The sequence below is a fragment of the Asticcacaulis sp. W401b genome, from assembly GCF_046503825.1.
GTDB lineage: Bacteria > Pseudomonadota > Alphaproteobacteria > Caulobacterales > Caulobacteraceae > Asticcacaulis.
In genome coordinates this window covers 564,015-676,978 of the sequence record NZ_JBKFEE010000001.1, presented here as the reverse complement: position 1 = coordinate 676,978, position 112,964 = coordinate 564,015, and the positions used below count along the sequence as shown (strand labels likewise).

Annotated in this window: 104 protein-coding genes, 1 tRNA gene and 1 other RNA gene (1 of these 106 only partly in view); 59 read left to right on the top strand and 47 right to left on the bottom strand. The window is 62.0% G+C overall.

Features of this window, described 5'->3' with window-relative positions; all coding sequences use genetic code 11:
- On the bottom strand, window positions 1–619 hold the 5' portion of the coding sequence (gene carA, locus ACK8OE_RS03215) for a glutamine-hydrolyzing carbamoyl-phosphate synthase small subunit (RefSeq protein ID WP_410271338.1). 554 nt of this gene lie to the left of the window's left edge; the window shows 619 of its 1,173 coding nt (coding positions 1–619); it begins with the start codon at window positions 617–619; its stop codon lies off the left edge, out of view.
- A 337-nt stretch (window positions 620–956) separates the two neighbouring features.
- Between carA and ACK8OE_RS03210 the strand changes: the two genes are divergently transcribed.
- On the top strand, window positions 957–1,148 hold the full coding sequence (locus tag ACK8OE_RS03210) for a hypothetical protein (RefSeq protein ID WP_343684838.1): 192 nt from the start codon (window positions 957–959) through the stop codon (window positions 1,146–1,148).
- Window positions 1,149–1,165: 17 nt separating this feature from the next.
- On the opposite strand, the gene ACK8OE_RS03205 is transcribed toward ACK8OE_RS03210, so the two are convergent.
- Window positions 1,166–2,797, bottom strand: a complete 1,632-nt coding sequence (locus ACK8OE_RS03205) for an alpha-L-fucosidase (protein WP_410271337.1) — start codon at window positions 2,795–2,797, stop codon at window positions 1,166–1,168.
- A gap of 69 nt (window positions 2,798–2,866) precedes the next feature.
- Window positions 2,867–4,816, bottom strand: a complete 1,950-nt coding sequence (locus ACK8OE_RS03200) for a sialate O-acetylesterase (RefSeq protein WP_410271336.1) — start codon at window positions 4,814–4,816, stop codon at window positions 2,867–2,869.
- Window positions 4,817–5,129: 313 nt separating this feature from the next.
- Here ACK8OE_RS03200 and ACK8OE_RS03195 point away from each other — a divergent pair, with 313 nt between their 5' ends.
- From ACK8OE_RS03195 to ACK8OE_RS03165, 7 genes are all read left to right on the top strand, one after another.
- Window positions 5,130–6,191, top strand: a complete 1,062-nt coding sequence (locus tag ACK8OE_RS03195; RefSeq protein ID WP_410271335.1) for a LacI family DNA-binding transcriptional regulator — start codon at window positions 5,130–5,132, stop codon at window positions 6,189–6,191.
- Between the two features lie 225 nt (window positions 6,192–6,416).
- Window positions 6,417–7,592 carry a fumarylacetoacetate hydrolase family protein gene (locus ACK8OE_RS03190; protein WP_290795225.1) on the top strand — a complete coding sequence of 392 codons (1,176 nt, stop codon included), beginning with the start codon at window positions 6,417–6,419 and terminating at the stop codon, window positions 7,590–7,592.
- Window positions 7,593–7,679: 87 nt separating this feature from the next.
- Window positions 7,680–8,429, top strand: coding sequence for an SDR family NAD(P)-dependent oxidoreductase (locus ACK8OE_RS03185; RefSeq protein WP_410271334.1), 750 nt, complete (start codon window positions 7,680–7,682; stop codon window positions 8,427–8,429).
- A 134-nt stretch (window positions 8,430–8,563) separates the two neighbouring features.
- Window positions 8,564–9,463 carry an SMP-30/gluconolactonase/LRE family protein gene (locus ACK8OE_RS03180; RefSeq protein ID WP_410271333.1) on the top strand — a complete coding sequence of 300 codons (900 nt, stop codon included), beginning with the start codon at window positions 8,564–8,566 and terminating at the stop codon, window positions 9,461–9,463.
- Between the two features lie 9 nt (window positions 9,464–9,472).
- On the top strand, window positions 9,473–11,257 hold the full coding sequence (locus ACK8OE_RS03175) for an IlvD/Edd family dehydratase (RefSeq protein WP_410271332.1): 1,785 nt from the start codon (window positions 9,473–9,475) through the stop codon (window positions 11,255–11,257).
- Between the two features lie 463 nt (window positions 11,258–11,720).
- The gene (gene xylE, locus ACK8OE_RS03170; RefSeq protein WP_410271331.1) at window positions 11,721–13,151 is read left to right on the top strand and encodes a D-xylose transporter XylE; all 1,431 of its coding nucleotides are present in this window, start codon (window positions 11,721–11,723) and stop codon (window positions 13,149–13,151) included.
- An 84-nt stretch (window positions 13,152–13,235) separates the two neighbouring features.
- On the top strand, window positions 13,236–14,099 hold the full coding sequence (locus tag ACK8OE_RS03165) for an aldose 1-epimerase (RefSeq protein WP_290795214.1): 864 nt from the start codon (window positions 13,236–13,238) through the stop codon (window positions 14,097–14,099).
- Window positions 14,100–14,101: 2 nt separating this feature from the next.
- Here the strand turns inward: ACK8OE_RS03165 and ACK8OE_RS03160 are convergent, their stop codons facing one another.
- From ACK8OE_RS03160 to fucP, 8 genes are all read right to left on the bottom strand, one after another.
- Window positions 14,102–14,515: a cupin domain-containing protein gene (locus ACK8OE_RS03160; RefSeq protein ID WP_410271330.1), complete on the bottom strand. Its 414-nt coding sequence runs from the start codon at window positions 14,513–14,515 to the stop codon at window positions 14,102–14,104.
- Between the two features lie 205 nt (window positions 14,516–14,720).
- Window positions 14,721–15,458: an SDR family oxidoreductase gene (locus ACK8OE_RS03155; protein WP_410271329.1), complete on the bottom strand. Its 738-nt coding sequence runs from the start codon at window positions 15,456–15,458 to the stop codon at window positions 14,721–14,723.
- A gap of 57 nt (window positions 15,459–15,515) precedes the next feature.
- Entirely contained in the window at window positions 15,516–16,715 is a 1,200-nt protein-coding gene (locus ACK8OE_RS03150; RefSeq protein WP_410271328.1) for a UxaA family hydrolase, read from the bottom strand.
- Complete coding sequence (locus ACK8OE_RS03145) at window positions 16,708–17,016, bottom strand: UxaA family hydrolase (RefSeq protein ID WP_410271327.1); 309 nt, start codon at window positions 17,014–17,016, stop codon at window positions 16,708–16,710. Before ACK8OE_RS03145 ends, ACK8OE_RS03150 begins: the two co-directional genes overlap by 8 nt.
- A gap of 14 nt (window positions 17,017–17,030) precedes the next feature.
- Window positions 17,031–18,038 carry an aldo/keto reductase gene (locus ACK8OE_RS03140; RefSeq protein ID WP_410271326.1) on the bottom strand — a complete coding sequence of 336 codons (1,008 nt, stop codon included), beginning with the start codon at window positions 18,036–18,038 and terminating at the stop codon, window positions 17,031–17,033.
- 167 nt (window positions 18,039–18,205) lie between these two features.
- Complete coding sequence (locus tag ACK8OE_RS03135) at window positions 18,206–18,985, bottom strand: IclR family transcriptional regulator (RefSeq protein ID WP_013479394.1); 780 nt, start codon at window positions 18,983–18,985, stop codon at window positions 18,206–18,208.
- Window positions 18,982–19,836 carry an amidohydrolase family protein gene (locus ACK8OE_RS03130; RefSeq protein WP_410271325.1) on the bottom strand — a complete coding sequence of 285 codons (855 nt, stop codon included), beginning with the start codon at window positions 19,834–19,836 and terminating at the stop codon, window positions 18,982–18,984. The genes ACK8OE_RS03135 and ACK8OE_RS03130 overlap by 4 nt, the downstream gene beginning before the upstream one ends.
- A 1-nt stretch (window position 19,837) precedes the next feature.
- The gene (gene fucP / locus ACK8OE_RS03125) at window positions 19,838–21,139 is read right to left on the bottom strand and encodes an L-fucose:H+ symporter permease (RefSeq protein ID WP_410271324.1); all 1,302 of its coding nucleotides are present in this window, start codon (window positions 21,137–21,139) and stop codon (window positions 19,838–19,840) included.
- 275 nt (window positions 21,140–21,414) lie between these two features.
- Here fucP and ACK8OE_RS03120 point away from each other — a divergent pair, with 275 nt between their 5' ends.
- Entirely contained in the window at window positions 21,415–22,362 is a 948-nt protein-coding gene (locus tag ACK8OE_RS03120; protein WP_410271323.1) for a Gfo/Idh/MocA family protein, read from the top strand.
- Window positions 22,363–22,601: 239 nt separating this feature from the next.
- A complete protein-coding gene (cdd, locus tag ACK8OE_RS03115; RefSeq protein WP_410271322.1) occupies window positions 22,602–22,991 on the top strand; it encodes a cytidine deaminase in 390 nt (129 codons plus the stop codon).
- 56 nt (window positions 22,992–23,047) lie between these two features.
- On the opposite strand, the gene pyk is transcribed toward cdd, so the two are convergent.
- Complete coding sequence (gene pyk, locus ACK8OE_RS03110) at window positions 23,048–24,496, bottom strand: pyruvate kinase (RefSeq protein ID WP_410271589.1); 1,449 nt, start codon at window positions 24,494–24,496, stop codon at window positions 23,048–23,050.
- Between the two features lie 987 nt (window positions 24,497–25,483).
- Between pyk and ACK8OE_RS03105 the strand changes: the two genes are divergently transcribed.
- The 6 genes from ACK8OE_RS03105 to ACK8OE_RS03080 all read left to right on the top strand — a co-directional run bounded on the left by ACK8OE_RS03105 (window position 25,484) and on the right by ACK8OE_RS03080 (window position 34,945).
- Window positions 25,484–28,435 (top strand): TonB-dependent receptor, encoded by a 2,952-nt coding sequence (locus tag ACK8OE_RS03105; RefSeq protein WP_410271321.1) that lies wholly within the window; start codon window positions 25,484–25,486, stop codon window positions 28,433–28,435.
- Window positions 28,436–28,656: 221 nt separating this feature from the next.
- Window positions 28,657–30,180 carry a tryptophan halogenase family protein gene (locus tag ACK8OE_RS03100; RefSeq protein ID WP_410271320.1) on the top strand — a complete coding sequence of 508 codons (1,524 nt, stop codon included), beginning with the start codon at window positions 28,657–28,659 and terminating at the stop codon, window positions 30,178–30,180.
- 280 nt (window positions 30,181–30,460) lie between these two features.
- Window positions 30,461–31,810, top strand: coding sequence for a sugar MFS transporter (locus ACK8OE_RS03095; RefSeq protein WP_410271319.1), 1,350 nt, complete (start codon window positions 30,461–30,463; stop codon window positions 31,808–31,810).
- A gap of 91 nt (window positions 31,811–31,901) precedes the next feature.
- Window positions 31,902–32,819: an ROK family protein gene (locus ACK8OE_RS03090; RefSeq protein ID WP_410271318.1), complete on the top strand. Its 918-nt coding sequence runs from the start codon at window positions 31,902–31,904 to the stop codon at window positions 32,817–32,819.
- A gap of 21 nt (window positions 32,820–32,840) precedes the next feature.
- Window positions 32,841–34,307, top strand: coding sequence for a carboxylesterase/lipase family protein (locus ACK8OE_RS03085; protein ID WP_410271317.1), 1,467 nt, complete (start codon window positions 32,841–32,843; stop codon window positions 34,305–34,307).
- A 128-nt stretch (window positions 34,308–34,435) separates the two neighbouring features.
- A complete protein-coding gene (locus ACK8OE_RS03080; RefSeq protein WP_410271316.1) occupies window positions 34,436–34,945 on the top strand; it encodes a hypothetical protein in 510 nt (169 codons plus the stop codon).
- Here ACK8OE_RS03080 and ACK8OE_RS03075 read toward each other — a convergent pair whose 3' ends face one another.
- The 5 genes from ACK8OE_RS03075 to ACK8OE_RS03055 all read right to left on the bottom strand — a co-directional run bounded on the left by ACK8OE_RS03075 (window position 34,946) and on the right by ACK8OE_RS03055 (window position 42,082).
- Complete coding sequence (locus ACK8OE_RS03075) at window positions 34,946–36,178, bottom strand: ROK family protein (protein WP_410271315.1); 1,233 nt, start codon at window positions 36,176–36,178, stop codon at window positions 34,946–34,948.
- Window positions 36,179–36,451: 273 nt separating this feature from the next.
- Window positions 36,452–37,429, bottom strand: coding sequence for a hypothetical protein (locus ACK8OE_RS03070; protein WP_410271314.1), 978 nt, complete (start codon window positions 37,427–37,429; stop codon window positions 36,452–36,454).
- An 85-nt stretch (window positions 37,430–37,514) separates the two neighbouring features.
- Complete coding sequence (locus tag ACK8OE_RS03065; RefSeq protein ID WP_410271313.1) at window positions 37,515–38,450, bottom strand: alpha-E domain-containing protein; 936 nt, start codon at window positions 38,448–38,450, stop codon at window positions 37,515–37,517.
- 46 nt (window positions 38,451–38,496) lie between these two features.
- Window positions 38,497–39,954, bottom strand: coding sequence for a circularly permuted type 2 ATP-grasp protein (locus ACK8OE_RS03060; protein WP_126419537.1), 1,458 nt, complete (start codon window positions 39,952–39,954; stop codon window positions 38,497–38,499).
- A 202-nt stretch (window positions 39,955–40,156) separates the two neighbouring features.
- Window positions 40,157–42,082, bottom strand: a complete 1,926-nt coding sequence (locus ACK8OE_RS03055; protein ID WP_410271312.1) for a class II glutamine amidotransferase — start codon at window positions 42,080–42,082, stop codon at window positions 40,157–40,159.
- A gap of 369 nt (window positions 42,083–42,451) precedes the next feature.
- Here ACK8OE_RS03055 and ACK8OE_RS03050 point away from each other — a divergent pair, with 369 nt between their 5' ends.
- Complete coding sequence (locus tag ACK8OE_RS03050; RefSeq protein ID WP_410271311.1) at window positions 42,452–45,751, top strand: DUF2126 domain-containing protein; 3,300 nt, start codon at window positions 42,452–42,454, stop codon at window positions 45,749–45,751.
- 96 nt (window positions 45,752–45,847) lie between these two features.
- On the opposite strand, the gene ACK8OE_RS03045 is transcribed toward ACK8OE_RS03050, so the two are convergent.
- On the bottom strand, window positions 45,848–46,762 hold the full coding sequence (locus tag ACK8OE_RS03045) for a tetratricopeptide repeat protein (RefSeq protein ID WP_410271310.1): 915 nt from the start codon (window positions 46,760–46,762) through the stop codon (window positions 45,848–45,850).
- A gap of 199 nt (window positions 46,763–46,961) precedes the next feature.
- Here ACK8OE_RS03045 and ACK8OE_RS03040 point away from each other — a divergent pair, with 199 nt between their 5' ends.
- Window positions 46,962–47,840: an SIMPL domain-containing protein gene (locus ACK8OE_RS03040; RefSeq protein ID WP_410271309.1), complete on the top strand. Its 879-nt coding sequence runs from the start codon at window positions 46,962–46,964 to the stop codon at window positions 47,838–47,840.
- On the top strand, window positions 47,840–48,712 hold the full coding sequence (locus tag ACK8OE_RS03035) for an SIMPL domain-containing protein (RefSeq protein WP_410271308.1): 873 nt from the start codon (window positions 47,840–47,842) through the stop codon (window positions 48,710–48,712). The genes ACK8OE_RS03040 and ACK8OE_RS03035 overlap by 1 nt, the downstream gene beginning before the upstream one ends.
- A 58-nt stretch (window positions 48,713–48,770) precedes the next feature.
- Here the strand turns inward: ACK8OE_RS03035 and ACK8OE_RS03030 are convergent, their stop codons facing one another.
- Window positions 48,771–49,436, bottom strand: coding sequence for a hypothetical protein (locus ACK8OE_RS03030; protein WP_290799096.1), 666 nt, complete (start codon window positions 49,434–49,436; stop codon window positions 48,771–48,773).
- 218 nt (window positions 49,437–49,654) lie between these two features.
- On the opposite strand from ACK8OE_RS03030, the gene ACK8OE_RS03025 reads away from it, so the two are divergent.
- A complete protein-coding gene (locus tag ACK8OE_RS03025) occupies window positions 49,655–50,833 on the top strand; it encodes a patatin-like phospholipase family protein (RefSeq protein WP_410271307.1) in 1,179 nt (392 codons plus the stop codon).
- A 92-nt stretch (window positions 50,834–50,925) separates the two neighbouring features.
- Window positions 50,926–51,342 (top strand): RrF2 family transcriptional regulator, encoded by a 417-nt coding sequence (locus ACK8OE_RS03020; RefSeq protein WP_013479369.1) that lies wholly within the window; start codon window positions 50,926–50,928, stop codon window positions 51,340–51,342.
- Here ACK8OE_RS03020 and ACK8OE_RS03015 read toward each other — a convergent pair whose 3' ends face one another.
- The 4 genes from ACK8OE_RS03015 to ACK8OE_RS03000 all read right to left on the bottom strand — a co-directional run bounded on the left by ACK8OE_RS03015 (window position 51,343) and on the right by ACK8OE_RS03000 (window position 55,260).
- Window positions 51,343–51,792 carry an NUDIX hydrolase gene (locus tag ACK8OE_RS03015; RefSeq protein ID WP_410271306.1) on the bottom strand — a complete coding sequence of 150 codons (450 nt, stop codon included), beginning with the start codon at window positions 51,790–51,792 and terminating at the stop codon, window positions 51,343–51,345.
- Between the two features lie 147 nt (window positions 51,793–51,939).
- A complete protein-coding gene (egtB, locus tag ACK8OE_RS03010; RefSeq protein WP_410271305.1) occupies window positions 51,940–54,087 on the bottom strand; it encodes an ergothioneine biosynthesis protein EgtB in 2,148 nt (715 codons plus the stop codon).
- Between the two features lie 292 nt (window positions 54,088–54,379).
- Window positions 54,380–54,454: transfer RNA gene (locus ACK8OE_RS03005), tRNA-Val, on the bottom strand.
- Window positions 54,455–54,903: 449 nt separating this feature from the next.
- Window positions 54,904–55,260 (bottom strand): response regulator, encoded by a 357-nt coding sequence (locus ACK8OE_RS03000; protein WP_013479366.1) that lies wholly within the window; start codon window positions 55,258–55,260, stop codon window positions 54,904–54,906.
- Window positions 55,261–55,370: 110 nt separating this feature from the next.
- On the opposite strand from ACK8OE_RS03000, the gene ACK8OE_RS02995 reads away from it, so the two are divergent.
- Complete coding sequence (locus tag ACK8OE_RS02995) at window positions 55,371–56,240, top strand: N-formylglutamate amidohydrolase (RefSeq protein WP_410271304.1); 870 nt, start codon at window positions 55,371–55,373, stop codon at window positions 56,238–56,240.
- A 356-nt stretch (window positions 56,241–56,596) separates the two neighbouring features.
- On the opposite strand, the gene ACK8OE_RS02990 is transcribed toward ACK8OE_RS02995, so the two are convergent.
- Complete coding sequence (locus ACK8OE_RS02990; protein ID WP_410271303.1) at window positions 56,597–57,412, bottom strand: DUF599 domain-containing protein; 816 nt, start codon at window positions 57,410–57,412, stop codon at window positions 56,597–56,599.
- A 214-nt stretch (window positions 57,413–57,626) separates the two neighbouring features.
- On the opposite strand from ACK8OE_RS02990, the gene ppa reads away from it, so the two are divergent.
- A complete protein-coding gene (gene ppa / locus ACK8OE_RS02985) occupies window positions 57,627–58,163 on the top strand; it encodes an inorganic diphosphatase (protein ID WP_126419549.1) in 537 nt (178 codons plus the stop codon).
- A 479-nt stretch (window positions 58,164–58,642) separates the two neighbouring features.
- The gene (locus ACK8OE_RS02980) at window positions 58,643–58,900 is read left to right on the top strand and encodes a hypothetical protein (protein ID WP_126419550.1); all 258 of its coding nucleotides are present in this window, start codon (window positions 58,643–58,645) and stop codon (window positions 58,898–58,900) included.
- A 76-nt stretch (window positions 58,901–58,976) separates the two neighbouring features.
- Here ACK8OE_RS02980 and ACK8OE_RS02975 read toward each other — a convergent pair whose 3' ends face one another.
- Both ACK8OE_RS02975 and ACK8OE_RS02970 read right to left on the bottom strand, forming a co-directional pair.
- Window positions 58,977–59,159, bottom strand: coding sequence for a YegP family protein (locus ACK8OE_RS02975; RefSeq protein WP_013479361.1), 183 nt, complete (start codon window positions 59,157–59,159; stop codon window positions 58,977–58,979).
- 86 nt (window positions 59,160–59,245) lie between these two features.
- Window positions 59,246–59,608: a DUF983 domain-containing protein gene (locus ACK8OE_RS02970; protein ID WP_126419551.1), complete on the bottom strand. Its 363-nt coding sequence runs from the start codon at window positions 59,606–59,608 to the stop codon at window positions 59,246–59,248.
- 168 nt (window positions 59,609–59,776) lie between these two features.
- Between ACK8OE_RS02970 and ACK8OE_RS02965 the strand changes: the two genes are divergently transcribed.
- The 9 genes from ACK8OE_RS02965 (at window position 59,777) to ACK8OE_RS02925 (ending at window position 69,818) form a co-directional block, all read left to right on the top strand.
- Entirely contained in the window at window positions 59,777–60,727 is a 951-nt protein-coding gene (locus ACK8OE_RS02965; protein WP_410271302.1) for an ArsR/SmtB family transcription factor, read from the top strand.
- A 33-nt stretch (window positions 60,728–60,760) separates the two neighbouring features.
- Window positions 60,761–61,687, top strand: coding sequence for a methylenetetrahydrofolate reductase [NAD(P)H] (gene metF, locus ACK8OE_RS02960; protein ID WP_290799064.1), 927 nt, complete (start codon window positions 60,761–60,763; stop codon window positions 61,685–61,687).
- A 10-nt stretch (window positions 61,688–61,697) separates the two neighbouring features.
- A complete protein-coding gene (locus ACK8OE_RS02955) occupies window positions 61,698–62,420 on the top strand; it encodes a methyltransferase domain-containing protein (RefSeq protein WP_410271301.1) in 723 nt (240 codons plus the stop codon).
- A 143-nt stretch (window positions 62,421–62,563) separates the two neighbouring features.
- A complete protein-coding gene (locus ACK8OE_RS02950) occupies window positions 62,564–63,628 on the top strand; it encodes a homocysteine S-methyltransferase family protein (protein WP_290799058.1) in 1,065 nt (354 codons plus the stop codon).
- A 7-nt stretch (window positions 63,629–63,635) separates the two neighbouring features.
- The gene (locus ACK8OE_RS02945; RefSeq protein WP_410271300.1) at window positions 63,636–64,625 is read left to right on the top strand and encodes an ATP-grasp domain-containing protein; all 990 of its coding nucleotides are present in this window, start codon (window positions 63,636–63,638) and stop codon (window positions 64,623–64,625) included.
- Window positions 64,626–64,670: 45 nt separating this feature from the next.
- Window positions 64,671–65,051, top strand: coding sequence for a hypothetical protein (locus tag ACK8OE_RS02940; RefSeq protein WP_410271299.1), 381 nt, complete (start codon window positions 64,671–64,673; stop codon window positions 65,049–65,051).
- Between the two features lie 6 nt (window positions 65,052–65,057).
- Complete coding sequence (gene metH, locus ACK8OE_RS02935; protein WP_410271298.1) at window positions 65,058–67,715, top strand: methionine synthase; 2,658 nt, start codon at window positions 65,058–65,060, stop codon at window positions 67,713–67,715.
- 235 nt (window positions 67,716–67,950) lie between these two features.
- Window positions 67,951–69,201: a M24 family metallopeptidase gene (locus ACK8OE_RS02930; RefSeq protein WP_410271297.1), complete on the top strand. Its 1,251-nt coding sequence runs from the start codon at window positions 67,951–67,953 to the stop codon at window positions 69,199–69,201.
- On the top strand, window positions 69,198–69,818 hold the full coding sequence (locus ACK8OE_RS02925; RefSeq protein WP_172961144.1) for a DUF4272 domain-containing protein: 621 nt from the start codon (window positions 69,198–69,200) through the stop codon (window positions 69,816–69,818). The genes ACK8OE_RS02930 and ACK8OE_RS02925 overlap by 4 nt, the downstream gene beginning before the upstream one ends.
- On the opposite strand, the gene ACK8OE_RS02920 is transcribed toward ACK8OE_RS02925, so the two are convergent.
- Entirely contained in the window at window positions 69,815–70,099 is a 285-nt protein-coding gene (locus tag ACK8OE_RS02920) for a DUF1294 domain-containing protein (protein WP_410271296.1), read from the bottom strand. The two genes, ACK8OE_RS02925 and ACK8OE_RS02920, sit on opposite strands and share 4 nt — an antisense overlap.
- Before the next feature lie 97 nt (window positions 70,100–70,196).
- Here ACK8OE_RS02920 and ACK8OE_RS02915 point away from each other — a divergent pair, with 97 nt between their 5' ends.
- Window positions 70,197–70,436, top strand: a complete 240-nt coding sequence (locus ACK8OE_RS02915) for a CopG family ribbon-helix-helix protein (RefSeq protein ID WP_410271295.1) — start codon at window positions 70,197–70,199, stop codon at window positions 70,434–70,436.
- A complete protein-coding gene (locus ACK8OE_RS02910; protein WP_410271294.1) occupies window positions 70,436–70,711 on the top strand; it encodes a type II toxin-antitoxin system RelE/ParE family toxin in 276 nt (91 codons plus the stop codon). Before ACK8OE_RS02915 ends, ACK8OE_RS02910 begins: the two co-directional genes overlap by 1 nt.
- Window positions 70,712–70,714: 3 nt before the next feature.
- Here ACK8OE_RS02910 and ACK8OE_RS02905 read toward each other — a convergent pair whose 3' ends face one another.
- Window positions 70,715–71,440, bottom strand: a complete 726-nt coding sequence (locus ACK8OE_RS02905) for a hypothetical protein (protein ID WP_410271293.1) — start codon at window positions 71,438–71,440, stop codon at window positions 70,715–70,717.
- A gap of 182 nt (window positions 71,441–71,622) precedes the next feature.
- On the opposite strand from ACK8OE_RS02905, the gene ACK8OE_RS02900 reads away from it, so the two are divergent.
- From ACK8OE_RS02900 to rnpB, 5 genes are all read left to right on the top strand, one after another.
- Entirely contained in the window at window positions 71,623–72,300 is a 678-nt protein-coding gene (locus ACK8OE_RS02900; RefSeq protein WP_126421019.1) for a TerB family tellurite resistance protein, read from the top strand.
- A gap of 238 nt (window positions 72,301–72,538) precedes the next feature.
- Complete coding sequence (locus tag ACK8OE_RS02895; protein WP_126421017.1) at window positions 72,539–72,784, top strand: hypothetical protein; 246 nt, start codon at window positions 72,539–72,541, stop codon at window positions 72,782–72,784.
- An 81-nt stretch (window positions 72,785–72,865) separates the two neighbouring features.
- The gene (locus tag ACK8OE_RS02890) at window positions 72,866–73,603 is read left to right on the top strand and encodes an N-acetylmuramoyl-L-alanine amidase (RefSeq protein ID WP_410271292.1); all 738 of its coding nucleotides are present in this window, start codon (window positions 72,866–72,868) and stop codon (window positions 73,601–73,603) included.
- A gap of 127 nt (window positions 73,604–73,730) precedes the next feature.
- On the top strand, window positions 73,731–74,102 hold the full coding sequence (locus ACK8OE_RS02885) for a hypothetical protein (RefSeq protein WP_410271291.1): 372 nt from the start codon (window positions 73,731–73,733) through the stop codon (window positions 74,100–74,102).
- Window positions 74,103–74,136: 34 nt separating this feature from the next.
- Window positions 74,137–74,563, top strand: an RNA gene (gene rnpB / locus ACK8OE_RS02880) — RNase P RNA component class A.
- Window positions 74,564–74,598: 35 nt separating this feature from the next.
- Here the strand turns inward: rnpB and ACK8OE_RS02875 are convergent.
- Window positions 74,599–74,889, bottom strand: coding sequence for a putative quinol monooxygenase (locus tag ACK8OE_RS02875; protein ID WP_410271290.1), 291 nt, complete (start codon window positions 74,887–74,889; stop codon window positions 74,599–74,601).
- A gap of 397 nt (window positions 74,890–75,286) precedes the next feature.
- On the opposite strand from ACK8OE_RS02875, the gene ACK8OE_RS02870 reads away from it, so the two are divergent.
- The 8 genes from ACK8OE_RS02870 to murD all read left to right on the top strand — a co-directional run bounded on the left by ACK8OE_RS02870 (window position 75,287) and on the right by murD (window position 84,606).
- Complete coding sequence (locus tag ACK8OE_RS02870) at window positions 75,287–75,739, top strand: division/cell wall cluster transcriptional repressor MraZ (protein WP_126421005.1); 453 nt, start codon at window positions 75,287–75,289, stop codon at window positions 75,737–75,739.
- Complete coding sequence (gene rsmH, locus ACK8OE_RS02865) at window positions 75,736–76,719, top strand: 16S rRNA (cytosine(1402)-N(4))-methyltransferase RsmH (protein WP_410271289.1); 984 nt, start codon at window positions 75,736–75,738, stop codon at window positions 76,717–76,719. Before ACK8OE_RS02870 ends, rsmH begins: the two co-directional genes overlap by 4 nt.
- Complete coding sequence (locus tag ACK8OE_RS02860) at window positions 76,716–77,174, top strand: septum formation inhibitor MinC (protein WP_410271288.1); 459 nt, start codon at window positions 76,716–76,718, stop codon at window positions 77,172–77,174. The genes rsmH and ACK8OE_RS02860 overlap by 4 nt, the downstream gene beginning before the upstream one ends.
- Window positions 77,171–78,970 carry a peptidoglycan D,D-transpeptidase FtsI family protein gene (locus tag ACK8OE_RS02855; RefSeq protein WP_410271287.1) on the top strand — a complete coding sequence of 600 codons (1,800 nt, stop codon included), beginning with the start codon at window positions 77,171–77,173 and terminating at the stop codon, window positions 78,968–78,970. Before ACK8OE_RS02860 ends, ACK8OE_RS02855 begins: the two co-directional genes overlap by 4 nt.
- Window positions 78,971–79,017: 47 nt before the next feature.
- The gene (locus ACK8OE_RS02850) at window positions 79,018–80,481 is read left to right on the top strand and encodes a UDP-N-acetylmuramoyl-L-alanyl-D-glutamate--2,6-diaminopimelate ligase (protein WP_410271286.1); all 1,464 of its coding nucleotides are present in this window, start codon (window positions 79,018–79,020) and stop codon (window positions 80,479–80,481) included.
- Between the two features lie 35 nt (window positions 80,482–80,516).
- On the top strand, window positions 80,517–81,905 hold the full coding sequence (gene murF / locus ACK8OE_RS02845; RefSeq protein WP_410271285.1) for a UDP-N-acetylmuramoyl-tripeptide--D-alanyl-D-alanine ligase: 1,389 nt from the start codon (window positions 80,517–80,519) through the stop codon (window positions 81,903–81,905).
- Window positions 81,906–81,914: 9 nt separating this feature from the next.
- Window positions 81,915–83,024, top strand: coding sequence for a phospho-N-acetylmuramoyl-pentapeptide-transferase (mraY, locus tag ACK8OE_RS02840; RefSeq protein WP_290798980.1), 1,110 nt, complete (start codon window positions 81,915–81,917; stop codon window positions 83,022–83,024).
- Window positions 83,025–83,199: 175 nt separating this feature from the next.
- Window positions 83,200–84,606: a UDP-N-acetylmuramoyl-L-alanine--D-glutamate ligase gene (murD, locus tag ACK8OE_RS02835; RefSeq protein WP_410271284.1), complete on the top strand. Its 1,407-nt coding sequence runs from the start codon at window positions 83,200–83,202 to the stop codon at window positions 84,604–84,606.
- Between the two features lie 108 nt (window positions 84,607–84,714).
- On the opposite strand, the gene ACK8OE_RS02830 is transcribed toward murD, so the two are convergent.
- Together ACK8OE_RS02830 and ACK8OE_RS02825 are read right to left on the bottom strand one after the other, a co-directional pair.
- The gene (locus ACK8OE_RS02830) at window positions 84,715–85,452 is read right to left on the bottom strand and encodes a TorF family putative porin (RefSeq protein WP_410271283.1); all 738 of its coding nucleotides are present in this window, start codon (window positions 85,450–85,452) and stop codon (window positions 84,715–84,717) included.
- A 46-nt stretch (window positions 85,453–85,498) separates the two neighbouring features.
- Window positions 85,499–86,443, bottom strand: a complete 945-nt coding sequence (locus ACK8OE_RS02825) for an NAD(P)H-dependent flavin oxidoreductase (RefSeq protein ID WP_410271282.1) — start codon at window positions 86,441–86,443, stop codon at window positions 85,499–85,501.
- A gap of 190 nt (window positions 86,444–86,633) precedes the next feature.
- Between ACK8OE_RS02825 and queF the strand changes: the two genes are divergently transcribed.
- Entirely contained in the window at window positions 86,634–87,095 is a 462-nt protein-coding gene (gene queF, locus ACK8OE_RS02820; protein WP_013479332.1) for a preQ(1) synthase, read from the top strand.
- Between the two features lie 6 nt (window positions 87,096–87,101).
- On the opposite strand, the gene ACK8OE_RS02815 is transcribed toward queF, so the two are convergent.
- The 5 genes from ACK8OE_RS02815 to ACK8OE_RS02795 form a co-directional block, all read right to left on the bottom strand.
- Window positions 87,102–88,319: a hypothetical protein gene (locus tag ACK8OE_RS02815; protein ID WP_410271281.1), complete on the bottom strand. Its 1,218-nt coding sequence runs from the start codon at window positions 88,317–88,319 to the stop codon at window positions 87,102–87,104.
- 162 nt (window positions 88,320–88,481) lie between these two features.
- Window positions 88,482–88,919, bottom strand: a complete 438-nt coding sequence (locus tag ACK8OE_RS02810; RefSeq protein WP_410271280.1) for a hypothetical protein — start codon at window positions 88,917–88,919, stop codon at window positions 88,482–88,484.
- Between the two features lie 127 nt (window positions 88,920–89,046).
- The gene (locus ACK8OE_RS02805) at window positions 89,047–89,400 is read right to left on the bottom strand and encodes a DUF86 domain-containing protein (RefSeq protein WP_410271279.1); all 354 of its coding nucleotides are present in this window, start codon (window positions 89,398–89,400) and stop codon (window positions 89,047–89,049) included.
- Entirely contained in the window at window positions 89,397–89,687 is a 291-nt protein-coding gene (locus ACK8OE_RS02800) for a nucleotidyltransferase family protein (protein ID WP_410271278.1), read from the bottom strand. The genes ACK8OE_RS02805 and ACK8OE_RS02800 overlap by 4 nt, the downstream gene beginning before the upstream one ends.
- A gap of 105 nt (window positions 89,688–89,792) precedes the next feature.
- Complete coding sequence (locus tag ACK8OE_RS02795) at window positions 89,793–90,425, bottom strand: nitroreductase (RefSeq protein WP_410271277.1); 633 nt, start codon at window positions 90,423–90,425, stop codon at window positions 89,793–89,795.
- A gap of 83 nt (window positions 90,426–90,508) precedes the next feature.
- Here ACK8OE_RS02795 and ACK8OE_RS02790 point away from each other — a divergent pair, with 83 nt between their 5' ends.
- The 3 genes from ACK8OE_RS02790 (at window position 90,509) to ACK8OE_RS02780 (ending at window position 92,504) form a co-directional block, all read left to right on the top strand.
- A complete protein-coding gene (locus tag ACK8OE_RS02790) occupies window positions 90,509–91,132 on the top strand; it encodes an NUDIX domain-containing protein (protein ID WP_410271276.1) in 624 nt (207 codons plus the stop codon).
- 15 nt (window positions 91,133–91,147) lie between these two features.
- A complete protein-coding gene (gene cysE / locus ACK8OE_RS02785; RefSeq protein WP_290798951.1) occupies window positions 91,148–91,975 on the top strand; it encodes a serine O-acetyltransferase in 828 nt (275 codons plus the stop codon).
- Window positions 91,976–92,303: 328 nt separating this feature from the next.
- Window positions 92,304–92,504, top strand: coding sequence for a DUF3126 family protein (locus ACK8OE_RS02780; protein WP_272741450.1), 201 nt, complete (start codon window positions 92,304–92,306; stop codon window positions 92,502–92,504).
- On the opposite strand, the gene ACK8OE_RS02775 is transcribed toward ACK8OE_RS02780, so the two are convergent.
- The 5 genes from ACK8OE_RS02775 to rpmH form a co-directional block, all read right to left on the bottom strand.
- Window positions 92,501–93,304, bottom strand: coding sequence for a heme-dependent oxidative N-demethylase family protein (locus ACK8OE_RS02775; protein WP_410271275.1), 804 nt, complete (start codon window positions 93,302–93,304; stop codon window positions 92,501–92,503). The genes ACK8OE_RS02780 and ACK8OE_RS02775 overlap by 4 nt on opposite strands.
- A 75-nt stretch (window positions 93,305–93,379) precedes the next feature.
- Entirely contained in the window at window positions 93,380–94,075 is a 696-nt protein-coding gene (gene yihA / locus ACK8OE_RS02770; RefSeq protein WP_410271274.1) for a ribosome biogenesis GTP-binding protein YihA/YsxC, read from the bottom strand.
- 236 nt (window positions 94,076–94,311) lie between these two features.
- A complete protein-coding gene (gene yidC / locus ACK8OE_RS02765; protein ID WP_410271273.1) occupies window positions 94,312–96,288 on the bottom strand; it encodes a membrane protein insertase YidC in 1,977 nt (658 codons plus the stop codon).
- Between the two features lie 19 nt (window positions 96,289–96,307).
- The gene (rnpA, locus tag ACK8OE_RS02760; RefSeq protein ID WP_410271272.1) at window positions 96,308–96,646 is read right to left on the bottom strand and encodes a ribonuclease P protein component; all 339 of its coding nucleotides are present in this window, start codon (window positions 96,644–96,646) and stop codon (window positions 96,308–96,310) included.
- A 261-nt stretch (window positions 96,647–96,907) separates the two neighbouring features.
- Window positions 96,908–97,042 carry a 50S ribosomal protein L34 gene (gene rpmH, locus ACK8OE_RS02755; RefSeq protein ID WP_013479320.1) on the bottom strand — a complete coding sequence of 45 codons (135 nt, stop codon included), beginning with the start codon at window positions 97,040–97,042 and terminating at the stop codon, window positions 96,908–96,910.
- A 230-nt stretch (window positions 97,043–97,272) separates the two neighbouring features.
- On the opposite strand from rpmH, the gene ACK8OE_RS02750 reads away from it, so the two are divergent.
- Window positions 97,273–98,916, top strand: a complete 1,644-nt coding sequence (locus ACK8OE_RS02750; protein ID WP_410271271.1) for a sensor histidine kinase — start codon at window positions 97,273–97,275, stop codon at window positions 98,914–98,916.
- Window positions 98,917–98,926: 10 nt separating this feature from the next.
- Window positions 98,927–99,214 carry a hypothetical protein gene (locus ACK8OE_RS02745; protein WP_410271270.1) on the top strand — a complete coding sequence of 96 codons (288 nt, stop codon included), beginning with the start codon at window positions 98,927–98,929 and terminating at the stop codon, window positions 99,212–99,214.
- A gap of 9 nt (window positions 99,215–99,223) precedes the next feature.
- Here the strand turns inward: ACK8OE_RS02745 and pip are convergent, their stop codons facing one another.
- Window positions 99,224–100,216 (bottom strand): prolyl aminopeptidase, encoded by a 993-nt coding sequence (gene pip / locus ACK8OE_RS02740; RefSeq protein ID WP_343684235.1) that lies wholly within the window; start codon window positions 100,214–100,216, stop codon window positions 99,224–99,226.
- A gap of 52 nt (window positions 100,217–100,268) precedes the next feature.
- On the opposite strand from pip, the gene ACK8OE_RS02735 reads away from it, so the two are divergent.
- Window positions 100,269–101,489 (top strand): MFS transporter, encoded by a 1,221-nt coding sequence (locus tag ACK8OE_RS02735; protein ID WP_410271269.1) that lies wholly within the window; start codon window positions 100,269–100,271, stop codon window positions 101,487–101,489.
- Between the two features lie 183 nt (window positions 101,490–101,672).
- Here the strand turns inward: ACK8OE_RS02735 and pheT are convergent, their stop codons facing one another.
- From pheT to rpmI, 5 genes are all read right to left on the bottom strand, one after another.
- Window positions 101,673–104,054 (bottom strand): phenylalanine--tRNA ligase subunit beta, encoded by a 2,382-nt coding sequence (gene pheT, locus ACK8OE_RS02730; protein WP_410271268.1) that lies wholly within the window; start codon window positions 104,052–104,054, stop codon window positions 101,673–101,675.
- A 155-nt stretch (window positions 104,055–104,209) separates the two neighbouring features.
- Window positions 104,210–105,283: a phenylalanine--tRNA ligase subunit alpha gene (gene pheS, locus ACK8OE_RS02725; RefSeq protein WP_410271267.1), complete on the bottom strand. Its 1,074-nt coding sequence runs from the start codon at window positions 105,281–105,283 to the stop codon at window positions 104,210–104,212.
- 487 nt (window positions 105,284–105,770) lie between these two features.
- A complete protein-coding gene (locus ACK8OE_RS02720; RefSeq protein ID WP_410271266.1) occupies window positions 105,771–107,852 on the bottom strand; it encodes a phosphocholine-specific phospholipase C in 2,082 nt (693 codons plus the stop codon).
- A 161-nt stretch (window positions 107,853–108,013) separates the two neighbouring features.
- Window positions 108,014–108,373: a 50S ribosomal protein L20 gene (gene rplT, locus ACK8OE_RS02715; protein WP_013479284.1), complete on the bottom strand. Its 360-nt coding sequence runs from the start codon at window positions 108,371–108,373 to the stop codon at window positions 108,014–108,016.
- Window positions 108,374–108,386: 13 nt separating this feature from the next.
- Window positions 108,387–108,584, bottom strand: coding sequence for a 50S ribosomal protein L35 (gene rpmI / locus ACK8OE_RS02710; RefSeq protein WP_013479283.1), 198 nt, complete (start codon window positions 108,582–108,584; stop codon window positions 108,387–108,389).
- A gap of 160 nt (window positions 108,585–108,744) precedes the next feature.
- Between rpmI and ACK8OE_RS02705 the strand changes: the two genes are divergently transcribed.
- The 4 genes from ACK8OE_RS02705 (at window position 108,745) to ACK8OE_RS02690 (ending at window position 112,848) form a co-directional block, all read left to right on the top strand.
- Window positions 108,745–109,311: a GFA family protein gene (locus ACK8OE_RS02705; protein WP_410271265.1), complete on the top strand. Its 567-nt coding sequence runs from the start codon at window positions 108,745–108,747 to the stop codon at window positions 109,309–109,311.
- Window positions 109,312–109,389: 78 nt separating this feature from the next.
- On the top strand, window positions 109,390–110,544 hold the full coding sequence (locus ACK8OE_RS02700) for an FtsW/RodA/SpoVE family cell cycle protein (protein WP_290794770.1): 1,155 nt from the start codon (window positions 109,390–109,392) through the stop codon (window positions 110,542–110,544).
- 48 nt (window positions 110,545–110,592) lie between these two features.
- Window positions 110,593–111,729 (top strand): undecaprenyldiphospho-muramoylpentapeptide beta-N-acetylglucosaminyltransferase, encoded by a 1,137-nt coding sequence (murG, locus tag ACK8OE_RS02695; protein WP_410271264.1) that lies wholly within the window; start codon window positions 110,593–110,595, stop codon window positions 111,727–111,729.
- 60 nt (window positions 111,730–111,789) lie between these two features.
- Window positions 111,790–112,848, top strand: coding sequence for an AI-2E family transporter (locus ACK8OE_RS02690; RefSeq protein WP_410271263.1), 1,059 nt, complete (start codon window positions 111,790–111,792; stop codon window positions 112,846–112,848).
- Window positions 112,849–112,964 lie beyond the last annotated feature (116 nt).

The following is a 112,964-nucleotide window of genomic DNA, read 5'->3' as shown; positions in this document are numbered from 1 at the left end:
AGTCGACGACGACGACGTTGAAGTCCGCCTTCTGACCGTCCTTATGGCCTTCGGACCACTTCCACAGATCGGAGGTCCACTGCGCCGCCTGCGTCGAGGTGGCGTCCTTGGCCAGATCAAGCCCGACAAGGCCCGCCCATTCGGCGGCCTTTTGCGTCAGGGCGGGGATGTCGAACTGACCTTCGGGATTGTGGGCGATCACGCCGTGCGGCATACCCTTTTCGCGGATGCGCTTGGTCAGCGCGCGCGTGTCGATCCCGGCGAGGCCCACGACGCCGCGTGAGGCCATCCAGGCATCGAAGCTGAGGGTCGAGCGCCAGTTGGCGGGCGGCGTCGGCAGGTCGCGGAAGATCGCGCCTCTGGCGGCCCGGCGGGGATCATCGCCGAGTTGTTCGACGTCTTCCGGATTGACGCCGACATTGCCGACGTGCGGGAAGGTGAAGGCGACGATCTGATCCATATAGGACGGATCGGTGAGGATTTCCTGATAGCCGGTCATGGCCGTATTGAAGCAGACCTCGCCCAGTGCATCGCCGGTCGCGCCACACCCCAGGCCCTGAAACACGGTGCCATCGGCCAGAACCAGAACCCCCGTTACACCGGGAAGAAGATCAGTCATGGTCAAATACTCCTATAGGAAGGCCAGAGGCGGGCAGGGCTGCGGGTAAACGGCCGCACACATAGGGATTTGGTCCCGCCGGGTCAATGACGAATTGCCCTCAAGCGGTCACGATTGCGCGCGGCGCATGTAAGGCTTGGTAACATAATCGGACTCTGTCGTGGAAAAGCCGCTTTTCGCCTCATTGCGGCTCTATTTGGCGGCGATAGGTCTCGGTCTTTTCCGGCGGGGGATCGCCCGGCGCCGTTTCGACCCGTCGAACCGTCGCCTCCACCTTTGACGCGCACCCAATCCACAAGACCCGATCTTTGCGGGGTGCGCTTACGGGAGAGCCCTGATGTATCGAATCTTTTTCCTCAATGCCGAAGACGCCGAAGTGACGTCGGTGCCGTGGGGATCGGACCTCAATCTGGCCATTGACCACGCCAAGGCCCACCTGCCCGCCCACAGCCGATGGCACGGGGCGACGCAGGCGCGCATCTATGAGGTCAATACGCAGCAATTGGTCTTTCAGTACCCCAATCCGTGAGGCGTGGGAGGGGGATTTCAGACGATCCCCGACCCCATGATCTTCAGCACTGGCGTAAAGGTCGGCCGCGCGTCGGGCAGCTTCACATTCAGCCCGTTGATCGACAGGCCGAAGTCCAGCGGCTGACCATGGCCCAGCAGTTCGACCCGCTCGACCGTGCCCTTGCGCTGGGCCGACCCCTGCGCCATGGCTGACAGGCTCATATACCCGCTGTTGGGCCAGTCTTGCCCTAGCGCGTAGAGCACTCCGCCCTTGGTGGTGTAGCGGATGTCTTCGTGGGTAAAGCCCTTCTGCGCGTGTTCGTTCTGCATCCCCTCGGCAAAGCGGGCCGGGCCTTCGCCGTAAATCGTCCAGACGCGGGTGCCAAAAATGGCCTCACCATTCACCGTCATCCACGCCGCCATGTCCTGAAGGATTTTGACTTCCTTTTCGTCAATGGCACCATTGCCGCGCTGCGGGATCGACAGCAGCATATTGCCGTTCTTGGCGACGATATCGCCGAGGCGCTGGATGACGTCCTTGGCGGTTTTATATCCATTGCGCTCATAGAGCCCGCGGTCGTAGTGCCAGTTGCCGATGCAGGTGCAGGTCTGCCAGTATTCCGCGCGCAAACGGTCGGAAAAGCCGCGCTCGACATCATCGACGATGGCACGTTTCTGTCTGGCGTCCAGCTTCTTGCCGGTCACGACGGCCTCCAGCTTGCCGCCGTTCCATTTGCGGTTCTGGTTATAGAAATAGGCCGTGGCATCGAGCCCCGCCCGCTCCAGCGGCAGGCCGTAATTGTCGAAATAGACAAAATCCGGCCGGTACTTATCGACCAGATCGTTCTGACGCAGCAACCACTGCCGGGCGTACCAGGCGTTGGGCGAGGTTTCCAGCCACTGACCCGAATGCTGGTCGTGATAGTCGTTCATCGCCTTGATCGTGGTCAGGCCATCGGGCGGCACCATGTCGCCAGCCGGACCGGTATAAAGGTCCTGCGGGTCGAGGCCGTCCCACCATTTGCCCTTGCCATCCGCCTTCGTCAGGCGCGCCGCGTCATAGCGCACGCCGCGCATCGGCCCTTCCGGATCGTAGCCATAGGCCGTCTGCCACCAGTGCCATGCGTGGGCGGCGTGGTTGGACACGCCAAAGCGCAGACCGGCGGCGCGCGCCACCTTGGCCCAGCGACCGACAATATCCATCTTCGGGCCGACGTTCAGAGAGTTCCATTTGTGGAACTTCGAATCGAACATGTCGAGATTGTCGTGGTGATTGGCCATCGACACGAAGTATTTGGCCCCGGCGGCCTTATACAGGGCGATCTGGCCTTCCGGGTCCCATTCCGTGACCTTCCAGTCGTTGATGATCTCCATAAAGCCATGATGCGCCGGATGGCCATAACGTTGCACATGCAGGTCGTAATAGGGATTGCCCTGCATATACATCTGCCGTCCGTACCAGTCGCCAGCCTCCGGCACGCACTGCGGCCCCCAGTGCGACCACAGGCCCAGCTTGGCGTCCTTGAACCAGTCCGGCGTCTGATAGGCGTCGCCCAGCGACTCCCAACTGGCCTTGAACCGGGCCGTCGCGGCCTGCGTGGCGGGGGCGAGGGCGGCACCGCTGAGGGCAGCGGCGGAACCAAGCATCTGACGGCGGGTAGGGCGCATGGGAGTCCTTTTTGCGGGAAAGGCGAGTATTCAACGGCCGCATGCGGTCAGCCTCTTCGGCCGTTGGTGTTATTGGATGTCGATCTGGAACGGGGCGACCGGCAGGTCGCTGGTGCTGAACAGGTTAACGTAGGGCGAGTCGGCCCAGCCATAGCGGACCTGCTTCACCGTCGCCGCCCCTTTCAGCACCACCGCATCGCCTTCGACCGTCGCAGGGACATAGCGGCAGGCATCGTCGCAGGCTTCAAAACCGATGGCCTGATCCGACGAATAGGTGAGGAGCTTGCCGCCCGTGTCGCGGAACCGGATCACCACATCCGCGCCGCGGCGGGTGGCCGAGATGGGTTCGGGCGACAGGGCGACCGCTTCGCCATAGGCGGCCTTGCGCATCCCCAGTGCCACGCGCTCACCCACCACCTTTTTCTGTGTCGGATGGATGTCGGTGCGGTCGCCCACATCGAGGCTGACGGCCAGAGCGGTCTTCGCGTCGTCCTTGACGCTGAGGCGCTGGGATTCGCGTAGCTCCGCCCATTGCGACGGGGCCGGGCCGTTCACCACCGGCCCGAAATTGGCCAGTTGCACGACGACGACGGGCAGGTCGGATTGCCGGAAGCTGGCGCGCCAGTCGGCAAACAAAGCGGGCAGCAAACGGCTATATTCCCTGGCATTGCTGGCATTGGCTTCGCCCTGATACCAGGCCACACCCTTCAGCGTATAGGGCGCGATCGGCGCGATCATACCGTTATACAGGGTCGCCAGCCCGGAGGTGGGCAGCCACGGCGTGGTCGGCACATCGCTGAGGCCCGACATGGGCGTGGAAATCTTATATTTCCATTTTTCTGGAATTTGAATAATTTTGCCGTCGTTGAGGTAAAGACCGCGCGGTTTGGGGTCGCCCCACAGGCCGCCACCGCCGCCCGTATCGACGGCGCGCAGAGCGATGACATTGCGTCCGGCCTTCAGCACGCCCTTAGGGATGTCATAGCGACGCGGCGTATTCCAGCCTTCGCTGGAGCCTATGACCTGACCGTTGAGGAAGGTGGTGTCGGCATCGTCCACCGCCCCCAGCACCAGCGTGGTGGCCGATTTGGCCTGTGCGGCGGTCAGGGTGATCTCGCTGCGATACCACACCACGCCATCAAAACCCGCCAGAGCCGGGTCGCCCGACTCTTCCCAGAAGCGCGTCGTGTCCATCGTCTTCCAGTCGCGGTCGTCATAGGTGGCGGCCGCCCATTGGCGCTTTTCGGCCGCTTGCGGTTCGTGGGTATCCCACCAGGCTTGCGTCACCTTCTGCCAGCCCTTTTGCGCCGCCTGCGGGTCGCGGGCATAGAGTTTGAGCGTCTCAAGGCCGGTATCGTAGCTTTTGAGCTGACGCAGGGTCGATTGGCTTAACCACGACTGGATCATGGTGCCGCCCCAGGACGAATGGATCATGCCGATGGGCACACCGGTCTTCGTCGCCAGCGCTTTCGACATGTAGTAGCAGACGGCGGAGGTATCGCCGGTCGTTTCGGGTCCGACCGCGCGCCACGCCGGTGATTTCGGCAGGTCGCTCAGCGGGCCGGCGGGCTGCGCGTCCTTTTCGACCGTGACAAAGCGGATGCGGTCATTGGCCGAGTTGAGGATCTCGTTATAGGCATTGGTGGCGTATTTGGTGGTGAATTCCATGTTCGATTGCCCCGAACACAGGAACACGTCACCCACCAGCACGTCTTTCAGCGTTGCGCCGCCCGACAGGCTTAGCTCGTAAGGTCCGCCTGCGGGCAGGGGGGCCAGGGTCGCCTCCCAGCGGCCCGAAGCGTCAGCCGTCGCGGTCGCCGTCTGACCGGCGATGCGCAGGGTAACCGTTTCGCCCTTGTCGGCAAAGCCCCACACCCGCACCGGGGTCTCTCTTTGCAAAACCGCGTGGTCGCCGAAGATGGCGGCAAAGCGCGGCGCGGCCTCAGCCGTCAGGGGGGACGTCAGGGGCAGCGTCAGCGCCAGCAGACCGGCGGTCAGGCGCAGGGATGTCAGTTTCATCAGGCGGTCTCCACTGGATTTTTGCTGTAAATTATTACCACGACTCGGGCGTCGGTCTCTGCGGCCGAGTCGCCATCACCTGTCAGAGTAGGGGCGGTCATCTGGTTGTCTTCCCTGTTCGCCTCGCTTCTGTTTTGCGGTCGAGGTCGTGTGAAAGGCTTATGACAGCGCTGGCATTTTTTCAAGTGAGAATTTATTTTGCCAATAAAAACAAAGCGCCTGTCCCTCTTTACCTTTGGCGCTTTTGCGTGCGACAATTGTACGATTGTATCCGATTCAGCGTCCTGGGGCGCGGCACTCAAGGGGTAAAGCATTGGCGCGTAAGGTCAGTCGTCGCAGCGGCAACATCGTCACCATCCATGATGTGGCCCGACACGTCGGCGTGTCGCCGATGACCGTGTCGCGCGTCATCAATGGTGAGAAGAACGTCCGCGAAGAGACGCGCAAAAAGGTGGCCGAAGCTATCGAGGCGCTGAACTATTCGCCGAACATGGCGGCGCGTTCTCTGGCCTCTCAGGATTCGTCGCGCATCGCCCTGATCTATTCCAACCCCTCCATGTCCTTCCTGTCGGAACTGCTGCTGGGCATACTGCACCAAAGCTCACAAAGCGGCTGTCAGTTGATCATCGAAAGCTGCGAAGGCCCCGAAGGCGTGGCCGATGTGCTGGACAAGCTGAAATCGCTGGGCGTCGATGGCGTGGTCCTGCCGCCGCCCCTGTCGGATTCCACCCGCGTGGCCAAGGCCCTGCGCGAGATGGGCCTGCCGTTTGTCGGCGTGGCGACGTCGCGCCCGTCGCCAGATGCGGCCAGCGTCTCCATCGACGATTTCAAGGCGGCCTTCGCCATGACGCAGCGCCTGATCGCGCTGGGCCACCGCCGCATCGGCTTTATCAAGGGCAACCCCAACTCCTATTACAGCCAGTTGCGGCATGAGGGCTATATCGCGGCCCTGACCAAGGCCGGGCTGACGCCGGAAGACAAGCTGATCGGGCAGGGCTATTTCACCTACCGCTCTGGCTTCGATGCCGCCGAAAGCCTGCTGATGCGCGATGAGCGCCCGACGGCCCTGTTTGCCTCCAACGACGATATGGCTGCCGGTGCCGTGGCTTCGGCCCATCGGCTGGGCCTTGATGTGCCGAAGGACGTGACCATTGTGGGCTTTGACGATACGTCCATGGCCTCGTCCGTGTGGCCGGAACTGACCACCGTGCGTCAGCCGATTTCGGACATGGCGTCGCTGGGGCTGAAGATGCTGCTGGAGCAGATTCGCACGCGCCGTTCGGGTCAGCCCTATGCGCCCGTGCATGAAATCCGCGACTTCGCGATCATTGAGCGGCAGTCCTCTTCGGCACCGGGCGAAGACGCGACGGACTGAGGGCCGAAAAATGTAACCCGAAGGGTGTCGCCTCTTGACAAGTGGGCACTTCTGCTGGAAATGGTAGCGGTATCATAACGGCTCAACCGCGTAGCCACGGTTGCGCGCGAGGCCGTGTAGAAAAAATACATAAAAGTCCGGTGGTTAGCGGCCGGACGCTACAGGTTGAGCAGAGTCCCTTCTTTCCGGCTGTCCGGACGATTCGTAAAGCAAAGGTGCGTCACCATGACCGATTCCCTCCCCGCCGCCATGCTTCCGGTTGATTGGCGTGAGGCCACGCTGGTTGGCCGCATCCTTCTGCCCGAAGGCCCGACCCCGGTTCTGGTCAAGGGGGGCGAGGTGTTCGACATGAGCGCGGTGGCCCCGACCGTGGCGCAGCTTCTGGCGAACTGGCCGGAAAAGGGCGTCCCCGCGGGTGGCAAGAGCCTTGGCAAGCTGGAAGACTTTGCCTTTCAGAAGGCGTGGGAAGGGAAATCGACCCTGCTGTCGCCCATCGACCTTCAGGTGGTCAAGGCGGCGGGCGTCACCTTTGCCGTGTCGGCGGTCGAGCGCGTTATCGAAGAGCGCGCGCGCGGCGATTATAACAAGGCACAGGCCATCCGCGATGATCTGGCGGCGCGCGTCGGCGGTGATATCCGCTCGGTCGTGCCGGGCACCGAAGCGGCGGCCAAGCTGAAAGAGGCGCTGATCGCGGACGGCCTGTGGTCGCAATATCTCGAAGTCGCCATCGGCCCGGATGCTGAAGTCTTCACCAAGTCGCCGGTCCTGTCGTCGGTCGGCTGGGGCGAAGAGGTCGGCGTGCGGTCCGATTCGACGTGGAACAATCCCGAACCCGAAGTGGTGATGGTCGTCGATCCGAAGGGCCGTGCGCTGGGGGCGACGCTTGGTAACGACGTGAACCTGCGCTGCTTCGAAGGCCGCTCGGCCCTGCTGCTGGGTAAGGCCAAGGACAATAACGCTTCGTGCGCGTTGGGGCCGTTCATCCGCCTGTTCGACGAAGGCTTCACGATTGAGGATGTGCGCTCCGCCGTGCTCGATCTGCGCATCGACGGTCCGGAAGGCTATGTGCTGGAAGGCCGCTCCTCGATGGATCAGATCAGCCGTGATCCGCTGGAACTGATCCGTCAGGCGCTGAGCGAGCACCACTATCCCGACGGTTTCGTCCTGATGCTGGGCACGCTGTTTGCGCCGACGCAGGACCGCGACACGCCGGGCCGTGGCTTCACGCACAAGGTCGGAGACATCGTCACCGTCACTTCGCCCAAGCTCGGTACGCTGGAAAACCGCGTCACCACCTCAAAAGATGCGCGCGCCTGGACCTTTGGTATCGTGGCCCTGATGCAGAACCTCGTCGCGCGGGGTCTGCTGAAGGTCGAAACGGCCAAGGCCGACGCGGCCTAGATGTAATTAAACGTGCATCCTTTATAAGAAACGCAGAAACCGTTTCCGGGTGCCCCTTGGTGTTTGTTTGTAGAAAGTTCTGAAGACATGTCGTCTGCCATCTATCCGAGCCTGAAAGGGCGTAAGGTTCTCATCACCGGCGGGGGGTCGGGTATCGGCGGAGGGCTGGTCAAGGCCTTCGTCAATCAAGGGGCGAAGGTGCATTTCATCGACCTCGTCGATGAAGTCTCCGCCACCATCGATACCGGGGTTTTGGGTGTCGCGCCGGTCTATCATCAGTGCGATCTGACCGATACGCCGGCGCTGGAAAAGGTGCTGGCCACCATTCAGGCCGACGGTCCGGTGACCATCCTGCTCAACAATGCGGCGCGCGACGACCGTCATTCTCTGGCGGAAATCACGTCGGAATTTTTCGACAAGAATATCGGCGTCAACCTCAAGCACATGCTGATGGTTACCCGCGCCATCGCGCCGGGCATGAAGGCGGCGGGCGGCGGGGCCATCATCAATTTCGGCTCGATCTCCTGGCACCTCGGTCTGCCCGACCTGACGCTCTATGAAACGGCCAAGGCCGGTATCGAAGGCATGACGCGCGCTTTGGCCCGTGAGCTGGGCCGCGACAATATCCGCGTCACCACCATCATCCCCGGCAATGTCAAAACGCCGCGCCAGATGAAGTGGTATACGCCCGAAGGCGAGCGTCAGATCGTTGAGGCGCAATGCCTCGATGGCCGTATCGAGCCGCAGCACGTGGCGTCTCTGGCCCTGTTCCTCGCCTCTGACGATGCGGCCCTGTGCACCGGCCACGGCTACTGGATCGACGCTGGCTGGCGATAAGCCTGACCGAGGCGGTTTCGGTGGTTTGACTTGTTTATGCCTCCCTGCCCCTTGGTGTAGGGAGGGGGACCGTTTGATCCAGCAAACGGTGGTGGGGGAGGGGGTGTTGCCTCACTCTCCGTCGGAGGAAACCCATGACTCAACTGTTCCAACCGACCTGTGTTCTCGACCTCAAGGCCACGCTGGGCGAAGGGCCCGTATGGTCGGCGCGCGATCACGCCCTGTGGTTCGTCGATATCAAACAAAAGCGCGTCCACCGCTACGATCCCGACATCGGTTCGCATCAGTCCTTCCTCGCCCCGTCCGAGCCCGGCTTCCTCGCCCCCAAATCACGCGGCGGCTTTGTCGTCGGCTGCAAGACGGGCCTCTACGATTTCGACCCCAAAACCGGCACATTCACCCTGCTGAGCCATGTCGAGCCGGGCCTGCCGACCAACCGGCTCAATGACGGCTTTGTCGATGCCAGGGGCCGCCTGTGGTTCGGCTCGATGGACGATGACGAAGAAAAACCCACCGGTCGCCTCTACCGCTACGATGGGCGGGGTCTGAAGGTTATGGACGAAGACTACGTCATCACCAATGGCCCGGCGGTCGGCCCGGATGGCAAGACCCTCTATCACAACGACACGCTGAAAAAGCACATCTACGCCTTCGATCTCGACGACCACGGCGACATCCATAACAAGCGCCTGTTCGCGCAACTGGACGCCATGGGCAAAACCGGCGCGCACGGCGAAGGCTATATGGACGGCCCGATCGTCGATAGCCAGGGCCAGGTTTGGGTGGGGCTGTTTTTCGGCTGGGGCGTGCATGTCTATGCGCCGGATGGGACTCTGATCCGTAAGGTCGATCTGCCGGTGTCGAACGTCACCAAGATCGCCTTTGGCGGCCGTGACCTGAAAACCATCTATGCGACGACGGCGGCCAAGGGCTTAAGCGCTGATGATCTGAAATCGCAACCGCTGGCCGGGGGGCTGTTCAGCTTCCGCAGCGACGTAGCGGGTCAGCCGCAAAACGAAATACATTTTCTCTGAGGGCAATCCATGAGCCGTAAACCCGCGACCCCCAATGGCCGTTTCCGTTCACAGGAATGGTTCGAAGCCCCCGGCCATATCGACATGGCGGCGCTCTATCTGGAGCGCTTCATGAACTATGGCATCACGCCGCAGGAATTGCGCTCGGGGCGGCCCATTATCGGTATCGCGCAGTCGGGGTCGGACCTCAGCCCGTGCAACCGCATCCACCTCGATCTGGCCCAGCGCGTGCGCGAAGGCATCCGCGATGCGGGCGGCATCTGCATGGAATTCCCTTGCCACCCCATCTTTGAAAACTGCCGCCGTCCGACCGCCGCCGTCGATCGCAACCTCAGCTTCATGACGCTGGTCGAAATCCTGCACGGCTATCCGCTCGATGCGGTGGTGCTGACGACCGGCTGCGACAAGACCACGCCGGCGGGCATTATGGCGGCCACCGCCGTTGATATTCCGGCCATTGTGCTGTCAGGCGGGCCGATGCTGGATGGCTGGCATGACGGCGATCTGGTCGGTTCCGGCACGGTCATCTGGCGCTCACGCCGCAAGCTGGCCGCCGGTGAAATCACCGAAGACGAATTCCTCGAAGCCGCCTGTGCCTCGGCCCCGTCGGCGGGGCACTGCAACACCATGGGCACAGCCTCGACCATGAATGCGGTGGCCGAAACCATGGGCCTGTCGCTGCCCGGCTGCTCGGCCATTCCGGCCCCCTATCGGGAGCGCGGGCAGATGGCCTATGAGACGGGCCGCCGCATCGTCGAAATGGCCTATGAGGACCTTAAACCCTCGAAAATCCTGACCAAGGCCTCCTTCCTCAACGCCATCGCGGCGGTGGCGGCGCTGGGCGGTTCGACCAATGCCCAGCCGCACATTGTGGCCATGGCGCGCCACGCCGGGGTCGAGCTGACGCCGGAAGACTGGATGGCGGCCTATGACATCCCGCTGATCCTCAACATGCAGCCGGCGGGTAAGTATCTGGGCGAACGCTTCCACCGCGCGGGTGGCGTCCCGGCTATCCATGTCGAGCTGTTGAAGGCCGGGATGCTGGACGGCACGGCGGCGACGATTACCGGCAAGACGATTGCCGAAAATGTCGAAGGCCGCGAAACCCGCGACCGCGAAATGATCCGCACTGTGGCCGAGCCGCTGATGGAGCGGGCCGGCTTCCTGGTGCTCAAGGGCAATCTGTTCGACTTTGCCATCATGAAGACGAGCGTCATTTCGCCCGAATTCCGCCAACGCTATCTGTCGGAACCGGGCCGCGAAGGCGTGTTCGAAGGCCGCGCCATCGTCTTTGATGGCTCGACCGACTATCATGAGCGCATCAATGATCCGGCGCTGAATATCGACGAGCACTGTATTCTGGTCATCCGTGGCTCCGGTCCGGTCGGCTGGCCGGGGTCGGCCGAAGTGGTCAATATGCAGCCGCCCGACGCGTTGCTGAAAAAAGGCATCACCTCGCTGCCGACCATCGGTGACGGGCGTCAGTCGGGGACGGCGGATTCGCCCTCCATCCTCAACGCCTCGCCCGAAAGCGCGGTGGGTGGCGGGCTGGCCTGGCTGCGCACCGGCGATACCATTCGCATCGACATCAATACCGGCGCTTGCGACATGCTGGTCTCTGCCGAAGAGATCGAAAAGCGCAAGGCCGACGGTATCCCGGCCTATCCGGAGTCCATGACCCTGTGGCAGGAAATCTATCGCCAGACCGTGGGGCAACTGCACACGGGCGCGGTGATGGAACCGGCGCTGAAATACACGAGGATCGCCGACAAGATGCCGCGGCATAATCACTGATCATGATGTTTTTGTTAAAAACATCATGATCAGGATTTCTGCTTGCCCCTCGCCGGGCGGTGACTTGCGCCACCTTGGCCGCCGCCTCAATGGCGGCTTGAGCGGAATGATTCTAAGAAAAATCATTCCGCTATAACCGCAACCTCCTCACTGTTGCTGCGCAACAGGGAGGAGGGATATTGCGCAGCATTTTTACGGTAAAACCCAGCCCCCCGGATGGTAGCGCTATCAGCTTTTTGCTTGCCAGACTGAAAATTTAAGGCACATTAACCACGCCCGCGGCGCGGTGCGCCAAGACCGTGTCTCACTTTTTGAGAGAGCGGCCTTTACGAGTCGCTGCGCGCGGTTCAGTCTCATTGCGCCTATCCGCCACACCCGACCACCAACGATACATAGGGCATAGAGAGCGGAAGGCGTCACACGTCTGCAATCCTTCGATTGCACTCAGGGAAGGGAAAATTGAATGTCCTCATCACTTGGAAAAGTGAATATGGGGCTGGTCATGGGGCTCGCCATCGGCGCGGCTCTGGGCGGCCTCCTGTTCGGCTACGACACCGCCGTGATTTCCGGCGCCGAAGAAGCCATCGTCCATAACTTCGTCACGCCGCGTACCGACCTCACCGAGGTGGCGCGCAACTCTCTGGCCGGTACGGCCATTGGCATCGCGCTTCTGGGTTGCGTGCTGGGCTCGCTGATCGCCGGGCCGCTGTCCACCTCGCTTGGCCGTCGCGCCGGGATGCTGATTGCCGCGTTTCTGTTCTTCGCCTCGTCGATCCTGTCGGGCTATCCGGAACTGGGTCTGGCCCCGATCGGTGGTCTGGGTGTTGAGGGCCTGACGCCCTTCATGATCTACCGCTTTATCGGCGGGGTCGCCATCGGCATGGCGTCGTTGATTTCGCCGCTGTACATCGCGGAAATCGCCCCGGCCAAGCAGCGTGGCCTGCTGATCACCTTCCAGCAAATCGCCATCGTCGGCGGTATGCTTCTGGTCTATTTCGTCAATCTGAAGATCGCGGAATCCGGCACCGATGAGTGGGTGCTTTCGACCGGCTGGCGCTATATGCTGGCTTCGGCGGGTATTCCGGCGGCCCTGTTCTTCCTGGCGGCCTTCCTTATGCCCGACACGCCGCGCTGGTACGTCATGAAGCAGAAGGAAGACAATGCGCGCAAGCTGCTCAGCGAACTGAACGATCCGCAAGAAGCGCAGGCGACCATGGACGAAATCCGCGGCTCGCTCAACGAACATTCGGGCAAGCTGTTCTCGTTCGGCGTCGGTGTTGTCGTGGTGGGTGTGCTGCTGTCGGTGTTTCAGCAGTTCGTCGGGATCAATGCCGTGCTCTATTACGCGCCGTTGATGTTCAAGAATATCGGATCGGGCACCGATCAGGCCCTGTTCCAGACCGTGCTGGTCGGTGCGGCCAATGTGGTGTTCACCCTGGTGGCGACCTTCACCGTCGATCACTGGGGCCGCAAGCCGCTGCTGATCCTCGGCGCTCTGGTCATGGCCGTGTCGATGGCCGCGCTCGGCATCCTGTTCCAGCAAAAGCAGGAAGGTACGCTGCTGCTGTACGCGGCCATGCTGTATATCGCCGGCTTCGCCCTGTCGTGGGGCCCAGTCGTGTGGGTGCTGCTGGCCGAAATGTTCCCCAACTCCATCAAGGGCAAGGCCATGGCCATCGCCGTCGCCGCCCAGTGGATTTCGAACTACATCGTCACCTGGTCGTTCAAGGTGATTGATGGCGACAGCGCGCTCAACGCCACCTTCAACCACGGCCTCAACTACTACATCTATGCGGCCTTTTCGGTGCTGGCGGCGGTCTTCGTGTGGAAGTTCGTACCGGAAACCAAGGGCCGGACCCTTGAGGCGATTGAAAGCCTGTGGAAGAAGTCGTAACATAAGGCGACACAGTAAAGGACGGCGGAGCTGCGATCAGGCTCCGCCGTTTGCGTCTGAAAAATAAAAATATGGAAATGCCACATGATCGCTCTTTCGACGCTGACCCTGACGGCACGCGACACAACGCTGGCCCTGCATCCGGACCTGGGCGGCTCCATCGGCGCTTTGAGCCACAAGGGCCGCGACTATATGCGCCCGACACCCGAAGACCCGCGCGATGTGCTGGAGACGGCGTCGTTTCCGCTGGTGCCCTTCTGTAACCGCATCCGTAACGGCAGCTTCTCCATCGGTACGCAAAAGGTGAAGATGGCCCCCAATCTGGGTGACCATCCGCATACCCTGCACGGTCAGGGCTGGCGCGCGCGCTGGAGCGTGACGGAGCAATCGCCGTCGCGGGCCGTTCTGACCTATCGTCATCAGCCGGATGAGTGGCCGTGGGCCTATGAGGCGCGGCAGGTGTTCGAACTGCGTCCGGCGGGGTTGCGCGTCTGGCTGAGCGTCAAGAACCTCAGCTCAACCGCCATGCCGGCGGGACTGGGCTTTCACCCCTATTTCAACCGCACCTCTCAGACGCGGCTCAAGGCGCCCGTCGATGGGGTGTGGATCGCCGATATGGACTGCCTGCCGACCGAATGGTACGCGGGCGTGTGGCGCAAGGACTGGACGAAGGGGGATTTCGTCAGCGACACGGGCCTGATCGACCATTGCCATACGGGCTTTGCCGGGCGCGCCGACATCTATGAGGACGCGACACCGGTCCTGACCTTGCGCGCCTCACCGGATTGTCACTGGCTGCACGTCTATGTGCCGCCTGGGCAGGACTTTTTCTGCGCCGAGCCGGTCAACCATATGCCGGACCCCTTCCACCACGCCAATTCCGGCCTGCGCTGCCTCAAGCCCGGCGAAGTGGCGCTGATCTGGATGGATATAAGCCTGCACGGGTAGACCTATTTCGTGCGGGCTTTCAACGGATACGAAATGATCAGGGTCAGCGGCTCATCGCCCACCTGTTTGATACCGACCTTCGCCCCTTCATAGAGATAGGCGGTCATGCCCTCGGTGAGGGTGTGAGTCACGCCGTCCGATTCCACAATCCCGGTACCGGAAACGACGTAATAGACCTCATCGTGGTCGATGGGGTGGATGCCGATGGCCGCGCCCTTGTGCAGGCTGCGCTTGCGGAACTCCATGCTGCGCTGCGGGGCGCTGTCGCTGATGCGGAATGCGGTGGACATGCCGATCCGGCCGTGCGGCGGGGCCTCTTCGACCACCGTGTCCTTTTCGTCGATAATGACCATGGGCGGGGCTCCGAGGGCGAACGAGGGCAGGGCGATCAGGGCTGCGGCAAAGATCAGGCGCATGGGATTCCTCCTGTTTGGGAAGAGTTAGCCACGAAACGTCGTTCGGCGCAGCCAAAAACACGAAAAGACACGAACTTCATTGCACGGATTGATCGTGCGAAGCGCCATAAAATACTCTTGCCGAAGTTAATCAGAAGCCCTTTGGGCCCTATGTTTCTACGGTTCTGAGTTTGTGATTTTCGTGTTTTTGGTGGCTAAGAAAACCTTACATCACCCATCCGCCGTCGATGATGTGGGCGCGGCCGGTGGTGAATTTGGACTCATCCGAGCCCAGATAGACGGCCAGTGCCGCCAGTTCTTCCGGCTTGCCGAAGCGGCCCATGGCCTGACGCGCGGTGAAGTCCTTATAGGCCTGCTCAAAATCACCCGTGTCGTGCAGGCGTTGCAGCAGAGACGGCGTCTCCACCGTGCCGGGGCAGATGGCGTTGCAGCGGATGCCCTGCGCCACGAAGTCCGCCGCCACCGACTTGGTCAGGCCGATCACCGCCGCCTTGGTGGCGCAGTAGGCGAAGCGGTTGGGGATACCTTTGACCGACGAGGCGATCGACGACATGTTGATGATCGAGCCGCCCCCGCGTGCGATCATGTTGGGCAGGACGGCGCGGATCAGGCGGTACTGCGCCGTGACGTTCAGGCTGTTGGAAAAGGCCCAGTCCTGTTCGTCGCAATCGAGAATGGTCCCGGCGTGCACGAAACCGGCGCAGTTATAGAGGATGTCGATATGGGGGAACTCAGCGGCGATGGCCTTGACCGCTTCGGCGTCGGTGACGTCGAGCTTGCGCGCGATGACATTCTCCAGCGCCGCCAGTTCGCTGAGGCTGGCCTCGTTGATGTCGGCGGCGATGACGGTGGCCCCTTCGCGCACATAGGCTTCGACGGTGGCGCGGCCAATGCCTTGCCCGGCAGCGGTGATCAGGGCGGTTTTTCCGGAAAGTCGTGACATGGTGCGGTCTCTTGAAATCATTCCCCTCCCCACCACAGGTGGGGAGGTATAATTAGGTTACGCCCGGCGCAGCGGCAGGCAGGCCGGGCCCAGCGGGTCGAAGGCCTTATAGGTCAGGATGAACTCCTGATGGCCCAGGGCTTCGGATTTTGTGGGGGCGCCAGCGGCGACGGCCAGCACGCTGTCGATAATCTCCTGCCCGACCTCATCCAGCGTGGCACGACCTTCCATGATCTTGCCGGCGTCGATATCCATATCCTCGCTCAGCTTGCGATAGGTGTCGGGATTGGCGCAGACCTTGATCACGGGCGAAATGGCCGACCCCACCACAGAGCCGCGGCCCGTGGTGAACAGGGTCACGTGTGCGCCACAGGCGATCAGTTCGACGATTTCCGCATTGTCCGAGATATTGGGGAAGCCGAAACGCGGCTCACCGTCCGGCACCACATCGAGCAGGTAAAGCCCGCCCGTCGGCGGCAGATCACCGGGTTTCAGGATGCCGCAGATGGGCGCCGATCCCGACTTGGAATAGGCCCCCATCGACTTTTCTTCCTGCGTGGTCAGGCCGCCTTCGGCATTGCCCGGCGCGAACGACCCAAAGCCCATGACGGTGTAATAGGCCTCGGCCTTCTGCACGCAGGCTTCGAGTTCCGCCCCCAGTTCTGGCGTGACGGCGCGGCTGGCCATGATGGTTTCGCAGCCGACCAGTTCGCCGGTTTCTTCGAACACACAGGCCGCCCCTTGCGCCCCGAACCAGTCGAAGGCGCGACCGACAGCCGGATTGGCGGTGATGCCCGACGTACCGTCCGAGCCGCCGCAGATGGTGCCGATGACCAGCTCTGACACCGCCATCTCGACCACCGGGGTCTGCGCGGCTACGGCTTGCAACCGGGCCACGGCCTCAAGGCCCTTCTGAATGGTCGAAAGCGTACCGCCTGACTGCTGGATCACCAGGGTTTCGCACGGGCGGCCCGACGCCTCGATGGCGGCCTTCAGGCGCTCGCGGTTGAAGCTCTCACAGCCCAGCGAGATCAGCAGCACGCCGCCGACATTGGGATGCGTCGTCACCGCCGACATCACCTTGAAGGCGTAGTCGTTGGGATAGCAACCCGGAAAGCCGATCAGGTGCACCTCGCTGTCATCGGACCTGGTGACGATCTGGCGCGCCACGTGGTGGGCGCATTCGACCAGATAGGCCACGGCGATGACATTGCGGATGCCCTTGCGGCCATCCGGACGCAGATAGCCCTTAAGCATGTACACCTCCGGAGGCTTCGCGGGTGTGAGAAGAAATATAGTCGCTTTTCATATTGTGCATGTGGACGTGGCCACCCTTGGGCGTGTCTTGGGTCATCGAGCCGATGGGCGCGCCGTATTTGAAGATCTTGTCCCCGGCCTTCAGGTCGCGCACGGCGACCTTGTGACCCACCTCGATAGCCTCGGTAATCGACAAAGCCTCGGCGCCCACCGTCACCACACTGCCCGCCGCGATCGCCGCGCGGCACACCGCCACATTGTCAGAAGGGTGCAGTAAAATCAGGGGGGAGGGCAGGGACATGGACAGTTGAACTCTTACGCTTGTGAAACATCACCCGCCGGCGCATCGGCGCGCAGCAGACCGGCGGCTTTCAGGTCGTGCCACAGCTCGGCAGGGATGGGATGGCTGAACAGCTCGATATTGCGCGCCACCTGCTGCGGGCGGGCCATGCCGACGACGGTACTGGCCACGACCGGATGGAAGCCGGGGAATTGCAACGCCGCGGCGGCCAGCGGCACATGGTGGCGGGTGCAGACGGCCTCGATGTCGCGCACGCGGGTCAGGATGTCCGTCGGCGGGGCCACATAGTTGAAGTGCGCGCCTCCGGCCAGCAGACCCGAATTGAACGGGGCCGCTGCCAGAACCGACACACCGCGCGCCGCGCAGCGTTCAAACAGGCCGTCCAGCGGCGTCTGCTCCAGCAGGGTATAGCGTCCGGCCAGCATCAGGACGTCGATATCGGCTTCGGCCATAACCAGATCGCAGATGGCCGTCTCATTGACGCCAAGCCCGATGGCCTGCGTCAGGCCCTGCGCTTTCAGTTCGTGTAGGGCGCGCAAACCGCCGCTCAGAAAGGCGGCGAGGTGTCGGGCATGGTCGCTGCCGTGGGTTTCGACTCCCAGATCGTGGACCAGCAACATGTCGATGCGTTCGCGCTTCAGCCGCTTCTGACTGTCCTCAAACGACCGCATCACGCCGTCATAACTGTAGTCGAAGTGCTCATCGAAGGGGTCGCCATCGACAAAGCCGTGGCGTTCGGTGCTGGGCGGCGGGGCAGCGATGGGGGTCAGGACCCGTCCCACCTTGGTGGACAGGGTGGTGTCAGCGCTCAGGTCGGCGAGGCGGCGCTCGGACAGGCCGTGCCCATAGCGCGGAGCGGTGTCGATATAGCCGATGCCGCCGTCCGTTACGGCCTTGAGCGTCGCTGCCGCCGTGGCGTCATCGACCGGGCGATACAGGTTACCGATGGCCGCCGCGCCGAAACCCAGCGCACTGACCCGGACCTGCGTGCGGCCTATGGTATGGAGATCGCTAATTGGCACAGTACATCCCTGTTCATTTTTAAAAATGATTATCGCTTATGAAAAAATATGTATAGCCGACGTAACGCCGACGCAAGAGGCCTCAGACGCGATTACGCCGAGCGCGCGCATTTTCCTTTTCGCTCATGAAATCAGCGCGCTGCCAATTTTCAAATCAGGCGAAACGCCTATCCACCCAGCGTGCGCGACAGCGCCGCCGCCGTGCCTTTCAGGCGCGCCACCGTGTCTTCGAGGCTCAGGCAGCCGTGCGTCTTCAGCCAGGGGATGGTCATGGCGGCGATGACCGTGGTGTCGTTCATCACCGGGCAGGAGACGTCCAGCACACCATCGACGAAATCGCTCTTGGCCTGCACATAGCCCTGATGCAGGGCGCGTTCGGCCACGGTTTCGAACAGTTGCCACTCCTGCGGCGTCGCCGTGCCGCGCAGCATGTGCTTCATCTGCTCCTTCAGCTTGGGCGGCTGAAAGGCATAGAGAACGAGGCCGGAGGTCGATTGCACCAGTTGCCGCTGATAGCCGACACGCACCGAAAAGCCGAGATCGCCCGGCGCTTCGATGCGGGCGATGACCACCATGTGATCGTCAGAGGCGATGGCCAGATGCACGGATTGGCGTACCTGTTCCGACAGGGCCTGCATCAGGGGCAGGGCCGAGGCCAGCAGGTTCTGGCTGGGGCCGCGGCTCATGCCCAGCGAGAAGAGCTTGTTGGTCAGTTCCAGCCCGTCGCCCTTTTGCGATTGCGCCACATAGCCGCGGTTTTCCAGCACCTGCACCATGCGGAACAGTTCGGACACCGAGCGGTCCAGCCGGTGCGAAATCTGCGACAAGGTCATGGGCCGTTTGTTGGCGGCCAGAAGCTCCAGCACGTCCAGCCCCTTCTCAAGGGCGGGTGCGCGGTATTTCATAGCCTTTTCACCGTCGCTGTGACGGGTATCTTCGCTGATCATGGGACCCCCTGTAGGTCATAAATTCTTTTTGCATTAGTGAAAAAGATGGCCTGACGCTCTGGCGGCGTCAATGGGTTTAATTGGTCCTCAAGCCAGTGTTTCCACTTTTGCCAGTCGCCGTTGAGGCGCACCACCGGCCAGTCAGAGCCGAACAGCAGGCGCTGTGGGCCAAAGACGGTCAGCAGATGCGCCACATAGGGGGCCGCCTCGTCGAAGGGTTGATCGGTGCGCATCTCGGTAAACAGGCCCGACAGTTTGCACACCACATTCGGGTGACGCGCGATGGCGGTCATACCCTCGGTCCAGTCGCGCGTCGCTTCGGGCTGCGTCTGAGTCGTGGCGATCGGGGGCTTGGCGCCGTGGTCGATCACGATACGCAAATCCGGATAGCGCTGCGCCACCGCCTCTATGGCAGACAGGTGGCGCGTAAAGACCAGCGCATCAAAGACCAGCCCCGCCGCCTGCATGGCCGACAGGGCGGGGGCGACGTCCGGGCGCACAATCCAGTTGTCGTCGGACAGGCCCTGCAACATCGGGCGCAGGCCCTTAAGTCTGGGGTGACGGGCCAGTTCGGCTACCCGTGTCGCCGCGTCCGGGGCCGACAGGTCGGTCCAGCCGACAACCCCGAGAATCAGCGGATCGGTTTCGGCGAGGCGGAGCAGCCACTGCGTATCGGCGTCTGACGGCTGCGACTGCACGGCCACCGCGCCGTGCAAATCTTCGCCGGCTGCCGCGCGCAGGTCCGCCGCCGCAAAGTCACGATAGATGGCCGTCAGGTCAGGCGTCGGCCATTCAAAGCCGTGGCGCCCGACCTGCCACAGGTGGAAATGGGCGTCGATGACCGGCGACATCTCAGTGACCGGTCATCTGTACGGGGCCCGTGGCGTCCTTCGGCGCGCGGAAGGCGTAAAGGGCGATCACCGCGAAGCACACCGCCGTGACGGTAAAGGCCGTGCGGATATGGCTTTGATCGGAGATGAAGCCCATCACCGCCGTCAGGACCGCCCCGCCGACAATGCTCATCACCAGCAGCGACGAACCGGTCTTGGTCAGGTTGCCGAGCCCGGCGACCGAGGTGGCGAAGATGGTCGGGAACATGATCGACATGAAGAAGCTGGAGGCCACCAGCGCCCACAGACCGTTTTCACCGCCGCTGACAACGGCAAACAGCATCAGGCCGATATTGACGAGGGCAAACAGGCCCAGAATCAGGGTCGGACGCACCTTGGTCATCAGGCCCGTGCCGATAAAGCGACCGACGGCAAAGGCGATCAGGGTGTAGTAGAGATAGGTGGCTGCCACCTTGTCGGTCAGGCCCATTTCGCTCTGGGCATAGCGGATCATATAGCTCCAGATACCGACCTGAGCGCCGACATAGAAGAACTGCGCCATGACGCCGAACATGAAGCGTGGGCGTTTGAGCAACTGAACGACCGAGCCGAAAAATCCGACCTCTTCGCCGCTGTCTTCGTGCGCGTTTTGCGTGGCGGCCGCCGGGAATTTCGACAGGAAGACCAGCAGGGCCCACAGGAGCACGACGCAGCCAATGACCAGATAGGGCCCCTGCACCGCCTTGACTTCCGAAATGTAAAAGGCCTGACGCGCGGTGTCGGTCATGGCGGTGAGCGCGGTTTCATCGTGTTCGATACCCGACAGGATGAAATGCTGACCGATGAAGATACCGGACAGCGCCCCCAGTGGGTTGAAGCTCTGGGCCAGGTTGAGGCGGAAGGCGGCCTTGTCCGGCGAGCCCAGAACCGTGATCAGCGGGTTGGCGGAGGTTTCGAGGAAGGCCAGACCCGAGGCGATGACGAAAAGTCCGCCAAGGAACCAGCTATACTGGTGATTGTCGGCGGCCGGATAGAAGATGAAGGCCCCGGCGGCGTAGAGCAGCAGGCCCACGACCACGGCGGTTTTATAGCCCAGCTTGCGCATCACAAAAGCAGCGGGCAGGGCCAGCAGGAAATAGCCCATATAGAAGGCCGACTGCACCAGACCCGATTGCAGGTCGGTCAGCACAAAGGCCTTTTTGAACTGCGGAATCAGCACGTCGTTGAGGTTATTCGCCACACCCCAGAAAAAGAACAGGCTGGTAATCAGGATCAGCGGCCACAGGCTTTTCAGGCCCCGGCCCGGCGCGGTTTCGGAGGTCATGTGCGTTTCTTTCCCATTGTGCCCGGATCATGCTTGCCGGGCGTCTTGCGTGCAAGGCACCACATATGAAGTCGGTTGTCAAATATGAAATGCTGCGCGTGGCACGGTGCAAAAAAGCCAGGCCTTTGACAGATCGGGCAGGCGTGATATGGGCGTTGTCAGCAATTGTCCGGGTAATGGCTTAAATTATCATATAAATATTGCCGAAAGCGTTTCGGCCATGATAACGAAGTCGCCCAAGGTAAACTTAGGCCAAATTTAAGCAGGAAGCGTCCATGTTCGGGAAAAAAAAGGTCAAGCCGCTGAAGATCGGTCTGGTGGGGCTGGGCAAGATCGCTGTCGATCAGCACATACCATCGATCCGCGCCAACCCGGCGCTGGAGCTGGTGGCTGGGTGTTCGCCCAATGCCCGCCCGGATGGCGTGACCGCTTACGATTCGCTGGAAGAGATGCTGGCGGCCCACCCGGAAATCGAGGCCGTGGCCATCTGCACGCCGCCGCAAATCCGGCACACCATCGCCAGGCAGGTCATCGCGGCGGGCAAGCACGTCTTCCTTGAAAAACCCCCCGCGGCGACTTTGGGCGAAGCCGAAGCCATTGCCGATCTGGCGCGCGCCAAGGGCGTGACGGTGCTGGCCAGTTGGCATTCGCGCTATGCGCCGGCGGTGGAAACGACCCGCCAATGGATCGCCGGGCGCAAGATCAAATCCATCCACGTCGTGTGGAAAGAAAATGTGCGTCAGTGGCATCCGGGTCAAAAATGGATCTTCGAAGCCGGCGGCATGGGCGTCTTCGATCCGGGCATCAATTCGTTGTCTATCCTGACGCGCATCGTGCCGGAAAAGGTCATCGTCAAAAAGGCTGACCTGCACATTCCGGTCAATTGCGAAGCCCCGATTCAGGTCGAGATGGACATGACGACCGAAAGCGGCGTCGCCATTCGCGCCGATTACGACTTCCTTCAAACCGGTATCCAGACCTGGTCGATCTTCGTTGAGTCCGAAAAGGGCGAAAAGCTGGAACTGAGCATGGGCGGCACGGGCCTGACCATCGACGGCAAGGAGATCATGAAGGAAAAAGAGGCCGAATATCCTGGCCTCTATGCGCACTTCGAAAAGCTGGTGCGCGCGGGTCAGTCGGACGCCGACTTCTCGCCGCTGCGCATCGTCGCCGACGCCATGCTGCTGGGCAAGCGCATCGATGCCCCGGAATATAATGAGTAGGACTTGCTCCCTCCTCCCTGTTGCGCAGCAATGGGGAGGTGCCGAGCAAGCGAAGCGCGTCGAAGCGGAGGGGGGCGACTCCGAGCACTGAAACGCGCTCAAAGGCTTGATGTTATCCCCCTCCGTCAGTCCGCTTCGCGTCCTGCCACCTCCCCACGCTTAAGCGCAGGGAGAAGAAGAAATGTCTGGTACTCTGCTCCCTAATGCGGCAAGCTCTGCGCCCATAAACGGAGCCAGACTTGTCTCACGATCTGTTTGAAGCGGCCAAGGCCGCAGCGGCCTTCAGCCATTCCCCCTATTCCGGTTTTCCCGTCGGTGCGGCCATTCGCACGCCGGATGGGCGTGTTTTCAGCGGCGCCAATGTCGAAAACCTCGCCTTTCCGCAGGGTTGGTGCGCCGAGACCTCGGCCCTGGCGCAGATGATCATGGGGGGCGCGAAACAGGTGGCCGAAATCGCCATCTTCGCCCCCAAAAAAGGTGCCTGTCCGCCCTGTGGCGGCTGTCGGCAGAAGCTGGCCGAGTTTTCCGACGGCTCGGCGCAAATCCATCTGTGCGATGAGGCGGGTGTGGCCCAGACGGTCACGCTGGCCGAGCTTTTACCCATGATGTTCCGCACGGAGCTGAAATAACAAAGCCCGGCGGGTGATCCTGCCGGGCTTTGGTTTTGCGAACGTCCAAACGGTGATCAGCCTTCGAATTCCGGCTCGGTCATGGCCGTGCGGGTCACCTTGGCGACGCGCAGGGCGTTGGTCGAGCCCGATTTGCCGAAGGGCATACCGGCGACGATGACGATGTCCTGACCGGGCTCCGAGATGCCTTCGGTGCGGGCGATCTGATTGGCCACCTGCACGGTTTCCGACATGGAGTGCGTCACCGGCGCGGTCTTGGCGTGCACGCCCCAGGTCAGGGCGAGGCGACGCGCGGTTTCCAGATTGGGGGTCAGACCAAGAATCGGTGCCGTCGGACGTTCACGTGCCACACGCAGCGCGGTGTTCGACGAGTTGGTCAGAGCAACGATGGCCGAGGCCTCGATGGTTTGCGCCACCTGACGCGCAGCCGCGGCGATGGCCCCCGATACGGTCTTTTCCGTTTCCGGGCGGCGGCGATCGGTCTGCATCCGCCAGTCGCCGTCCTTTTCGACGCGGCCGACGATACGGTCCATGATGGTCACGGCTTCGACCGGATACTGCCCCGCCGCCGTTTCCGCCGACAGCATGACGGCATCGGCCCCGTCATAGACGGCTGTGGCCACGTCCGAGGCTTCGGCGCGGGTGGGGGTGGGGGCCGAGATCATGGATTCCAGCATTTGGGTGGCGACGATCACCGGCTTGCCCAGCGCGCGGGCAGCCTTGATGATGCGCTTTTGCGCCAGAGGCACCTCTTCGGGCGGCAGCTCGACGCCGAGGTCGCCGCGCGCCACCATGACGGCGTCGCTGAGGGCGAGGATTTCCTCGAGATTATCCAACGCCTGCGGCTTTTCGAGCTTCGACAGCACCCAGGCGCGGCCATTGATGATGCCCTTGGCCTCGATCACGTCTTCCGGGCGCTGCACGAAGCTAAGGCCGATATATTCGACACCGCGTTGCAGGGCGAATTCCATATCGGCGCGGTCTTTTTCGGTCAGGGCCGGGATCGGCAGGACCACGTCAGGCACGTTGACGCCCTTGCGGTCCGACAGGCGGCCGCCGGTAACGACCACGGTCTCCAGATGGTCTTCGCGCACATGGGTGACGCGCAGCTTCAGCTTGCCGTCATCGAGCAGCAGGTGCGAACCGATCTGCGCCGCCCCGATGATTTCCGGATGCGGCAGGTTGGCGCGCGTCAGGTCGCCGGGGGTGGGATTGAGGTCGAGGCGGAAAGTCTGACCCGGCGTCAGGACGATGGCGCCGCCCATGAAACGACCGACCCGCAGCTTCGGCCCCTGCACATCCGCCAGAATGCCGATCGGACGACCGGTCTTGGCCTCCAGATCGCGGATCAGGTCGATATTGCGGCCGTGGTCTTCGTGGCTGCCGTGCGAGAAGTTGAGGCGGAAGACGTCGGCTCCGGCCTGAAACAGTTGAGCCAGCATGTCGGCATTGGACGAGGCGGGGCCGAGGGTGGCGACCAGTTTGGTGCGGCGGCGACGAAGTATTTTCAAAGGACCAACTCTTCTTGGAACAGGGACGTCAGGCCTTCGCCGGCTCGGATGCGCCGCCTTAAGGCTGTCGTCTTTTGTAACGCCTTATGTGTATCCGAAAGGTGTATTTCGGTCAGAAGGCTTTAACATCCGCGCGTGTCGTGTGGCATTGGGACGGCTCTGGGCGGGCTCTTGTTCCCCCGAACCGCGCGTCTTGGGTTCGTGCAGACCAAAGTCGTGTTCTGTCCTTTGGGTCAAGTCACATTTTGAGTAACAAACCGCCGTGGTTTGACACAGCGGTAAGACGGTTTGCGCCGGTTGACCTTTGAGTCGGCTCTCGATGTCTGTGCCGCACACTCCTTGCGCCGTGTGACAGCGAAAGCGCCTGCCGCCCTCAGGGCGGAAACGAAATTGCAAATAACTCAGACATAAAATCAGCCAAATAGCCCTTTTTTGAGAGCAAGGGGTGGGCTGTATTGTATTTCATAAGAGAAAATACGCAAAGGTTGTGCTGGGGTTCTGAGGCGGCATAAATCGAGTAAAAAATAAAAATTCTATAAATCAGTATATTGAATCCCATCCATATAGTCTGGTTATTGAGGAAGGATTGTTCCTTGAAATCAGGAATGAAAAACGATGTTACGTTCTGCAACTGTGGCGATTATGCAATGGTGAGAACATTACCGCGTTTTCTTGTCATATAATATTAGGCAATCATATGATTTATGATAACGCTATCATCAGAGTCTGGGCCGTAGAGGCGCCTCCTTTCGGGTGGCCTCAACCATAATCCAGACCTGTGCTCAGGCAGGGAAACGCAAAAGCCAGCCATAGTCGCCGTGTTGACCGCAAAGAACCGTCACGGGGTGCGATGAGAGGCTCAATAAGGCCAGTGACGCCAACCTGACCGGACGCACGGGGTGCGCGGTTTGCCATCCCCGGCATAGTGCCAAACGCTTGCGGCTCAAGGAGGGGCCCCGGCGGGACATGAGGGAGACAGTTATGAGACAATCGAAATTCGCACGCCTGTCGGCGGGCGTCTCGGTGATGGCGCTGGGCGTTGCGGTGATGGGCTTTGCCCTGCCCGCCGTGGCCCAGACGACTACGGGTGAGGCCGATGTGACAGAAGTCATCGTCACCGGTCAGCGCGCCCAGATCAAGACGGCCCAGAAGCTGAAAAAAGACGCCGAAGTCGTGGTGGACTCGGTGACTGCCGTTGATATCGGCGCCCTGCCGGACCGTTCGGTGGCCGAAGCGCTGCAACGCATCTCCGGTATCCAGATCCAGCGCACCTCAGCGGCGCGTGACCCCATCCGCATGACCGCCGAAGGCGGCGGCGTGGTGATCCGTGGCCTGACCTGGGTGCGCTCTGAAACCAATGGTCGCGACATCTTCTCGGCCGCCAATGGCCGCTCCTTAAGCTTTGAAGACGTGTCGGCGGACCTGCTGGCCGGGGTCGATGTGTATAAGAACCCATCGGCGGATATGATCGAAGGCGGCATTGGCGGCACCGTCAATCTGCGCACGCGTCAGCCGTTCGACTCGCGCGGCCGCGTGCTGGCCGGTACCTTTGATTCGACCTATGGCGACTTGCAGGAGAAGCGCCAGAATTCGATCAGCGTCCTCTATTCCGACCGCTGGAAGACCTCGATCGGTGAGGTCGGCCTGCTGATCAACTATTCCAATGCCGACTCCGGCAACGAAACCCACGTCATCGGCGTTGACCGCTATAATCAGGTCGGTACGGGCAGCGCGGCGCGCTACATCCCCAATACGCTCGGCTGGCGCATCATCGACTGGGAGCAGAACCGTCAGGCCGGGGCCATCGCCCTGCAATGGCGTCCGAACGACGCGCTGGAATTCAGCCTTCAGGCCTTCAAGTCCAAGGCGACGCCCAAGAATGTCGAATACAATACCGGCTTCTATAACGACTCCGGCGAACTGACCTCGGCGCAATCGATGGCGACCTATAAATACAACAGCCAGGGCGAATTCGTTTCGGGCACCGTCTATGGCGCGGGCATCACCGCCAACACCCGCTATGGCGACGACGTCAAGGAAACCGAAGACGTCAGCCTCAATGCCCGCTGGTACGTCAATGACAAGCTGACCCTGACCGGCGACCTGCAATATGTGAAGTCCACCGCCGACATCCTGTCGAACACGGCCTTCATCCAGTATTGCGCCAAGCGCGTCACGACGGATGCCTGTGCGGCTTCGGACAAGACCGTCGTTTCGATCGACATGAATGGTGAGCTTCCGACGATCCGCATGCTGACCTCAGACACGGCCAACAAGTCCAACTATTATTGGGCAGCGGCTATGGACCACGTCGAAAAGAATGAGGCCAAGCAGTATTCGGCGCGCATCGATGGTCAGTATGAGTTCGACGACAATGGCTGGCTGAAAAGCTTCAAATTCGGGGCGCGTGCCACCGATCGTGACTATCAGACCCGGCAATCGACCTGGAACTGGGGCTATCTCAGCCACCAGTACTGGGGCTCAGGCGGCGGCACCGGCGCGGTCTATCTGGACAAGACCGGCGGCTTCGGTTCGGTCCCGGCCAATCCGCGCCTGCCCGGCCTGTCGGAGCTGGTGACGTTTGACGGCTTCATGGGCGGTCAGACTCCCGTCCCCGGCAATATCTGGTTCCCTTCGGCTGACCTCGTGAAGTCTCCGCAGGGCATGTATAACGAACTGCATGCGGTTCAGAACGCCGGCTGGGGCTGGGCGCCGATCAGCCTCGACGCCATCGGGCCGGAGGGCATCAATAACCAGAGCGAAAAGACGGCGGCGGCCTATGGCCTGCTGCGTATGGGCGGCGACCTCAGCGGCTTTGGCCAGAGCTGGGACGGCAATATCGGCGTGCGCGTCGTGAAGACCGAGGTCGAAACGGCAGGGGCAGTGGTTTCGGCCGCCGACGCCAATTTCGGTCCGGCCTGCGTGCCGTCGGGAGCCGTGACGGCGGAACGCTGTGCGGCCTTTGAAAACGCCCGCCGCTTCAAGGCCACGGCCCTGAGCGGCGTCGCCTTCGGCGGCACCAATGAATATACCGACGTGATGCCCAGCCTGAACCTGCGCTTCAAATATTCGCCGGAGCTTCAGTTCCGCTTTGCGGCGTCGAAGGCCATTGTGCGTCCGGATATGTCGTGGCTGAGCGGCTACACCACGCTTTCGACGGGTCAGTCCACGGGTGATTTCACGCTCAACCCGACGGGGCAGGGCGGCAATCCGTTCCTGAAGCCGGTCGAGGCCAATCAGTACGACCTGACGGCGGAGTGGTATTTCGCCCCGACCAGCAGCCTGACGCTCGCCTTGTTCAAAAAGGATCTGAGCAACTACATCTATGTGCAAAGCACGCCGGAAACCTATACCAATAACGGCGCCAGCATGACGTTCAACGTCAACCGCTATGTCAATGGCTCGGAAAAGGGCGAGGTGTCGGGCTTCGAAATCGCCTATAACCAGTTCTATGACTTCCTGCCGGGCTTCTGGTCGGGCTTCGGTATTCAGGCCAACTACACCAAGATCGACTCGTCGGGTGGCCGCAACCCGGTGGCCAGCGTCACCGACGGCAATCAGGTAACCAATGCCAGCATCAGCGGCCTGCCGCTCGAGGGCATGTCACCGGACAGCTATAACTTTGCCCTGCTGTATGAAAAGTACGGTATCTCAGCGCGCATGGCCTATAACTGGCGCTCCGAATACCTCTACACCACCTCGGCGGCCAATGTGAACCGTCCGATGTGGGCGGGCGATTACGGCCAATGGGACGGCTCGGTCTTCTACAGCCTGACGCCCAAGGTCAAGGTCGGGCTTCAGGCGACCAATATCGGCCGCGACATCGCCTATACGCGCGTGTCGTCCGACGTGGCCAAGCCGCTGGAGACGCAGTACTATTCGGCGACCAAGACCGACCGCCGCGTGGCCCTGATCCTGCGCGCCAGCTTCTAGATCATTATGATTTCTGGTAGAAACATAATGATCTGGATTTTTGTTTAGCCCCTCGCCGGGCGGTGGCTTTGCCACCTTGGCCGCCGCCTCAATGGCGGCTTGAGCGGGATGATTCCAAGAGAAATCATCCCGCTCTAAAGCAGACTAACTGTTAAATCTGTAGGCTCTCCCGTTCTGCGGGGGAGCCTTTTTTATGAGAGAGTAAAAGTGAGGCAGACAGGATGAGCGACGCCATTCGCCGCATTATCATCGCCGGGGGCGGCACGGCGGGCTGGATGTGTGCGGCGGCGCTGCGCAAGGGGCTGGGCCGCACGGTCGAGCTGGTGCTGATCGAATCCGAAGACATCGGCACGATAGGGGTGGGCGAAGCGACCATTCCGCCGATCCGCAAATTTCTGGAGCACGTGGGGATCAACGAACTCGACTTCATCCGGGCGACCGAGGCCAGCTTCAAGCTGGGTATCGAATTCGCCGGATGGGGCACGCCCGACAGCCGCTATTTCCACGGCTTCGGCGATTTCGGCGCGGTGCATGAGGCCGTGCGCCCCTATCAGCTGTGGCGGTTGTTGCGTGAAGCCGGTGACGAAACACCGCTGGAGGCCTGGTCCCTACCGGCGGCGCTGGCGAAGGCAGGAAAGTTCTTTCCGCCCAATCCCGACCCGCGTTCACCCATGCACGATTACGCCTATGCCTATCATTTCGATGCCGGGCTTTTCGCGCGCTTTCTGCGCCGCCATTGCGAAGCTCAGGGCGTGCAGCGGATCAATGCCAAAATCGACGCCGTGCAGGTGCGCCCGGCGGACGGCTTCATCGAGGCGCTGAGGCTCGACAACGGCACAAGCGAGGCGGCGGACTTTTTCATCGACTGCACCGGCTTTCGCGGGCTGCTGATCGAGGGGGCGCTGAAGGCCGGGTTCGAGGACTGGTCCCACTGGCTGCGGGCGGATCGCGCCTGGGCCGTGCCGACCGCGCGCCATGCCGGGGCAGGGATTACGCCCTATACGACCTCGACGGCCCATGCGGCGGGCTGGCAATGGCGCATTCCCTTGCAGCACCGCACCGGCAATGGCCACGTCTTCGCCTCGGCCTTCATGGATGAAGAAACGGCGCGCGACGTGCTGCTGCGCCATCTTGAGGGGCCGGCTTTGAAAGACCCCATGCTGATCCGCTTCACCACGGGTCGCCGTCCGCAGCCGTGGACGAAGAACTGCGTCGCCGTGGGCCTGTCGTCCGGCTTCTTGGAGCCGCTGGAATCGACCTCGATCAACCTGATCCAGAGCGGCATTGCGCAGTTTCTGGAACTGTTCCCCTCGCGACAGGCCGAAGCGGTGCTGCGGCGCGAATATAACCGTCAGATGGGCCTGTCCTATGAGCGGGTGCGCGACTTCATCATCCTGCATTATAAGCTCAATACACGGTCCGAGCCGCTGTGGCGGTATTGCGCCGACATGCCGATTCCCGACACGCTGGCGCACAAGATCGAGCTGTTCAGCGCGCGCGGCGACGCGGTCAGCTACGACTGGGACCATTTTGCCGAACCGAGCTGGATCGCCGTGATGAACGGGCAGGGGCTACGGTCGCGCTTTGCTGACCCTCTGGCCCGGCGGTTGCCGCTGGAGGGCGTGCGCGCCCTGATGACGCAGCGGCGCGACGCCATTGCGCAGGTGGTGCGGCAACTGCCCGCCCATGCGGATTTTATTGCGCAGCATTGTGCGTCTGCGCCCGCCGCTGCGGCCGAATTGTGAGCCAAAAATACGCCTGAGCGCAGAAGCGTCTGGCGCTTTTGCCTGATTGCGTAGTAATGACATCGCTGTCAAAACTGTGGATAATAATGCCGTTATCTTGTCTGACAATTTGACGTGCAAATGAAAGAAATTGTTGGTAAATGGCAGTTTGATCGCCGCCGTTAAATTTTTCGATTGCAAAAGTCCGGATTTGCTGGATTTTTGATATTTGATTTATTTAATCGGTGCGGGCCTAAAAAACGTCTGTGAAAAGTCACTCGCAACCTACAGGTAGGGGTATATGTCTGAATCATCCAGCACCGCCAAAGGCGGCAGCGGTCTAGTACTTGCCGTCGTCTATGTGACCGCGCTCTTTTTTATCTGGGCTTTCGTCACCAATCTGCTCGACCCGCTTCTGAAGGCCATGAAGACGGTCTTCACGCTAAATAACGTCGAAGCCAACCTGACGGGTTCGGCCTTCTTTATTGCTTACGGCGTCATGTCTTTCCCATCGGCAGCCTTTCTGTCGAAATTCGGCTATGCCAAATCCGTCATTCTTGGCCTCGGCGGCATTGTTGCCGGTTGCCTCATCGCTATTCTGGCTGCCAAGATTCAGACCTATCCCGTGTTTCTGGTGGCACTGTTCACCATGGCGTCGGGCGTAACCCTGCTTCAGGTGGCCGCGAATCCTCTGATTGCCTCACTGGGGGCGGCAAAGGACTCGGCTTTCCGCCTTAACTTGTCTCAGGCGTTTAACTCTCTGGGGGCCGCGGCGGGTATGTACTTCGGCGCTCAGTTTTTGCTTGGCGGTGAGATTTTCAAGGAAAATGTCGTTGTTACCGAGCCTCTGCGTCTCGAAACCCTTTCCTTTGTGTCCAACGTCTACCTGCTGATCGCTGTTTCTCTGGCTGTTTTCATCGGAATGATCTGGCTGATCCGTCAGAAGATCGTTGACGCTGCACCGAAGATGGGAACGCTTGTGTCTCCGTTCACCGCCCTGACTTCGAAGTGGGCGAATCTCGGTGCGATCGGTATTTTCCTCTACGTCGGTGCCGAAGTAGCTATCTCGCTTAACCTGTTGTTGTTCCTCGAACAGAAGAACATCTTTGCGCTGGGGGCTCAGGAAGCCGGTAAGCTCATCACCTTCTACATGCTGTTTGCCATGATCGGTCGCTTCGCAGGCTCGGCCATGCTGAAGTTTGTCAAAGGCTATATCCTGCTCGGTATCTTCGCTGTTGGCGCCATGGCGATGTGTCTGGTTGTGATTTTCTCTAATGGTCTGGTTCCCACGAACCTCAATTCGACGATCAATCTTCTGGGTGTTGATCTGCCTCTGACAACGGGCGTCATTCCGGGCTTTGCGGCATTGCTGGTTGGTTTGTTCAATTCCATCATGTTCCCGACCATTTTCACCCTGACCTTGGAACGTTCGACCGCGCCGACCTCGGCCACGTCGGGCCTCCTGGTTTTGGCAATTGTCGGTGGTGCGGCCTTGCCGCCAATCTTCGGTGCGATCACGGATGCTACTGGAAGCCGTAACCTCGGCTTCATCGCGCCGCTGCTTTGCTACGTTTACGTGCTCTGGTTCGCTTTCGTCGCGCCCAAGGCACCGACGCACGCCATCGAAGAAGGCGTGTCGGGCGGGCACTAACCCTGCTGCCGGGCGGTTCGTCACGGGGGCGAACCGTCCGGTTTCTTCAACCATAAAAGACCCCGGCTGAGACACTCCGGGAGACGGGCGTATGCTATATATTGGCGTGGATTTTGGCGGCACCAAGATCGAGGCGGCGGCCTTGTCCGACCGCGGAGACGTTCTGGCCCGCTGGCGTGAGCCCAATCCCGGCGATTATGACGCGGCCCTGCGCCTGGTCAAAAACCTGATCGCGCGGGTCGAAGCCGAAGCCCGTCAGACCCATCCGGATATGGCCAATGCGCCCGCCAGCATCGGCATTGGCTCGCCCGGTTCCGTATCGCCGCGCAGCGGCCTGATGCGCAATTCCAATTCTCTTTATCTGAACGGCCGCACCTTCCGCGAAGACCTTGAGGTCACTCTGGGCCGTCCGGTGCGTCTGGCCAATGATGCCAACTGCCTCGCCCTGTCCGAAGCGATTGACGGGGCCGCCGCCGGGGCGTCCAGCGTCTTTGCCATCATCGTCGGTACGGGCTGCGGCGGCGGTTTGGTGGTCAACGGACAACTGGTCAACGGGGCCAATGGCATTGCCGGCGAATGGGGCCACATGCCCCTGCCGTGGCCGCAACCCGCCGAATATCCCGGTCCCAAATGCTGGTGCGGTCAGCACGGCTGCCTCGAAACCTGGGTTTCAGGCACGGGCTTTGCGCGCGATTTTCAGCAGACGACGGGCCGCGACCTGAAGGGCGAAGAGATCATTACCGCCATGCGTAACGGCGATGCCGAAGCCAAGGCGGCCTTTGAGGCCCTGCTGTCGCGACTGGGGCGCGGTATGGCGGCCATGGTCAATATTCTCGATCCGGACGTCTTCGTTTTCGGCGGAGGCCTGTCCAATGTGCCGGAAATCTATGACGCCCTGCCGGGTCTGATCCGGCCCTATGTCTTTTCCGACGGCTGGGACGCCAAACTGGCACCGGCGCGCTGGGGCGATTCGTCGGGCGTGCGCGGTGCCGCCTATCTGTGGAAATAAGGCTAAACGGACGAGGCGGGCATGAAACGGATAATGTTCGCCTTGGGCCTGTTACTGGCGACGCCTGTTCGGGCGCAGGAAGCCCCGATCGTCCATCTGCCGCAAGGCGATCTGCGCGGTCAGACGCAGGAGGGCATCAGCCGCTTCAAGGCTATCCCTTTTGCCGCGCCCCCCGTCGCCGAAGCGCGCTGGACCGCGCCGCGTCCGCCGCAAGCGTGGGCCGGTGTGCGTGACGCCACCGAGAGCGCGCCTGCCTGCGCACAGGTCTCCTATGGCTGGAACGAAAAGGCCGCGCAGAGCGCTTCGGAAGACTGCCTCTATCTGGAAGTCGCCACGCCGGAGCTGAGCCCGGTCAAGCCCCTGCCGGTCATGGTGTTTATCCACGGCGGGGCCAATCGCGCCGGGGATGGCGCGGGCACCGTCTATTCGGCCTTGCCGTCGCAGGGCGTGGTGCTGGTGTCGATCCAGTATCGTCTGGGGGTGTTTGGCTTCCTGTCGCATCCGGCCCTCAGCGCCGAACAGGGCGGGGCGTCGGGCAACTACGCCCTGATGGATCAGATCGCTGCCCTGACATGGGTGCGCGACCATATTGCGGCTTTTGGCGGCGATCCTCACAATGTCACGCTGTTCGGACACAGCGCCGGCGCACAGGATGTCGGGCTGCTGCTGGCGGCACCCGCTGCGAAGGGGCTGTTTCACAAGGCGATCCTGCAATCGGGCACGCCGCAATTTGGTTTGCCTGCGCGCACCCTGACGCAGAACGAAGCGCTGGGGACCACTTTGGCAAGGGGTTTCAGCGGTGCAAAGCCCGACAGCGCGGCAGCGCTGGCCGATCTGCGCCGGGCCGATGCCCGCGCCGTGCAGGCGGCGGCCGACCGGCTGGATGCGCCTATCGACGACGACAGCTTTATCTGGCTTCAGCCGACCGTGGACGGCAAGGTTTTGCCGCGCGCCCCACAAGCGGTGTTCCGCGCCGGTGAAGGGGCGGATATTCCGGTGATCATCGGGGTATCGGCGCGCGAACTGGGCCTGCATGGCGACCTGAAAAGCCAACTGAAAGCCGCCTTTGGCCCGCGTGCCAGAGCCGCAGCCCGATATTATCGCCAAACGGACCCGGTTCTGGGGCCGCCCGATCTGACGCTGGCTACCGACCTCAGCTTCCGCTGTCCGGCCGACTGGCTGGCGCGGCAACGCACCGCGAAGGGCGGGCAGGTGTGGCTCTATCAGCTTGAGGTCAATCGCCCGGCGGATCAGCCGGTGCACCATGGCTCCGAACTGACCTTTGTCTTCAACCGCCCGCCGCCGGGGGAGGGGCCGGGCTGGCCCGATCTGGGCGCGCGCTGGGTCCGCTTTGCCCGCGACGGCAACCCCGGCGCTGACTGGCCGGTCTATGGGGCCGAGGCCCACAGTCTGCGCCTTATGGCGACCGGGCCACAGGTGGCGACGTATGTGCGCTGGCCCGTGTGCGGGTGGCTTGACAGGCCTTAAATCGATTTCAGTATGCGTACCCTGAGCGGTTTTCGGTCAAAATGAACCGAAATTTTGCTCTCATTTAAAGCGCCTCGCGAAAGGCGCTCATACCAGACCGGAACACCCGGCGTATTGAGGAGGACATCATGAAAGAACTGACACGCAAAGGCTTTTTGACCGCAGGACTGGCGAGTGGACTGGCGCTTATGGCCGCCGGTGTGGCGCGCGCCCAGAAAGGCCCCATGCTCGCCTATGCCGATGGCATAAAGGAAGGCTGGTGGATTGGCGGATGGGCCAAGCAGACGCCGGCTGTGCCGCTTGAAGATCAGAGGCCGGTGGAAATCACCATGGCTGCCTGGAACGTTTTCACCTTTCAGACCTGGCAGAAGCTGAACGGCCCGGATTTCAAGACCCTTACGCTTCTGGTGCATGGTGGCCCCAAGGGCAAGCAGGAGGTGTCGCTGCGTCTGCGGCTGGGCGAGAAGGCCTATGAGAGTCAGGTGACGCTGAAAGGGCTGAAAGGCAAGTGGGTGCGTTATGACGTGCCGCTGAAGGACCTCAAGGTGAAGGACGGGCAGTTTGACACCATCGAACTGCGCAACGCTTCGGCGGAGTCGCTTGAGCCCTTCTACGTCAATTTTGTGATCTTGCAGTAATTAAGCCGACTTCATGAGCGCTTCCCGGATCGGCAGGAAGCGCTCATTGAACGGCAGGATGCCCGCCCCGCAGGCGCAGGCGTCGATGGCCAGAGCGGCGCGGCGCACAGGCGCAATGGGCGGCAGGCGACGGTCGGACAGGCGCGCATAGAGCGCGTTCAGCCGGTCGCACAGGCCGTCAATGATGGCGGCTGGCATCCGTCCGCCAATGTAGTGCGCCTCCGGGTTCAGGGCGCAGTTGAGCGTCAGAAACGGCATATAGAGGTGCTGCGCGGCTTCATCCAGCCACGCATCCACCACGCTTTGCGCCTGCGGTGACAGGTCTTCGAGATCGGCGGGGACGCTGGCCGCGAAGCCGTGCGCGGTCAGACGGGCATAGAGGGCGTAGAGGGACACCGCGTCCTGAAGCGTCCGCTCTGTCTCCGCTTCGCCGGGGATGGGCAGGAAGCCGATTTCGCCTGAGCGCCCATCCGCGCCGCGGAAATAGTGGCCATTGATGACCATACCGCCGCCCAGACCGGCGGAAATCAGCGTATAGATAAAGGAGCGCGATTGCAGGCCGTGGCCGAACTGCATCTCGCCAATGGCCGCCGCAGCGGCATCGTTTTCCACGACCGCCGGGGCGTCGATCAGGCCGGCGAAGAGAGCCGGTACGTCGATTTCAGACCACACGCCATAGGCGTCCGGACGATTGGGCAGGGGGACCCGCCCCAGATCGTCCGGCATCCCGATGCCCATGCCGATCAGACGATCAAAGTCGATCAGGCGTTTGCGGCGCAGGGTGTTCAGCGTTTCGGCCACGAAGGCGCGCACTTCGTCAGGCATGGCGAAATGGACTTCGCGGCTGATGCGAAAGCGCACCTGACCCACGAAATCCAGAGCGACGACGGTGATGTGGTCACGATCAATGTTGAGGCCAATCGAAAAGGCACCGTCCGGATTGACCACCAGTTGTGTGGCGGGCTGACCGCGCCCGCCCGTCAGTCGCCCGGCCTTCAGGATCAAGCCGTCATTGAGCAGGCGCCGCGTAATATTGGCGATGGCCGGGGCCGTCAGGCTGGTGATATCGGCCAGATCGGCCCGGGTGATGGGCCCGCGGGCGCGGATGGCCTGAAGCGTCACGCGCTGATTGTGGTCGCCCGCGCGTTCGAGATTGGTGCCCGACAGGCCCTCCTCATAGGTGCCGTTGCGGGGGGGCATACGCGTATCGTCTGGAAACGCTTCCAAGGTCATGTTCTCGTGTCCGTAAGGCGCTAAATCGCCCGGAGGCCGTCTCGCGACGCGTGTCAAAGTGAGTGATCGGTCCGATGAAAGCCCTTCGTTCCTTACCCGGTTATGGAACGATTGCATAAGGTGGTAAACAGGGTGCGGCACAGCCACCGAAATACGCGCGCCACCTATAGGCAAAAAGGGCTTTTGTCAGACAGACCTATAGAGGTTTAGGCTGCTTCCTGCCGTCTTACAAGACGTATGTCATACCCATTTATCGCAATGGCCAGACCGGTATTATTTGACGGTTTCGCCCAGCACCCAGTTTTCGCGGTGACGCCGGCGGTCGTCGCCCTGACGGATGTCGCGTACCGACTGGCATTCGGCGCGGCTGACCAGCCCGGTCTTCAGGCTGATGCGGTAACGGCAGGTGGTTCCGATATCGAGCTGGATATCGCCGACGGGGACGGGGGCGGTCTTGCGAATGCGCGCGGTGCGCGCCGCCGCCTGCTCCAGAGCCGGGCGGACACGAAGCGCATAGGCATCCAGCGCTTCGCGCGTCGGGCCGGATTCGTAGAGGACTTCGGCCTCGCCTGCGGCCTCATCCCACGCCGTCAGGGTCAGGCTTTCGCGCGCGCTGATCGTACCGCCGAACGGGCCATCGATCAGCGAATCCAGCCGGTAGGGGTTGTTAAGGCTAAGACCCAGATTGTGGGGAATGGCCAGAAGCGCGTCTTCCGGCAGGAACTGTTCCGCCGCCGTTTCCGCCGTCATCGGACCATAAAGACCGTCAAAGGCGTCGCCTTCGCGGGCATCAATGGCGCCTGAACGGCGCATGGCGGCCTTCAGGCGGTTGCGCAGTTGCGGCCAGTTTTCAAGGCGCAGCGGCGTCAGGCTTTCGTCGGCAACATAGGTGATGTCGCGGATGGCAGCGGCGGCCTGCATCACCTTTTCCAGCTCCAGACGCTCAGCGTCCGCCTCGGCGCCATCGACCTTGAACTCGTTTTCTACAAGTGTTTTGACGACGCGATAGCCGTCCGGATGCCGCGACAACTGGCTGAGATATTCGGCCTCCAGCCGCGTGCGGATAACCTTGCCGTTGGTTTCGCTTTCGGTGGTGCGCTTAAGCGTCTGACGCACGGCCGCCCCTGGCGGCAGGGTCAGGCGAAGCTGGTAATACTCGACCTGCAGCGGTGTCGCGCCGGGCACGTCGGCCCAAACCGGCGCGCTTACGCCTGCGGCTATGCAGGCTGCGATGACAACCGCCCTGATCATGGTTCGCCCTTCCCGTTTTCAGGAACCAGACCCCTGAATTAAGGTCTTTATGGCCCGACTTTGGGTCAACTCTGTGACGGCGGACTCAATCCTTGAAGAAGGTTTCGTACACAGACTGATCAAGCCGGTTCAGCCCCAACTGATATTCGTCGATGAACTCATGCAGGCCTGAGGCGATAAGGGCGGTGGCGTCGGCCTCCATCAGACGGGCGCGCAGGGCCTTCATATCGTTGAGCGCGGCGCACTGCGGTTTTTTCTCGCAGATGGCTTCCATGCACACGGTGGCGTAGTCAAGCGAAAAGCGCACCGAGCGCGGAAACAGCCTGGAGAACAGCAGAAACTGCGTCACGTCGCGGTAATTGATCGAGTGGTATTCCTGCCGGTACATTTCCAGCGCATTGACCGATTTCAGCACGGCGCCCCACTGCACATTGTCATAGGGGCTATCGACCTGCTCACCGCGCGGCAAAAGCAGAAAGTATTTCACGTCGAGAAGGCGCGCCGTCTTGTCGGCGCGCTCCAGCAACTGCCCCATGCGGGCAAAGTGCCAGCCGTCGCCGCGCGACATGGCGTTGATCATCATGCCGGCGAAGTGGGTGCCCGACTGACGCACCTCGGTATAATAGGCTTGCAGAGCTTCGACCGAGCGCTTGCGGCTGTGGGCCTGCGTCAGGTGGTAAAGCTCGTTGATCTTTTCCCACACCTCGACCGGGATCACTTCGCGCACCGTGCGGGCGTTTTCGCGCGCCCGGTAGATGGAGGACAGGATGGAGTTGGGGTTCTTGTCGTCAAAGGTCAGGAAGCGCACGATGGATTTCTCATCGGCGGTGGCGTAGCGCTTGTTGAAATCCTCATCGTCGCCGGAGGTGGCGATCAAAGGATACCACTGCGTTTCCTCGACGCTCAGACCGAGATCGAGCATCAGGTGGGTGTTGACGTCGATGAAGCGCGCGACGTTTTCCGCGCGCTCCAGATAGCGCGACATCCAGTAGATCGAATTGGCAACGCGGCTTAACATCATGCGGAAGGTCCTGAACGGCGGTGGCCGAATAAAGGGGAGAGGCTGATCATTCCGCCACTCCGTAATAGTTCTCTTCGCCCAGCACCCAGGTATCTTTCGACCCGCCGCCCTGCGACGAATTGACGACCAGCGAGCCTTTTTTCAGCGCCACGCGCGTCAGGCCGCCGGGCAGGGTGAAGACGTCTTCGCCAAACAGCGAATAGGGGCGGAAATCGACGTGGCGGCCTTCGATGCCGTTGCCGATCAAGGTGGGCGCGCGCGACAAGGACAGGGTGGGCTGAGCGATATAGTCGCGCGGCTTGGCCCGGATTTTTTCGGCAAATTCTTTTTGCTCAGCCTTGGTGCTCTTGGGGCCGATCAGCATACCGTAGCCGCCCGACAGGTTCACCGCCTTGACCACCAGCTTGTCGAGATTGGCCAGAACGTAGTCGCGCTCCTTGTCATCCTCACAGATATAGGTGGGCACATTCTGGGCAATGGCGTCTTCGCCCAGATAGTATTTCACGATCTTCGGCACATAGGCATAGACGGCCTTATCGTCAGCGATGCCGGTACCCGGCGCATTGGCCAGCGCCACCTTGCCCTTGCGATAGGCGTTCATAATGCCGGGCACGCCCAGCAGGGAATCCTTGCGGAAGACCTGCGGGTCGATGAACTCATCATCAATGCGGCGATAGATGACATCGACCTGTTTCAGGCCCTGAGTCGTGCGCATATAGACCGTGTCGTCTTCGACCACGAGGTCGGAATTCTGGCACAGGGGCACGCCCATCTGCTGCGCCAGATAGGCGTGCTCGAAATAGGCGGAATTGTAGATGCCGGGCGTCAGCACGACGATATTCGGCTCGTCCTTGCCTTCGGGGGCAATGAATTTCAGCGTCTTGTACAGGTGATCGCCATAGTTGGAGACGGGGCGCACCTTAAGGGTCTGAAACGCCTTGGGCAGGATGCGCTTTTGCACGGCGCGGTTTTCCAGCACGTAGGAAATGCCCGACGGGCAGCGCAGATTGTCTTCCAGCACGTAGAATTCGCCGTCGCCATCGCGCACGAAGTCGGTGCCGGAAATATGCGTCCACACGCCTTTCGGTGGCGACAGGCCCTCACAGGGCTTGAGGTAGCAGGCCGACGAAAAGATCAGCTCGGCCGGGATCACCTTATCCTTGAGAATCTTCTGATCGTTATAGATGTCCTGAATGAACAGGTTGAGGGCCCGGATACGTTGATTGATGCCGCGCTCCAGCTTGGCCCAGTCCGCCGCCGACACGAGGCGCGGAATGATGTCGAACGGCAGGATCTTCTCGGTGCCCTTCTTGTCGCCATAGACGTTGAAGGTGTTGCCCGACTGATAAAGGATGTCTTCGGCCTGTTTCTGGCGGCGTTTCAGGTCGGCCCGGCTGAGCGCGTCCAACTGCTCGACCAGTCCGGCGGCGGCCGGATGCGGCACGCCGTCGCTGGCGAACAGCTCGTCGAAAAACCCTTCGGTTTTATAGGATTCCAGACTCACGCGGGTGCCTCCCCAAAGCGGATAAACTCAAAAAATACGCGTACTTTCAAACCTTATTCCGATGCCCATCAGGGCATCGTTACATAAAAAATCGAAAAATGCTGAAGGGGCGTCCGTGGGCGGCGAGCCCGAGGCATTTTTCACCGTCTCTTTCCACTTGAAAGTACCGCAGGCGAAGCCGAGGACACTTTCAAGTGAGTTATCATAGATAGACCTCGTTCATCGTCACCTGCACGCGCAGGTCCTCCTTGCCGCCGCCGCGATAGATGGTGCCGGAGGTTGGCGTCGCATCGAGATAGTTGCGCCCGCATGCCACCCGCACATGGTCCTGCGACACGAGGCAGCCATTGGTCGGATCGAAGCCGCGCCAGCCGATATAGGGGATATAGACTTCGGCCCAGGCGTGGCTGGCGTCGGACTGAATCTTGTTCTCGTAATTGGCCCCGGTGAAGATGTAGCCCATGCGGTAGCGCGCCGGAATGCCCAGAAGCCGCGCCAGCGTGATGAACAGGTTGGCGAAGTCCTGGCAGACGCCCTTACGATTGGCATAGACATCAAAAGGCGTGGTCGAAAACGAGGTCGAACCGGGCACGTATTGATAGTCGCGGTAGATGGTCAGGTTGATGTCGTTCAGCGTGTCCATGACGTGACCGGCATTGCGCTCCGAGAAGGCCCGCGCATAGACCAGCAGTTCGGCGATCTGCGTTTCCGGCATTTCGAGCAGCAGCAGATAAGGCTCCATCACCTGAAGCTGCCACGGCATCCACGAAATGGGGAAGCGCGCCTGACGCTGGGCCGGGCCGTAATCGTCCGGCGCCTGCCCAAAAATCTTGACCAGAGAGCGGCACGAGACGGTCAGTTGCCTGTACGGCTTGATGATCGAATAGTGGATGTTCTGATTGCCGAACACGTCCTCGAAGCGCACATCCTCGCCCTCGGCCGAAATGGTCAGGGTCGAATGGATGACCTCCTGAAGCTGATCCTCGACCGGCAGCAGGCGGAAGGTGTGGGTCGAATGTTCGACCGCCTTTTCATAGGTGTATTCCGTCGAATGCACCACGTCATAAAGGCGGTAGGTGAGGGGGCTGCCGTCCGGGGCGTGGGTGACCGAGCGGGCATTGATCACGTTCGACTGCACGTGGCTCATGCTGGCCAGCTTGGCGACGATGGAGGCCTGCTGCGACTGGGCCTGCACGCTGGCGAACAGGGCGTTGCGTTCGGTGATCTTCTCCAGCGGCCCGCCCTGAAGGATGGGAGAAGACAGGGCCGACGGGCGGTCCGGCTGCTGCGGCGGCACCGGCAATTTCGGCGGGGCTTCTTTCTTGTTGGTCCAGATGACCGCGCCGCGTCGCGCGATGATCAGTTGCCCGCCCTGCATCGGCGTCCACTTGCCTGATGCAAACGGTGATGAGGCAAAGACCACCGCCGTTCGGAAGGTGTCGCGCGGATTGTTGAGTGCGAAGGAGGCAGCGTCCGACTGAAACCCTTCGGCGGCGTGCGGCGGCTTGATACGGCTGTAATAGAGGCTCGACTGCGATTTGGAGCCGTAAAAGACCGCCACCGTCACGCCATCGGAAATGGCCATGTCGGCGGAGCCCAGATCATCCAGTTGCAGGAACCAGCTCAGAAGGACGTTGTGGTCGATGGCCGCGAGCGTGCGCGCGCCGTAATCCTCGATCTTGCCCAGCAGGAAGACCAGAGCCAGCTCCGAATCGGTGCGCCCCAGCGGCTCCAGAAAGATCGACTTGTTGTGGTGCAGCTTCTTGATGGCTTCCTTGTCGAGGTTGCCATTGTGCATGAACACCCAGTCCTGACCTGCAAAGGAGCGGGTGAAGGGCTGGGTTTCCAGATGGGTATAGCCGGTGGCCGCGCCGCGCACCTTGCAGAAGAAGACGGTCGAGCGGAACCCTTCCCAGTCGCTCATGGCGCCTTTGAGCGAAACCGTGTCCTTGGCCGCCGGGTCCTTGGCCACCATTGCAGCCTTATTATCCGCCGGGTACCATGCCAGACCCCAACCGAGCGTATGGTCGCCCTTTTGCGGGCCGGTGCGAAACTTCAGGTCGATGAGCGGCGAACTTAAGCCGTCGAAACTAAACGCAAAGATGTCGCTCGAAATATCGCTGAACAACGGGTGGTCCTTCTTGCTCACAGGAAACTAAACGGCCTTGGCCGGGTCTTGTCCATATGCCGTGCCGTATCAGAGTTACACATTTTTTTTGTCTTCGTTACAGTTCTGTGACGTGATTTTGTGGGAAAAGCCGACGTAAGCTGACGGATTGAAACGAAGCCTCTCACTTCATACCTCCCCAGCTTGCTGGGGAGGGGGACCGCACGAGGCGCGAAGCGCGAGATGCGGGGGTGGGGGCTTCAAGCGGCCCGGTGATTCTGTAGATTACAGGTCGCAGGATATCTACCACCTCTCCCTGCCGGTGCAGGGAGGTGTAAGACGGCCATCTCTCCTTGCCAGAGGCAGGGAGGTATAAGACTGGATGAGTGAATGACCATACTGACGGCGCTGCATCACGTTACCGATTATCGTTACGAGCGGCCGATCGGCATGGGGCCGCAGGTCATCCGGCTAAGGCCCGCCCCGCACACCCGCGCCCATGTGCAGTCTTACCGGCTGAAGGTTGAGCCGGAAAACCACTTCATCAACTGGCAGCAGGACCCCTTTGGCAACTGGCTGGCGCGCATCGTCTTTCCGGACAAGGTGGCGCAGTTCCGCGTCGAGGTCGATCTGGTCCTTGAAATCAAGGTCTTCAATCCGTTCGACTTTTTCCTCGAAGATACGGCGACCCACTACCCGTTCACTTATGCGGAGTCGCTCAAAGAGGAACTGACGCCCTATCTGGAAATCAAGGAACGCGACGACCTGCTGATGGACTTTGTACGGTCCATGCCGGACCTTAACCCGGCGACGGGCGAAAAGTGGGGGACGGTTGATTTTCTGGTCGCCTTCAACCAAAAGGTCAATTCGCGCCTCAACTACACCCTGCGCATGGAGCCGGGGGTGCAGACCTCGGCCGAGACCCTGACCCTGCTTCAGGGCTCGTGCCGCGACATGGCGTGGCTGGCCTGTCAGGCCCTGCGCCATAAGGGGTTCGCCACGCGGTTTGTCTCCGGCTATTCGATCCAGTTGAAGGCCGATGTCGAATCGCTGGACGGCCCGTCCGGCGTCAGCGAGGACGTCACCGACCTGCACGCCTGGTACGAGGTCTATCTGCCCGGCGCCGGCTGGATCGGGCTTGATCCGACGTCGGGCATGTTCACCGGCGAAGGCCATATCCCGCTGTGCTGCGCCCCCAACCCGACCTCGGCGGCGCCCATCACCGGGGCGCACGAACCGGCGCAGTCGCAGTTCAGCTATGAGATGGGCGTGACGCGCATCTATGAGTCGCGCCGCGTCACCCAGCCCTATACGGACGGCGAATGGCAGCGCATCGACGCGCTGGGGCATAAGGTCGATAAGGCCCTGACGGCGCAGGATGTGCGCCTGACTATGGGCGGCGAGCCGACCTTCGTGTCGCTGGATGACCGCACGGGCGATGAGTGGCATTTTACGGCCCTGTCTGACACCAAGAAGAAACTGGGTTTTGACCTGTTCAAACGCCTGTCGGCGCGCTTTGCCAAGGGCGCGCTGGCGCAGCACGCGCAGGGCAAGTGGTATCCCGGCGAAATCCTGCCGCGCTGGGCGATGAACGCCTTCTGGCGGCTGGACCAAAAGCCGCTGTGGCTCAATGCGGGCCTGCTAATTGACCCGGAAGCCGCTGCCCATGAGCCGCAGGCGACGGCGCGTACCTTCCTGCGCACCCTGGCCGGGGCGCTGGGCCTGCATGAAGACCTCGTGATTGACGCCTATGAGGACATTCCCTACCACCTGTGGAAGGAGCAGCGCCTGCCGCTTGAGGGCGAGATGCTGAAGGCCGATGTCTATGAGGCGACGGAGCGTAAGCGGCTTCAGGCGCTTCTGGACAACGATCTGGGCCAGCCGACGGGTTTTGTCCTGCCCCTGCAATATTCGGCACAGTTTGACGGCTGGATGTCTAACCCGTGGCGGTTCCGCACCGAAAAGATGATGCTGCTGCCCGGCGACTCGCCGGTTGGGCTGCGTCTGCCGCTGGGGGCGCTGCCGTTTGTCGATCAGACTGAGGTGGACGCGCATCTCTTCCCGCCGCGCTCGCCCTTCGCCCCGACCGAGGCCTTACCGGAGGCGCAGTCTCTGGTGCCGCGCTTTGCCAGGGCCATCGGCACGGCGGGCGACCCACAGCGCTGGGCCGGGCCCAACGGTCTGGTGCGCTCGGCCCTGTGCGCTGAGGTGCGGCATGGCAAGCTGTTCCTCTTCCTGCCGCCGACCGCCTATGCCGAGCACTATTTTGAGCTGATTTCGGCCATCGAAGCGGTGGCTACGCACCTCAAAATACCGGTGGTCATCGAAGGTTACGGTCCGCCGCGCGACCACCGCATCGAGTCCTTAAGCGTCACACCCGACCCCGGCGTCATCGAGGTCAATATCCAGCCGGCGCGCCATTGGGATGAGTTGAAAGACATCATCACCACCGTCTATGAGGAGGCGCGTCTCGCGCGGCTGGTCGCCGACAAGTTCCTGATCGACGGCAAGCGCGTCGCCACGGGCGGCGGCAATCACATCGTCATGGGGGCGCAGAAGCCGGAGGATTCGCCGTTTTTGCGCCGTCCTGACCTGCTGGGCTCGATGATCCGCTTCTGGCAGAAACACCCCAGCCTGTCCTATCTGTTTTCGGGGATGTATATCGGGGCGACGTCTCAGGCCCCGCGCATCGACGAGGCGCGCCACGAGTCGCTGTATGAACTGGAAATCGCCCTGTCCAACCTGCCCAAGGGCGAGGCGGAACAGGCCCCGTGGCTGGTGGACCGCCTGTTGCGTAACCTGCTGGTCGATCTGACCGGCAATACGCACCGGGCGGAATTCTGCATCGACAAGCTCTATTCGCCGGATTCCGACCGTGGGCGGCTGGGCCTGCTCGAAATGCGCGGCTTTGAGATGTCGCCGCACCCGCAGATGAACCTCATTCAGGCGCTGCTGATCCGCGCCCTGATCGCCGTCTTCTGGAAAAAGCCCTATACGGGGCGGCTGGTGCGCTGGGGCACGCAGTTGCACGACCGCTTTATGCTGGGCCATCAGGTGCGCGAAGACCTCCATGAGGTGCTCGATTTTCTGAAAAGCCACGGCTATGCCTTCAGCCGCGACTGGTTCATTCCCTTCTTCGATTTCCGTTTCCCGTCACTTGGCAGCGTGCAGATCGGCGGCCTGACGCTGGAGCTGCGCGCCGGGCTGGAGCCGTGGCCGGTGATGGGTGAGGAGCCGTCCGGCGGCGGCACGTCGCGCGGCGTTGATTCCTCCGTCGAGCGCATGGAGGTGGTGCTGTCCGGCGCCGTGGGTGATCAGCACGTTGTGACCTGTAATGGTCGCCGCCTGCCGCTGCACCCAACGCGCGACGCCCATATTCAGTTAGCGGGTGTGCGCTATAAGGCCTGGGCCCCGTGGTCGAGCCTGCACCCCAACCTGCCGGTAAATACGCCCCTGCAATTCGATGTGATCGACACGCGGCTGGAACGTTCGCTCGGCGGCTGCCGCTATCACGTCATGCACCCCGGCGGGCGCAATTACGAGCAGTTGCCGCTCAATGAAAACGAGGCTGAGGGGCGCCGCCTGTCGCGCTTTGAGGCCCCGACCCATACGCCGGGCCGCGTGCGCGTGCCGGCCCTGCATATCAATCCGGACTATCCGATGACGCTCGATCTGCGGCGAAAAGACTGATATCCGCGGTGGCAGGTGTTCTGCCTCTTCGACCGTGGGTGTAGGAACAACCGGGCAATAAAAAAGGCCCCATAAGGGACCGGCGAACGGAGGGTGTCATATAGGGGCTTCGGCATAAAAGCCAGTCGGTGGTGCGGCGTAAGGGCCGGGCGGGGGCTCGCCTTCATCGGGGCTGTATCGCGGCACCCAGTCCGCGGCGGCGCGCTGAAATTCGAGCTGTTGCGACAGGCTTAGCCTTTGATCCAGCGCCTTGCGCCGTTCGTTGGCGGCCTCGTGACCGTAGCGGGCCGCAATCGCCAGCCACACATAGCCGTTTTTCAGACTGACCGTTGTGCCCAGCCCCTCCAGAACCATCAGCCCCATCCGGTACTGCGCCTCGGCCATCAGTGCCCGGAAACGCGGCATACGGTTGTTATTGGCGGCTTTTTCCAGAAACCGGGCGGCCTCCGTCTTGTCCCTCCAGCCCCCCAGCCCGTGCCACAGCATTTCGGTCATATCCAGTTCGGCGTGCACAAGGCCGCTTTCGGCGGCCAGGCGCAGATAGTGCATAGCCGCCAGACCATCCTTATTCCCACCCAGACCGTGAAAGTAAAGGGCGGCCAGACGGTGGGTGGCGTAGCGGTCGCCCTGATCGGCGTCCTGTCGGAAAAGACGGCGGCAGGCGCGAAAATAGCGCAGTGCCTTTTTAGGATTGGCTCGACCGCCCCAGCCGAAATGGTGCAGCCTGGCCTTGTCAAAGGCGGTTTCGGCATCGTGTGTGTAGGGACGGAAAAAGAGCTGGCGACGCAGACGTTTATAAGTGCGTTGGGCGTGGGCGGGATCGGCGACTACGCCCTGACCTGTGCTTAACAGGTGAGCCAGAAGGAACCCGGCTCTTATGTCTCCGCGTCTGGACCTCTGTTCGAGATCTTCGCCAGGATCGAAGCGAAGCGACAACAGGTCCTCTTCGCGCTGGTGTTTGAAATGAAAGAGCGGCATGGAATAGGCCTTCGGCCCCGCCGGATTTTTCATGCTCAGACAGCCCCCTTCGTGTGCAGTGGGTCACGCTTACGTCCGTGTTTAATATAGACTGTTTACGGGCGTCTGGACAGATGTGTTAACATTTTGCCGGCGGCTGTGGCTGCCGGGTGACTCAGGGTCCGACTGTCGTAATTGTGCCGCAAAATCAGCCGATGGTGTCACCATTAGCAATCCGGCAGAGGGGGTTTTCATGCGTAAAATTTTACCGATTGTCATGAGCATGGCTTTGGCTTTGCCAGCAGCCGCTCAGACGACGACCAATAACTATCAGGCCTCGGATTACGACCGCGCGCCGTGGTGGATGAAGACCCCGGTCATCACCCAGACGGGCTATGTTCGCACCGAAATTGACGCCAACCGCGCTCATTTTTCGGCCTCCTTCCTCGCCGTGGGCAAGACGGCGGATGAGGCGCAACAAAAGGCCGTGGCGCAAACGCGGGCGCTGACCGATGCGCTGAAAAAGCTGGGCAAGGACGCGGTGCGCGTCAACACCTCTTTCTCCATGCGCGTCCTCTATGAGCAGTACCGCGACAAGGAAGGCAACCGCATCGAAAACCAGCGCGGCGACAAGATCGAAGCCTATCAGGTCAGCATGGGCCTGGATGTGAAGGTCTATGACCTGCGCACGCTGGAACGCGCCTATGCTCTGGTGCTGGCGGCCTCGCCCACCGCGTCCCAGCCGGTCTATTTCTCGCTGGAGCCCGATAACGCCACCAAGACCTGGCTTTATAATGAGGCGGTGAAGGATGCGGCGCGCCGGGCGCGTCAGGCTGCCGAAGCCGCGGGCGGCAAGCTGGGGGCGGTTAAGGTGATCGACCCCACTGGCCGCGCCTGTCAGACGGATATTCTGGCGCGGGGTGAACCGCGCGGCGGGGAGGATTTTGAGCCGACGACCGTGGCCTATGCGATGGCTCCGCCGCCACCGCCGCCCGCGCCCGTCATGGAGATGTCGGCCCGTGCCAGCGCGGTGGAACAGCTCGAAGCCAAGGCCGCGCAGAACGCCTTTATTCAGGCTCCGCCGCTGAATGAACTGACGGCGCAGGCCTGCGTTGTCTATGGGCTGAACTGATGCGCCGCCTGTGGATAGGCCTGTGCGCCCTGCCGCTGCTGGCGGTCGGGGCCGAGGCCGCGCCGCCTGTAAAGCCGGTCGAAACCTCTGATCGTTTTGACGCTGCGCCGTGGTGGATGGAACGTGCGGTCCTGCCGCAGACGGGCTATGCGGAGACGGAGGTGGAGGCCAACCGCGCCACCTTCGCCGCGCGGTTCAAGGGCACGGGCAAGACGGCCAGCGAAGCCCAGCGTCAGGCGGTTGCACAGGCCGAAACCCTGATCGCCGCCCTGCGTCAGCGCCCGGCGGAGGCGGTGCGCGTCACCACGGACTTTGCGGTGCAGGCCTTTTATGACCAGTATCGGGATGGTGACGGCGATAAGGTCGATAATGTCCGCGGCGACAAGATTCGGGGCTATGACGCCACCCTGACCCTGCGCGTTGAGGTGCGTGATATCGCCCTGCTGGAGCCGGTCTATGCGCTGGTTCTGGCGGTCGCTCCGACGCAGGTGGATCGCGTGGCCTTTGCCTTGCAGCCCGACAATGCCCTGCGGGAGCGGTTGCGCAATGAGGCCGCGTTCGATGCGGCGGCGCGGGCGCAAGGTGCAGCCGAGGCCACGGGCAGCACGCTGGGTGGTATTCGTCTGATCGACCCGTCGGGCCGCGCCTGCCGCGCCGATCTTCTGGGGCGTGACACGCTCGAGGACGACGACGCGCCGCGTCTGCAAACCTCGATGAACATGAAACGGGCCACAGCGGATACGGCTGAGGTCGTGGTATCCGGGAGCCGGGCCCCAACGCTCGAAGCCCGCGCGGCCGAAAATGCCTTTATTCAGACGCCGCCGCTGTATCGGGTTCAGGTCCAGACCTGCGTTGTTTATGATCTGAAGTGAAAAAGGCGGTCCCGCAAAGGACCGCCTCTCTTATCGTTTCCGCCGTCACTCAGCCCGATCAGAATTTTACCGTCAGGCCGACTTGCAGAACGGGCCAGGTCTTGGCGTCCTTCACGTCGTTCTGAAGCTCCTGACGTTCCTTCTCCAGCGCCGCCTTGTAGGCCGGGTCATTGGCATAGGTGCCGTCCGACGTCAGGGTAACGCTGGGGTCATCGCCCAACACAGCCCCCGCCAGCACACGGAAGCCGAAGCGGCCATCCCTGGTGAAGGTATTGTCGAAGCCGAGGCCGAGGAACGGGGCACCATCACCCATATCGGCATTGGCGCGCAGCGTGCCGATCTGCGCCGGGGTGAAGGGCACGCCACCGATATTGGTGGTGCCGGTCGGACGCGCGTCGAGCTTAACATTGCGGTCACCGGTCACATAACCGCCGGACACAAAGAACGAATTGCGGAAGGGGTGGACGTCCACGGCGAAGGTAAACGGCTTGAAATCCAACTCGCCATTGTACTGGACGTCATCCGAATTGAAGTCATCGCTGTGCTTCAGCGAGTCGTAATCAGCGCGCAGGACAAAGGTGTCGTTCAGCTTGTAACGGGCACCGATGCCGACGCCGGTCGTGCCGCCGTGCACATCAACGGCGATAGGGCTGTTCTGGGCCGAGGCGGCGGTGGCGGTGAGGGCGCCAAGCGCCACGGCAGCGAGAAGGGCAGGAAGACGCATGAGACAGTATCCTTTGCGGGTCGTGAAACAGAAAATGCGGGGATCAGTACGCCACAGCTTAGCCACAAGGCTTAACAAAACCCTTAACTGGCCTTGTTTTCGCCCTTTCGAGTCGTTCCGCTCAAGCTTTGTGTGATCGTCCGTAAAGATGATGCGCGAGGCCGGATTCCGGTTCATAAAGCGCGTGTAAGTGCCTGACCGTTGGGGAGTTGCCTGTCATGGACCAAAGCCATCCCGATCTTGCCGCCGCCGACGTCGTGACCCACCCCGGCGCGGCCTATGATCAGACGGTGCTGGTGCTTCAGGGGGGCGGGGCGCTCGGCTCCTATCAGGGCGGGGCCTATGAGGTGCTGCACGCCGGCGGGGTCAGGCCCGACTGGGTGGCCGGGGTGTCGATCGGCGCCATCAATGCGGCGATTATCGCCGGGAATGCGCCGGAAGACCGCGTCGAAAAACTGCGGTCCTTCTGGGCGCAGATCACCTCAGAGAGCCCAGCCGATACGCTGAGCGGCTATAATCCGTGGCTGAAAAGCGCCTTCCGGCAATGGAGCGGCTATATGAGCGCGCTGAACGGCGTGCCGGGCTTCTTTCGTCCGGCCGCCCTGACGCCGTTTTTCGCGCCGTGGTCCCTGCCGTCGGAAACGAGCTTCTACGATATTTCGCCGTTGCGCAAGACCCTGCTGCGTCATGTCGATTTCGACCGCATCAACGGTGGTGAGGTGCGCCTGAGCGTCGGGGCGGTCAATGTACGCACCGGCAATTCGGTCTATTTCGACAGCCATACAACGCCAATCACGCCGGAACACATCATGGCGTCCGGGGCCCTGCCGCCCGGCTTCCCGGCGGTGACGATTGACGGCGAAGCCTACTGGGACGGCGGTGTGGTGTCCAACACGCCCCTGACCTATGTGCTGCACGAAGCTCCGGCGGGGCTGGATGGTGACACCCTGGTCTTTCAGATGGACCTGTTTTCGTCGCGCGGTGAGGTGCCCAAAACGCTCGATGAGGTATATGGCCGCGTCAAGGACATCACCTATTCCAGCCGCACGCGCCTCAATACCGATGCCTTTCTGGAGCGTTATCGCCTGCGTCAGGCCATCCGGCACATGTACGAACGGCTGTCGCCGGAGGTGCAGGCCGAGCCGTCCATCGCGGCCTGTTATGCACGCGCCGCGCATTTCCGCGTCTCGCTGGTGCATCTGATCAATTCGGGCGGCGGCGATCATGGCCAATCCAAAGACTACGAATTTTCGCGCCTGACCATGAACGAGCACTGGGCGTCGGGCCGTCTGGACGCCGAACGTGCCATGCGGCGCCGCGTCTGGCGTGAACTGCCGCCGGAAAAGGACGGCATCCGCGTCTATGACTTTGCCGCCGAAGACCGCGCCCGCTCGTAATGAAAGCGGACATATAGGGCTTATGGCTTTCGTAACCCGGTTCGTGCTAATAGGCGGCGACGGAACATAAAAATACAGGTTGCCCCGCCGCCATGTTGTCTCAGCGTGCCAAATACGCCATCCGCGCCATGCAGGAAATGGCCCGTATCCCCCAGGGTCAGACGGTGCAGGCGGGTGAGCTGGCGGAACGCATCAAGGCCCCGCTGCATTTCCTCGAAGGCATATTGCTTGAGCTGCGCCGCGAAGGCTTCCTGATGTCGAAGCGCGGGCGTTCGGGCGGCTATATGCTGGCGCGACCGTCCGATATGATCAGCATGGCCGACCTGATCCGCCTGATCGACGGGCCGCTGGCGCTGACGCCGTGTGCCTCGCGCACTGCCTATGCGAGGTGTGAGGATTGCCCGACACCCGATGATTGTCAGTTACGTCTGGTGCTGCTGGCGGCGCGCGATGCCATGGCGCGCGTGCTCGAAAGCTCAACCCTGGCCGAGCCGCTGCCGCGTGGCTGATTAAGCACGTTTGGCAAAGGTCTTGGCAAAGCGCCGCACAATCTTGCGCAAAGCGTCGATTTCGATGGCGTGCAGCGCCTGTTCCGGCGTCAGCCACACCATGCTGCGCTGACCCATTTCCGGCCACAGCGTCAGTTGCTGCGTCACCCGCATGGCGAACACCTCGACGGCGGGGATGAACTGCGCATTGGGCTGACCCTGATCCTTCATATAGGCAAAGCGTCCGATAGGGTGCGGATCGACCTCACCCAGAATGCCAGCCTCTTCAAAGGCTTCGCGGGCCGCGGTTTCCGCTGGCGCCAGGTCGGGAATGGGCTTGCCCTTGGGGATGATCCACTGACCGCTGCCACGTGAGGTGATCAGCAGGAACTCGACCTCGCCGTTGCGCGTCTCGCGAAAGGGGAGGGCCCCAAACTGAGTTGCGGGCGAAGGCGAGGCGTGATCATCCAATCGGGGTGGTCCTGAAAAATGTCCGTGTACGGGGCAATTTTCTGTGTAGGCCGCTCGGCGTCAAAGCTCAATAGGCTTCGGACAGATTCAGGTGTTCCGACATCGGAGCGATGCCAGTTGCGGTATTCGCATCACAAGCTGAAGGGTTCAGGACAGGACGAAAACGCCAAAGGCCGGGGCCGGGCTGATCCACTGGTGCGCGACCGTCCAGCCTGCGTCACGACACAGGGCCGCGAAACTGTCCGGCGTGAACTTATGGGCATTTTCCGTATGCAGACGTTCGCCCTCCGCAAACGTGAAACTCTGCCCGGCGACGGTCACGATCTGTTCGCGGCGGCTGACCAGATGCATTTCAATGCGCGCGCGCTCAGCGTTCCACAGGGCCAGATGCGCGAAGGCGTCAAGGTCGAAATCCCCCTGTAATTCGCGGTTCATCCGCACCAGCAGGTTTTTGTTGAAGGCCGCCGTCACCCCTGCCGCATCATCATAGGCGGCGTGCAGTGTCGCTTCGTCCTTGACCATGTCTGCCCCGACGATCAGTTGCGCTTCTTCACCCAGCAGGTGCCGGAAGGCGCGCAGCAGCTCACGCGCTTCGTCCGGGCTGAAATTACCGATGGTCGAGCCGGGAAAGAAACCCACGCAGGGTCTGTTTGCAAGGGCGGCGGGCCGTGACAGGGTCTGCGTGAAATCACCCACCAGCGGCACGACATTCAGATGCGGATAGGCGCTTTGCAGCCGTGCCGTCGCGGCGTGCAGGGCGTCCGGGCTGATGTCGATGGGCAGATAGGTGCGCAAGGCCGGGCAGGCATCGAGCAGAATCCGCGTCTTGTCGCTGGCCCCGCTGCCAAATTCGACGAGCACCGTATCAGCGGTCCAGCCCGCCACCAGCGCATCGGCGATGTCGTGCAGCAGGCGCGTTTCGGTGCGCGTCGGGTAATATTCCGGCGTGCGGCAGATGGCCTCGAACAGGTCGGAGCCTGCCGCATCGTAAAAATACTTGGGCGACAGGGATTTGGGCTGCGCCGACAGACCGGCGATCACATCGGCGGCGAAGCCCTCATCGCGGCTCTCCGCCGGGGCGTGATCGCGCGCCAGACGCAGACCCGCGCGCACCCAGCGCTTTTCCGGCGCGAAGAAGTTGCGATAGGTGGCCCGCGCATGACCGGCAGGCGTAAAGGCACTGCCGCCGCGCAGGCTCATCTGCCCGCTCATGAACTTGCCATTATATTCGCCGACGGCACCCGCGCCCGGACGAAAGCCCGGATAGCCGAGATAGGCGCTGGCCGTCCATTGCCAGGCGACGTCATCCACCTGCTGCAACCCGCCCTGACGCGCGGCAACCTCCCATTCGGCCTCGGTCGGCAGGCGCGCCCCGGCCCAGCGGGCAAAGGCATCGGCCTCATAGAAGCTGATGTGGGTGACGGGCGCGTCGGGCTCGACGGGGTGCAGGCCGCGCAGGCTGAATTCCTGCCACTGCTCGCCGTCGGGCCGCCAGTACAGGGGCGCGCGCCAGCCCTCGGCCTGCACGCGGGCCCAGCCGTCGGATAGCCACAACTCGGGCCGCGCATAGCCGCCGTCGTGCATAAAGGCCAGCCACTCGCCATTGCGCACCAGCCGATCGGCGATCTGATAGGGCTCCAGCCAGACCTTGTGGCGCGGCCGCTCATTATCAAAGGCAAACCCGTCCTCCGTCGCGCCGATCTCGACCAGCCCCCCGGCGCAGGCGATGAACCGGGCCTCGCCCACCGGGGCGTCGGCGGCAAAGGCGGGATCGTAGGCCGGGGCCAGTGGTGACAGGCTGAACAGGTGCAAAATGTCCATCAGCAGCAGTTCCTGATGCTGCTCCTCGTGCGCCAGACCGAGCGCCAGCAGGGCCTCGCCTTCGGCATCGAGCCCGGCGGCGATCAGGTCGCGCATATGATGATCCACGTGCTGACGATAGGCCAGGATATCGCTCAGGGCCGGGCGGGTGAGGACCCCACGCTGGGCGCGCGGCTGACGCGCCCCCTTGGCTTCGTAATAGGAGTTGAACAGATAGCCGTACTGCGCATCGAACGGCGCATAGCCGGGGCGGGGACTCAGGAGAAAGGTCTCAAAAAACCAGCTGGTGTGCGCCAGATGCCACTTGGCCGGGCTGGCATCGGGCATGGACTGCACCACCATGTCCTCCGCCGACAGGGGCGCAGCGAGGCGCAAGGTCGCGGCCCGCACCTCTGAGTAAAGCCGGAGGCAGGGGCTCTGCGAAGCGTCAGTACAAAGCGGGCGTCCCGTCGTCGGGTGGCTGTGGCCGTCCATCTCAATCTCCCCCGTTGCGCACGGTGCCGCTGACTATATCGACGCCGGATGTAAGTTTTAAATTCGCGGCGTCAGAGTGCGCCTGCGGCTAACCTGTTTGTGGCAGCAGGCTTTGGGCGCGATGCGCCAGGGCGAGTACGAAAGGACCGGGGAGAAAGTTACGGGTTATAAACGGTGTGCACCTGAATAACAGCGCTTGAGTGGCAGGGGTGCAGCCTGCGTGGCGTCAAAAGGCGAAGCCTTTGAGCGCAAACTCAAAAAAACTTTCGAGTTATCGAAGAAAACGAGGAAATGGTGGACCCGACAGGGATTGAACCTGTGACCCCTACGATGTCAACGTAGTGCTCTCCCGCTGAGCTACGAGTCCACTATTGTTCGGCAACGCTGTGCCGATGCGAGGAGCGGGTGTATAGCCGCCGAAAATGGCGGTGGCAAGGGCTTTTGCGATCAAAAATGTGGAAAGTGTGGGAAAGGCGTGTGGGCTCTAAGAGGCCCCACCACCGCATCCGCATCGGCGGTCCGATCACCGCCTTTGACGGCTCGTGCGGTCCCCCTCCCCACCAGAGGTGGGGAGGTATAATGAAGGCCGTGTAACCCAACCCATCAGGCGGCGATCCGGCGTTCGACTTCGGTGACGATTTCGCCTGCGCTCGAGGAGCGAAGCGTTAGCGCAACTTAAAAAATCTGCGCGGGCCGCCCACACTGGCCCCTCAGGCGGCGATCAGGCGTTCGACTTCGGTGACGATTTCGCCCGCGCTCAGGGAGCGAAGCGTTAGCGCCACTTAAAAACTTGCGCGGGCCGCCCGCGCTGGCCAATCAGGCGGCAATCAGGCGTTCGACTTCGGTCACGATTTCGCGCAGATGCACCGGCTTTTCGAGGACCTTGGCTTCGGGGGAGGCCTTTTGCGCATTGAGCGCCACGGCGGCGAAGCCGGTGATGAACATGATCTTCAGGCCCGGCTGGCGCTGCGAGGCGACCTTGGCCACTTCGATGCCGTCGGCACCGGGCATTACAATGTCGGTCAGCAGCAGGTCATAAGGCCCCTGATCGAGGGCTTCGATAGCGCTGTCGCCATCGGGGCAGCTTACAACGTCATAGCCGGCGCGCTGAAGGGCGCGCGTCAGGAAGCTGCGCACGGAATTTTCGTCTTCCGCGAGGAGAATCTTGGTCATTAATCCCGGTCCTGTGGGAAAGGGGCCCCGTTTACTCAGAGAGTAGATGATTAGGGCGCAGGTGTAAATTAGGGGTGAAGAGAGCGCAGAATTGTCTTATCACGGGTTTAATGGCCGACCTTTCATCCCCAACTGAAACCGTCCCTGCCGTGGATGTACGCCGTCCGGCGGTAAAGGGTTGCGGGCTGGTGTTCGGTTTGCCGCATTCGGGACCGTATCTGCCGCCGGACTTTGTGGCGGCGGCGCGCTATGACGCGCAACACCTGCGCATGACCGAAGACGCCTTTGTTGATGCGCTGGTCGGGTTTGAGACGCTGGAAGGGGTGTGGGCGGTGCGGGCCAATTACAGCCGCGCCTATGTCGATGTAAACCGCCACCCGCTGGAGCTGGACCCGCGCCTGATCCGCGGCGCGCTGCCGAAAGGCGCACTCAGCCAGTCGCTACGCGTGCGCTCCGGTTACGGCGTCATTCCGCGCTGCCTGTCGGGCGGGCGGGAGATTCACGCGCAGCCGATCACCTATGAGGAGGCGGCGCGGCGTCTGGCGCAGGTGCACGTCCCCTATCACCGCGCCCTGACCGAGGCGCTGGCCGAAGCGAAGTCGGCGCACGGGCGGGTGACGCTGATCGATTGGCACTCCATGCCCTCGACGACGCTCAAACCGGGCACGGAGGCCCAGCCGTCGGCGAAACTGGCGGATATTGTGCTGGGGGATCTGCATGGTGAGGCGTGCGCGCCCGGCCTGACGGCCTTTGTGCGGCAGGTGTTTGAAGCGCACGGCTTCCGCGTGGCGCATAACCATCCCTTTGCCGGCGGCTATACGCTGGAACGCTACGCCCAGCCGCACAAGGGGGTGGAGGCGCTACAGATCGAGCTGAACCGCGGGCTCTACATGGATGAGGCAACCCTGACCCTAAGCCCCAAAGCCGGGCGCATGCAGGCGGCCATCGCAGCAGTGATCGACGGGCTGAAGCGAAGGTAATACCAAGAGTCATTGAAAATGACTCTTGGTATTACCTTCGAGACTGTCTCATGTCGCTGATACATATGAGACAGTCTCGTTGCTTCAACGGCCGGATGCGGTCAGCATCTTCGGCCGTTGGTACAAGGGACTTATTCGGGCAAAAAAAAGCCGCGCTACACGAGCGCGGCTTAAAGTCTACAGGGAGGAAACGCCCAGGAAGGGCATCGACGTAAAAACGTCGAACACTGACTTTATACGTTGCGATGCAAAAATCCACAAGCGGAAAACGCAATTGTATGATCACGTATCGTTACAACGGTTCCTAAGCTTAAGAATTAACGTTAAGCAAACCTTTGCGTTATTTAGAAAACGATTCAGCCGGCTTTCGTTTCTATATTTGTTTTATCTTGCTGCGACGCAGCATTTTCGCTTTCAGCCTCGACCTTGCCGTCATAGATAGGGCGCGTGCGGGTAGGGTAGGGATGCTCCTCCAGAAGCTCACGCATCCGCCGCAGGCCGCGCGCCGCCTGTGAGCGCGACTGCCGCCAGGCCAGAAGCGCGGTGGCCCCGATGCTGGCCAGCGCCAGAGGGATCGGACCGAACAGCCACGCGGCGGCGGCCAGCGAGAAATAGTAACCGCGCACGCCCTGCGAAAAGTTCGACATGGCCGGCTCGAAAATGTCCGACACGGCCTCGGTGAAGGCCTGCGCGCTCTGCGGGTCGATGTTTTCGGGCACCGCGCCCATGGCGGCCACGGCGTAGTTGGTCTGACGCAGGGCCCAGATGAAGTTGAGAAGCCCGCGCGCCAGACAGACCATGACCAGAGCCAGCTTCATCAGGAGCAGGGCCGAGGACGAGGTGTCGATACCGAGCGCGTGCGCGCTCTTGTACGACAGGTCGCCGGTAAAGATGGCCCCGGCGACGGCGGCAATCAGGATGAGGTTGGCCGAAGCGAAGAAGCTCATTGAATTGACGCCGTGACCGATCAGGTTGGAGTCGTAGAGCTTGAACGAGCGGATGACCATTTCCTTCATCCACGCGCGCCGCACGATGGTCAGGTCCTTGAAGATCACGCCCGATTTCTTGGACAGGGCCTTGAGCACCGGCTCATAGCCCAGCCAGCAGAAGATGAAGACCAGAAGGGCGGCGAAATCGCGCCAGCTACCGAACAGTTTGACGATCAGTTCCATGGATGCGGTCTTTGCTAAGTCTCTGTTGTTATCCGACTTTGGTCTAGTTGCGGTGTTTCGAAGTCGCCTGACAAGCGATAATTCCTTGTCGGGTAACAAATTGTAGCAAAGTGCGAAAACAAAAAACGCAGACTTCGCTTGTGCGAAAGAAGCGGACCGCTTATGACAGCGCCCAAACCATATCTTCAATGCCGTTAAACAATAAAGACATCCTATGAATCTCGATAAGATTTCCGTCGGTCCGAACGCTCCCTGGGACATCCACGCCGTCATCGAAATTCCGCAGGGCGGTATGCCCGTCAAGTACGAAATGGATAAGGATTCCGGCGCGCTGTTCGTCGATCGCTTCCTTTACACCTCCATGTTCTATCCGGGTAACTACGGCTTTATCCCGCACACGCTGGCTGACGACGGCGACCCCTGCGACATTCTGGTGGTCGGTCCGACGCCGGTTTATCCGGGCGTGGTCATCCGTTCGCGCCCTATTGGCGTGCTGCTGATGGAAGACGAAGCGGGCAAGGACGAGAAGATTCTGGCCGTGCCGGTGGACAAGCTGCACCCCTATTATACCAATGTGTCGAGCTATCGTCAGATGCCGGCCATCATGATCGAGCAGATCACCCACTTCTTCGCCCACTACAAGGATCTGGAGAAGAACAAGGAAACCCGCGTTCTGGGCTGGGGCGATCCGGAGCAGGCCGCTCAGCTGATCCGCGAAGGTCAGGAACGTCTGGCCAAGAAGATCGGTTGATCTTTAAAATACTACCGAAAAGCCCGCTGGAAACGGCGGGCTTTTTTTGTGCGCGATTTTCAGAATTGTGAAAACAAGTCACACGATGAAATATGGATTGACCTGCCACGCAGGCCATGCAATTGTTTCTATACAGAAGGGCCAAGCGGTAATTTCTGCTTTTGCGATGGCATGTATTTGCAAATTTTCGCAGTCCTTTGCAAAATGAGACCGAATTATCGGATGAATTCGATTATTTGATCGGCTCTGTGCATAAATCTCCTGCCTGCTCAAAAATAACCTTTAAAATCAAATGAGAAATGGGGCTGCGCGGTTAAGACCCCTAAAGGCCGCGTTGTGGATTTCTAAGTAAGCCGCATGATATTAGTCCGCGCTGGTATAACGCGTTGCATATCCGTGGCCTGAGCGTGTGTTTGTGCGGGCCTGCGGCTTCTTCCTCCCCCAAAAATAGACTTTTCAGGTCAGAACAGAAAATACCTATGTCCGATAGCTCATCCGATGTGGCGTCGCGCCTCTACGCACTTGCCGTAGCCCGTGATACCGCTAACCTGGTCGATCTCGACGCCTCCCTTGCCCTTGCCCGCGCTTCGGTGCGCACGCTGATGGCCCTGTCGCCGCAGGCGGCCATGCTGATGCGTGAGTTCGCGCAGGAAGAAATCGACCGACTGCATATGGAATGCACCGAGGAATCGCATGGTTCCATCGCCATCATCCGCGATACGCTGAATATGGCCTGAGCCCTGCGCACCGGTGCAAAACAAAAAAGCCCGAAGGCATTGGCCTCCGGGCTTTTTTCATGGCTTGATGCGACGCCTATTCGACCGTCTGATCTTCGATCTCCGCGTCCGGGCCGTTCTTCTTGATCGACTCGATGGCGTTCTTGGCCGACGCCTTGGAGGCATAGCCTTCGGTCCAGAAAATCGTCTCGGAATTATAGACGAAATAGGCGACGAATTCGCCGGCCTTATTCTTCTTGATCAGGAACTTGTGCGCCATGAGAGTCTCCGTTTGTTGGCAACGCCATCGGGCGTCGGCGTGAGGATTCTCCGCAAAGGGGATTCCGTCAAGCTTAAGTTACGAAGTTATCGGAAGCGTTTGAGCCCATGGTGCCAGATCAGGCCCAGAAACCCGCCCTTAATGAATGGCAGCAGCAGCAGGGTCAGGGCGCCCATAATGGTTAGGGTCACTGGCACCACGATTTCCAGCGGAAAGTTCCAGAAAAACTCAAAGGCAAACATCGGCGCAATGACCAGATGCCCGACCAGCAGCATGGTCACATAGGCCGGGCCGTCGTCGCAGGGATAGGCCCCCAGCGGCGTCTGACAGTGGCTGCACGTATCCACCACCTTGAGATAGCCCCGGAAGGCGTGGCCTTCGCCACAGGCGGGGCAGCGGCGGCGCAGGCCGCGGGAAATGGCCGTCGAAAGTGAGGCTTTATCGGTCATGGGGCCGGAACTCCGCTGTTATCTGTTCTTATCATACGCCGATATGTGGGAAACCACACGTCCCCCCGCCATGTGTAACGCTGTCGCAGGCCTGTCGATACCGCATTGCAAGCCTTGGGTGTGATTTTACGCTTGCAAAATCACATAAAGACATCTTTATATGATTATATGAAATCGAGCGACATACTGGGCGAAGCGGCGCTGCTGGAGGCGTTAAAGGCGATGGGGGAACCCACACGTCTGCGTCTTTTGCGTCTTTTAGCGCATGAAGAACTGTCTGTCATGGAATTGGTGCGGATTCTCAATCAGAGTCAGCCGCGCATTTCACGCCACCTCAAGCTGATGAATGAGGCCGGGGTGATTGACCGTTTTCCGGACGGGGCTTGGGTCTTCTATCGCCTGAGTGAGCATCCGGCCCCGACGCCGTTGATTGACTCGGTGTTGAGCGCGCTGGGTGATGAAAACAGCGCCGATCTGCGGGCGCTGGAAGAGGTGCGCGGTCAGCGGCTTGAGGCGGCGCAGGGCTATTTTGAGAATATCGCCCCGGTATGGGATCAGATCCGCTCGCACTATGTCGATGATGCCGAGGTCGAGACGGCCATTCAGTCGCTGGTGGGGGATGCGCCGGTCGAAACCATCGTCGATCTGGGCACCGGGTCGGGTCGGATGCTCAGCCTGCTGGCGCCGAACGCGCAATACGCCATCGGGCTCGACCTGTCGCAGCAGATGCTCAACATCGCCCGCGCCCGCACGCGCGAGGCGGGCCTGAGCGGCATCGACTTCCGCCACGGCGACATCCTCGCCACCCGGCTCAATGGTCAGAGCGCCGATCTGGTCGTCATCCATCAGGTGCTGCACTTCCTGCCCGATCCGGGGCAGGCGCTGAAGGAGGCGGCGCGGCTGCTGAAACCGGGTGGCCGCCTGCTGATCGTTGATTTCGCGCCGCACCGGCTGGAGACCATGCGCGACGAATATCAGCACCGTCGCCTCGGCATCGGTGATGACGATATGGGCCACTGGCAGAAGGTGGCCGGGCTCAAGGCCCTGCGCAGCCTGTCCCTGCCGCCGCATCAGGAGCCCGGTCTGACCGTGCGCATCTGGCTGATGCAAAAAGCCTGATACACCCCATAAAACGCTACAGAGAATACGCTTATGGCCCCGCCGCCCGCCTTTGTTCAGTCCGCCATTGCCCGCTCGGTTCGCGCCGGGGCGTCGCACCTCAATGTGTCGTTTGAGTTCTTCCCGCCCAAGTCGGCGGAGATGGAAGAGAGCCTGTGGGGTGCCATCCGCCGCCTTGAGCCGCTGAACCCCAGTTTCGTCTCGGTCACCTATGGGGCGGGCGGTTCGACGCGCGAGCGTACCCACCGCACGGTGAAGCGCATACTGGACGAAACCGCGCTGAAACCCGCTGCGCACCTGACCTGCGTCGAGGCCTCACGCGAAGAGGTCGATGAGGTCATCCGCGAATACTGGAATGCCGGGGTGCGCCACATCGTGGCCCTGCGTGGCGACCCGCCCGGCGGGCTTCAGGACGGTCAGTACACGCCGCGCCCGGACGGCTATCAGAACGCCACGGAGCTGACGGCCGCCATCCGCCGTATCGGCGATTTTGAGGTCAGCGTCGGCGTCTATCCGGAAAAACACCCGCAGTCGCCGTCTCTGGACTTTGATCTCGACGTGCTGCGTCAGAAGGTCGATGCCGGGGCGACGCGCGGCATCAGCCAGTTCTTCTTTGAGCCGGAAACCTTCCTGCGCTTTCGCGATGCCGTGGCCGATGCGGGCATTCAGATTGATCTGACGCCGGGCATCATGCCGGTCACCAATTTCAAGGGCCTGCGCAAGATGGCGGCGGCCTGCGAAGCCGCGGTGCCCGACTGGCTGCAAGAGCTTTTCCAAGGCCTCGATGACGATGCGGAGACGCGCAAACTGCTGGCTTCGGCCGTGGCGGTCGAGCAGGTGCTGGGGCTGGAGCGCGAAGGGGTGAACCATTTTCACTTCTACACGCTCAACCGGGCCGAACTGGTCTATTCCATCTGTCGCGTTCTGGGTCTAAGGGACGGTCAGCCGACCGCCGCCTGATTGCCTTCTCATGTCTCTTCAACCCGACTACGCTTCGATTACGCGGGCGGACCCCAATCCGTTCAAGCGCTATCTGCAACGCAAGCGCTTCGATGAGGCGATTGCCCTGCTGAAAGGTCGGCGTCCGGCGCTCAGTATTGACTACGGTGCCGGTGATGGTGAACTGGCGCGGCAGTTACGTAAGGACTGTCCCGACGGCGAGGTCATTTGCTTTGAGCCGTCGCCGCAGTTGCGGGCGCAGGCGGTGGCCCATGTCGGCGCGCTGAGCGGCGTGACGGTGGTGGCCGGGATCGAGGGGATTGCCGATGCGAGTGCGGACGCGATCTTCTGTCTGGAGGTGTTCGAGCACCTGCCACCGGAGGAGACGGAGGCGGCTCTGGCTCAGATGCACCGGCTTTTGAAGCCCGATGGCGTGCTGATTATCGGTGTGCCGGTCGAGACGGGGCCGGTGGCGTGGGTGAAGGGTTGGTTCCGCGGGCGTCGGCGGGTGGATTTCGACACGGACCGTGATCGCATCGCGCAGGCGGCGCGCGGCGATCTCCGTTTCGAGCGCTTGCGCGTGGACTTTGAAGGCGGTGGGGGCTACTACCCGCACCATCTGGGCTTTGATTATCGCGATCTGCTGGCGCGCGTGAAGGCGCACTTTGTGATCCAAAAGCGCCGCTCCAGCCCGCTGGCCCTGCTGCCGCCGGAGTGGAACAGCGAACTGAACCTGCTTCTGCGGAAGCGCTGATAAGCTTCGCCTCCCCTGATTTCAGGGGAGGTGGATTCGAGGCCGCAGGGCTTCGAAGACGGTGGGGTTAAACCCGCCAGTGTAACCCCCCTCCGCCGATTCCGGCGGTGTCCCCCCTGACATCAGGGGGGAAGGAGACAGATATGACCCGTCAGGACCGCATTGACACGCTGAAAGCCGCCGCTAAAGAACGCATCCTCATCCTCGACGGATCTTGGGGCGTGATGATCCAGCGGCGTGGCCTCGATGAGCAGGATTTCCGCGGTGAGCGCTTCAAGGACCATGTCGGTCAGATGAAGGGCAATAACGACATCCTGTGCCTGACCCGCCCGGACATCATCACCGACCTGCACAATCAATACTATGCAGCGGGGGCTGATATTTCCGAGACCAATACCTTCTCGGCGACGACCATTGCCATGGACGACTACCACCTCGATGCGCAGGCCTGCTGGGACATCAATTACGAAGGGGCGAAGCTGGCGCGCGCCGCCGCCGATGCCTGGACGGCGAAGGAGCCGGAAAAGCCGCGCTTTGTGGCGGGCTCGATCGGGCCGCTGAACAAGATGCTCTCCATGTCGTCGGACGTGAACGATCCGGGGGCGCGCAGCGTTACCTTCGATCAGGTCTATGCGGCCTATAAGCAGCAGATTCGCGCCCTGAACGAGGGTGGGGTGGACCTCTATCTGGTTGAGACCATCACCGACACGCTGAACTGCAAGGCGGCGCTCAAGGCCATTATGGACCTTGAGGACGAGGGGCTGGACAAGCTGCCGATCTGGATTTCGGGCACCATTACCGACCGTTCGGGACGTACCCTCAGCGGGCAGACGGCGGAGGCCTTCTGGAACTCGGTGAAGCACGCCAAACCGTTTGCTATCGGCTTTAACTGCGCTCTGGGGGCCGACCTGATGCGCCCGCACATTGCCGAACTGGCGCGCGTGGCCGATACGCTGGTCGCCGCCTATCCCAATGCCGGCCTGCCCAACGCCATGGGCCAGTATGACGAGCAGCCGCACGAAACGGCGCACGAACTGCACGAATGGGCCAAGGACGGGCTGGTCAACATACTGGGTGGCTGCTGCGGCACGACGCCCGACCATATCAAACACGTCGCCGATGAGGTGCGCGGCTTTGCGCCGCGCGTCCCGCCGGAGCGCCCCCGCGCCCTGCGCCTGTCTGGCCTTGAACCGTTCGAACTGAATTGAGGTTGTTATGCGTCTGACCCTGCTTTTCGGCGGCCTGAGCCGCGAACGTCTGGTGGCCGTCGCCACCACCCAGTCCCTGCACAAGGCCCTGCCCGAAGCCGATCTCTGGTTCTGGGACGAAGACAATCACGTCTATGAGACCTCGTCTCTGGCGCTTCTGGGCCATCAGAGGCCGTTCGAGGTGCCCTTCCGCGCCGATGGCCACGATCTGGGGACCATTGATCAGGCGCTGGATCGTGCCGCCGCCGAAGACCGCGTGCTGGTCTTGGGCCTGCACGGCGGCATTGCCGAAAACGGCGAGTTTCAGGTCAAGTGCGAGGCGAGGGGCGTGCCCTTTACGGGCTCCGGTTCGGCGGCTTCGCATCTGACCTTCGATAAGGTGTCGGCCAAGCGCTTTGCGGCCTGCGCCGGTGTGCCGTCCCCGGCGGGCATTGCGCTCAGTGACCTTGAGGCCGCCTTTGCCGAGTACGGTAAACTGGTCGCCAAGCCGGCGCAGGATGGGTCGAGTTTCGGCCTGATCTTCGTCAATTCGACCAATGACCTTGTGGCGGTGCGCGAAGCCGCCAAAGAGCAGCCCTATCTGATCGAGCCGTTTGTGACGGGGGCCGAGGCCACCTGCGCCGTGCTGGAGCAGGCCGACGGGTCGCTGATTGCCCTGCCGCCCATCGAGATCATCCCCGACCGCGGGGCCTTTGATTACCACTCCAAATATCTGTCCAACCAGACACAGGAAATCTGCCCCGCGCGCTTTGCGCCGGAGGTAATGGCAGAGATTCAGCGGCTGGCCATCGCCGCGCACAAGGCGCTGTCGTGCCGGGGCTATACGCGGTCGGATTTCATCGTCTCGGATAAGGGCCCGGTGTTTATCGAAACCAATACCCTGCCCGGTATGACGGCCTCGTCGCTCTATCCTAAGGCGCTGGCGGCGCAGGGCATCGGCTTTGTCGATTTCCTGCACGGGCAAGTCGATATTGCGGTCAAGCGGGCGGGCAAGTGAGGCCCGTCTCCCGTTGGCGGGGGAGGGCGCAGAAGGCGTGAACATATGATCACCGACAACTGGTCCGACCGTCTGCGGATCGCCGCCGATGTGCTGAAAGACGTCACGCCGGACGAGTTGCGCGTCGATCAGCCGTTCTATGATGAACTGACGCTGGTCCTGACCGAATACCGCCTGAGCGATGCGGCGTTTGTCGCGGCTGCGCCGCAGGTGCCCAATCCACCGGACTGGGCGCAACTGAGTGCTGCCGTGCATGGTTCGACCCCAAATGCCCTGCTGCTGCACATCCACGGCTGGCTGGCGCAGGCGCGGTGGATCGACACGCCACTGGTGCGCGTGCACGCACAGAGCCTGCTCGAACCGGCGCTGCGGCGACTGGCGGCCCATGTTTCCGACCTTGATATTACGCCTGTAAAAGACGATTAAGCGCGCATGACCACGATTATGACCCCCACCTTCATCAATATCGGCGAACGCACCAATGTCACGGGCTCGGCGAAGTTCCGTAAGCTGATCGTCGAAGGCAACTACACCGCCGCGCTCGATGTGGCGCGTCAGCAGGTGGAGGCCGGGGCGCAGATCATCGACATCAATATGGACGAAGGCCTGCTCGATGCGGTGAAGGCCATGACGACCTTCCTCAACCTGCTGGCGGCCGAACCCGATATCGCCCGCGTGCCGGTGATGATTGATTCCTCTAAATGGGAGGTGATCGAGGCGGGTCTGAAGTGCGTGCAAGGCAAGGCCATCGTCAACTCCATCTCGATGAAGGAGGGCGAGGACATCTTCCGCCACCACGCCCGCGAATGCCTGAAATACGGCGCGGCGGTGGTGGTTATGGCCTTTGACGAGGTGGGTCAGGCCGACACGGCGGCGCGCAAGATCGACATCTGTACGCGCGCCTACAACATCCTTGTGGGTGAGGTGGGCTTCCCGCCCGAAGACATCATCTTCGACCCCAATATCTTCGCCGTGGCGACGGGGATCGAGGAACACGACAACTACGCCGTGGACTTTATCGAAGCGACGCGCACCATCAAGCAGACCCTGCCCTATGCGCGTATATCGGGCGGCGTGTCGAACGTCAGCTTCTCCTTCCGGGGCAATGAGCCGGTGCGCCGCGCCATCCACTCGGTATTTTTGTACCATGCCATCAAGGCCGGCATGGATATGGGCATCGTCAATGCCGGCGACCTGCCGGTCTATGACGATATCGACGCCGAACTGCGCGAAGCGGTCGAAGACGTTATTTTGAACCGGCCCCAGCGCCACAATGTCAGCAATACCGAATGGCTGGTCGATCTGGCCCCCAGATACAAGGGCGAGAAGGGGCAGGTCGAGGCGAAGACGCTGGCCTGGCGTGAAGGCCCCGTCGAAGACCGTCTGAAACACGCCCTGGTCCACGGCATCACCGAATTTATCGAAGCCGATACCGAAGAGGCGCGGCAACAGGCTGAGCGCCCTCTGCACGTTATCGAAGGGCCGCTGATGGCCGGGATGAACGTCGTTGGCGACCTGTTCGGGGCGGGCAAGATGTTCCTGCCGCAGGTGGTCAAGTCCGCCCGCGTCATGAAGCAGTCGGTGGCTTACCTCATGCCCTTCATGGAGGCCGAAAAAGACGGCGCCGAGCATCAGTCGGCGGGCAAGATCCTGATGGCCACGGTCAAGGGCGACGTCCACGATATCGGCAAGAACATCGTCGGCGTGGTCCTGCAATGTAACAATTACGAGGTGGTCGATCTCGGGGTCATGGTGCCCGCCGATCGCATCCTCGAAGAGGCCAAGAAGCACAAGGTCGATATGATCGGCCTTTCGGGCCTGATCACGCCGTCGCTGGATGAAATGGTCTTCGTGGCGCGCGAAATGCAGCGGCAGGGCTTTGATATTCCGCTGCTGATCGGCGGGGCGACGACCTCCAAAACCCACACGGCGGTGAAGATCGAGCCGGGCTATAGCAACGGGCAGACCGTCTATGTGCTCGATGCCTCGCGCGCCGTTGGCGTGGTGTCGCAACTGCTGTCCGACACCGACAAGGCGCAGTTTATCGCCGATACGCGCGCCGACTATGAGAAGGTGCGTCTGGCCTATGGCAAGGGCGATCAAAAGCCGCGTTCTGACCTTAAAGAGGCGCGCGCAAAGAAGTATGTCATCGACTTTGCGGCCGAAGCCCCCGTCGCCCCGACCTTCCTTGGGACGCGGACCTTTTCGCCCTATGACCTGCACGATCTGGCCGACCATATCGACTGGACGCCGTTCTTTGCCACCTGGGAGCTGGCCGGGCGCTTCCCGGACATCCTTGAGGACGAGATTGTGGGCGAGGCGGCCACCGCCCTCTACGCCGATGCGCAGGCCATGCTGAAGCGCATTCTGGACGAAAAATGGTTCGAGGCGCGCGGCGTCGTCGGCTTTTGGCCCGCCAATGCCACCGAAGACGACGATATCGAAGTCTATGAAGACGAGACGCGCTCAAAGGTCGTTGCGCGTTTCCACACCCTGCGTCAGCAGATGAAGAAGACGCGCGACGATCAGTCGAACACCGCCTTGAGCGACTTTGTGGCCCCGAAAGGCACGCCCGACTGGATCGGCGGCTTCGCCGTCACCGCCGGGCATGGCGAAATGGAGATCGCGGCGAAGTTCAAGGCGGCGGGCGACGACTATAATGCCATCCTGGCCACCGCTCTGGCCGACCGTCTGGCCGAAGCCTTTGCCGAAGCCCTGCACAAGCGCGTGCGCCGCGACCTGTGGGCCTATGCGGCGGACGAAGACCTCGATGTCGCTGGTCTGATCGCCGAGCAGTATAAGGGCATCCGCCCGGCACCCGGCTATCCGGCCCAGCCCGACCACACCGAAAAATGGACCCTGTTCGATCTTCTGGACGCGCGGGCACAGGCGGGGATGGAGCTGACCGAGAGTCTGGCCATGACGCCGCCGGCCTCGGTGTCGGGCCTCTATTTCGCGCATCCGAAGTCGCACTATTTCGGCGTCGGCAAGATCGAAAAGGATCAGGTCGAAGACTATGCCCGCCGCAAGGGCTGGAGCGTCGATGAGGCCGAGCGGTGGTTGTCGCCCATTTTAAACTACGTACCGTAATCTCTCCTCCCTACGCCTTAGCTTGCGAGGCGGAGGGGGGCGACTCTTTCTCGGTTTCCCGGCGCATAGCCTACAGAATCCTGTGCGCTGCGAATGGCCTGCGCCACCCCCCTCCGTCTTTGACGCTTCGCGTCAAATCCACCTCCCCATCGCTGCGCGACAGGGAGGAGAGGGCTTGCCAATCGCTTCAAACCCGCGCTAGGTCGTATACGATTTTGAGCGCAGGAGCGGGGTAATGCTGTCCAAACGGGCGTTTTTGAGCGGGGCGGTGGCTTCGGGTGTGGTCGTGGCATCGGGCGTGAAGGCCCAGACTCAGACCGTGACCCAGACTCAGGGCTTGCCCAATCTTGCGGCGGGGGCCAAGCCCATCAGCGTGGCTGAACGTCAGGCGCGCATCGCCCGACTGCAAGAGCAGATGCAGCGGCAAAAGATCGCCGGGTTGCTGATCGAAGGCGGCACGTCGCTGACCTATTTTACCGGCCTGCGCTGGGGGCGGTCTGAGCGCGTGACGGCGGCTCTGATCCCGGCCAAGGGGCAGACCGTCATCGTCACCCCCTATTTCGAGGAAGCCCGCACGCGCGAAACGCTGGAAGTTCCCGCCGATGTCCGCACCTGGAACGAGGACGAAAGCCCCTATGCGCTGATTGCCGGTGCGCTGAAGGATCGCGGCGCGGCCAACGGGACGCTGGCCGTCGAAGGGACCACGCGCTATTTCATCATCGATGGCCTTAAACAGCAGGGCGCGTTCGCGGTGATATCGGGGGAGGCGCTGGTGGCCGCCTGCCGCCGCATCAAGTCGCCGGCTGAGCTGGCCCTCATGCAGACGGCCAACGACATCACGCTGGCGGCGCTGCGTCACGTCCATGCGAACATCAAGGTCGGTATGGCGTCGCGCGATATTGCGGCCCTGATGAACGACGCCACGCGGGCGCTGGGGGGGGCGCCGGAATTTGCCCTGACCCTGCTCAATGAGGCCAGCGCCTATCCGCACGGCACCAAGACGCCGCAAACGGTGCGCGAAGGCTCGGTGATCCTGATGGATTGCGGCTGTGCGCTGCTCGACTACGAATCCGACATTACCCGCACCTGGGTCTATGGCGAAGCGACGGCGCGGCAGCGCAAGGTGTGGGACACGGTGCGCCGCGGGCAGGAGATCGTGCTGGAAACCGCAAAGATCGGCGTAGCGGTGGCAAAGCTCGATGCCGCCGTGCGCGCCTTCTATGATAAGGAAGGCTGGGGGCCGGGCTTCACCCTGCCGGGTCTGTCGCACCGCGCCGGGCACGGTATCGGCATGGACGGCCACGAAGCGCCTTATCTGGTCGGTAATGACGCGACGCCGCTGGAGGCCGGTATGTGCTTTTCGGATGAGCCGGGCATCTATATCCCCGGCGAATTCGGCGTGCGGCTTGAGGATTGCTGGTATATGACGCCCACGGGGCCGAAGCTGTTTTCGCCTCTGGCCCGCTCACTGGAAGACCCGATTTGACTATAGACGCCGAAACCCGCAAGCAAAATTCGATCCGTGTGTTGAAGGCGCGGGGCCTGCCGGTCAGCGACAGCCTGCCCGAAATCGAAGAGGCAGCGGACGTGACCATCCGCTCCGGCGAAGCGATCGTCTATCGCCTCCTGTGCCTCACGGCGGTGGCGCAGGCGGCCTTTCTGGGGCGGCCGGGTCCGGTCCTGCCGTTTGTCGGGCGCTGGAAGCTCGACCCGCACCTGACGCCGCAGGAACGCGCGCTTTTGCAAGGGGACGCGGTGTCTGAGGCCGATGCCATCCGCTTTTCGTGGCGGGTGGAGGCTATGGTGCCGCTGATGTGGGCGATCGGCCTGATCGACGACCTGTGGTTTCCCGCCGAAGACGTCAACGCGCAGGAGATGCTCGACTACTGGCAGGACTTTGCGCACGACGACCTGAGCCGTATCGGCCACCGTGATGTCGAAGAGATACTCGATCAGGCCGACTTGATCTATCGCCTGCATGGGGCGGTGCGCGACGGGGCCGAAGGCGTCCTGCCCGATGTGGTGCGCGAACGTCACCACGCGCTCAACTGGTTGATCGGCTATGAGGGCGACGACTGGGACGACGTACAGACGGATACTTAAAGCGTCTGGAATGCTATGATCGTGGCCGCTATCGCCAGAAGGTGTAGCCAGACGATTCCGTTGAATCTGCGTTTGAAATCGCGCTTGACGCTCTTGTGGCGGAACAGCCGCATGGACAGCAGCGCCGCGGGCCACCCGCCCAGCCAGCAAAGCCGCAGCAGTGTCGCTTCCGGCACGCGGCGTTCGCATCGGATGGCGCGGCGCTTGTCAGCGGCCCACACCTGAAACGTCACCAGATTGATCAGAGCCAGCCAGCCGAGGGCCAATATCCAGAGGGTCATGGTGGCAGGATGGCGGGTGTTGTATAATAAGGTCTAAACCTAACTTCATCAGTTTTAATCAGATTGACAAATTTCGATTAAGTCCCATCCTCAGGGCATGAACACACGGACCGTTACAGCTCATATCCCTGTTGAACTGGCTGAGGCCGTCGATGCCGCAGCCGCCCGTTTGGAGCGGCCACGTGGCTGGATCGTCAAGCAGGCCTTGCAGAGCTGGATAAGCCTTGAGGAGCGCCGGCATCAAATGACGCTCGAAGGTTTGCGCGATATTGAAGAAGGCCGTGTCCATTCGCATCAGGAAATAAAGGACTGGATCGCCTCGCTGGAGCGCGACTAATGCGTGTCGTCTGGTCGGCGGCGGCCCACCGTGATTTGAGGCGGGTCTATGAATTCGTGAAATCTGATAGCCCACGTGCCGCTGCGCGCATAGTCGATATGCTTGACGCCGCCGCAGATCGCCTGTCTGACTATCCTGAAATTGGGATGAGGCTGGAAATTTATGACCCTTTGCACGTCAGATCGCTGATCGTGAGCGACTACGAGATGCGATATGAGATCAGCGCGGACGCTATCTCGATTGTTCGTTTGTGGCACGCTCGCGAGTACCGCTGACGTTTATTCCCCGTCCTTCTTGCCCCAGCCGAGCTTGTTCATCAGGCCGGTGGCCCAGTTGCCGCTCGACTGGCCCTTACCCGACTTGCCCGTCGTGCGGGATGAGCCGATGGCGGCATCGGGATCAGCGGGGGCCGTGGTGGCGCTGGTCTTTTGCGGGGTGAGGACATCGAGCGTCTGACGCTCGGTCGCGGGCTTCATCGCCTCGGCAATGATTTTCGCCTCTTCCTCGGTCTGCATTTCCTTGAAGATGTCGGGATGCCCCGACAGCGCCTTGGTCGCGCGCTCGCAATCGCCGGGCAGGGACCAGTTGACATAGGCCCCGGCGGCCTGACCCTTGGGGGCCTTGCGCGCCTCTTCCCAGCCGTTGAAGCCCTGTTCGCGGGCGGCCTCGGCGCTCTTGCGGCCTTCCGGGGCTTCGCCCTTTTTCGACAGGGTCAGCGCCGCCTCATAGGCGCGCAGATATGAGGCGCCGATCTTTTCCATCTCCTGGCTCAAAGGCTCGACGTCCGAGATACGCTCGGCCAGGTCCATATGCCCGGACAGGATTCCGTGGCACCAGGCCACGCGGTTGAAGTCATCGGCTGGCGCGTCGGCGATGACGGGGGTACGCACGACCTGTTCCTTGATGCCGGTGACATTGGTGGCGATAGGGCCATCATCGGTTTGCGCCATTGCCGAACCGACCAGCAGGGCCATACACACAGTCGCCGTAATCGTCGCTTTCATGGACGCCGTCATCCTCATATTCAGACTCATCCCTTTGTCATGCGGACAAATTGGGGCGAAATCGCGTTTTATGGTTATTTTAGAGTGGAATGTCGCCGCGCGCACAGAAAAAATCTCTCTTACAGAAACTTAAGGGGTTTTGCGCCGTATAATGGCCTAAGGTAGTGGTCAGGATAAGACCCATGAGTTTCTGGAAGACCCTCGCGCACAAGGCGGCCCACGCCTTTGACCCCGCCGACTGCACCGATTGCCCCAAGGGGCAGCCGGGCCGCGATCCGGCGTTCGCCACAGCGGTAACCGCGCTGGGGGCCAAGCTGGCTATGGCTGACGGGCTGGTGGATGAGAGCGAGGAGCAGGCCTTTTTCGACGTGTTTCAGCCCGAACGCGGGGCCTATGACAATATCCGCCGCCTGTATGATCTGGCGCGCCAGACCAGTCTGGGCTTTGAATCCTATGCCCGGCGGCTGGCCAAACGCTATGCGCAGTGTCCGCGTATCCTTGAGGACGTGCTGGAAGGCCTGTTTCATATCGCCGTGTCGGACGGCCATCTGACCGACCGCGAAGAGACCTATCTGGAAACCGTGGCGCGTCTGTTCGACCTCAGCCCCGCGACCTATCGCCGCATTCGCGCCGACTATGCCGGGCCGGACGCCGATGACCCCTATCATATTCTGGGCATTCATCCGGACGTGGCCGACCACGAAATCCGCATCGCGCGCAACAAGGCGCTGGGGGATGTGCACCCCGATCGCATTCTGGCGCGCGGCCTGCCGTCTGAATATGTGGGGCTTTTCACGCAAAAGGCGGCGCGCATCAACGAGGCCTACACGCAGATCCTGCGTGAGCGGGCGCTGCAATAGGGGCACATTGGGCTATGAAATCGATGTCTCTCTTAACAAGTCATAAAAAAGTTAAGTTAACGCTCGGTCAGGTGGTTGACGCGGGCCTTAATCGTGCCAATCTGCTGTGGTGCAGTGCCAATTCTCCCCATCTGGCATGGCGCGTAATGAGGTCAGTATAGCCATGAGCGATTTGAGGTCCGTATTCGGAAGTTTCACGCGCCCCCACCCGTGGGCGCAAGTGCGTCGGAGGAACGCCATGGCCAGACTGAAGCACATTTTCATGATGACCCTGATCGGGCTCATCTCACTTGCCGGCGCTGTGCTGGCGGTGATCTTTACCGGTATCGTCGCGGCGCTGGCCCTGATCGGCGTCGGCCTGATGGCGGTGACGGCGTTTTTCACGCGCAAGCCCGTGCGCGTCACGGTCGATGCCAACAAGCGCAAGCGTGAAGACGGCGTGCTGGACGCGCGCAAGAACGGCTCGACCTGGGAAGTGTACTAGGGCAAGTCTATTGAGCTTTTAAACCTTGAAGGTTTCGTAACCCCGGCCTATCAAGCCGGGGTTTTTGTTGCGGATTTGCCGATGATTTCGCTGCCTTCCCCCAATTTCAATGCGCGCCCGTCCGTGCCCGACATGGTCGTCCTGCACTATACGGGTATGCAGACGGCCAAGGCGGCGCTGGACCGGTTGTGCGACCCGGCGGCGCAGGTGTCGGCCCATTACGTCGTCGATGAAGACGGCACGGTCTATCACCTTGTCGATGAGGAGCGCCGCGCCTGGCACGCCGGGGTCTCGGTGTGGAAGGGCGCGCGCGACATCAATGGCGTGTCGATCGGCATTGAGCTGGTCAATCCCGGCCATGAGTTCGGCTATCGCGACTTTCCGCAGGCGCAGATCGACGCCGTGATCGGGCTGCTCGATGGCATTCGCGGGCGTTGGGATATTCCCGACCATCGCATTCTGGGCCATTCGGACGTCGCCCCGGCGCGCAAGGAAGACCCCGGTGAGCGCTTCCCGTGGCAGGCTCTGGCCGAGGCGGGGCACGGGCTGTGGGTCGATCCGCCGCTGCCGCCGGAGGGCGTGATGGGGCCACCGCTGGATATTGGCGACACCGGGCCGGGCGTGTTTGCGCTTCAGGGGGCGCTGGGCAAGCTGGGCTACGACCTCCTGCCGGGCGGGCCCTATGACGCGGAAACGAAAGCCATCGTCACTGCTTTTCAGCGCCACTGGGTACAGACGCGCATCGACGGCAAGGCCGATGACCTGACGCGGGTGCGCCTGATGGCGCTGTTGCGGCATATCACGCTTCTGGAGGTCTGAGGATGAACAACGCGGTATTTATAGCTCTGTTTTCCGTGTTTTGCGGGGTGTTCACCATCTTCATTTCCGTCTATGCGGCGAAGAAAAAGGGCAAAAACAGCGACAAACCTAAGGACGGGGATCAGGCATGACGTATCAGCGCTGGGACTATGTGTTTTTGCTGATGTCGGGCCTGTGGGGTCTGATCGGCGTCATGCTGCTGGCGGCGGGCAGCCATGCCGATCCGCGCCTGACCTCGGCCGGCATGTTCCTGCTGTTCCACGCGGCGACGGCCATCGGTCTGGTCCATTCGGGCTTTATGGGGCCACGGATGCGGCTCAACGTCCTGCTGCTGCTGATGGTCGGCAGCGGGGTGTTTGCCGCCGATATCTGTTCGCGCGTCATGCGGGGGCAGGGGCTTCTGCCCAATCTGGCCCCCACCGGCGGCGTGCTGGTCATGCTGGGCTGGGCCGGGGTGGCTTTGGCTTCGGCTTTGAAGCTGACCGCGAAGAAAGCTTGATTTGGGCATCGCTTTCCCGCACAAGGCGCGTGGATCAGATGACCGGGCGATCGCAGGAGCGGAGAGCCTCATCCCCAAAAGTGCTTTGCGGTTTTGGGATAGAGATGAGGCGACCTTATCTTGAGGAAAGTCCGGGCTTCACGGTAATAGGGCGGCGGGTAACGCCCGCCAAGGGTGACCTTAGGGATAGCGCCACAGAAAACAGACCGCCCGGCGTCAGCCGGGTAAGGGTGAAACGGTGCGGTAAGAGCGCACCGCGCGACCGGCAACGGAAGCGGCACGGCAAGCCCCGCCCGAAGCAAAACCGAATAGGAACGGCGCGTCGGTTCTCCGACAGGGTATTACCGCCCCAGCACGTTCGGGTTGGTTGCATGAGCGCCGGAGCAATCCGTCGCCAAGATGAATGATCGCCAGAGGGCGCAAGCCCCGAACAGAACCCGGCTTACAGGTCATCTGATCCATATTCCCCCCGCTCCTCTTTAAGGGGGTGGACGATCTAAATCCCATACCCGCCCACCGGTTCCGTCACGATATGCTCACCAAACGCTGCGATCAACGGCATAGCCTGCCGGATGGTTTCGGCCACGGCGGGGATGTGCAGTGAGGCCTTGTGGCTGTCGGCGGAGTCCCACACCTCGGTGATCCACAGCTTGTCGGCATCCTGTGGGTCCCTGGCCACCACGTAGCTCAGGCAGCCGGGCATGTCGCCGACGCTGGCGGTCATCAGCGCGATCAGGTCGTCGCGCTTACCGGGGTGGGCTGAGAAGCTGCCGATCAATCCGTACATCTGTGTCTCCTTATGTGTCGCATCCTGCCCTTTCCGGGTGACAAAACCTGTCAGCAGGCTGTGGAACCGCCCCTTGTGGACAAGCGCCGTTGCACACAGGCTTATGCACAGGCGCTGTTAATCTTTGTGCATGGCGTGAGTTCAGGATTTGTAAAGGCTTTCGCAACCCTTTATTCAGCTTGTTTGCAAAACTGTTAACAGGTTCTCTTTCCGTTCCATCCCCTTGTCCCTGTTCGATAAATTCTGTGTCGAAAGGCATAAAGTGTCAGTCAGAGTCATTGCGTCCCACTTCATCCCATGTTAACCCTAATTCGGGTCGGCGAAGCAGGGCTTTTATCGCCGTCCGGGCATGGACCATTCGGAATGAGGGAGCGGGCATTGGCCCGGACGCGCAGGGGTGTTTCTCTCCACGCACGAGAAGCAACTGGATGCGAAGCGGAGACTGCTGGTCCCGCAGGACTTCCGTGCGGCTGCGCTGGTGCCCTTTGATGGTATGGACGGCTTTGACGGCCTCTATGCCTTTGCCCTTAAATCGCTTGGCTGCGTTGAATGCGGCGGGGCGCAATTTTTCAGCCATTACAAAAAGATCGTCGATGCACAGCCCTTCGGCTCGGCGCCGCGCCGCATCCTTGAAGCGCGCATCTTTGGCGATATGGCCAGGCTCAATTTCGACACAGCGGGGCGCATGACCCTGCCGGACGCCCTGTGCGAGCAGTTCGGCCTGAAAGACGCCGTGCTGCTGGTCGGCCTCTATGACCGCTTTCAAATCTGGAACCCTGACGCCTATGCCGCGCATCTGGCGACACAGGAGGCCGAACTGTCCGGCGTGCTGACGGAGCTGGGCTTATGAGCGAAGCGCCGCACATCTCCGTCCTGCTGAATGAGGTGATCGCCGCCGTCGCGCCTGAGTCGGGCCGCGTGGTGGTCGATGGCACCTTTGGGGCTGGCGGTTATACGCGCGCTTTTCTGTCGCGCGGGGCGGAGGTCATCGCCTTTGACCGTGACGCGCGCGTTCAGCCGTTTGTCGAGACGGTGCGCGGCGATTTTGGTGACCGCTTCCGCTTCGTCAATCGCCCCTTTTCGGAAATGGCCGAAGGTCTGGCCGCGCTGGGTGTCGATCAGGTCGATGCCATTGTGCTCGATATCGGTGTCTCCTCCATGCAGCTCGATGAGGCCGATCGCGGCTTCTCCTTCATGCGTGACGGGCCGCTGGATATGCGCATGGCCGTTGAGGGTCTGAGCGCGGCGGATATTGTCAATGAGTGGGCCGAAGCCGACATCGCCCATATTATCTGGCTTTACGGTGAGGAGCACAGATCGCGCGCCATCGCCGCTGCCATCGTCAAGCGCCGTACGGAAATCCCGTTTGAGCGCACGCTCGATCTGGCCGCCGTGGTCGAAAAGGCCGTCGGTGGGCGTCGCGGCGACAAGGTGCATCCGGCGACCAAAACGTTTCAGGCCCTGCGCATCGCCGTCAATGACGAACTGGGTGAGCTGGAAAGCGCGCTGGAGGCATCTGAGCGCCTGTTGAAGCCCGAAGGCGTGCTGGCCGTCGTCACCTTCCACTCGCTCGAAGACCGCATGGTCAAGTCCTTCCTGGCCGAGCGCGCCGGGCGCACGCCGTCGGGCTCGCGCCACGCACCGCAAGTCCAGACCGGACCCGCGCCGACCTATCGCCTCGATTCGACCAAGGCGATCGCCCCGTCCGAGGCCGAGCTGAGCGTCAATCCGCGCGCCCGTTCGGCCAAGCTGCGCGCAGCCCGTCGTACCGGTCACCCGCCTTTTGATGTCGCCCGTAGCGCGTCCCCTTCCCGGAGAGCCGTCAGATGAAAGCCCTGATGAGTCTGTTCGACCGTCGTATCCGCGGTGTCCGCCTGATCGAAGCCATCGGTCTGGTGCTGGCCCTGATCATGATCTTCTGGGTCTGTCTGTCCAAGGTCAAGGAGGGGCAGGAGGTCGCCCGCCTCAATGCGCTCAATGCCCAGATCGCCGAGGAGCAGGCCGCCATCAAGGCGCTCAAGGTCAAGGTGGCCAATCTGGAGCAGCCGGCGCGTATCGAGGCGCTGGCGCGGCAGTATCTGGGGATGGAGCCCTTGTCGCCCAAGCGTGAGGCGGGTCTCGACAATCTGGTGGAAATCTCGCGCTCGGTGGCGCGTCCGGAAATCCATGCGGCCCCGCCGGTGACCACAGTCACCGCCAAGCCCCCGGCCATGACCGAAGAAGAAAGCGCGCCCATCGCTGCGCCTGCGCCGACTGCGCCCGCGACCGGGGAGGCTGCGCGATGAGATACGGACACCGCCTGTCGTTTATTGACTCGACCGCCTCCGGCTTTCAGTGGGTGGCCGACCGTATGTGGAAAGTCGAGCACGCGTTTGAGCGCGCCAATGCGGTCGCCTCGGACCGGCTGGCCAGCGCGCGCATGCGTATCTTCTTCATTCTGGTGGCGATGGGCGTCATCTATATGGTGCTGTCGGGGTTTGCGGTGAAGGCCGCCCTGTCGGGGGGGAATGGCGGTGTGGACTATAGCCTGCCCGCCGATGCGCGCGCCGATATTGTCGATCGCAATGGCGCGCTGCTGGCTACCGATGTCTTCAACTACGACCTGTTCCTCGATCCGGCCGACATCATGGCGGCGGACCGCCCGCTGGTGAAGCGCGCCCTGATCCAGCTCCTGCCCGATGTGCCGCGCGATCAGCTCGATTCGGCCCTGTCGGGGGACAAGCGTCTGATGGTCATGCCGTGGCTGAGCGCGGCGGACAAGGCGCGCATCCTCAGCTACGGCCTGCCCGGTGTGGGGTTTGAACCGCGCCGCCTGCGCGGCTATCCGCTGGGCACGGCCGGGGCCTTCTATATCGGCATGACGGAAAAGGCGGGTAAGGGCCTCGCCGGGGCCGAACGCGCCTTTCAGGATCAGATCGCCCGTTCCAACACGCCTTTCCCGCTGGCCATGGACCTGAGGGTGCAGGGCGCGCTGGAAAACGAGGTGCGTAATGTGGCGATGGCCCAAAGCGCCAAGGGGGCCATTGGCCTGGTCACCAATGTACGCACGGGCGAGGTCATCGCCATGTCAAGCTGGCCGGAATTCGACCCCAATCAGGCCGGCCGTTTTCCGGACAATAACAAGCTGAACCGCGTCACCAATTCGGTGTTCGAGGTGGGCTCGGTGTTCAAGGTGCTGTCGGTGGCCATCGGTCTGGAATCGGGGACGGCTTCGCTCAACACCACCTATGACGCGCGCACCCCCTATCAATTGGGCAAGCGCAAGATTTCGGACTACCACGCCGAAAACCGCATCATGACGCTGGAAGATGTCTTCCTCGTCTCGTCGAACATCGGGACGACCCTGATGGCCGAAAGCGTCGGCATCGACACCATGACCAAGTTCTACAACGCGCTGGGCCTGTTCCGCGCCGCCGATATCGAGTTGGCCGAAACGGCCTCGCCGCTGCTGCCCAAAAAGTGGTCGAAGGATTCGCTCGCCTCGTCCTCCTTCGGGCACGGCATGTCGATTTCGCCGCTGTCCTACGCGCAGGCCGCCGCGGCGACCATGAACGGCGGCTATCTGCGGCCCCTGACGCTGCGCAAATACGACCCGGCGCAGCCGCTGAAAGGCGAGCGCGTGTTTTCGGCCAATACCTCGCGTCAGATGCTCGACCTGATGCGCGTCAACGTCCTCAAAGGCACAGGGGGCAAGGCCAATGTGCCGGGCCTGCGCGTCGGCGGCAAGACCGGTTCGGCGGAAAAGGTCATTGGCGGACGCTATGACCGCACCAAGCTTCTGTCCTCCTTCGTCGCCGTCTTCCCCACCGACGGCAATGTCGAGGATGACCGCTATATGGTGATGATCATGGTCGATGAGCCTACCGGCAACAAAGACACCTTCGGTCTGCGTACCGGCGGCTGGGTGTCCGCGCCGGTGGCCGGTCGCGTCATCGACCGCATCGCGCCCTTCCTCAATGTGACGCGCAAGGATGACAAGTTCGCCGACTCGGAGTGGGTTAAGGCGCAGGTGATGAAGGAAGAACAGACCGGCGGGGCGACGGTGACGGAAGCGGCCGTCCCGGCGGCGGCAGGTCATTAAACCCGCAAGGTACGAATGTGTGCGCGTATGAACAAGGGAACTGAACCATGAGCGGGCGTCGCCTGTCGGACATATTGAGGCGCGATCTGGACGTCGATCCGGTCGTGACCGGCGTGACCGCCGACAGCCGCAAGGTCGGACCGGGGACGCTGTTCTGCGCCCTGCCGGGCACGGCGCGCGACGGCCGTGAATTCATCCCTCAGGCCCTGTCGCAGGGGGCCGCCGCCGTTCTGGCCCCCGAAGATACGCCCGCGACCGCCTCCAACATCCTCACCGCCTACGATGTGCGCCGCGCCTATGCCCTGGCGGCCAAGGCCTTTTACGGCGCGCAGCCCAAGACCTGCGTGGCCATCACCGGCACCAATGGCAAGACCTCGGTCGCCACCTTCTGCCGTCAGATGTTTGCCCATATGGGCTACCATTCGGCCAGCGTCGGGACGCTGGGCATCGTCACCCAGAACGGCGCGGCGGAGCACGCCCTTACGCCGCCGGGCCTGACCACGCCGGACGCCGCCGACATTGCCGAGCATCTGGCCGCCCTGGCGCGCGACGGCGTCACGCATCTGGCGCTCGAAGCCTCCTCGCACGGCATTGATCAGCGTCGCCTCGATGGCGTCACCCTGACGGCGGCGGGCTTCACCAACCTGACGCAGGACCATCTCGACTATCACGCCACGATGGAGGCCTATCGCGCCGCCAAGCTGCGCCTGTTCGAGCAACTTCTGCCGCGCGGCCGCACGGCGGTGCTCAATGCCGATTCCGACGCCTATAACGCCTTTGCCGCCTCGGCCATCACCGCCGGGGCGTCGCTCCTCAGCGTCGGCGAGCGCGGGCAGCACCTGACCCTGACCCACCGTGACCTGACCGTCGATGGGCAGATCCTGTACCTTGAGCATCAGGGTCGAAAGTTTGAGGTCAAGCTGAAACTGGCCGGCCTGTTTCAGGCGTCGAACGCGCTGGTGGCGGCGGGCCTGTGTCTGGCCGCCGGTCAGAAGGTGGAGCCGGTGCTGGAGGCCCTGTCGCACCTGAGCGGGGCGCGCGGGCGTCTGGAGCGCGTCGGTTCGACCGGCAACGGCGCCGAAATCTATGTCGATTACGCCCATACGCCGGACGGGTTGGAGACGGTGCTGAAGGCGCTGCGCCCGCACACGCAGGGGCGTCTGGTCTGCGTCTTCGGCTGCGGCGGTGACCGCGATCGCGGCAAGCGTCCGCAGATGGGGGCCATTGCCGAGCGTCTGGCGGATCGCGTTATCGTTACTGACGACAATCCGCGCTCCGAAGAACCGGCGTCCATCCGCGCCGAGATCATGGCCGGTCTGGCCGGCACGCAGTCGTCTAACGTGCTTGAGATCGGCGACCGCCGTCAGGCCATTTTCGAAGCCGTGGCCAGCCTGAAAACCGGCGATGTGCTGGTCGTGGCGGGCAAGGGCCACGAACAGGGGCAAATCGTCGCCGGAAAGGTCTTGCCTTTCGACGACGCCGGTGTAGTGCTCGAAGCCTTGAACGCATAAACCCCCTCTCCCTCAAGGGAGGCGGAGGAGTAAAGATGACACCTCTCTGGACCGGAACCGAACTGCTCAAGGCCACAGGCGGCACCTTCGCGGGCCTGAGCGGCGACGCCAGCGCTATTTGCGCCACCGGCATCACCTTCGACAGCCGTCAGGTGCAGCCGGGCGATATCTTTCTGGCCTTGTCCGGCATGCGCGACGGGCACGACTTCGTGGCGCAGGCCTTTGCGCAGGGGGCGGTGTGTGCGATCACGCGCAAACCGGTCGAAGGCGGGCCCTGCCTGATGGTGCCGGACGTGCTTAAGGCGCTGGAAAAGCTGGGGGCCTATGCCCGCGACCGCGCTCCGGCCCTGAGAGGGGCGGTGACCGGCAGCGTGGGCAAAACCTCGGTGACGCAGATGGTCATGGCGGCCCTGAGCCGAGCCGGGCGCGCCCATTCGGCGGTCAAAAGCTTCAACAACCATATCGGCGTGCCGCTGACTCTGGCGCGGATGCCGGCGGATACCGAACGCGCTGTGTTTGAAATCGGCATGAACCACGCCGATGAGATCACGCCCCTGTCCGAGCTGGTCGAACCCGATGCGGTGATCATCACCACGGTCGGTGCCGTGCACACCGAAAACTTCCCCGGTGGCGAAGAAGGGGTGATGAAGGCCAAGGCCGAGATTTTCGACGGCCTCAAATACGGCGGGCTGGCGATCCTCAATGCCGATAACCACTGGTTTGCCGAACTGAACGAACGGGCCAGCGAAATGGGCGCCAGGGTGCAGCGCTTCGGCGAGGCCGAGGGCGCAGACGCGCGCCTGATCAGCCATGAGGTGGTCGATGGCCACGCTCAGGTCACCGCCACCCTGCATGGGCGCGATATCGCCTTTACGCTGGCCCACACGGGCAAGCATCAGGCGCTCAACGCCCTGTCGGTGCTGCTGATGTGCGAGGCTTTGAAGGTCGAGACGGCGACGACGCTCGCCGCCCTGTCGGCCTTTGAGGCGCTGGACGGCCGCGGGGCCGAGCACCAGATCGCGGTGGCGGGCGGTCAGGTGACGCTCATCGACGAAAGCTATAACGCCAACCCGATCTCGATGGTGGCGACGCTCAACGCCTTAGCGGCGCGTCGGCTGGCGACCGGCGGGCGGCGCATCGCGGTGATGACCGACATGCTGGAGCTGGGCCCTGATGAGGCCGAACGTCACGCGGCTTTGGCCCCGGCCCTGACGGCGGCGGGTGTCGATCAGGTGTTTGCCGCCGGACCGCTGATGCGCGCCCTGTGGGACGTCTTGCCAGAGGCGCAGCGCGGGGCCTATGCGGCCACGGCAGCGGAACTGCTGGAACCGCTGAAATCAGCCTTGCGTCCGAACGACATTGTTATGATAAAGGGCTCCAACGGATCGAAGGCGGGCCTGATTGCCAAGAGCCTTCTGATTTAGGGACACTGTATGTTTTATTTTCTGTACGAGCATTTCGCGGCGCTTGACCACTGGCCGCTGCTCAACCTCCTGAAATATCAGACCGTGCGCGTCGGCCTGGCCATCATCACCTCCTATCTGGTGGCGGTGGGTCTCGGCTCGCGCTTTATCCGCTGGATGCGCGCCAAGCAGGGCAAAGGGCAGCCGATCCGCGAAGACGGCCCGCAGTCGCACCTTCTGACCAAGAAGGGCACGCCGACCATGGGCGGGCTGATGATTCTGGCCGGTATTCTGGTGGCGACGCTTCTGTGGGCCGACCTGCGCAGCGTCACCGTGTGGCTGGTGCTGGGCGTTACCATGATCTATGGTCTGCTGGGCTTTATGGACGACTATGCCAAGGTGACCAAGCAGACTTCGGCCGGACTGTCGGGGTCGCAGAAGCTGATTGCACAGTTCATCGTGGCAGGCATTGCCGCAGCGCTTCTGGTCTATTTCGGGCCTCAGTCGCCGACCTCGTCCGGGCTTTCGACCTCTCTGGCCGTGCCGATCTTCAAGAACGTGCTGTTCAATCTCGGCTATTTCTACATCGTCTTTGCCGCCGTGGTCATTGTGGGGGCATCGAACGCCGTCAACCTGACCGACGGGCTGGACGGGCTGGCCATCGTGCCGGTGATGATCGCCGCAGGGACGTTCGGCATCATCTCCTACGCCGTTGGCAACTACGTCTTCGCCAACTACCTCAATGTCCACTTTGTGCCCGGATCGGGTGAGGTGGCGGTGTTCCTGGCGGCGGTTATCGGCGGCGGCATGGGATTCCTCTGGTACAATGCCCCGCCGGCCAAGATCTTCATGGGCGACACCGGTTCGCTGGCTTTGGGAGGCGGTCTCGGCATGACGGCTGTGGCCATCAAGCATGAGATCGTGCTGGCCATTGTCGGCGGGCTGTTCGTGGTCGAAGCCCTGTCGGTGATGATCCAGATTGGCTATTTCAAGCTGACCGGTAAGCGGGTCTTCCTGATGGCGCCGATCCACCACCATTTTGAAAAGAAGGGCTGGGCGGAATCGACGGTCGTCATCCGCTTCTGGATCGTCGCCGGGATTTTGGCCATGGTCGGTCTGGCCACGTTGAAGCTGAGATAAAAGTGTAGCCACCCCACCCCCATTGGCTCCGCCAATGGTCCCCCTCCCCGCCGGCGGGGAGGTGTAATCTATACCTATACCTCCCTGCACAAGGTGCGGGGAGGGGGACCACACGAAGGGCGAAGCCCTGAGATGTGAGGGTGGGGTGCGTTTCAAGAGTTATGGAGAGACCCCTTTGATCCCGGTAAAAAGCTTCGCTGGCAAGCGTGTCGCCATCTTCGGTCTGGGGCGGTCCGGCCTGTCGGCGGCGCGCGCGCTGAAGGCCGGCGGGGCCGAGCCGCTTCTGTGGGACGACAAGCCGCAGTCGATGCTCAGCGCCTCGAAGGAAGGCTTCACCATCGAAAACCTCAAGGTCGCCGACTGGTCGGAAATCGACGCCCTGATGCTATCGCCGGGCGTGCCGCTGACGCATCCGGAGCCGCACTGGACCGTCAAGGCGGCGCAAGCTGCCCATGTCCCGGTCATCGGCGATATCGAGCTGTTTGCGCGCACGCTGAACGCCCTGCCGGAAAAACAGCGCCCTAAGACCGTGGCCATCACCGGCACCAACGGCAAATCGACGACGACGGCCCTGATCGGCCATATCCTCAAGGCCGCCGGGCGCGACGCCCATATCGGCGGCAATATCGGCATCGGCGTGCTCGATCTGCCGGAAATGCACGCCGGGACCATCTACGTCATCGAAACCTCCTCCTACCAGCTCGACCTGACCCAGACCTTCCGCCCGGACGTGGCGGTGCTGATGAACTTTTCGCCTGACCACCTCGACCGGCATGGCGATATGGAGGGCTATATCAAGGCCAAGAAGCGCATCTTCCTGAACCAGACAGCGCATCAGACGGCGGTGATCGGCACGGACGATGAGTGGTCGCAGGCCGTGGTGACGGAAATGACCGCGCACCATTCGGTCAACCTCATCCCCATTTCGTCGCGGCGCACCCTGGGGCGCGGCGTCTATGCGCTGAACGGCGTCATCTACGACGCCACGACTGACCGCGCGCGTCAGATCATCGACCTCAAAACCGTGCGTACCCTGACCGGCCGCCACAACTGGCAAAACGCCTGTGCCGCCTATTCGGCCTGCCGGGCGCTGGGCCTGACGGTCGAAGCGATCGTGGCGGGCATCCGCTCCTTCCCCGGCCTCGACCACCGGATGCAGGAGATCGGGCGCATCAAGAATGTGCGATTTATCAACGACTCGAAGGCCACCAATGCCGATGCGGCGCGTCAGGCCCTATCGAGCTATGACGGCTTCTACTGGATCGCCGGCGGCCGCGCCAAGGCGGGCGGCATTGAGGAGCTGAAAGACCTCTTCCCCCGCGTGAAGCACGCCTATCTGATCGGCGAGGCGGCGGAGCTGTTTGAAAAGACCATCGGCACGGCCGCCCCCTGTACCCAGTCGCGCCTGCTGTTCACCGCCGTGGCGCAGGCCTTTGCGGCGGCGGAAAAGTCCGGCAAGGAAGAGGTGGTGCTGCTGTCCCCGGCCTGCGCCTCTCAGGACCAGTTCACCGACTTCGAAGCCCGCGGCGATGCGTTCAAAGAGGCCGTCGCCGACATCCAGCGCAGCCTGGCCTCGGCTTAAAACGGTCGCGGCTAAGGCCACAGGCTTTGTGGCTATGCCGTACGTCCCTACCGTCTGCTCGCAGGCTCGCAGCCACCTCCCCATGCCTTCGGCACAGGGAGGAGGGAGTCAAAACCGGCGTTGCAAGGCCAGCACGAAGCGGTCACCGTGCGCCTTTGAGTATTCATGGCGGTTGGTGTCGTAATAACGCAGGTCCAGCGAGGTCTTGGCATTCAGCGCCAGCGTTGCCCCGGCATTCCACGCCGTGTAGTTGCGTTTGGGCTCGGTGCGCCGCTCGCCGAGGCCGCCTGACACGCTCCAGCGATCGGACAGTTTCTGCGCCGCCCCTAGTTCATAATAAAGGGCCTCTTGGGTCGAACCCGATGAGTCCGGCGACCAGATGGTCAGGGCCTTTAGCGTCGTGCGCCCGAAGGTGCGGCTGGCCTCGCTCTGCCACTCGACGAAGTGCGTGTCGCTGCCCGGCCGCGCACCGCCATTGACCTTATAGATGATCTGGCTGTTGAGGTGGATGTCAGGACCGACTGCCCAGCGGCCACCGACGGCCAGCGCGCTCTGCGTATCGCCCCCGTCCGAACCCCGCACGGTCTTCAGGCGCGCCGACACATAGGCCCAGTCGCGCGAAGCGGTCACCGCCGCCGACACCTGCCCGTTGCCTTGCGTTTCGGAAATGCCCTTGCTGGCCGAGTCCGTGGACAGGCTCAACTGGCCGCCCAGCTTCCAGCCTTCGAGCGCCTCGGTCCAGTCGTCGCTCCAGTCGGCAAAGCCCGAGGGGTCGGCCATAGCCGGTGCGGCCACCAGCGCCGAGGCCACAGCCAGCCCGCGCCCAAATTGCAATAAAAGCGTCACAATACTCGCGGTAACGGCGATTTGTGTCGGCAATAAGGCGCGAAACTCAGCCGACCTTCTGCGTAAAATCGGCGCGGGCCGCGTCAAACTCGGTTTTCAGCCGGGCAATCAGTTCAGAGGCGGGCAGGATGTCGCGCACATTGCCGGTGCCTTGCCCCGCCGACCACAGGGTCTTCCACGCCTTGGCCTCGTCGCTCATCTCGTGGTCCATGTCCATCTTCGTGGTCATGTCCTTCAGCATGTCTTTGGTGATGCCGTGGCTTTCCAGCGAGGGCAGCAGGAAGGAGGCGGGGACGCCCGAAATGGCCGGCGTATAGACGATGTCCTTGGCCGACGACTGCGTCAGCATGGTCTTGTAGCCGTCGCTGGCCATGGCCTCGCGCGTGGCGATAAAGCGCGTGCCCATATAGGCGAGGTCGGCCCCCATCATCAGCGCTGCCGCTACGTCCGAGCCGCGCGACAGGCAGCCCGACAGGACGATGGTGCCGCTGTACCACTGACGGATTTCGCCCAGAAGCGCGAAGGGGTTGTAGGTGCCGGCATGGCCGCCTGCGCCGTTGCAGACAAGGATCAGCCCGTCCACACCGGCTTCGGCCGCCTTTTCAGCATGGCGCACGGTGGTGATGTCGTGGAAGACCACGCCGCCATAGGCATGCACCGCATCGACCACGTCACGCACCGCCCCCAGCGAGGTGATGACCAGCGGCACCTTCTTTTCGACCGTCACCCTCATATCGGCCATCAGCCTTGAATTGGTCGGGTGGACGATCATATTGACGCCGAAGCGGGCGTCCTCAGGCGTCAGCGCCCCTTGAATTTCATCGAGCCATTGCGCATAGCCTTCGGTGGTCCGCTGATTGAGCGCCGGAAAGGTGCCGATCATGCCGCTCTGGCACGTCGCAATGACCAGCTCCGGTCCGGAGACCAGGAACATCGGCGCGGCAATGGCGGGGAAGCTGAGGCCCGCTTTCAGGGTATCCGGAATGGCCATGGTCGTTTCTTGTCCTTAAGTAAACTGTTGTATTCGCTTAATTATTATCCATATCAAGCGACATTGCAAATGTTGCCTGAGATTCCATTTGTGAATGTGTCGGCTATCGAGCATAGGAAGATTCACAAGTACGGCATCCGGAGACGTAGTCTCTTCGGATGCCCCATCGCGTAATAAGGAAAGGTCGTTCATGGCGCACTATACCGATAATCTGACGCAACTGGGCCAGCAGTTGGGCGCGCCGACTGACCCGGACAGCGCCGTTTTGGAGCGCGTGCCCAATCCGCACGCCGATATCGACTATGTGGCGCGCTTTACTGCCCCGGAATTCACGTCCCTGTGTCCGGTGACGGGGCAGCCCGATTTCGCGCATCTGGTCATCGACTATGTGCCGGGCGAATGGCTGGTCGAGTCGAAATCGCTGAAACTGTTTCTGACGGCCTTCCGCAATCACGGGGCGTTCCACGAAGACTGCACGATCTATATTGCCAAGCGCCTGCGTGACCTGCTGGCCCCGCGCTGGCTGCGCATCGGCGGCTTCTGGTATCCGCGCGGCGGCATCCCGATTGACGTCTTCTGGCAAACGACCGAACCGCCCAAGGGCGTACTGATCCCCGACTTCGGCGTGGCCACCTATCGCGGCCGGGGCTGATCCGGCTCACGCCATTTTTGACAGATCCGGAAACCATACCGGGTGTAGGTAGTCCTGTTTCAAGCGGGCGATGCATCCGGCATCCAACCCTTTCGGAAACGCATAGAGCGGCGGATACACGTGCGGTTCTGTCGTCACCTCGCCGCATACTGCCATCAGGTCGGCCCAATGACGAACCAGCGGCGGAGCATTGTCACCCTGCGAGATGATGACGGCATCCGCTTTGGGAATAATCGAGTCGATATCGTAGACCAGCGTTGTCCAGGTATAGAGGCTGTCGTCCGACTCGATGGCTTCCAGTTGCCCGATATAGGTTTCGCGCTTTTGTGTCGCGAAGTGCGGCTCAAGCGCCAGACGTACGTCGGCGTAGTCCTGCATGGGCTGACGCAGGGCCAGACGGCGCAGCATCGGAAACGCTCCGTTCGCGGTATCGACGGCGGTGAAAACACCGTCCTTAAGAATCAGAGGGGTGAGGCTGAGCGGGCGCGTGTCTTCGTCGTATAGTTTTTCCGCCAGAGGTCCGATCTGCCGGAGAGCCTCGATGTCCTCGCTACCGGCGACCAGCAACAGATTGCGCAAGACCGGCACGACAACAGGTCGCCCCTTGAGCGGCAGGCTTGAAAAGACGTCGGGCGTAAAAAGAGCAGATGTGTCATAGTCACCGCTGCCGTTACTGACATAAATGCCGGACCCGGTCTTCTCTAACCGGGTGGGTACGCGTTTCAGATGGTCGCGGGCAAGGGGCACCAGATCGTCGAAACTCTGGCCCCATTCGGTCAGCTTTTCGCGTGTGCAGATCGCCATGGCCTTTTCGGAATCTATAATCAGCACGGCCGCCAGATCGGCGATCAGCGGCTTATAAGCTCCCTCCATGTAATCGGGCGGCATTTTGGTGAACAGCCACATATTTTCCACGTAGGTTCGGCTGCGCACACCCAGCATCAGGTTCGCGCGGTCTTGCTCGGCTGTGGTCTGACGGCGACCGTCGAGCGTGACATCAACCAGCCGGTCGATCGCCACCTGTTTCGCCGCCGCACCCTCAGCGCTGAGCCAGTCCGTATAGGTGTTATCCAGATAAAGGATGTGACCTTCGCCCAGTTTCAGCGAAAAGGTGTCCGCCTGATAAATAACGGGCGTCGGCCATCCCTTGTCCTCCAAACGCTTGATCATCAGTCTGGCGAAGTTGGTTTGATCGGCGGTGGCGGCCTGATTGAGCGCGTGCATTTTGCAAGTTCGCCCTTGGTCTAATATAGCGGTGTAAGGAGGATCGGGCAATCGGTAGGTGAGAATCCAGTGAGGTTAACCGGACATGTGATGGCTTAAAAGAGATGCAAACACATGGGGATGCAGGGTTTGTAACCTCCCGCCAGCGGGGAGGTATAAGAATTAGGACGTGTCTTTGCGGTTCTTCGCAACGGGCGTTTCAAAATGCCGGGTCATGACCTGTCTGAGGCTTTCCGGATCGCCTTTGGTCGCGCGATATAGGGCCTTTGCTTTCATGGCTAAGGCGCGGCTGGCGATTTCGGCCTGAGTCTCTTTGTTCTGGGCAGGTGGGGTCGCAGTGGTGGGAGTGGCTTTCTTTGCGACCACCTGTTGCTCGATACTGGCCACGGCGTTTTTGATCGCCTTGGCTTCGGTGGCGTCGCAGCGGGCATAGAGCCGCTCGATCAGTAAAGCGCGGCGGATGCCCTTTTCGATCTCTTCGCCGGTTTTGGGGTCTGCCTCGCGGCTGAGCACCAGCAACATCCGGTCGGCTATGGCGCGCAGATGCCCGCGCCGGGTTTCCGGTGTCAGAGCCTCAGGGATGTCTGCCGCTGTGTCCATGCGCGCGAGGATAGACCGCCGTCAAATAGCGGGGATAGATTTTGTTCTTCCTCCCGCGCCAACGGGGAGAGGGGAAGGGGGCAAACGGGTGCAGGGTCTGCGACCCTGCCCACCGGAGGCCTGGGCTTCAGCTCAATTCGGATATTTGCCGCTGCAATTGCGGCAGGCTGACGCAAAGCGTTTCCCAGATCAAATCAAGGTCGAGATCGAAATAACCGTGCGCCAGACGGTTGCGCATCCCGCGCATGTTGCGCCACGGAATGTCCGGATGGTGTTCGATAAGGTCCGGGCTTTCCATCATCAAGCGCGTGGCCGCTTCGCCCATGATGATCAGGTTCATGATCACCGCCTGTTGGGTTCGGCGGTCACTGAGGAACGTGGCATGGTCCATGCCTTCGACGTAGTCAAGGGCCTGCGTGACGGCGTCCTGAATATGCCGGATATAGTCTTCGCGTCTGGCGGGTGGGTCGTCCGGCCTCATACGGGTTGGGCTTCGGCAAGGACGGAGTTGCGCAGGCGGGCAGGAAGATCGCCGGGGGTCAGAAGATCGACCTTCACGCCCAGCAGGGTTTCAAGCTCGTCCTGCAGCCCCCCCAGATCGAACAGGGTTGCGCCCGGCAGTGGGTCCACCAGCAGGTCGAGATCGCTGCCTTCGGTATCCCTGCCCTGCACAACAGAGCCGAAGACGCGCAGATTGGCCGCGCGGTAGCGCACCGGCAGGCGGCGCACTGCATCACGTTGCTGATCAAGGGCGAGGGAAGGTTTCACTTTAAACTCCGTCAGGCGTGAGACTAACGCAGAACGGGTCGGCCTGCAAACGGGTGCAGGGTCTGTGACCCTGCACGCCGGAGGCCCTTCTTACAGAGGCCTAAATCACCCCTCCCAGTAACTCACCCGTTCGGCATAGTCCGGGCGGTCGCGTTCCAGCGGCGCTTCGGTGGGCGTGCCGAGATAGATAAAGCCGGCTACCTCTTCGCCGTCCTTGAGGCCTAAAAGCGCCTTAGCCTCGGCGTCATAGGCATACCAGTCGGTGATCCAGTTGGCACCATAGCCCATGGCCCCCGCCGCGATCAGCAGGTTCTGACAGATGGCAAACGCCGAGCCCATCTGCTCCCACAGGGGGATTTTGTGCGGCTGGACGGGGGAATAGATGACCAGCAGGGCTTCGGGTGGCGTGGAGAGTTTGAGGAGCGCGCCCGCCTGCGCCTTGTCACCGCGCGCTTCGGCCAGAGCGCGGAGTTTATCGACCAGCCGCGCCTTCGACTGCGGGCTGAAGCGCACGATGCGCCACGGACCGATCTTGCCGTGGTCGGGGACGCGGAAACCGATCTTCAGCAGCACCTCCATCTCGTCTTCGGAGGGCGCGGGCAGGCCAAGCGTCGGGGCGGGGGCCGAGCGCCGCGTCAGCAGCAATTCCAGCGTTTGCGCCGATACTTTGGCGGGCAGGGGCGTGCCAAAAGGGATGGGGGCGAGGTCCAGTTGACGGATATCGGCTTTTTCGGTCATGGCGGTGTCCGGCGCAAAAAATCAGGTTCAACGCATATAGGACATGCTATGGCGCTTGGACAGACGCAACCGGATGAATGCTGATGACTGACCGCACCCTGCCGCCCTGGGATTCCGAAGACCGCAATGCCAGACGCCCGCGCTGGCAGCCACGCAATGTGCGCGTCATTCATCAATCACCGTGGATTCAGGTGGAGCTTTCCGAGCCTGTGGCCCCAACTGGGCGGGTGGCCAGTTATGGTACGGTGCGCTTCCGTAACCGGGCGATGGGCATGGTGCCGCTGCACGAAGACGGCACGGTGACGCTGGTGGGTCAGATGCGTTATCCCTTTGACGCCTGGAGCTGGGAACTGCCCGAAGGCGGCGTACCCCACGACGAAGACCCCATGGAGGGTGCCCGGCGCGAACTGCGTGAGGAAACCGGGCTTGAGGCCGAAAATCTGACCGAAATTTTGCGCATGGACCTTAGCAATTCGGTTTCGGACGAGGTGGCGGTTCTTTATCTGGCCACGGGTCTCAGTCAGGGCGAAACCGAGTGGGACGATACCGAAAACCTTGAAATCGCGCGGGTTCCCTTCAAAGACGTGCTCGAAGCTGTTATAAAAGGGCAGATACGCGACTCCTTAACCGTTGCGGCGGTACTGAGGGTGTACCATATGGCTGTCACAGGGGCGCTGGAGGCGTCGCTGGCGGCAAAGATTGTGTGAGGCAAAGGGTCAAAGATGGCGCAACCGTTTGAGGTGATTACACCGCAGGACAAGCCGATCTGGCTGACCTTGCGTCAGGAAGCCTCTGACGTGGTGGCGTCGGAGCCGGGTCTGGCCTCGCTCCTGCATTCGACCATCCTGTCGCACGACGATCTGGCTTCGGCCCTGTCCTATCACATGGCGCGCAAGCTGGCCGACGACACCCTGCGTGGCATGACCGTGCGTGAGATGGTGCAGCGCTATCTCAAGGCCGACCGCACCCTGGTCGAGGCGGCGGAGGCCGATCTTCAAGCCGTCTATGAGCGCGACCCGGCGGCCAAGGGCTATCTGCAAACCTTCATGTTCTTCAAAGGCTTCCTGAGCCTTCAGGTTTATCGCATCGCGCACCGCCTGTGGCAGGACGGGCGCTTTACCATGGCGCACCTGCTGCAAAGCCGCGTGTCTGAGCTGTTCCAGATCGACATTCACCCGGCGGCCAAGGTCGGCAAGGGTGTGCTGATGGACCACGGCACCGGCATCGTCATCGGCGAAACGGCGGTGGTCGGCGATGAGGTGTCGATGCTGCACGGCGTGACGCTGGGCGGGACGGGCTCTGAACAGGGCGATCGTCACCCCAAGATCGGCCGCGGCGTGCTGCTGGGGGCCGGCGCCAAGGTGCTCGGCAATATCGAGATCGGTGAGTTTGCCAAGATCGCCGCCGGTTCGGTGGTCCTGAAGCCTGTCCCTGCGCACTGCACAGCGGCCGGCGTTCCGGCGCGGCTGGTCAACTGCCAGACCTGCCCCGACCCGGCTAAGTCGATGGATCAGACGCTTTCGGACGTCATTTACGATTACGTGATCTGATTTTTAGCCACGAAGAACACGAAAAGCACGAAATCGGCGCAGCCAAAAGCACGGAATCTGCGAGCTTTGAGAGGCTATGCGGCCCGAAGGGCCCTGATAGCGCCTGATCGGTCTCGAATTTCATGGTTCCGCGAGGCAGAGGTGTTCGTGCTTTTTGTGTTTTTCGTGGCAAAACCTTTCACAGCCATTTCCATGTTGACGCTTGCGCCTTGGCGTTTGCCTCTGGCGCCGTTCGCGTCTACACAGACACACACAATTTATCCCGGCCCCGGTGAAATCGTGCTTTGATCGCATCGTTCAGGGACCAGCCATTCAAGAGATACAACACATGACGCCTGCAGAAATCACCAAGGTGCAAGCCTACCTGACCCAGACCTTCGGCACCAAGGGCCTTGAGGTCCGCGCCCGCAAGCAGAAGGATTCCGCCGAGGTCTATATCGGCGAAGACTTTGTCGGCGTCGTCTATGTCGATGAGGACGAGGAAGGCTCTTACCTGTTCGAAATGGCCATCCTCAAGGAAGACCTCTAACGCCGCAGCCTGCTCAGCAGGCGCTCACGTTCGGCCGACAGGCCCTTATAATCGCTTTGCGCCTCATCGAGGGCTTCGATCTGATGGATCAGGCCTTGGGTGAGGCGTTCGCGTTCCGGGTGGGCCTCAATGGCCTCCAGCGGCGTCAGGTGGATGCCGATGGTGAACAGCATCGCGCCCGTCTGCGGCAGCTTGCGTAGGGTCTGGCGCTCAACGCGCACATGGACGATTTCAGCGCGGTCGCCGCTGCCGAAGCGCTGCGGCGGGGACAGGTGGGGATGGTGCAGCGTGTCCGTGCCGTACAACGACCAGTTCCAGCGGATGACCGGCTCATCGGTACGCAGGTTATCGAAAATGCGCTCGATGATCGTGGCGTTGCGCGTCCCGGTCTGAAAATCGGGCACCGGGCCATGCACCTGATGCAGGGGCTTGCCCAGCTTTTCCGGCAGCGACCACGAGGAGGGGAAGCAGATGCAGCCCGCCGTCAGCCGCCAGCCTTCGGGCGATCTTTGCAAGATGGCTAGGTCTTCGGCCACCAGCCGCGCCGCCGCGATCAGCGGCGCGTCAGACGGCGGGGCGGGGGCGTTGAGCGTGGTTTCGATCAGACGCAGGGCTTCGGCTTGCGCGGCCTCAGAGCCCGGTTGCGCACCGAACACAGCGTCGCGGTCCTGGCTCAAGAGGCGTTCTTTTTCCGCCAGATAGAGGGGCAGGCGCTCATCACGCTCCAGCCACGCCGCGTCCCCCAGCGGGGCCAGACCGATACGAAACAGAGGCTGCGAACCGTCAAAGGGCGTGTGCATTAAAAAGCTCCTCCCCTGATTTCAGGGGAGGTGTCGGGTGAGCGCAAGCGAAAACGACGGTGGGGTTAAAGATCGTTAAGGCGCGACCGCGCAGGTCGTCATGATCTCGGCGCGCAGTTCGGGGATGCCGTGGCCTTTTTCCGATGAGGTCGCCAGCACCACCGGGTGCGCCGCCGGGCGCTTTTTGATCTGCGCCTGCGTCTTCTCGATGACGGCCTTCAGTTCATGCGGCTTGATCTTGTCGGCCTTGGTCAGAACGATTTGATAGGAGACGGCGGCGACGTCGAGCGCGTCCATCGGCTCATTATCGACCGCCTTCAGCCCGTGGCGCGCGTCGATCAGCAGATAGGCGCGTTTGAGGTTCGGGCGACCACGCAGATAGTCGCGGCCCAGATTCTGGAACTTCTTCACCTCGGCCCTCGAGGCCTTGGCCCAGCCATAGCCAGGCAGATCGACCAGCCGCAGCTTTTCATCCAGCACGAAGAAATTGACTTCGCGCGTGCGGCCCGGCTCGTTGGAGGCACGCGCCAGGTGGTTCTGCCCGACCAGCGCATTGATCAGGCTCGACTTGCCGACATTGGAGCGGCCGGCAAAGGTCACTTCGGGCAGGTCGGCGGCGGGCAGTTGTTCGATCTTGGCCGCGCCCATCATGAAGGTAGCCGGGCGCGCAAACAGCACGCGGGCGGCTTCGAGCGTTTCGGCGGAATAGAGCACCTCGTCAGGCGTCTCAGCGGCGGGCGTCTCAGCGTTATTTTGCGTTTCGTCGGTCATGGACGTGCCTTTAAATACTTAAACCTCCCAACACGTTGGGGAGGAGAGCCGCGCCCGATAGGGCGTGGTGGTGGGGTGTCTTGCGGACTTACAAATAACGAAAGGGTGGAGATTGAAGAACCCCCACCACCACATCTCGCTTGCCTTCGGCAATCTCGTGCGGTCCCCTCCCCAGCAAGCTGGGGAGGCATAAGAAAGGACCAGCTCTCCGCCCAAAGGCGGTAGAAAGGATCGCCTTAGTCCTTCTTGGTCCCGCGGGTGCGCTTGGTGCCGCCCGCCGAGCTGCCCGTGGCCGCCGGCTTGCGCTTGCGGGCCGGGGTGCCTTGCGTCACTTCGCCTTCGTGGATGGCTTCCTCGGCCACCTCAATGACGTGCGCCGCTTCGGACTTCGGCTTGGTTTTGGCCACCTTGCCCAGCAGGGTGTCGATCGGGTTTTCGACGCCCATCTGACGCATCAGCATATATTGTTGCGCCACGGTCAGGACGTTGTTCCAGATCCAGTAGATCAACAGACCCGACGCAAACGGCGCCATGATGAAGGTGAAGATCACCGGCATGAAGGCGAAGATCTTGCGCTGCATGGGGTCCGGCATCGGCGGGTTCATGCTTTGCGACAGCCACATGGACGCACCGTAGAGCAGCGGCAGAATACCGATGTGCAGCGAGGTGGCCATCAGCCCGCCAATGACCGGCAGGGTGGCCGGATCGTAGGGCAGCAGGCCGAACAGGTTGAACATCGTCGTCGGGTCTTTATCCGACAGGTCCTGAATCCAGCCAAAGAAGGGCGCGTGGCGCATTTCGATAGTGACGAACAGCACCTTATACAGGGCATAGAAGACCGGCATCTGCACGAAGATGGGCAGACAGCCCGACATCGGATTGACCTTTTCCTTCTGGTAAAGGCCCATCATTTCAATCTGCATCTGCTGCGGATTGCCTTCGTGCTTCTTCTTCAGCTCCTCGACCTGGGGCTGAAGCATCTTCATCTTGGTCATCGACTCATAGGATTTATGCGCCAGCGGGAAGAAGATGAGCTTGACCAGAACGGTGAGACCCAGAATGGCCAGACCGAAATTGCCGACATATTTGAACAGGAAGTCCAGCACGAAGAACATAGGGCGGGTGAAGAACCAGAACATGCCCCAGTCGATGGCCTTATCGAAGGCAGGCAGCTTCAGCTTGTCCTGATAGGCGGCCAGAAGCGAGGCCTGCTTGGCACCGGCAAAGATGTGGTAGGTGACGCTGACCGGCTTGCCCGGTTGCACCGTCACAGCGTCGGCGACATAGCCCGCCTGATAGAGGAAGTTGAAGTCTTTTTCGTTGGCGGTCGTCTGGTCCGTCGCCTTCATCGAGGCGTGAATTTTGGCCTTTTGATCCGGGATGACGGCGGCCAGCCAGTATTTGTCGGTCAGGCCCATCCAGCCGCCGGTCGAGTCAGCCTTGAAATTGGCCTTCTTCTCGTCCTTTTCCCAGTTGTGGAACTTGAATTCCGGCGTGGTGTAACCCTTGCCCGTGGCGTCCTTGGAGAAGGCGCCGATGCCGCCTTCGTGCAGGATCATATTCTTGCCCAGCGTCTCCGGCGCGCCCTGGCGCACGACATTGGCATAGGGGGCCAGCGTCACCGCCGCCCCCGTGGTGTTGACCACGGTATCGGTGACGGTGATCATGTACTTGTCATCAAGGCTCAGGCGGCGTTCAAAACGCAGACCCGTGCCGGCATCATAGCTCAGCACCACGTCCTTGCCCGGCGACAGGACGCTGCCCGAAAGCACCGTCCATACGCTATTGCCGGACGGCAGACCGGGCACATTGGCCCCGACCCAGCCCGATTCGGCGTAGTAGGCGTGTTCGGCCCCTTGCGGGCGGAACAGCTCGACATTGGGGGAGTCGGCCTTCAGCGTCTCTTTATATTGCTTGAGGAACAGGTCGTCGATGCGCGCCCCGGCCAGAGACAGAGACCCCTTCAGCGCCGGCGAGTCGATGGCGACGCGCGGCGTGGCGGCCACGGCCTGATCGCGCGGCAGCTTGCCTTCGACAAACAGCGACCCCGGCGTCGCGACGGGGGCCTTGGCGGCCTCGATCTTCTTCTGCGCCATAGCCGCGGCGCGTTCCTTCTCCATCTGGGGTCCGGCCACAAAAAACTGATAGCCGAACAGGATCGCCATGGAGAGGGCGAGGAAGATGAACATATTGCGATTGTCGTCGCGCTTCATGAGAGACTCTGAAGAGGGGTTAAACTTTGGGCGACAGCCTTATCAGGGCGCGTTTGACATCGTCAAGCAAACCTTGCCACGGGCAGGACTTGGTTGCGTCGCGGGCGATGAAGACATAGTCGTGGCCGGGAAGGCCAAGGTCGGGCAAAAGGGCGCGGGCCGCTTCGCGCATCCGGCGCTTGGCGCGGTTGCGTTCCACCGAACCGCCGGTTTTTTTGGTGGCGGTAAAGCCAATGCGGATGGTGTCGTCCCCGTCATTGCGAAAGCGCGCCTGAATGACCACAGTCGGGCGCGCCTGATAGGCCGCCTTGTTGGCGGCCAGAAAATCGCTGCGGTTTTTCAGAACGGGAAAGGTCATTTTGCTTTCTTATACCTCCCTGCCTTTGGCGGGGAGGGGGACCGCACGAGCCTGCCGTGAGGCAGGTGAGATGTGGTGGTGGGGTGAGCTATCGAACGATCCGGGGGATGGTTCGATATGCGCAAGACGCCGTAGGCAAGGTTCAGCACGCGCGATCGAAGCAAGACCCCCACCACCGCATCTCAGCTTCGCTGCACAAACGAAAAAGGCCCTCGAATCGCTTCAAGGGCCTTCTCGTGTGTCGGTGGTCCGAACTGCGGGTTAGGCAGTCAGGCGCTTGCGGCCCTTGGCACGGCGACGGGCGACGACTTTTTGACCATTCTTGGTGGCCATGCGCGCGCGGAAGCCGTGGCGGCGCTTGCGGACGAGACGGCTCGGCTGGTAAGTGCGTTTCACGGTTGTAGCTCCGGGGTTTGGACACGATAACCCAGTGTGTGCGAGCCATCGTTGAAAGAAGAGGCGGCGTCACTAAACCGTGCGCGCGGGCTTGTCAATGGCTATGCGCCGGGATTCGCACCGAGGCCGCAAAATCTTTATGACACGGTGAGCGCGCGCCGGGTGATTTTACACTGACCCTTCACGGATTTGTGTTAATATGTGTCTCTACGCCACCTTATCCGAGCGCAATGTCGAGCGATCTGAGCGAAACCTTAGCCGAAACCGGCCCGCACCGCGACCTGACACCGGGGCGACGGTTCCGCATCGCCGGGGGATTGGCGCGTGAGAGCGAGGACGGGGCGGCGGCCAGCCCGCGCCCGCGCAAATGGCGTGATCAGAGCCTGCAAGCCTTTCTGGCCAAGCGCTGGAAGGCGCTCAAGCCGCACCTCAAACGCGGCTGGAAAGATTTCCGCTCGTTTTTCAGCGGCCTATCCGGGCATTTGCTGGCTTTGACGGCGGTGTTCGTGGCGGTGATGGTGGTGATCATCATGGTGCCGACGCTGGCCGCCTATCAGGAACGCTGGCTGATCGACCGTGTGCGTCAGGCCGAAATCGCCTCTCTGGCGCTCGATGCCTCGGCCGAAGGGGCGGTGTCGCGCGAATTGTCGAGTCAGTTGCTCAACAGCGTCGGGGCCTCCTACCTCGCCCTGCAAAGCGGCGGGGTGCAGTTTGTGCTGCGTGATCCGCGCAGCACGGTCGAACCCGATGTCATCGACATCCGCCATCAGACGCGCGGCCTCAGCGACGACCTGACCTATCTGTGGGGGCCGTGGAAGACCCTGTCCGGGCGCGAAGACCGCCTGATCCGCACCGAGGCCGTACCCAAGGTGCGCAAGGGCACCGATATTATCGAAATCGTCGTGCCGGCGGAGCCTCTGAAACAGGAACTGCGCGAACAACTGGGCTCGATCCTGCGCCTGTCGCTGCTGATTTCGCTGGTCGCCGGTGCCCTGATCTTTGCCGCCCTGTCCTTCTTTGTGGTGCGGCCGGTGCGGCAACTGACGCGCTCGATCGCGCGGTTTAAGGAAAACCCGGAAGACAGCGCCGCCGTGCCGCAACTGTCCGGTCGCCACGATGAGATCGGGCAGATTGAGGAAGAACTGTTCAAGATGCAGCAGGAGGTCGGCCACGCCTTGCGCACCCGCGCGCGACTGGCGGCGCTGGGGCAGGCGGTGTCGAAGATCAGCCACGACCTCAGAAACATGCTGACGGCGGCGCAGATGGCGTCTGAGCGTCTGGCCTATTCCGGCGACCCCAATGTCACCAAGGCCTTGCCGCGCCTGGAGCGGGCGCTGGACCGCGCCCTGACCCTGGCGCAAAACGTGCTGAACTACGGCAAGACGGACGAAATCCCGCCGCGCATCCAGATTCTGCGCCTGAAAGACCTGTCCGAGGCCGCCGCCGAAGACGCCGGTCTGGCGCTCAATGCCCGCACGCCGGACCGCGTGCGCTTTTCGCTCAAGGCCGAACAGGGCTTTTTCTTTGAGGCCGATCCCGACCACGTCCACCGCCTGCTGGTCAATCTGATGCGCAATGCGCGTCAGGCGATTGAAAACCAGCCGAACCGCAAGACGGTGGGGCGCGTGACGCTGAGCGCGGTCAAGACGGCGGAAGAGGTGATTCTGGTCCTCTCCGACAACGGACCCGGCATCCCTGAGCGTGTGCGCGATAAGCTGTTTCAGCCGTTTTCGGCCTCGCTGACGCCGGGCGGGTCGGGGCTGGGGCTGGCCATTGCGCGCGAACTGGCCCAGACGCACGGCGGCGATGTCCGGCTGATCGACACCGGGCCGTCGGGCACCTCGTTTGAGGTCCGTATCCCGCAGAAGGGGTAAAGAGGTACGAATGGCGAAGCCGAGAGTGACGGTCTGCCTGCAGGTGGACGGTATTTTCGAAATTTTAATGAATGAGGCGGGCCGCGACCTTATGCTGGAAGAGTTACAGCGTCTCAGCCGGCAATCGGATCACATTCATCTGGATTATTATGAAGATTCAGACATAGCCGATGCGACAGATATTATGTTGTCAGCGATACCGTATCGTTCTGATGACACGGTGTTGGAGCACGGGAAGATACTGTTTCGCCCGGATGAGTGGGATGGCGAATACTTTCCTCACGTGCTGCAATCCTAAGTGAAATTTCTACCCCACCACCGTTATCGCTTCGTCGGCCGCCGCGACGAGGCCATCCAGCACACCGGGATCGGACGAGGAGTGCCCGGCCTTTTTCACCAGATGGAACTTCGCCTCCGGCCATGCCCGGTGCAGGTCCCAGGCCGAGGTCATCGGCGTGACCACATCATAGCGGCCCTGCACGATCCAGGCCGGGATGTTCTTGAGTTTGTGGACGTTTTCCAAAATCCAGTTGTCGCTTTCAAAGAAGCCACGGTTCTGGAAATACCACGACTCGATGCGGGCAAAGGCCACGGCAAAGTCGGGATCGGTGAACTTGGTCGGGGCCTCGGGCGGGCCCTCGATCGACAGGGTATCGCCTTCCCAGCCCGACCACGCCAGCGCGCAACGCACGCGCTCAGCCGCGTCTTCGCCGTTCAGGCGTTTGATATAGGCCGCCAGCAGGTTGCCGCGTTCGGCCTGCGGGATCGGGGCCACAAAGCGCTCCCACAGGTCGGGATAGATATTGGCCGCGCCGCCCTGATAGAACCAGTCCAGTTCCGACTGCCGCACCAGAAAGATGCCGCGCAGGATCAGGGCCGACACCCGCTGCGTATGCGTCAGGGCATATGCCAGAGACAGGGTCGAGCCCCATGAGCCGCCGAACACCACCCATTTATTGACCCCCAGCCGTTCCCGCAGCGATTCCATATCGGCGACCAGATGCCAGGTGGTATTATCTTCCAGAGACAGGTCCTGTGAGGCGTGCGGTCGCGATTTGCCGCAGCCGCGCTGATCGAACAGGATGATGCGATAGGCCTTCGGATTGAAGTAGCAGCGCAGGTTGGGGCTGGTCCCGCCGCCCGGTCCGCCGTGCACCACCACCACCGGAATCCCTTGTGGGTTACCGCTTTGCTCATAATAGATTTGATGTTTCCCCTCCGTCGGCATATAGCCGGTGTCGTAGGGTTCGATCTCCGGATAGAGACCTTTTGGCAATGTGACGACGGCTTGATCGGTCATAAGGAAACTTGTGCAGCGTGCTGTGGCGGTTGCCGCCGATCAAAGACCCATTATGCGCAGCGATTCAAGCCTTTTTGCCCTGACGACCGTAAAGCGGCAGAGCCTTTTCTACGCCCTGATCTTTATCGGGTCGGGGGCCAGCCTGCCCTATATGCCGCTATGGTTCGCTTCAAAGGGCATGAGCGGGGCGCAGATCGGGCTGATCTTGGCCCTGCCGCTGCTGCTGCGCGCCGTGACCGGGCCGGTCATGGGGGTATGGGCCGAAAAATTTCCGCTGTTCCGGTCGCCCATGCTGCGGCTGGCGCTGGCGGGCGGGCTGGCCTATGGCGGGCTGATGCTGTGGCCGCTGGCCGGGGAGGCGCGCTTCTGGCTGTTCGTCGCTCTGTGGGCCATAGGTTATAGCTGCATCACCTCGATCAGCCCCTTGCTCGATGTCATGACCATCCAGATGTCGAAGCGCGAAGGCTTCAACTATACTGGGCCGCGCGCCGTGGGCTCGGCGGCCTTTATCGCGGCCAATATCGCCGTCGGTTACGGGCTGAACCTTCTGGGTGTCGATCTGATTATCATCTGGGTGGTGGTGCTGTGTTTTGCGGCCGCGCTGGCGGCGTGGCGTCTGCTGCCGACGGCTCCGCGTCACATCGAAGAGGGCGGGGGCCGCGCCCCGGCCTACCTGCCACAGGAAACGGGGGCGCAGCGCGTCAGGGCCCTGCTCGGCAATCCGGTCTATGTGCTGCTGCTGGCGGCGATGGGCTGCGTACAGGGGGCGCACGCCTTCTATTACGGCTTTTCGACCATCCTGTGGAAGGGGCAGGGGCTGGATGGGGCGACCTGCGGCTATCTGTGGGGGGCGGGGGTTGCGGCGGAAATCCTGTTCCTGATGTTCGGGTTTCGCCTCAGAAACCGCTTCGGCTCGTGGACCCTGTTGCTGGCGGCGGCGGGCCTGAGCGTATTGCGCTGGTTCATCATGGGGTTTGTGCCGCCGGTCGGCGTCCTGTGGCCTTTGCAGACCCTGCACGCCTTTTCGTTTGCCGCCTGCTATCTGGCCGGGCTCGATCTGGTCAACCGCATGGCCCCGAAGGGCTCGGAAAGTCTGGCTCAGACGCTCAATGCTGCCTGGGTGACGGGGGTGATGATGGGCCTGTCCACTCTGGCGTCCGGGCCGCTCTATGACGCTCTGGGCAGCCGAGGCTACTGGGTAATGGCGGGCATGTCGGGTGTGGGGCTGCTGATCGCCGCCTATCTCTACCGCCGTCAGGTGCTGCGGCCGTAACGCTACTCTCCACCCTGCGGCTTTGCCGTGGGGAGGTGGATCGGCGCCGGCAGGCGACGAGACGGAGGGGGGTAACGCAGGTGTTTCAACACCAAAGGGTTTTGCCCGGTCTCTCGGAAGAGTCATCCCCCTCCGTCAGCTTCGCTGCCACCTCCCTATGCCTTCGGCACAGGGAGGAGATTTTTAGCTGCGCAACACGGCTCCGGCCTTTTGGGCGGCGGCGACGATCTTTTGCGATACGGCGTCGATTTCCGGCTCGGTCAGGGTTTTGTCCGCCGGTTGCAGCGTCACCTCAACCGCCAGAGACACCTGACCTTCCGGCACGCCCTGACCCTGATAGACGTCAAAGACGCGGGCCTCGCTGATCAGGAGCTTGTCCGCGCCCTTGATGGCGCGCACCAGATCGCCAGACGCCGTACCCGCCGCCACAAGGAAGGCGAAGTCGCGCGTCAGCGGCATCAGGTTGGACAGGCTCAGCGCGCCCTTTGACTTGCCCGATTTTGCTTTCGGTTGCGGCAGCAGGTCGAGGCGGATTTCAAAGCCCACATATGCCCCGTCAAGGTCCATCGCCTTCAGCACGGACGGATGCAGTTCGCCAAATTCGGCCAGCACCGTCTTAGGCCCCAGTTGCAGTCGCGCCGAACGGCCCGGATGCCACCAGCCGCTGTTCGACCCCTGCACCAGTTGTAGCGATGCGACCGGCACATTGAGGTCTTCCAGCAAGGCCAGCAGATCGGATTTCAGCGCGAACAGCGCGTCCTGACCGGTGGCGGCCCAATGACGCGCCTTGTCCGGGGCCTTCAGCGCGGCAATGACCGTCTTCTGATCATTGGGTTCAAGGCCGAAATAGACCGGCCCGATTTCAAACAGTTGCGCGCCGGGATAGCCCTTGGACGCATTGCGCCCGGCGGCTTCCAGCAGGTTCGGCAGGATGGACGGGCGCATACAGTTCAGTTCCGAGGCAATCGGATTGGCCAGCACCAGTGCGTCGCTACCCCCGCCGAACAGCTTGGCGTAAACCTGCGGCATGAAGGACCAGGTGACGGCCTCGCTATAACCAAAGGCCGCCAGCGCCCGGCGCGCCGTGCGGGCGCGGGCCTGCGACGGGGTCAGGACGCCGCCGTTTTTGGGGGCCACGGCGGGCAGGGGCGTCGCCGGGATGTGATTGAAGCCATAGATGCGCGCCACCTCTTCGACCAGATCGGCCTTGCCATCCACGTCGCGGCGGAAGGAGGGCACGCTGACGGTCCACGGCGTGGTCTTGGTGATGCCAAAACCGAGCGCGGTCAGGATCGTCTCGACCTTGTCGTGCGGCACGTCAAGGCCGGTCAGTTGCGCCACATAGGCCGGGTCGAAGGCGACGTCGGGCTTGCGCGCCGGGGCCTCGCCCGCCACGACGATCTCGGACGCTTCCCCGCCGCACAGGTCAAGGATCAACTGAGTGGCCAGTTCCAGACCGGGCACGACAAATTCCGGATCGACGCCGCGCGCAAAGCGGTACTGCGCATCCGAGGTGATGGTGGTGGTGCGGCCCGTCTGAGCGATACGGATGGGGTCGAACCAGGCCGATTCAAGGAAGACATCGACCGTCTCGAAATCAACGCCGGTCGAGGCCCCGCCCATCACGCCGCCCAGACCGATGACGCCCGAAGCGTCGCTGATCGTCGTCATGTCCGGCGTGACGGCGTAGGTCTTGCCGTCCAGCGCCACGAAGTCAGACGTGTCGGCGGGCAGACCGGCTTCGATCACGCTGCCCGACAGCTTTTTCACATCATAAACGTGCAGCGGGCGGGCGCGGTCGAACGACAGGTAGTTGGTGATATCGACCAGCGCCGAAATGGGTTTCAGGCCGATCGAGGTCAGCTTGTCGGCAAGCCATTTGGGCGACGGGCCGTTCCTCACGCCACGGATGACGCGACCGGAAAACAGCGGGCAGGCGTCGCCATCGACCTTCACCGTGATCGGGCAGGGGAAGGTGCCCTTGACCGGGGGGATGGGCGCGTCTTTGAAGGCCCCCAGACCCGTGGCGGCGAGGTCGCGGGCAATGCCGTGCACGCCCAGCCAGTCGGGACGGTTGGGTGTCACCTCAAAGTCGATAACGGGCTCCAGCGCGAAGACGGCGCTGACCGGGGTGCCGACGGCGAGGTCGTCGGAAAGCTCCATGATGCCGTCGGAATCGCCGTCCAGCTCAAGCTCGGCCGCCGAACACATCATGCCGTTCGACACGACGCCGCGCACCGGCTTTTCGACCAGGGTGACGTCAAGGCCCGGCACATAGGCCCCGATGGGGGCATAGACGGTGGTCAGACCGGCGCGGGCATTGGGGGCGCCGCAGACGATTTCCTTGCGGCCATCGACGGTGTCGACCTGAAGCACCTGCAACTTGTCGGCATTGGGGTGGCGGGCGGCCTCAACGACCTTGGCCACCGTAAAGGGCGTCAGCTTGGCCGCCGGGTCGGTGACGTCTTCGACCTCAAGGCCGGCCGCGGTCATGGCGGCGGCGACGGCCTGAATATCGGCGTCCGTGTTGAGGTGATCTTTAAGCCAGCTAAGGGAGAATTTCATGTCTTACATTCCGGGGCCGAGGGGCCTTCCGGCCCCTCGTCTTAAATCTCTAGAGCGAAATGACTTTAGGTGGAAACGCCATTTCGCTCTAAATTTTGTTGTGTCGCGATGTTTTTGCGGAAAACCGCTCACACTTTTCCGCACATCGCTCTAAATCAGGAAAGGCCGCTTGCCGGGTTCGGCGCGGCGAACCCACTAAAGCCATAGTGGCCGAGCCAGCGCGTATCGGCGGCGAACATGTCGCGCAGGTCCGGCACGCCGTATTTGAGCATGGCCAGACGATCGACGCCCATGCCGAAGGCGAAGCCCTGATACTCGTCCGGATCGACGCCGCAGGCCTTCAGCACATTGGGGTGCACCATGCCGGAGCCCAGAATTTCCATCCAGCGGTCGCCATCCCCGATGCGGATTTCCGCCCCGTTGCGCGAATAGCGCACGTCCATCTCTGCCGACGGCTCGGTGAAGGGGAAGTGGTGCGGGCGGAACTGCGTGATGACCGTGTCCGTCTCGAAAAAGCGCGACAGGAAGGTGTCGAACACCCATTTCAGGTGGCCCATATGCGCGGTCTTGTCGATGACGAGGCCTTCGATCTGATGGAACATCGGCGTGTGCGTCTGATCGGAGTCGCAGCGGAAGACGCGCCCCGGCACGATCAGGCGGAACGGCGGCTTACCCGCGATCATCGAGCGGATCTGCACCGGCGAGGTATGGGTGCGCAAGAGCTTCCTCACGCCATTTTCATCGGGGTTGAAGAAGAAGGTGTCGTGCATTTCGCGCGCCGGGTGCTTCTCCGGGAAGTTCAGCGCGGTGAAGTTATGGAAGTCGTCTTCGATGTCCGGGCCTTCGGCGACTTCAAAGCCCATCTCGGCGAAGATCGCCACCATCTCGTCCATGACCTGCATGGTCGGGTGGACGCCACCCTTGGCGCGGGGCGCGGCGGGCAGCGACAGGTCGATCCGCTCGGATTGCAGGCGGCGGCTGAGGTGTTCGGCCTCCAGCACGTCCTTGCGCGCATCGAGCGCCGCCTGAACCTGATCACGCACGGCGTTGATGGCTGCGCCGGTGGCCTTGCGCTCCTCGGGGGGCAGGGCGCCCAGGGTTTTCAAAAGGCCGGAAATGCGCCCGGTCTTACCCAGCGCCGACACGCGCACGGCGTCGAGCGCAGCAAGGTCTTGCGCGGTCAGGATTTCGGCTTCGATTTCGGCGGCCAGATTGGAATAGGTGCTCATGGTCTCACGGGGGAAAACGGATCGCCGTGTGTTTAGAGCGCAATGCGCCGTGAGTGAAGCGTTTTCTGCTTAGGCGGCGCGGGTTGGGCGGCAGGTATGAAGGTGTTGGTGTTTTCTCCTGCCTGTCGCGTAGCGCCGGAGACGGAGGGGGCGGTCTATGCCTTTACCGTCATCAAGGGGCTCAGGAGAGACGGATCAGGGTTCGGACGTGTTCCACTGTTCGGGTCGCCCCCCTCCGTCTGCTCGTTTCACTCACACCTCTCCTCCCCATGCCTTCGGCACAGGGAGGAGAGGTGTGAGTCGTTTCTCCTCCCTGTGCCGAAGGCATGGGGAGGTGGCATTTTGAGCGTAAGCGAAAAATGACGGAGGGGGATGTCTCCGCCGTGTCAAACGCCACAGGTTTTGCAAGCGATCGTTCTGGCCCGACCCCTCAACGCACCTGTTTCGCTGCGCTATACCCGTGCCTTCGCAACAGGGAGGAGGGACGTCAAACCGTCAGCTTTGCCGCCCCAAACGCCGCTGGGTCGGACAGGGACGGCTTGCCGTCTTCCACGTGACCGGCGCTGCGGATCGTCACCCCGCCAAATTGCACACTGATGTCGAACCAGCCATGCGTCTTCATCGTGGCAATGTCGAAGCTGTGAGCGGCATTGACCGGGTCGCTGTGCAGATGCAGATCCTGCGCGGCCCCGCCATAGGCATTGTCCGTCACGCGGTAATCAAACGAGGTGCGCCCCGTCTCATCCAGACCGTAATAGGCCCCCAGTGGCTGAACCCCCAGACTAAAGCCCGCCGGCAGGTCGGCAAACTGACCGGTCAGGCGTTGGTGAAAGCCGTTGGGACCGAGGATAAACAGGTCAAAGGATTGACCGCTGGTCCCGGTGAGGACGTGCGCGACCTTCCCTTCATTGTCTTTGACGGTATAGCGATGGGGCACCGCCTCCGGCTTCAGGCGGTCATAGACGTGAAAGACCGCCGCCTTCGCGTTCGGATCAACAAAGAAGCTGACCCTGACCTGAGTGGCGCTGACCTCCACCCCCGTATCGAAGCGATACGGCGTCGCGCGGCGGGGACGCAGGCCCCGTTCCTGCACCGGGGCGGTCAGGGCGTCGGGTGTTTTGGGGGTCGTCTTACCGCCCAGCTTGCGCGCCTGTTCGGCGCGGTCGGCGGTTTTCGGCAGGTGGGCAAAGAAGGGCTGATCGTTCGGTGTTTTGAAATCAAAGCAAGAAGTCAGGTCGCCGCATACGGCGCGTCGCCACGGCGAGATATTGGGCTCGTGCACGCCAAAGCGCGTTTCCAGAAAGCGGATGACCGAGGTGTGGTCGAACACTTCGGAGGCCACATAGCCGCCCCTTGACCACGGCGAAATGACGTACATCGGCACGCGCGGGCCCAGGCCATAGGGACGGTTTTTCAGCGCGTCATCGCCCTGATGATATTCGCGCTCCGCCCCTTCGGCATAGCCCAGCGGCTGCCCATTGGCGTCCAGCGACGGCGGGGCCGGGGGCGGCACGTGGTCGAAATAGCCGTCATTCTCGTCGAAATTGATCAGCAGGACGGTCTTCGCCCACACCGCCGGATTGGCGGTCAGGGCGTCGAGCACCTTCGCCGTATAGTCGGCCCCCTGTGCCGGTGAAGAGGTCGAGGGGTGTTCGGAGCCTTCGGCGGTGCCGATGATCCACGACACCTGCGGCAGCTTGCCGGCCAGCACGTCCTCTTTCAGCTTGTCGAGGTCGCGCGTGCGGATCGAACGCTCGGCAAGGTCCAGCCGTTTACCCGATGTCGCCTTATCCGCCGCGCGATAGGTCTTGAACCCGACAAGGGGGTTGTCGGTGAAATTGTCCTTCATGTTCTGATAGAGGCGCCAGTCGATGCCCGCCGCACTCAGACGCTCCGGATAGGTGGTCCAGTCATAGCCGCCGTGGCCCTTGGGATCGGCGTGCAGTTCGTCATAATCATTGACGATGACCGGGCCATTGGGGCCGACATTGGTACCCGTCCAGTGGACCACGCGGTTGGGATTGGTACCCGAATGCATGGCGCAGAAATAGGCGTCGCACAGGGTGAAGGCTTCGGCCAGAGCGTACTGGAACGGCAGATCGGCCCGTTCGAAATGCGCCATCGCGTGATTGTGCTTGGATTTGGGCCAGTTCGCCAGACGCCCTTCGTCCCAGGCGGCCTGCGCGTCCTTGAAGCTGTGCGGCGTGCCTTCGACGCGCATCAGGCGGAAATCCTGGGTGGTATTGAGCGCAAACGGCGCGATCAGTCGGGTGGGATCGTCCTCGCGCGGCTGGGCGAAGACGCTGCGGTTGGCGTGGCTGGGCGTCGCCGGGGCCGGGATAACGAAGCGGTCGCCAAAGCCCTGCACCCCGTTCATCGTGCCGAAATAGTGGTCGAAGCTGCGGTTTTCCTGCATCAGGATGACGACGTGTTCGACGTCCCTGATCGTGCCGGTGCGGGTGTGGGCGGGGATGTCCAGCGCGCGGGCAATGGCCGGGGGCAGGCCGCCCAGCGACGCGGCCAGAGCGCTGCTGAGGGTGGTGCGAAGAAAGGTGCGGCGGCTGGTCATGGGGCGGCTCCGAAGCGTGAGCCTACGCCATAACGCGCCCGGATGACAGTTTTGTTGTTATCCGCTTCTGAGGCGTGGATGAGGAGAAAAACGAAAAACCCCGCGCCGTTGCCGGTGCGGGGTTTTCCATGTGTTCGGGTATCTCTTTCAGAGACTTAGTCTTACGCCGCCAGAGCCGCGCGGACCTTCTCGGCCACGGCGGCGAAGGCCGGGGCGTCGTTGGCGGCCAGAGCGGCCAGAGCCTTACGGTCCAGCTCGATCCCGGCCAGGTTCAGGCCGTGGATGAACTGCGAGTAGGTGAAGCCTTCGACGCGGGCAGCCGCGTTGATGCGCTGGATCCACAGGGCGCGGAAGTTACGCTTGTTGACGCGACGGTCACGGTAAGCGTATTGGCCGGCCTTATCGACAGCGGCCTTGGCGGTGCGGATGGTATTCTTGCGGCGGCCGTAGAAACCCTTGGCCTGCTTCAGAACTTTTTTGTGACGGGCGTGAGAAACGACGCCTCTTTTAACACGTGCCATGGTTCACGTCTCCTTAGGCGTAGGGCATGTAGGATTTGATCTTCGCGGTATCGGCGTCCGACATCACCTGCGTGCCGCGGTTCTGACGGATGTACTTGCCGTTGTGCGAGATCAGACGGTGGCGCTTGCCGGCGACGCCAGCCTTCACCTTGCCCGACGCAGTGAAGCGGAAACGCTTCTTGGCGCCCGATTTGGTCTTCAGTTTTGACATTTCATTTGCGGCGCGGGTAACGCCGTCCTCTTTATAGAGTTAGCACCCGCCAAGGCATGTCAGGGGCCCGGCAGGTCAGGAAGCGCGGGTCATTACAGGAAAAAGTCTGGCGTGACAAGCGATGAATCCCTAAAAGCAAAAGCCTGATCGTGAGGGCATCATGCAAACCGTCAATGTCCCGCCGTTTCCCTTGTCCGGCGGCTGCCAGTGCGGCCGGATTCGCTATCGGCTCAAGGCCCTGCCTGTCGTCTTTTATCTGTGTCATTGCACCCATTGCCAGAAGCAGTCCTCCTCGGCCTATGGCGAGTCGATCCGGGTGCGCGCCGCCGATATCGAGATAGAGGGCCAGCCGAAGGGCTTTTACGTGCAAGCCGAAAGCGGCGCGCAAAAGGTCTGCGAATTCTGTCCGGACTGCGGGACGCGGCTGTTTCACGGACGCCGCCCCCGTTTCGCGCACCGGCAGGCAGGTGCCGCCTGTCTCGTGAAAGGCGGTGGCCAGTGTATAGGCCAGCCAGCGCGGATCGCCGTCGGCGTGGTCGCGGTCGCAGCGATCGATAAGGGTGATGTGCCCGGTGGTGCGGGTCAGTTTCGATTTCAAAGGGGCGGGCAGGGCGGTGAGGTCGATCTTTACAGACATGGCGGGCTCCGGTGCAAAAGCCCTATTGTCGACCCGCCACGAAGAGGGAGGATAAATGCCGCCTTTCGCGAAATCTTAACCCGGAATTAACCGCGTTTCGGGACTCTGACGCCCGATGGCCCAGACCCGTGCGGGGCCTGTTTTCCCCTTGCAGAACCATACCCGTCCATGAATTCCGGCTTCGCACATCCGTTTACGCGCACCGATCGCTCGCCGCTCGCCATGTGGTGGTGGACGGTTGATAAGCTGACGCTTGGCTTTGTGCTGCTGCTGATCTTTGCCGGACTGGTCTTTTCATTTTCGTCGTCGCCGGTCGCCGCGCCCAAGGTGGGGATCACCAACGAATTCTACTTCACCCAGCGCCATGTGCTGTTTGCCTTCGCCTCGGTGGCGCTGATGCTCGGCATTTCGATGTTTTCGCTGAAAGGGGTGAAGCGCGCCAGCGTCGCCATCTATGGCGGGGCCATCTTCGTCATGGCCATGCTGCCACTGATCGGGCACACGTCAAAGGGGGGACGGCGCTGGCTCGATCTGGGCTTTTTCAGCCTTCAGCCGTCGGAATTTCTGAAACCCGCCCTGATCGTGCTGGTGTCGTGGATGTTTGCCGAAGGGCAGAAGGGCAAGGGCGTGCCCGGTGTGACCATCGCCTTCTGTCTTTATGCGCTGTGCATCGCGCTTCTGCTGATCCAGCCTGATGTGGGGCAATCCATCCTGATCACCGTGGCCTTCGGGGCCTGTTTCTATATTTCCGGCGTGCCGATGCGCTGGATCGTCGGCCTGTCGGCGGCGGGCGTGACGGGTTTTGCGAGCCTCTACTTCATCCTGCCGCACTTCCGTGACCGCATTAAGGACTTTATCGACCCGGACGGCGACCGCTTTCAGGTCGAACGCGCCGCGGCGGCCATAGCCAATGGTGGCCTGACCGGCACGGGCGTTGGCGAAGGGACCATGAAGCGCCTGATTCCTGATATGCACACCGACTTTATCTATTCGGTGGCAGCGGAAGAATATGGTCTGTGGATGTCGCTGCTGCTGATCGCCATTTTTGCGTTCGTCGTGCTGCGTGGCCTGTGGAAGGCTATGGCCATGCCTGACGCCTTTCGTCAGATTGCCACATCGGGCCTGTATATCCTTTTGGGGATGCAGGTGCTGATCAACATCAGTGTCAACTTGCAGGTCATTCCGCCCAAGGGCATGACCCTGCCGTTCATCTCCTATGGCGGGTCGTCGCTGATGGCGATGGGGCTGACCATGGGGCTGATTCTGGCCCTGACGCGCAAACGCCCGGCCGAAATCGAACCGGACGACCATACGCAGTGGTAACCCAGACCCTTGTCCCGTTTACGGGCGGGATTGCATGAGCAAATATCTATGGCCCGTAAGAGAAAACCCAAACCCCTTTCTGAAACGCCGCTGGCCGTGGTGGCTGCCGGGGGGACGGGCGGGCATATGTTCCCGGCCGAGGCGCTGGCGCGTGAGCTGATCGCGCGTGGCTGGCAGGTGGTGCTGGCGTCCGACGCGCGCGGGGCGGCCTATGCCGAAAAATTCCCGGCGATAGAGCGCCTGTCGCTGGAAGCCGCAACCTTCAAGCGCGGCGATGTCATCGGCATGGCCAAGGCGGCGCTGAAAATCTTCACCGGTACGCAACAGGCGCGCAAGGCGTTCAAGCGCCTCAGGCCCTGGGCGGTGATTGGCTTTGGCGGCTATCCCTCCTATCCGGCCCTGATGGCGGCCTTGTCGCGCAAGGATGTGACCCTGCTGCACGAACAGAATTCGGTGCTGGGCCGCTCCAACCGCCAACTGTGCGCCAGGGTCGATGCGGTGGCCTGCGCCTTTCCGGTGCTGAAAATGGCCCCGGCTGTGCTGGAAGGGCAGGTGCAGGTGGTCGGTAATCCGGTGCGTCCGGATATACGGGCGCTTTATGACAAGCCCTATCCGCCCATCGACAAGGAGATCCGCCTGCTGATCACCGGCGGATCGCAGGGGGCGAAGATTCTGTCAGAGACGGTGCCTCAGGCGCTGGCGCTTTTGCCGGTGTCGCTGCGCATCAACCTCCGCGTTGAGCAGCAAACCCGCGCCGAGCAGATCGACTTCGCCCGTAAAACCTATGCCGAGGCCGAGATTGAGGCCGAGGTGGCACCCTTCTTCGACAATATGGCTGAGCGGCTGGGCCGCGCCCATATCGTCATTGGCCGGTCGGGCGCTTCGACCTGCTGCGAACTGGCTGTGGCGGGTAAGCCGTCCCTGCTGATCCCGTTGAAAATCGCCGCGGATGACCACCAGACGCACAACGCCGCCGTGCTGAAAGAGGCCGGCGCCGCCGTGGTGCTGCGCGAAGACGATGTGACGGTCGAAAGCCTGAGCGCGGCCATCCGCGCCCTGATCGAAGAAGGGGCGGCGGGCCTCGAAACGCGCGCCGCTGCCGCCAAATCGGTGGCGCGGCCCGACGCAGCCCAGCTTCTGGCCGATCTGGTCGAGCGAACGGTGAAGCGCAAGAGAGCGGACTAATTGTTTTCTTATCTGCGCAGCCGTTAGATCAGGATGGTTTTGAGTGTGAGGGGGCTTCCCATGTTTTTTGCGCGTAACCGGCTCGATGCGGGCTTTGTCCAGAAGACGCTGTTCCTGCTGATGGTGGTGGGTTTGAGCCTTCTGGCTTTCAAGCTGATCGGCATTTGGCTGCTGGTCTTTGGGGCCGTGGTGGTGGCGACCGTGCTGCGCGCCACGGCGGAGCCACTGGTCAAGTATCTGAAGCTCAAGGACAACTGGGCGGTGCTGCTGGCGCTTTTATTCCTCGTGTCGTTTCTGGCGGCGTCGGGCTGGCTGTTCGGCAACGAGATCGTGCGCCAGACCAACAACCTCTCGCGCGAACTGCCCGAAGCCTGGGCGCAGCTTCAGGCGCGTCTGCGCGCCTCTGAGGCCGGGGCCACGGTGCTGGATCAGATCAATAATCTCGGTCAGCAGGCGTCGGGTGTACTGTCTCTGGTGCCCAAGATCGCCGGGGAAATCGCCTCTTCGATTGCCAATCTGGTGGTCGTTGTCGTCGCGGGCATCTTCATGGCCATGCACCCGCGCAGCTATCGCGACGGGGTGGTGCGCCTGTTCCCCAAGTCGCAGAAGGAGCGCGTGCGGGACGGCCTCAATCTGAGTGGTAAGGCGCTGCGTCTGTGGCTTTTGGGCCAGTTGTTTTCGATGGTGCTGGTCGGGTCGCTGACGGCCATCGGGCTCAGCATTGCCGGTGTGCCCTCGGCCGGAGCGCTGGGCCTGATGTCCGGTCTGGCGCAGTTTGTGCCGATCGTCGGGCCGGTGGTCTCGGCGGGGCCTGGCCTGCTGCTGGCGGCGTCAGAGAATATGACGACCTTTGTGGCGGCGCTCGTCATCTATGTCGGCGTGTCGCAGCTTGAGTCGAACATCATCACGCCGATGGTGCAAAAGCACGTCGCGGCCGTACCGACCGTCATTACGCTGTTTGCCGTGCTGGGTTTCGGTTCGCTGCTCGGGCCGCTGGGGGTGCTGTTTGCGACGCCGCTGACCGTGGTGGCGCACACGCTGGTGATGAAATTCTATGTCGGAGAGGTGCTGGGCGATCACGGCGCCGAGGCTGAGGTGTCGGGAGAGGTCAAGGATTAGAGCGGAATGATTTCTACTGGAATCATTCCGCTCAAGCCGCCATTGAGGCGGCGGCCAAGGTGGCGCAAGCCACCGCCCGGCGAGGGGCTAAACAAAAATCTAGAGCATTATGTTTC

Coding starts and splice junctions, on each gene's coding strand:
- ACK8OE_RS03210 (WP_343684838.1), top strand. CDS start 957: ATGTATCGAATCTTTTTCCTCAATGCCGAAGACGCCGAAGTGACGTCG.
- ACK8OE_RS03205 (WP_410271337.1), bottom strand. CDS start 2,797: ATGCGCCCTACCCGCCGTCAGATGCTTGGTTCCGCCGCTGCCCTCAGC.
- ACK8OE_RS03200 (WP_410271336.1), bottom strand. CDS start 4,816: ATGAAACTGACATCCCTGCGCCTGACCGCCGGTCTGCTGGCGCTGACG.
- ACK8OE_RS03190 (WP_290795225.1), top strand. CDS start 6,417: ATGACCGATTCCCTCCCCGCCGCCATGCTTCCGGTTGATTGGCGTGAG.
- ACK8OE_RS03185 (WP_410271334.1), top strand. CDS start 7,680: ATGTCGTCTGCCATCTATCCGAGCCTGAAAGGGCGTAAGGTTCTCATC.
- ACK8OE_RS03180 (WP_410271333.1), top strand. CDS start 8,564: ATGACTCAACTGTTCCAACCGACCTGTGTTCTCGACCTCAAGGCCACG.
- ACK8OE_RS03175 (WP_410271332.1), top strand. CDS start 9,473: ATGAGCCGTAAACCCGCGACCCCCAATGGCCGTTTCCGTTCACAGGAA.
- xylE (WP_410271331.1), top strand. CDS start 11,721: ATGTCCTCATCACTTGGAAAAGTGAATATGGGGCTGGTCATGGGGCTC.
- ACK8OE_RS03165 (WP_290795214.1), top strand. CDS start 13,236: ATGATCGCTCTTTCGACGCTGACCCTGACGGCACGCGACACAACGCTG.
- ACK8OE_RS03160 (WP_410271330.1), bottom strand. CDS start 14,515: ATGCGCCTGATCTTTGCCGCAGCCCTGATCGCCCTGCCCTCGTTCGCC.
- ACK8OE_RS03155 (WP_410271329.1), bottom strand. CDS start 15,458: ATGTCACGACTTTCCGGAAAAACCGCCCTGATCACCGCTGCCGGGCAA.
- ACK8OE_RS03150 (WP_410271328.1), bottom strand. CDS start 16,715: ATGCTTAAGGGCTATCTGCGTCCGGATGGCCGCAAGGGCATCCGCAAT.
- ACK8OE_RS03145 (WP_410271327.1), bottom strand. CDS start 17,016: ATGTCCCTGCCCTCCCCCCTGATTTTACTGCACCCTTCTGACAATGTG.
- ACK8OE_RS03135 (WP_013479394.1), bottom strand. CDS start 18,985: ATGATCAGCGAAGATACCCGTCACAGCGACGGTGAAAAGGCTATGAAA.
- ACK8OE_RS03130 (WP_410271325.1), bottom strand. CDS start 19,836: ATGTCGCCGGTCATCGACGCCCATTTCCACCTGTGGCAGGTCGGGCGC.
- fucP (WP_410271324.1), bottom strand. CDS start 21,139: ATGACCTCCGAAACCGCGCCGGGCCGGGGCCTGAAAAGCCTGTGGCCG.
- ACK8OE_RS03120 (WP_410271323.1), top strand. CDS start 21,415: ATGTTCGGGAAAAAAAAGGTCAAGCCGCTGAAGATCGGTCTGGTGGGG.
- ACK8OE_RS03105 (WP_410271321.1), top strand. CDS start 25,484: ATGAGACAATCGAAATTCGCACGCCTGTCGGCGGGCGTCTCGGTGATG.
- ACK8OE_RS03100 (WP_410271320.1), top strand. CDS start 28,657: ATGAGCGACGCCATTCGCCGCATTATCATCGCCGGGGGCGGCACGGCG.
- ACK8OE_RS03095 (WP_410271319.1), top strand. CDS start 30,461: ATGTCTGAATCATCCAGCACCGCCAAAGGCGGCAGCGGTCTAGTACTT.
- ACK8OE_RS03090 (WP_410271318.1), top strand. CDS start 31,902: ATGCTATATATTGGCGTGGATTTTGGCGGCACCAAGATCGAGGCGGCG.
- ACK8OE_RS03085 (WP_410271317.1), top strand. CDS start 32,841: ATGAAACGGATAATGTTCGCCTTGGGCCTGTTACTGGCGACGCCTGTT.
- ACK8OE_RS03080 (WP_410271316.1), top strand. CDS start 34,436: ATGAAAGAACTGACACGCAAAGGCTTTTTGACCGCAGGACTGGCGAGT.
- ACK8OE_RS03075 (WP_410271315.1), bottom strand. CDS start 36,178: ATGACCTTGGAAGCGTTTCCAGACGATACGCGTATGCCCCCCCGCAAC.
- ACK8OE_RS03070 (WP_410271314.1), bottom strand. CDS start 37,429: ATGATCAGGGCGGTTGTCATCGCAGCCTGCATAGCCGCAGGCGTAAGC.
- ACK8OE_RS03065 (WP_410271313.1), bottom strand. CDS start 38,450: ATGATGTTAAGCCGCGTTGCCAATTCGATCTACTGGATGTCGCGCTAT.
- ACK8OE_RS03050 (WP_410271311.1), top strand. CDS start 42,452: ATGACCATACTGACGGCGCTGCATCACGTTACCGATTATCGTTACGAG.
- ACK8OE_RS03045 (WP_410271310.1), bottom strand. CDS start 46,762: ATGAAAAATCCGGCGGGGCCGAAGGCCTATTCCATGCCGCTCTTTCAT.
- ACK8OE_RS03040 (WP_410271309.1), top strand. CDS start 46,962: ATGCGTAAAATTTTACCGATTGTCATGAGCATGGCTTTGGCTTTGCCA.
- ACK8OE_RS03035 (WP_410271308.1), top strand. CDS start 47,840: ATGCGCCGCCTGTGGATAGGCCTGTGCGCCCTGCCGCTGCTGGCGGTC.
- ACK8OE_RS03030 (WP_290799096.1), bottom strand. CDS start 49,436: ATGCGTCTTCCTGCCCTTCTCGCTGCCGTGGCGCTTGGCGCCCTCACC.
- ACK8OE_RS03025 (WP_410271307.1), top strand. CDS start 49,655: ATGGACCAAAGCCATCCCGATCTTGCCGCCGCCGACGTCGTGACCCAC.
- ACK8OE_RS03020 (WP_013479369.1), top strand. CDS start 50,926: ATGTTGTCTCAGCGTGCCAAATACGCCATCCGCGCCATGCAGGAAATG.
- egtB (WP_410271305.1), bottom strand. CDS start 54,087: ATGGACGGCCACAGCCACCCGACGACGGGACGCCCGCTTTGTACTGAC.
- ACK8OE_RS03000 (WP_013479366.1), bottom strand. CDS start 55,260: ATGACCAAGATTCTCCTCGCGGAAGACGAAAATTCCGTGCGCAGCTTC.
- ACK8OE_RS02995 (WP_410271304.1), top strand. CDS start 55,371: ATGGCCGACCTTTCATCCCCAACTGAAACCGTCCCTGCCGTGGATGTA.
- ACK8OE_RS02990 (WP_410271303.1), bottom strand. CDS start 57,412: ATGGAACTGATCGTCAAACTGTTCGGTAGCTGGCGCGATTTCGCCGCC.
- ppa (WP_126419549.1), top strand. CDS start 57,627: ATGAATCTCGATAAGATTTCCGTCGGTCCGAACGCTCCCTGGGACATC.
- ACK8OE_RS02980 (WP_126419550.1), top strand. CDS start 58,643: ATGTCCGATAGCTCATCCGATGTGGCGTCGCGCCTCTACGCACTTGCC.
- ACK8OE_RS02975 (WP_013479361.1), bottom strand. CDS start 59,159: ATGGCGCACAAGTTCCTGATCAAGAAGAATAAGGCCGGCGAATTCGTC.
- ACK8OE_RS02970 (WP_126419551.1), bottom strand. CDS start 59,608: ATGACCGATAAAGCCTCACTTTCGACGGCCATTTCCCGCGGCCTGCGC.
- ACK8OE_RS02965 (WP_410271302.1), top strand. CDS start 59,777: ATGAAATCGAGCGACATACTGGGCGAAGCGGCGCTGCTGGAGGCGTTA.
- metF (WP_290799064.1), top strand. CDS start 60,761: ATGGCCCCGCCGCCCGCCTTTGTTCAGTCCGCCATTGCCCGCTCGGTT.
- ACK8OE_RS02955 (WP_410271301.1), top strand. CDS start 61,698: ATGTCTCTTCAACCCGACTACGCTTCGATTACGCGGGCGGACCCCAAT.
- ACK8OE_RS02950 (WP_290799058.1), top strand. CDS start 62,564: ATGACCCGTCAGGACCGCATTGACACGCTGAAAGCCGCCGCTAAAGAA.
- ACK8OE_RS02945 (WP_410271300.1), top strand. CDS start 63,636: ATGCGTCTGACCCTGCTTTTCGGCGGCCTGAGCCGCGAACGTCTGGTG.
- ACK8OE_RS02940 (WP_410271299.1), top strand. CDS start 64,671: ATGATCACCGACAACTGGTCCGACCGTCTGCGGATCGCCGCCGATGTG.
- metH (WP_410271298.1), top strand. CDS start 65,058: ATGACCACGATTATGACCCCCACCTTCATCAATATCGGCGAACGCACC.
- ACK8OE_RS02930 (WP_410271297.1), top strand. CDS start 67,951: ATGCTGTCCAAACGGGCGTTTTTGAGCGGGGCGGTGGCTTCGGGTGTG.
- ACK8OE_RS02920 (WP_410271296.1), bottom strand. CDS start 70,099: ATGACCCTCTGGATATTGGCCCTCGGCTGGCTGGCTCTGATCAATCTG.
- ACK8OE_RS02915 (WP_410271295.1), top strand. CDS start 70,197: ATGAACACACGGACCGTTACAGCTCATATCCCTGTTGAACTGGCTGAG.
- ACK8OE_RS02910 (WP_410271294.1), top strand. CDS start 70,436: ATGCGTGTCGTCTGGTCGGCGGCGGCCCACCGTGATTTGAGGCGGGTC.
- ACK8OE_RS02905 (WP_410271293.1), bottom strand. CDS start 71,440: ATGAAAGCGACGATTACGGCGACTGTGTGTATGGCCCTGCTGGTCGGT.
- ACK8OE_RS02900 (WP_126421019.1), top strand. CDS start 71,623: ATGAGTTTCTGGAAGACCCTCGCGCACAAGGCGGCCCACGCCTTTGAC.
- ACK8OE_RS02895 (WP_126421017.1), top strand. CDS start 72,539: ATGGCCAGACTGAAGCACATTTTCATGATGACCCTGATCGGGCTCATC.
- ACK8OE_RS02890 (WP_410271292.1), top strand. CDS start 72,866: ATGATTTCGCTGCCTTCCCCCAATTTCAATGCGCGCCCGTCCGTGCCC.
- ACK8OE_RS02885 (WP_410271291.1), top strand. CDS start 73,731: ATGACGTATCAGCGCTGGGACTATGTGTTTTTGCTGATGTCGGGCCTG.
- ACK8OE_RS02875 (WP_410271290.1), bottom strand. CDS start 74,889: ATGTACGGATTGATCGGCAGCTTCTCAGCCCACCCCGGTAAGCGCGAC.
- rsmH (WP_410271289.1), top strand. CDS start 75,736: ATGAGCGAAGCGCCGCACATCTCCGTCCTGCTGAATGAGGTGATCGCC.
- ACK8OE_RS02860 (WP_410271288.1), top strand. CDS start 76,716: ATGAAAGCCCTGATGAGTCTGTTCGACCGTCGTATCCGCGGTGTCCGC.
- ACK8OE_RS02855 (WP_410271287.1), top strand. CDS start 77,171: ATGAGATACGGACACCGCCTGTCGTTTATTGACTCGACCGCCTCCGGC.
- ACK8OE_RS02850 (WP_410271286.1), top strand. CDS start 79,018: ATGAGCGGGCGTCGCCTGTCGGACATATTGAGGCGCGATCTGGACGTC.
- murF (WP_410271285.1), top strand. CDS start 80,517: ATGACACCTCTCTGGACCGGAACCGAACTGCTCAAGGCCACAGGCGGC.
- mraY (WP_290798980.1), top strand. CDS start 81,915: ATGTTTTATTTTCTGTACGAGCATTTCGCGGCGCTTGACCACTGGCCG.
- ACK8OE_RS02825 (WP_410271282.1), bottom strand. CDS start 86,443: ATGGCCATTCCGGATACCCTGAAAGCGGGCCTCAGCTTCCCCGCCATT.
- queF (WP_013479332.1), top strand. CDS start 86,634: ATGGCGCACTATACCGATAATCTGACGCAACTGGGCCAGCAGTTGGGC.
- ACK8OE_RS02815 (WP_410271281.1), bottom strand. CDS start 88,319: ATGCACGCGCTCAATCAGGCCGCCACCGCCGATCAAACCAACTTCGCC.
- ACK8OE_RS02810 (WP_410271280.1), bottom strand. CDS start 88,919: ATGGACACAGCGGCAGACATCCCTGAGGCTCTGACACCGGAAACCCGG.
- ACK8OE_RS02805 (WP_410271279.1), bottom strand. CDS start 89,400: ATGAGGCCGGACGACCCACCCGCCAGACGCGAAGACTATATCCGGCAT.
- ACK8OE_RS02795 (WP_410271277.1), bottom strand. CDS start 90,425: ATGACCGAAAAAGCCGATATCCGTCAACTGGACCTCGCCCCCATCCCT.
- ACK8OE_RS02790 (WP_410271276.1), top strand. CDS start 90,509: ATGACTGACCGCACCCTGCCGCCCTGGGATTCCGAAGACCGCAATGCC.
- cysE (WP_290798951.1), top strand. CDS start 91,148: ATGGCGCAACCGTTTGAGGTGATTACACCGCAGGACAAGCCGATCTGG.
- ACK8OE_RS02780 (WP_272741450.1), top strand. CDS start 92,304: ATGACGCCTGCAGAAATCACCAAGGTGCAAGCCTACCTGACCCAGACC.
- ACK8OE_RS02775 (WP_410271275.1), bottom strand. CDS start 93,304: ATGCACACGCCCTTTGACGGTTCGCAGCCTCTGTTTCGTATCGGTCTG.
- yihA (WP_410271274.1), bottom strand. CDS start 94,075: ATGACCGACGAAACGCAAAATAACGCTGAGACGCCCGCCGCTGAGACG.
- yidC (WP_410271273.1), bottom strand. CDS start 96,288: ATGAAGCGCGACGACAATCGCAATATGTTCATCTTCCTCGCCCTCTCC.
- rnpA (WP_410271272.1), bottom strand. CDS start 96,646: ATGACCTTTCCCGTTCTGAAAAACCGCAGCGATTTTCTGGCCGCCAAC.
- ACK8OE_RS02750 (WP_410271271.1), top strand. CDS start 97,273: ATGTCGAGCGATCTGAGCGAAACCTTAGCCGAAACCGGCCCGCACCGC.
- ACK8OE_RS02745 (WP_410271270.1), top strand. CDS start 98,927: ATGGCGAAGCCGAGAGTGACGGTCTGCCTGCAGGTGGACGGTATTTTC.
- pip (WP_343684235.1), bottom strand. CDS start 100,216: ATGACCGATCAAGCCGTCGTCACATTGCCAAAAGGTCTCTATCCGGAG.
- ACK8OE_RS02735 (WP_410271269.1), top strand. CDS start 100,269: ATGCGCAGCGATTCAAGCCTTTTTGCCCTGACGACCGTAAAGCGGCAG.
- pheT (WP_410271268.1), bottom strand. CDS start 104,054: ATGAAATTCTCCCTTAGCTGGCTTAAAGATCACCTCAACACGGACGCC.
- pheS (WP_410271267.1), bottom strand. CDS start 105,283: ATGAGCACCTATTCCAATCTGGCCGCCGAAATCGAAGCCGAAATCCTG.
- ACK8OE_RS02720 (WP_410271266.1), bottom strand. CDS start 107,852: ATGACCAGCCGCCGCACCTTTCTTCGCACCACCCTCAGCAGCGCTCTG.
- rplT (WP_013479284.1), bottom strand. CDS start 108,373: ATGGCACGTGTTAAAAGAGGCGTCGTTTCTCACGCCCGTCACAAAAAA.
- rpmI (WP_013479283.1), bottom strand. CDS start 108,584: ATGTCAAAACTGAAGACCAAATCGGGCGCCAAGAAGCGTTTCCGCTTC.
- ACK8OE_RS02705 (WP_410271265.1), top strand. CDS start 108,745: ATGCAAACCGTCAATGTCCCGCCGTTTCCCTTGTCCGGCGGCTGCCAG.
- ACK8OE_RS02700 (WP_290794770.1), top strand. CDS start 109,390: ATGAATTCCGGCTTCGCACATCCGTTTACGCGCACCGATCGCTCGCCG.
- murG (WP_410271264.1), top strand. CDS start 110,593: ATGGCCCGTAAGAGAAAACCCAAACCCCTTTCTGAAACGCCGCTGGCC.
- ACK8OE_RS02690 (WP_410271263.1), top strand. CDS start 111,790: ATGTTTTTTGCGCGTAACCGGCTCGATGCGGGCTTTGTCCAGAAGACG.